Source organism: Pseudomonas putida, from assembly GCF_004357765.1.
Lineage (GTDB): Bacteria > Pseudomonadota > Gammaproteobacteria > Pseudomonadales > Pseudomonadaceae > Aquipseudomonas > Aquipseudomonas putida_U.
In genome coordinates this window covers 227,548-324,107 of record NZ_SMTE01000007.1, presented here as the reverse complement: position 1 = coordinate 324,107, position 96,560 = coordinate 227,548, and the positions used below count along the sequence as shown (strand labels likewise).

The window sequence follows — 96,560 nt, the reverse complement described above, 5'->3', positions numbered from 1 at the left end:
ATCGCCCATGGTCACGGATGTTGCGATAGCTCAATTCGTTCAGGTAATTCCAGACAGTGTTAACCGACCGCGCCCACGCGCGCAGAACGGGCGCATGCCTGTCCTTGATGCGCAATTGGAGGGTTCTGGTGGTTTTCATTCTGGATTGGCCTTTATCTATATTGTTCAGCAAAATAGCGTGTTTACCATGGTTTTTTCAAGGTTGGTCTAGTGGAGAATTCATTGCGTGTTATTTCCCGGAATTGATGCAACCAGCCTGGCAGGGGAATACGTTATGGTCGGCGTCGTATTTCGCCGGCAGCATAGGCGGTGCGCCATTGGACGTGGTTCGGCGCTACATCGAGCAGCAAGACAGGCCGGCGTAAGGGCGCGCAGTTCGCACGCCTCGCTATCCCTCCCCGCACTAAAGTACGGGGTATCTCGCGGAGAAAACCGATGAACGACAAACAACCGCGCCAGGCCATTGCCTTGAGCTACGACGGCCAACAGGCACCGACCCTCAGCGCCAAAGGCGACGATGCCCTGGCCGAAGCTATCCTCGCCCTGGCCCGCGAGCACGAGGTACCCATTTACGAGAACGCCGAGCTGGTGCGCCTGCTGGCGCGCCTGGAGCTGGGCGAGCAGATTCCCCAGGCGCTGTACCTGACCATCGCCGAAATCATCGCTTTCGCCTGGCAGTTGCGCGGCAAGGTGCCACCTGGCTTCGACGATAGCCCGACGTCCCCACGCGACGTGTCCCCCGTCACCCAGGCGTTGCCCCCGAGCGATAGCACTATCTAACGCGCCCGAGGGCCACCGACACGGCACGCTGGACGCTTTCAACCCGAAGGCCAGCATATGCACACCATCCCCCCTGCCAACCGCGGCCTGGTCCGCCAGGCACTGCTCGATATCCCCCGGCCGGACCTGATCGCCAAAGAGAAGCTGCAGACTTGGCTAGCCGCGCAAGGCATCACCGACAGCCCGCTCGATATCGACGTCATCACCTTCCATTATCAGACCGAACCCTTGGGCGAGGGTCGGGCGTACACCCAGGACAATGCCGTCATCACTCAGAAGATGAACCTGGTCGAAGCCCTCCTGGCCAACTGGCAGGGCGAAAGCGCTGCCGGGTACGGCGGCTTTCACTACGGCAACTGGGCTGGCATCGCACCGACCGGACCAGTGAAGCTGGTCGAGCGCCTGGAGCCGCTGGGCCTGTTCTCCAACGCGTCCCCCTACCTGATCTTCAACGGGCTCTATCGACGTACTCAAGCTGCCCGCTACGCCCCCGACACACGCCTGCCCGTACGCGCCGAGGACTTCCAGTCCTATCTCTGGAACCTGCATTTCCACACCGATTTCAAGTCCCGGCTGGATACCTACTGGCAACGCCGCCAGGAGCACTACCAACGGGCCCTGAAGATCGCCTTCATCGCTGCCTGCAACCGGCAGGTCCAGGCCGGGAGCCTCTCGGCCGACAGCCAGTTGGCGCTCTGGCGGGCTGCAGGCCTGACGCCGCGCCAGGATGTCCGGACCACGATGCTCAACATCTACGGGTATGTCTCATCGAGCATCGTGCAGATCAGCCAGGCATCGCGACCGCAGGTGATACTGTACATTCCGGGCAACCTGTCGCCCTTCCATGAGTTCGCCAGCGCTACGGCCATGCAGCAGTGGCTGGCGGCGCAGTGCCGCGAGAGCGACAAACGGGCAGCCCTGCTCGGCCACTTCGCTCGTGCCGATTGGCCGGACGGCCTGGAATTCAGCGGCCTGCGCACCGCGCTCGACGGGCTGGGCTTGTATCCACGCGCGCATCGCCTGTCTGCCGAGCATCCGGGCTTCGCCACCAGTGGTTTCTGGAAACCGGAAAACGTCATCAACTTCAGGCCCGAGAAGTACAGTCCGCCCATCGAGGGAGACCTGTTCCAAGCCCTGACCCAGCTGCAGAAACAACGCGCCTACGCCGACGCCGACAGCCAGATCACCAGCAACCACGAAATCGACAAAGCGCGCTGGGGGTCCTATCTGAACCTGATGACGACCCTCCTAGCTCCTCTGGTCATCGTGCTACCCGAACTGTCGCCGCTGTTATTGGCTGGCGGCGTCGGACAATTCGGCCTGGGCCTGGACGCGGCGATCAACGGCAAGGACCTGCAACAGCGCGAGCAGGGGCTGAGCGAACAAGTATTCGGTCTGTTCAATGCCCTGCCTGGGCTGGGCAATATCGTCGCGCGGCCCGCGAGCGTATTTGCCTACGCCCGTCGCGGGTTCTTCTCCAGCAAACGTCTTGCAGAGCTGCTGGAAGTGCCGGTCGGTGCTGCGCCGCAGGTCGAAGAGTTGGAGCTCGAGCCCGCCGAACTGGCGTTCCGTGAACCTGTGATCGTCTCGGCGCAAGCCACCTCGACCCTGGTGGCGCGCATCGACGAGCGTTTATACGCTCGCTTCGCTGCCTGGCTGCGAACCGATCGCGGCATCATCAACGACTGGGTGCAGTACGAAGTGTCCAGTGACAGCTTCATCCGCATTCAGGACGCCCGGTTGCCCGAGCCTACGCGCTGGATCATCCAGGGCGACGGTGAGTTCGCCCTGGTTGCCACCACCTCCGGGCCGCGCATCTCCAACAATGCGCAACGCATGGCCACCTTGCGCGGGCTGGGGATCGATCTGCAGCTGCCGCTGGACTTGCAGAGCTTTACCGATCTGCAGCGCACCGCCATTCCCCAGGTGGTGAGCAGCGTCTGGCTGGGCGATCAGCCGCTGCAGGGAGAGTTTCTCGAAGCGCTGACCCACAATGCACAAGCCTTGCAGGGCACCGCGTATCGCTACCAGGTCTTTCTGTCGCGGGAGAACCACGCGGTCTATCAAGGCAACTTGCGGCTATTGCGCCGACAGGCGCCGAACGCGTTACTGATGCCTCTGGAAGACCAAGGCTTCTTCCACGACTTCGCTCGATCGCCTTACTACCGCCAGTACCGGGACGCCATCGAGGGCAATGGCGGGTTAGCGAGAAATTTCAGCTCGGCCTGCGACGTCCTGCGTTATCGCCTGCTCAAGCATTATGGCGGGCTCTACCTGGATGCCGATGACCGCCTGCTACTGGCCTCCGACGCACAAGCAGAGTTGCCCTTGCAGCGAATCGAGCTCAAGACCACCCAGGATGGCCTGGTGCTTTCGCCGCCGGTGTCCAATGACCTGCTGGGCATGCACATCAAGTTCAACAGCAGCATGATCGGCAGCCACCCAGGCAACCCGACGCTCGATGCGATTTCCGAGCGCATCCTCCAGCGCTACGCCCAGACCCCTGCCTTCTACCGCACGCGTCCCGATCCGATCCTGCAACCCCTGCCCTTCCGCGACTACGCGCGCAAGCTCAGCCTGATCAGTGGACCTGGAGTGCTCAACGATGTGATCGACGAACGCCTACCCTGGCTCAGGCAGTTGCGTGAGGTGTGCAACCTGATGGCGTCGCCGATTCATGACATCGCGGCCACCGTGGACTTCAGCGAGTTGACCCGCGCACTGCGCGAACACGTACCCCTGGACAGGGTCGCGAAGATGGGACAGGCACACAGCTGGGCGGCCTGAGCGCGCAGCCGCGCGCTTCGGGACGCCCATTTGGGTCATTCGCTTCGGTGCAACTTCCTCATCAACTCTGCCTCGGCCTGGGTCAGGCCGCAGGTTTCGGTGAGTTCGGAGACACTGGCGCCCATGCCGACCAGCTTGGCCGCCTGGGTGAAGGTCACGCTGTTGGGATCACGCTGCTCGAGTTGCTGGACTTTCTCGGGCAGCGGCGCCAACACCGCGCGCAGCTCGTGAATGGCCTCGCCCATGCGCACGGTACCGTTCTGGTAGTCGTCCAGGCGTTTGGCCAAGTCCTTGATACGCTGATCACGCAGCGCATCGCCCGCCGCCTGTTCGGCGGCCATTTCTCGCTGGCGCTTGCTGTAGTTGAGGAACAACCACAGGCTCACTGCCCAGAGCAGCGCCAGGAAGATGACAGCAGCCTCGAAAATCAACTCAGATGTTCTCCAGCTCGGACCACTCTTCCTCGGTCATCATCTTGTCCAGCTCGACCAGGATCAACAGCTCACCGTTCTTGTTGCAAACGCCCTGGATGAACTTGGCCGACTCTTCGTTGCCCACGTTCGGCGCGGTCTCGATCTCGGACTGGCGCAGGTAGACCACTTCGGCAACGCTGTCGACCAGAATGCCCACCACCTGCTTGTCCGCCTCGATGATGACGATGCGGGTGTTGTCGGTCACCTCGGTCGGCATCAGGCCGAAACGCTGGCGGGTGTCGATCACCGTCACCACGTTGCCGCGCAGGTTGATGATGCCCAGCACATAACTTGGCGCACCCGGCACGGGAGCGATTTCGGTATAGCGCAGCACTTCTTGCACCTGCATCACGTTGATGCCGTAGGACTCGTTGTCCAGACGGAAGGTTACCCACTGCAGGATCGGATCTTCGGAACCTTGTGCGGACGACTTTTTCATTCCCCTACCCCTTGAAATCCGCCGTTGGCGGTGTGTTAGGTGTCATTGCTGTTGGCTGTGCATCTGCTTGACGGCGCCGCTGGCGATCAACTCGGCCAGCTCGGCGACATCCAGCAGCGCACACATGTGTTCGATGACCGTACCGGCCAACCACGGGCGCTGGCCGCGCTGGCTGCGCCATTTGATCTCGTTCGGGTCCAGGCGCAGCGAGCGGCTGACCTGATGCACCGCCAGTCCCCATTCATAGCCCTGCACCGAAATCACATAGTGCAAGCCCTGGCGGAAATCATCGCGATAGCGGTCGGGCATGACCCAACGCGCGGTGTCCAATACCTTCAAGTTGCCGGCCTGGCAGGTGAGGATGCCGAGGAACCAGTCCGGCTGGCCGAACAGCGGTGTCAGCTCCTGACCTTCGAGGCTGTAGATCGAACCCAGGCACACCAGCGGCACCGCCAGGGTCAGCCCGGCGACGTCGAACAACAGGCACTCGAACGGCTCAGCGGCCCAGGCCGGGCGACCATCGACCGTGGTCGGCGGCGTCGGCACGCCGGCTATCGGCAGGTGCAGGTCGACCAGGGGCGCTACCGGCTCGGCGGCCTGGACTTCGGTCAAGACCGGAATACTCGCCTCGGCTACCACGTCGGCGGCAACCACCGCGACCACCGGTTCTTCGACTGGCATCACGGCCGGCAGGATCGCTGCCTGCGGCTCGGCGAAGGGCCGCCTGGTGGGTGGCGCCACGGACGCTTGCTGGCGGGCATCGAAAGCCTGCTCTTCGCGCACGGCGGCGGCGAACTCATCGCCTGGCTCGGCGGTAAGGACCTGGGCGACCTCGCTCGACTCGTCGGGCTCGGTGGCTTCCTGCAACAATCCATCGAGGTACGACTGCAAGGCCAGTTGCGGACGGGTACCGACAGGACGGTTCATGAGGCCACCCGCAGCGCAGTTTTATAGGTGAGCAAGTGCTTGAGCAAGGCCCGATAGGCGATCACCCCGCGGCTCTTGCCATCGAACTGCGACGGCGTGACGCCGTTGCGGCTGGCGTCGCGCAGGCGCGTATCGACTGGGATGTAACCCTGCCAGACTTGCTGGTCGTACGTGTCGCGCAGCACTTTGAGCGTGCCCAGCGAAGCCTGGGTGCGGCGATCGAAGAGAGTCGGGACGATCTGGTAAGGCAGGGCCTGCTTGCGCGAACGGTTGATCATGGCCAGGGTGCCGATCATGCGCTCCAGGCCCTTGACCGCGAGAAACTCGGTCTGCACCGGAATCACCAACTGCTGGCTGGCAGCCAGGGCATTGACCATGAGCACCCCGAGCAAGGGAGGGCTGTCGATCAGGGCGAAGTCGAAATCCTGCCACAGTTGCGCCAGACTCTTGGCGACCACCAGGCCCAGGCCGTTCTGTCCCGGTGACTGGCGCTCGAGCACCGCCAACGCGGTGCTCGAGGGCAGCAGGGAAATGCGCTCGTCGCTGGTCGGCAGCAGCAATTGGCCGGGCAGGCCCTCGGGCACCGCGTCTTTGTGCAGGAACAGGTCGTAGCAGCTGTGCTCCAGCGCATCGGGGTTGTGGCCGAAGTAGCTGGTCATCGAGCCATGGGGGTCGAGGTCGACGACGACCACGCGCTTACCCGCCTCGGCCAACAGGCCGGCCAGGGCGATCGTGGTGGTGGTCTTGCCGACGCCACCTTTTTGATTGGCTACTGCCCAGACTCTCATAGGACAACTCTGACTCATGAATTTAGCGCCCATCCTTGCGGGATCGCACCCCTCAAGCTGACGCCGTGACGGAGAATTGACGAGTCAACGACTCCCGACTGCTGGTGCACTTTGTGTGCCAGCACGGCGCAAGGCCGCATCCGGCGTGGCGTTGGCACTCCCTGAACCGGTCAGGCTGCGGCGCACTTCGAGGTTACGGGAAATCACCAACACCACCCGACGGTTGCGTGCCCGGCCTTCGGCGGTATCGTTGCCGGCTACCGGCTGGTACTCGCCATAGCCCACCGCTGCCATGCGCGCCGGGTTGACCCCCTCCATCGCCAGCAGGCGCACGATGCTCGCCGCCCGTGCCGAGGACAGCTCCCAGTTGGTCGGGAACTGCGCGGTGCGGATCGGCAGGTTGTCGGTGAAGCCTTCCACATGGACCGGGTTGGCGAACGGCTTGAGGATGTTCGCCACCTTTTCGATGATGTCGAACGCCTTGTCGCTGGGCATGGCATCACCGCTGCCGAACAGCAGCGAAGAGTTAAGTTCGATCTCGACCCACAGTTCGTTGCCGCGCACGGTCATCTGGTCGGATTTGATCAGGTCGCCGAAGGCATCGCGCACGTCGTCGCTGATGGCCTTGAGCGGATCAACGCTGGTTTGCGCAAGGCCCGCATCGGTCTGCTCGCTGTCCTTGATCAACGGCTCGGCCGGGCGCACGCTCAGCGGCCGCTCCTCGCCGATTGGGATGGGTTTCATCGCCCGCTCGGGGTCGTTGAACACCCCCAGCAGGGCCTGGGAGATGACCTTGTACTTGCCTTCGTTGATCGAAGAAATCGAGTACATGACCACGAAGAACGCGAACAGCAAGGTGATGAAGTCGGCGTACGACACCAGCCAACGTTCGTGATTCTCGTGTTCTTCGGTATGACGGCGGCGACGCATGGGTTACTCCATGAAGCCTTGCAGCTTCAGCTCGATCGAGCGTGGATTTTCCCCTTCGGCAATCGACAGCAGCCCCTCGAGCAGCATCTCGCGGTAGCGCGACTGGCGCAGGACGATGGCCTTCAGCTTGTTGGCGACCGGTAGCAGTATCAGGTTGGCACTGGCCACACCATAGATGGTGGCGACGAAGGCCACGGCGATGCCGTTGCCCAACTGCGACGGGTCGGCGAGGTTGCCCATGACGTGGATCAGCCCCATCACCGCACCGATGATGCCGATGGTCGGCGCGTAGCCCCCCATGCTTTCGAACACCTTGGCGGCCTGGATATCACGAGCCTCCTGGGTCAGGAAATCGACCTCGAGAATGCTGCGGATCGACTCAGGCTCGGCGCCATCGACCAGCAGTTGCAGGCCCTTGCGCGCGTACGGGTCGGGCTCGCCATCGGCGACGCCTTCAAGACCCAGCAGGCCTTCCTTGCGCGCCGTCAGGCTCCAGTTGACCACCCGGTCGATACCCCCGGCCAGGTCGACCCGTGGAGGGAAGATGATCCAGCGCAGGATCTGCAGCGCCCGCTTGAACGCCGGCAACGGCGATTGCAACAGTGCCGCCGCCAGGGTACCGCCTAGCACGATCAGGCCGGCGGGGCCGTTGATCAGGGCACCGACATGGCCACCTTCGAGGAAATTGCCGCCGACGATGGCGACGAAGGCCAGGCTCAGGCCGATCAGGCTCAACACATCCATCAGACGCAGGCCTCAACCAGGTGCTTGCCGATCTCGTCCAGGCTGTACACCGCATCGGCCAGGTTGGCTTTGACGATGGCCATGGGCATGCCGTAGATCACGCAACTGGCTTCATCCTGGGCCCACACCGTGCTGCCGCCCTGCTTGAGCAACCGCGCGCCCTCGCGCCCGTCCGCGCCCATGCCGGTGAGCACCACCGAGAGGACCTTGTCGCCATAGGACTTGGCCGCCGAGCCGAAGGTGATGTCCACGCACGGCTTGTAGTTCAGGCGCTCATCGCCCGGCAGGATCTTCACCGCACCCCGGCCATCGACCATCATCTGCTTGCCACCTGGGGCCAGCAGGGCCAGGCCTGGGCGCAGCACGTCGCCGTCCTCGGCTTCCTTGACGCTGATCTTGCACAGCTTGTCGAGGCGTTCGGCAAAGGCCTTGGTGAATGCCGCCGGCATGTGCTGGATCAACACGATGGGAGCCGGGAAGCTGGCTGGCAACTGGGTCAGCACTCGCTGCAAGGCCACCGGGCCGCCGGTGGAGGTACCGATGGCCACCAATTTGTAGGGTTTGCGCTTGGGCGCAGGCGACGCCGCTGCAGGCGCGACACGAGCAGGCGCAGCACTGCGCACCGGTGCCGGGGTGGCCGACGCCAGGCTGCTGGCAGGCGCCTGCGCGGTACTGGCCGGGGCGGCTGCGGTGGCCGCTGCAGGGCTGGCGTAGCTGCCGAAGCGGCGATTGCTGCGGGAAATGGTGTGGACCTTCTCGCACAGCAGTTGCTTGACCTTTTCCGGGTTGCGCGAGATGTCCTCGAAGTTCTTCGGCAGGTAGTCGACCGCACCGGCGTCCAGGGCGTCGAGGGTGACGCGGGCGCCTTCGTGGGTCAGCGAGGAGAACATCAACACCGGCGTCGGGCAGCGCTGCATGATGTGCCGTACCGCGGTAATGCCATCCATCATGGGCATTTCATAGTCCATGGTGATGACATCGGGCTTGAGCGACAGCGCCTGGTCGATCGCCTCCCTGCCATTGGTCGCGGTGCCCACGACCTGGATGGTCGGGTCGGCCGAGAGGATTTCCGAGACACGGCGGCGGAAGAAACCGGAATCATCCACCACCAGGACCTTGACTGCCATAAACACTCCATTAGCCGGCGCGCCCCTCGCGGGGAGCGCCAGCAGAATCAAATACGCCGCGCCGCGTAACGCTTGAGCATGCTCGGAACGTCGAGAATCAGCGCGATGCGGCCGTCACCGGTGATGGTGGCGCCAGACATGCCGGGGGTTCCCTGGAGCATCTTGCCCAGCGGCTTGATCACCACCTCTTCCTGGCCGACCAATTGGTCGACCACGAAACCGATGCGCTGGGTCCCGACCGACAGGATCACCACATGGCCCTCGCGCTGCTCCTCGTGCACCTGGTCCTGGACCAGCCAGCGCTTGAGATAGAACAGCGGCAGCGCCTTGTCGCGCACGATCACCACTTCCTGGCCGTCGACCACGTTGGTGCGCGACAGGTCCAGGTGGAAGATCTCGTTGACGTTGACCAGCGGGAAGGCGAATGCCTGATTGCCCAGCATGACCATCAGGGTCGGCATGATCGCCAGGGTCAGCGGCACCTTGATGACGATCTTCGAACCCTGGCCCTTGGCCGAGTAGATGTTGATCGAGCCGTTGAGCTGGGAGATCTTGGTCTTCACCACGTCCATGCCGACACCACGGCCGGACACGTCGGAAATCTCGGTTTTGGTCGAGAACCCGGGGGCGAAGATCAGGTTGTAGCAATCCGATTCGCTCAGGCGGTCGGCAGCGTCCTTGTCCATCAGGCCCTTTTCCACGGCCTTGGCGCGCAGCACGTTCGGGTCCATGCCCTTGCCGTCGTCGGAGATCGACAAGAGAATATGGTCGCCTTCCTGCTCCGCCGAGAGCACCACGTGACCGGTCCGGGGTTTACCCGAGGCCTCGCGCTCTTCGGGCATCTCGACACCGTGGTCGACGGCGTTGCGCACCAAGTGCACCAACGGGTCGGCCAGGGCCTCGACGAGGTTCTTGTCGAGGTCGGTTTCTTCGCCGACCAGTTCCAGGTTGATCTCTTTCTTGAGCTGGCGGGCCAGGTCGCGAACCAGGCGCGGGAAGCGCCCGAAGACCTTCTTGATCGGCTGCATGCGGGTCTTCATGACCGCGGTCTGCAGGTCGGCGGTGACCACGTCGAGGTTCGACACGGCCTTGGACATGGCCTCGTCGCCACTGTTCAGGCCCAGGCGCACCAGGCGGTTACGCACCAGCACCAGTTCGCCGACCATGTTCATGATCTCGTCCAGGCGCGCAGTATCGACCCGTACGGTGGTTTCCGCTTCGCTGGCCACCGGCTTTTCCGCCACCGGCGCAGCGGTACGGGCCGGCGCAGCAGGCTTGGCGACCGCTGCCGGAGCAGTAGCAGCCGGCTTGGGTTCAGGCTTGGGCTCGGCCTTGGCTTCAAGCTTGGCCTGGGGCTTGCTGGCCACGGCGGCAGGCGCCGGCGCTGCGACCGCCTCACCGGAGAACTTGCCTTTGCCGTGCAATTGATCGAGCAGCGCTTCGAATTCATGGTCGCTGATTTCGTCACCGCCAGCAGCGGGCTCTGCCGTTGCGGCGCTGGCCGTCGGCAGGGCATCGGCTTGGAAGGTGCCCTTGCCATGCAACTGGTCGAGCAACGACTCGAACTCTTCGTCGGTGATCTCGTCACTGGCCGGCTCTTTGGCGACCGCGGGCGACTCGCTGGCGACCGCTTCGGCACTGAACTGACCCTTGCCGTGCAACTGGTCGAGCAGCGACTCGAACTCGGCGTCGGTGATTTCGTCACCTTCGCCACCGGCAGCCTCGCCCTGCGTGAGCTCAGCAGCAGCCGCTTCGGCCTTGACCGCATCGAGCGAGTCGAGCAGTTGCTCGAACTCGGTGTCGGTGATGTCCTCTTGCGCTGCGGGGGCCTCGAGTACAGCCTCGGGCTCGGCGACCGCGGGGGCCTCGTCGGCCGAAGCTGGCTCTGCCAAGCGCGACAGCGCCGCCAGCAGCTCCGGGGTGGCCGGGGTCACTTCGCTGCGCTCGCGCACCTGGCCGAACATGCTGTTGACCGTATCGAGCGCGGCAAGCACCACGTCCATCAGTTCCGCGTCGACCCGGCGCTCACCTTTGCGCAGGATGTCGAACACGTTCTCGGCGATATGGCAGCACTCCACCAGCTCGTTGAGCTGAAGGAAGCCGGCGCCCCCTTTTACAGTGTGGAAACCGCGAAAGATCGCATTGAGCAGGTCGGCATCGTCGGGCCGGCTTTCCAGCTCGACCAGTTGCTCGGACAGTTGCTCAAGAATTTCGCCGGCTTCTACCAGGAAATCCTGAAGGATTTCTTCATCGGCGCCGAAGCTCATTAAACGTGCTCCTTAAAAACCCAGGCTGGACAGCAGATCGTCGACGTCATCCTGACCGGATACGACGTCTTCACGCTTATCGGCATGAATCTGCGGACCTTCACCCCGAGTCGGATGTTTTTCTTGATCTTTTTCAGCGCGCAGCTGTTGATGGTCATGTTCGATACCGGCAAAGCGGTCGACCTGACTGGCCATCAGCACGAGCTTGAGCAGATTGCTTTCGACTTCGGTCACCAATGCGGTGACCCGTTTGATCACCTGGCCAGTGAGGTCTTGGTAGTCCTGGGCCAGGAGAATGTCGTTGAGGTAGCCGGCGACCTGGCGGTTGCCCTCGGCGCTATGCGTCAGGAAACTGTCGACGCGCTTGACCAGGTCACGGAACTCCGGCGCAGCGACTTCGCGGCGCATGAAACGCTGCCAATCGACACTCAGGTTCTGCGCCTCGGCCGCCAGCTCGTTGAGCACCGGAGTGCCCTGCTCCACCAGATCCATGGTGCGGTTGGCGGCGCCCTCGGTGAGCTTCACCACGTAGGACAGGCGCTCGGTGGCGTCGGTGATCTGCGAAACTTCCTCGGCCTGCGGCATGCGCGGGTCGATCTGGAAGCTGACGATCGCACTGTGCAGCTCGCGGGTGAGCTTGCCGACTTCCTGGTACAGGCCGCGGTCGCGGGTCTGGTTCAGCTGGTGAATCAGCTGCACCGCATCGCCGAAACGACCCTTTTCCAGGCTCTCGACCAATTCCTCGGCATGTTTCTTCAGGGTCGACTCGAACTCCCCCAAAGACGAATGTGATGGTTCCATGGCGCCCCCTGACGTGACTCAGCCGTTGACGCGTTCGAAGATCTTCTCGATCTTTTCTTTGAGCACCTGGGCGGTGAACGGCTTGACCACATAACCATTGACGCCGGCCTGAGCCGCTTCGATGATCTGGTCGCGCTTGGCCTCGGCAGTCACCATCAGCACCGGCATGCCCTTGAGGCGCTCGTGAGCGCGCACCTTGCGCAGCAGGTCGATACCGGACATACCCGGCATGTTCCAGTCGGTCACCAGGAAGTCGTAGTGGCCGCTTTCGAGCATCGGCAGCGCCGTGGTGCCGTCATCGGCTTCATCGGTATTGGTGAAGCCCAGATCACGCAACAGGTTCTTGATGATCCGCCGCATCGTCGAGAAGTCGTCAACGATGAGGATTTTCATGTCTTTGTTCAATTAGACCTCCAAGCAGTCTCAAACGCGCTCGCCTGCGAGCACGCACTCAATCAATTCGGTACAACGGCAAACGACTGCAACGACCCCGGGCTCAACGTGCCCGCCATTCTCCAAGGCGGCTGCGCAGACGCGCGGCGCACTGGCTATGCAACTGGCTGACACGCGATTCGCTGACCCCCAGCACCTCACCGATTTCCTTGAGGTTCAGCTCCTCGTCGTAGTACAGCGCCAGCACCAGGCGCTCGCGCTCCGGCAGATTGGCGATGGCATCGGCCAGGGCAGCCTGGAAGCGCTCTTCTTCCAAATCCCGCGAAGGCTCGACCTGGCCACTGGCGCCGTCCTCATGCAACCCTTCGTGCTCGCCGTCCTGCAACAGGTCGTCGAAGCTGAACAGGCGACTACCCAAGGTATCGTTCAAAATCCCGTAGTAATCATCGAGACTCAATTGGAGTTCGGCAGCAACCTCGTGATCTTTAGCGTCACGTCCCGTTCTTGCTTCGACGGCGCGCATCGCGTCGCTGACCATGCGGGTGTTGCGGTGCACCGAGCGGGGTGCCCAGTCACCCTTGCGGACCTCGTCGAGCATGGCCCCACGGATGCGGATGCCAGCGTAGGTTTCGAAGCTCGCACCCTTGCTGGCATCGTATTTGTTGGCCACTTCCAGCAGGCCGATCATGCCGGCCTGAATCAGGTCTTCGACCTGGACGTTGGCCGGCAGGCGTGCCAGCAGGTGATAAGCGATACGCTTGACCAGCGGCGCATAGCGCTCGATCAGCTCGTACTGGGCATCCTTGGACGCCTTGCTGTACATCTTGAAGCCGCTGGCGTTCATAACACCGGCCCCGCGCTGCTGGGTTGCACCAGGCGCTCGACGAAGAATTCCAGATGGCCACGCGGGTTGGCCGGCAGCGGCCAGCTGTCGACCTTCTGCGCGATCGCCTTGAACGCCAAGGCGCATTTCGAGCGCGGGAAGGCCTCGTAGACCGCGCGCTGCTTCTGCACCGCCTTGCGCACGCATTCGTCGTAGGGCACGGCGCCGACGTACTGCAGGGCCACGTCGAGGAAGCGATCGGTCACCTTGGTCAGCTTGGCGAACAGGTTGCGCCCCTCTTGGGGACTCTGCGCCATGTTGGCCAGGACGCGGAAACGGCTCATCCCATAGTCACGGTTGAGCAGCTTGATCAGTGCGTAGGCATCGGTGATGGAGGTGGGTTCGTCGCACACCACCAGCAGCACTTCCTGGGCGGCCCGCACGAAGCTGACCACCGAGTCACCGATACCGGCAGCGGTGTCGATGACCAGTACGTCGAGGTTGTCGCCGATCTCGCTGAAGGCCTGAATCAGGCCAGCGTGCTGGGCCGGCGCGAGGTGCACCATGCTTTGCGTGCCCGAGGCCGCCGGTACGATGCGCACACCGTTGGGACCTTGCAGCAGGACATCGCGCAGTTCGCAACGGCCTTCGATGACATCGGCGATGGTGCGCTTGGGGGTCAGCCCCAGCAGCACGTCGACGTTGGCCAGGCCAAGGTCGGCGTCCAGCAGCATGACGCGGCGGCCGAGCTCGGCCAATGCCAGTGACAGATTCACTGAAACATTGGTCTTGCCGACGCCACCTTTGCCGCCAGTCACGGCGATCACCTGTACGGGGTGCATGCTACCCATATCTGTTATTTACCTTGTCTCGCTTGGACCTGGGCCACACGAGGGGCAAGCGTGCAGGCCCCTGGGTGTAGGTACTTTGGTATAGCTGTCTTGCACATGTCTTGCCTTCAACCCGCACGGCGCGGGTTGTGATAGAGATCAGCGAACATGTCGGCCATGGCCTCCTCGCTGGGCTCGTCCTGCATCTGCACGCTGACGGCGCGACTCACCAGTTGGTGCTTGCGCGGCAAGTGCAGGTCGTCAGGAATGCGCGGGCCATCGGTCAGATAGGCCACGGGCAGTTCATGACTGATGGCCAGGCTCAGCACTTCGCCGAGGCTCGCCGTCTCATCGAGTTTGGTCAGGATACATCCAGCCAGGCCGCAGCGCTTGTAGCTGTGGTAGGCGGCCGTCAGCACCTGCTTCTGGCTGGTGGTGGCCAGTACCAGGTAATTCTTCGCAGCGATGCCACGCCCGGCCAGGGTTTCCAGTTGCATACGCAGAGCCGGATCGCTGGCTTGCAGGCCAGCGGTGTCGATCAGCACCACACGCTTGCGCAGCAGCGGCTCCAGGGCCTGGGCCAAGGACTCGCCCGGATCGACATAGGTGACCGGCACGTTGAGGATACGACCCAAAGTCTTGAGCTGCTCCTGGGCGCCGATGCGAAAACTGTCCATGCTCACCAGCGCGACATTGGCCGGGCCGTACTTGAGCACATAGCGCGCCGCCAGCTTGGCCAGCGTGGTGGTCTTGCCCATGCCGGCCGGGCCGACCATGGCGATCACCCCGCCCTCTTCGATCGGCTCGACCTCAGGCACTTCGATCATCCGCGCCAGGTGTGCCAGCAGCATGCGCCAGGCCTGGCGCGGCTCTTCGATGCCCTGGGTGAGATCGAGCAGTTGTCGGGCGATCGGCCCGGACAGGCCGATGCGCAACAGGCGCCGCCAGAGGTTGGCCTGCTGCGGCTGATTGCCTTGCAACTGCCCCCAGGCGAGCGAGCCGAGCTGCACTTCGAGCAGTTCACGCAGGCCCGAGAGCTCCGAGCGCATGGCATTGAACAGACGCGGGTCGACCGCCGCAGCCGGTGCCGGCGCTGGTGCCACCGGCTCATCGACATGGGGCTCGATCAACGGCTCGGCGGCGGTCAGCGACTGGCCGGCGAACAATTGGCGGTTCCCCAAGGCCTCGCCTTCGCGGCTGGCCAACTCGGCCTGGGCCGAGGCGATACGCGACTGCGTCTTGCGCAGCTCTTCCTCGAGCTCGGCATTGGGTACCCGCGGCGCCAGGGCCGACAGCTTGTAGTCCAGCGCGGCAGTGAGTTCGACGCCACCGGCGATGCGACGGTTGCCGATGATGGCGGCATCGGAGCCGAGCTCATCACGAACCAGCTTCATGGCCTGGCGCATATCGGCGGCGAAAAAACGCTTAACTTGCATAACCCACTACCTCAGCCATTTGGGCCCACGGTGGCAACGATGGTGACTTGCTTGTTGTCCGGTATTTCCTGATACGCCAGAACATGCAAATTCGGTACGGCCAGGCGACCGAAGCGCGACAGCATGGCGCGGATCGGGCCTGCCACCAGAAGGATGGCCGCCTGGCCTTGCATCTCCTGACGCTGGGCCGCTTCGATCAACGAACGCTGCAGCTTTTCGGCCATGCTCGGTTCCAGAAGAACACCTTCTTCCTGACCTTGTCCGGCCCTTTGCAGACTATTGAGCAAAATCTGTTCCAACCTTGGCTCCAAGGTGATCACAGGCAGCTCGGACTCAGTGCCGACAATGCTTTGCACGATGGCGCGACACAATCCGACGCGCACTGCGGCGACCAGCGCGGCGGTATCTTGACTCTTGCCAGCGTTATTGGCGATGGCTTCGGCAATGCTGCGGATATCTCGCACCGGCACCTGCTCGGCGAGCAGCGCTTGCAGTACCTTGAGCAGCCCCGACAACGAAATGACACCCGGCACCAGCTCTTCGGCCAGTTTCGGCGAAGCTTTGCCCAATACCGCCAGCAATTGCTGAACCTCTTCGTGGCCGATCAGTTCGTGGCAGTGCTTCTGCAGGATCTGATTGAGGTGGGTGGCGACCACGGTACTGGCGTCGACCACGGTATAGCCCAGCGATTGCGCCTGGGCGCGCTGACCGACATCGATCCACACCGCCTCCAGGCCGAACGCCGGATCACGCGCGGCAATGCCGTTCAGCGTGCCGAACACCTGACCTGGGTTGATCGCCAGCTCACGGTCCGGGTAGATCTCGGCTTCGGAGAGGATCACGCCCATCAGCGTCAGGCGATAGGCACTGGGTTGCAGGTCGAGGTTGTCGCGAATGTGCACGGTCGGCATGAGGAAGCCCAGGTCCTGGGACAGCTTCTTGCGCACCCCCTTGATCCGCGCCAGCAGTTGACCTCCCTGATTGCGGTCGACCAGCGGGATCAGCCGGTAACCGACTTCCAGGCCGATCATGTCGATCGGGGTGACATCGTCCCAGCCCAGTTCCTTGGTTTCCATCGCCCGCTGCGGCGAAGGCAGCAGATCCTGCTGGCGCTTGGCTTCGGCTTGCGCCGCCGCCTTGGTCGCCTGTTGCTTCTTCCACACCAGGTAGGCACCGCCGCCCGCCAGCAAGCCCAGACTGAGGAAGGCGATGTGCGGCATGCCTGGCACCAAGCCCATGACCACCATCAGCGCGCCGGACACGGCCAGGGCTTTGGGCGAATCGAACATCTGCCGATTGATCAGCTTGCCCATATCCTCGGAACCCGAGGCACGGGTAACCATGATCGCAGCGGCGGTGGACAGCAGCAGTGATGGCAATTGCGCCACCAAACCGTCACCGATGGTCAGCAATGCGTAGACCTTGCCAGCCTCGCTGAACGACATGTTGTGCTGCAGCATACCGATCAGAATGCCGCCGATGAGGTTGATGAAGAGGATCAACAGACCGGCGATGGCATCGCCGCGGACGAATTTGCTGGCACCGTCCATCGAGCCGTAGAACTCGGCTTCCTGGGCCACTTCGGCACGCCGTGCCTTGGCCCCCGCCTGGTCGATCAGACCGGCGTTGAGGTCGGCGTCGATGGCCATCTGCTTGCCCGGCATGGCGTCCAGGGTGAAGCGCGCGCTGACCTCGGAAATACGTCCGGCACCTTTGGTCACGACCACGAAGTTGATGATCATGAGGATGGCGAACACCACGGCACCGACGACGTAGTTGCCGCCGATGACCACTTCACCAAAGGCCTGAATCACCTTACCGGCAGCGCCATGCCCCTCCTGGCCGTGGAGCATGACCACCCGGGTGGACGCCACGTTCAACGCCAGGCGCAGCAGCGTGGCCACCAGCAGGATGGTCGGGAAGGCGGCGAAATCCAGCGGGCGCAGGGCATACACGCAGACCAGCAGGACCACGATCGACAAAGCGATGTTGAAGGTGAAGAACACGTCGAGCAGGAACGGCGGCATCGGCAACATCATCATTGCCAACATCACCAGCAACAGCAGCGGCACGCCCAGGCTGCCCCGGCCGAGACCGGCCAGGTTGTTGCGAGCGTTGCTGATTAACTGAGTGCGATCCACCGCGAGTCCTCTTGCTGCAAAACTTTGACGCCCACAGGGCGTTTCGGCGTGGCTGTGCAAGAAGCCTTCCAACTTTGTGCAACGGGAGCTTTACGTTGGCTGTCCTGTCCTCTTCGCGGGCAAGCCCGCCCCCACAGGAACCCCAAAAGTTTCAATGTCTGTGGGGTCTCCGTGGGCGGGCTTGCCCGCGAAAAGGCCGGCACAGACAGCCGAAATCATTCGTCGCGCCGCAGATCCGGCGGTATCGGCAGATCTTCCTTGAGCGGATCCGGTCGCTTGCCCTTGCCCGCCCGGTACTGGCGGATCTGGAAGACATAGGCCAGCACCTGCGCGACCGCCAGGTACAGCCCTGCCGGGATCTCGCGCTCAAGTTCGGTGGAGTAGTAGATCGCCCGCGCCAAAGCTGGCGACTCGAGGATCTGGATCTTGTGCTCGACGCCGATCTCGCGGATCTTCAGCGCCAGGAAGTCGGTCCCCTTGGCCAGCAGCAACGGCGCCGCACCGCCCTTCTCCGGGTCGTACTGCAAAGCCACGGCGTAGTGCGTGGGGTTGGTGATGATCACATCGGCCTGGGGCACCGCGGCCATCATGCGTCGCTGCGACACCTCACGCTGCAACTGGCGGATGCGCTGCTTGACCTCGGGTTTGCCTTCCTGCTCCTTGTATTCGTCGCGCACTTCCTGCTTGGTCATCTTCAGCTTCTTGGCCGTCTGCCAGAGCTGGAACGGCACATCCACCGCCGCGATCAGCAGCAACCCTGCGGCCATCCACAGCGCACTCCAGCCTACGACCTGCACACTGTGGATGATCGCCTGTTCGGTTGGCTCGTTGGCGATCGACAGCAGCGCCTGGCGGTCGCCGGCCAAGACCACCAGCGCCACCAGGAGGATCACGAAGAACTTGGCGATGGCCTTCAACAACTCGGTCAGCGAATTGACCGAGAACATGCGCTTGATCCCGGACAGCGGATTCAGCCGGCTGAACTTGGGTTGCAACAGACTGCCGGAGAACAGGAACCCACCCAGGGCAATGGGCGCCACGAACGAGATCACGAACAGCAGGATCAACACCGGCTGCACTGCCCATACCGCCATCTTGCCCGAAGCCAACAGAAACGCGCCCATGGCCCGCTCATCGACGATCACTTCGCGGGGCAGGGACAGATTCAGGCGCATCATCTCCAACAGTGTCTCGGCCAGATGGCCACCGAACGCCAGCAATCCGCCGGCTCCGGCCAGGGTCACCGCGACCGTGTTCAGCTCCTTGGAACGGGCGATCTCACCTTTCTCGCGCGCGTCGCGCTTGCGCTTGTCGGTGGGGTCTTCCGTCTTGTCCTGGCCGCTCTCGCTTTCCGCCATGCTCAGCCCGCCCTCGCCAGCTCACGTAGCCACTGCAGCGCTTCGCTGGCCAATGCCTGGTAATGCGACAGCACATCGGCCAGGCCGATCCAGAAGATCCCCATACCCAACACCAGGGTCAGGGGGAAGCCGATGGAAAAGATATTCAACTGCGGCGCGGCACGGGTCATCACGCCGAAGGCGATGTTCACCACCAACAACGCGGTGATCGCTGGCAGAATCAACAACAGCCCGGCACCGAACACCCAGCCCATGCGCCCGGCCATCTCCCAGAAATGGCTGACCACCAGCGCATTGCCGACCGGCAGTGTGGTGAAGCTCTCGGTCAATATCTCGAACATCACCAGGTGGCCATTCATCAGCAGCAACAGGATGCTGATCAGCATGGTCATGAACTGACTGACCACGGCCACGTTGACACCGTTGGCCGGGTCGACCATCGAGGCGAAGCCCATGCCCATCTGCGTGGAGACGATCTGACCGGCAATGACGAAGGTCTGGAACAACAGCTGCAGAGCCAGGCCGAACAAAGTCCCGACGATGATCTGCTCGGCGCACAGCAGCAGGCCGCGCAGGCTGAGCGGATCGAACTCGGGCAGCGCTGGCAGGGCCGGAACGATCACTACGGTGATGGCTACCGCCACATAGAGACGGATGCGCGCGGGCAGCATCTTGGTGCCGAAGATGGGCATGGTCATCAGCATCGCCGTGACCCGGAACAGCGGCAGCAGGAACGTGGCGACCCAGGTGCCGATTTGCGCGTCGGTCAGCTCCAGCATCGCCCGGTCAACCGATCAACTGCGGAATGCTGGTGTACAGACCGGTGATGTACTCCATGAACTTCTGCACCAGCCAGGGACCGGCGACGATCAGCGTCACCAGCATCACCAGCAGGCGCGGCAGAAAGCTCAGAGTCTGTTCGTTGATCTGCGTGGCAGCCTGGAACATCGCCACCAGCAGGCCCACCAGCAGGCTCGGCACCACCAGGATGGCGACCATCAGGGTGGTCAGCCAGAGCGCGTCTCGGAACAGGTCGACAGCTACTTCAGGTGTCATGCGTGGCTCTCCTTGGCGGCGTCAGACGCCGCCGAAACTGCCGGCCAGGGTGCCCATGATCAACGCCCAGCCATCGACCAGGACGAACAGCATGATCTTGAACGGCAGCGAGATGATCAACGGCGACAGCATCATCATACCCATGGCCATCAAGACACTGGCCACCACCAGGTCGATGATCAGGAATGGAATGAAGATCATGAAACCGATCTGGAATGCGGTCTTCAGTTCGGAGGTGACGAACGACGGCACCAGGATGGTCAACGGCACCTGGTCGGGGCCGGCGATGTCGGTGCGCTTGGACAAGCGCATGAACAGGTCAAGGTCGCTCTGCCGAGTCTGCGCCAGCATGAAGTCCTTGAGCGGCCCCTGGGCGGTCTCGATCGCCTGCTGGGCGGTCATCTGCTCGTTCAGGTATGGCTGCAGGGCGCTCTGGTTCACCTTGTCGAACACCGGCGCCATGATGAACAGCGTGAGGAACAGCGCCATGCCGGTCAGCACCTGGTTCGACGGCGTCTGCTGCAGACCCAGGGCCTGACGCAGGATCGAGAACACGATGATGATGCGGGTGAAGCTGGTCATCAGGATGACGAACGCTGGAATGAAGCTCAGCGCCGTCATGATCAGCAGGATCTGCAGGCTGACCGAGTATTCCTGCTGGCCGTCCGGGCCATTGGACAGGGTGATCGCCGGGATCGACAACGGATCGGCGGCCAACGCCAACGGCGCGGCCAACAGCAGCGCGAGTGGCAGCAAGGTGCTCAACAACATGCGCAAGGCGCGGCTCATCACTTCTTGTCCTTCTGGTCCTTGCCCATCAGTTCCAGCAAGCGCTGGGCGAACTCCGGCGCCGCCTGACGGGCGCTGGCAGGCACCTCGACCGGCTCGGCCATGACATGCAGGGCTTCGATGCTACCCGGGCTGTGGCCGATGAGGATCTGCTCCTTGCCGACCTGCACCAGCAGCAAGCGGTCACGCGGGCCGATGGCGCGGCTGCCGACGATCTCGATCACCTGGCCGCCCTTGGGCGCCGCGCCTTGCATACGGCGCAGCAACCAGGCAAGGAAGAAGATCAGCCCCACCACCAGCAGCAGGCCGAAGACCATTTGCGCCAACTGGCCGCCCAGGCTGCCAGGTGCCGCCGGCACGGCAGGGGTCGGGGTGGCGGCGGCGATGGCGATCTCGCTGGCCAGCAGCGCGCCCAGGGCCGTCACGGCCCGCATCGAGCCCTTCACTCAGCGCAGCTTCTTGATGCGTTCGCTTGGGCTGATCACGTCAGTCAGGCGGATGCCGAACTTCTCGTTGACCACCACCACTTCGCCATGGGCGATCAGTGTGCCGTTGACCAGCACGTCGAGCGGCTCGCCCGCCAGGCGGTCGAGCTCGATCACCGAGCCTTGGTTGAGCTGCAACAGGTTGCGGATGTTGATCTCGGTGCTGCCTACCTCCATGGAAATGCTCACCGGAATGTCCAGGATCACGTCCAGGTTGGGGCCTTCGAGGCTCACGTTGTCGCTTGGCTTGGGCGAGCTGGCGAACTCTTCCATCGGCAGACGCCCAGGGCCGGCATCACCGGCGAGCAATGCATCGATGTCGGCCTGGCCAGCATCACCGGTTTCTTCCAGGGCCGCAGCCCATTCATCGGCCAGGGCCTGCTCCTCGGGGGAGTTGATCTCGTTTTCGTTAGCCATGATTTCCTCGACAGGCATTCAATTCTTGGGGAGCGACCGGTACGCCGTCAGCGGCGCTCGATCGGGTCGATGATCTGCAGCGCCAGGTTGCCCTTGTGCGAGCCCAGGCGCGCCTTGAACGACGGCACGCCGTTGGCGCGCAACACCAGGTGTTCAGGCAGCTCGACCGGGATGACGTCACCGGGCTGCATGTGCAGGATGTCGCGCAGCTTGAGCTGGCGTCGGGCGACCGTGGCGGTCAGCGGCACGGCCACGTCCAGCACGTCCTCGCGCAGGGCCTTGACCCAACGCTCGTCCTGATCGTCCAGGTCGGACTGGAAACCGGCATCGAGCATCTCGCGCACCGGCTCGATCATCGAATACGGCATGGTCACGTGCAGATCGCCGCCACCGCCATCCAGTTCGATGTGGAAGGTCGATACCACCACCGCCTCGCTCGGGCCGACGATGTTGGCCATGGCCGGGTTGACCTCGGAGTTCATGTACTCGAAGTTGACCGGCATGATCGCCTGCCAGGCTTCCTTGAGGTCGACGAAGCACTGGTCCAGGACCATGCGCACCACGCGCAACTCGGTCGGGGTGAATTCGCGGCCTTCGATCTTGGCGTGGCGGCCATCGCCACCGAAGAAGTTGTCCACCAGTTTGAACACCAGCTTGGCGTCGAGGATGAACAGCGAGGTGCCGCGCAACGGTTTGATCTTGACCAGGTTGAGGCTGGTCGGCACGTACAGCGAATGCACGTACTCACCGAACTTCATCACCTGTACGCCCCCCACCGCCACGTCGGCGGAGCGACGCAGCAGGTTGAACATGCTGATGCGGGTATAGCGGGCGAAGCGCTCGTTGATCATCTCCAGGGTCGGCATGCGACCCCGGACGATACGATCCTGGCTGGTCAGGTCATAGCTCTTGATGCTACCCGGCTCGGCAACGCTTTCGGTCTGCACCAGACCATCGTCGACGCCATGCAGCAGCGCATCGATCTCATCCTGGGACAGCAGGTCCTGTACGGCCATGACGGGCTCCTACTGCAATACGAAATTGGTGAACAGCAGCTGGTCGATGACCGGCTTGCCGACTTCCTTCTGCGCCACTTCCTGCACAACCGCGGTGGCTTTCTGGCGCAACATCTCCTGGCCCACTGGGCTGCTGGCCAGGGTGTCGAAGCCCTGCCCGGAGAACATCATCACCAGGTTGTTGCGGATCACCGGCATGTGCACTTTCAGCGCATCGAGGTCAGCTTGATTGCGACCCTGCAGAGTGATGCTCACCTGCATGTAGCGCTGGCGGCCGTTCTGGTTGAAGTTCACCACAAAGGCCGGGGCCAAGGGCTCGTAGATCGCCGCCGGCTTGACGTTGCTGGCCGCGGCATCCGCCGCAGGGGCCGATTCGCTCTTGTGCATGATGAACCAGGTGGCACCCACCGACAGGCCGACGGCCAGCAGCAGGGCCAGCACCATCAGCAGGATCAGCTTGAGTTTGCCTTTAGTGGCGGGGTCTTTCACTGCGTCGCTCTTCGCCATGCCAATAATCCGTCGTCCAGCGGGGTTTCAAGGAGGATGACGTGGCTTGAGCAAGTGTTATGCCAGATTGGAAAGTTTCGTCTGTAGCGGCCCTTTCGCGGGTACACCACAGTTTTCACAGGCTGTGTAGAACCTGTGGGAGCGGGTTTACCCGCGAAAGGGCCGGTACAGGCAAAGCAAATCAGGCGTAGAAATCGACCGCACTGTCGCCGATGACCACCTGCTGCTCCATCGGCCGCGACACTTCGGCCAATTCGGCGGTGTCACGCTCGCCTGTCTGCGCTTGTCGCGCCGCGACACCGGACAGGTTCGACTCCTGCTGCGCCTGTTGCTGCTGTCCGCGCGACTGGTCAGCCACGTTGACGTCTGGCTGCGCCAGCCCCTGCTGGGCGAACAGCTCGCGCAGACGATGAACCTGACTGTCCAGCGCATCACGCACGCCAGCGTGGCCGCTGATGAACGTCACCTGGGTGGACTGGTCCGCCGCCAGGTTGACACGGATGTCCAGGCGACCGAGCTCGGCCGGCTCCAATTGGATATCCGCCGACTTGAGGTTCTGGCTGGACATGTACATCACCCGGTTCACCAACCCCTCGGCCCACGGATTCTGGTTCAGCGACAAGGGTTGCTGCAGAGGGTTGGCGGTCACTGGCGAAGCCTGGGTGGTTTTCGCAGTGACAGCCTGGCTCAGGCTGGCCAGACGGTCGGCGAAATCGTCGACCCGGGTGTCGCTGCTGGCGCTCTTGGTATCTTTCAGGCCGTCTTCGAGCAAGGCACCGAAGGCCTTGTCACCCGTATCGGACTGACCCGCTTCGGCTTGCCCGTGGGCGGCCTGGCTCGCCAAGCTATTGACGGCGGCCTGGTTATTGTCGCCCTGGGCGCCGTCGGCGGCCGGTGCAGCATGGGCCGAGGTAGCGCCCTTGGCCTGGGCGTTCTGCTCAAGAGCCAGGCGCAAGGTCGGCAGGTTGGCCAGCGGGTCGGCCTCCGGATCGAAATCGTCCGCAGCCGCAGGCGTCTGGTCGGCGACCGCCGGTTGCTGAACCGCCGCCTGCAGGACCGGTGCCACGGCTTCGGCCTGGGCCTGGATCAGTTGCGCGCCAGGCTGCGCATCGGTGACCTGGCCGGCCACCAGGCTGGCGTCAAGCAAGCTGCCATCGCTCGCAGCGGTATCGGCGTCATCGGTGGCTGGCAAACTTTTGCCGTCATCGGCAACCGCCGGTTTATCGGCGGTCACATCCTTGCCGCCCTGGGCGGTCTCCGGCTTGTCCTTGGGCTTACTCTGCACGCCTTTGTCGGACTGCAGCGAAGGCTTGTCGCGACCCTGGCTGGCCATCACCTGATCGAAGCCGCCGCCCTGCTCTGCCGCTGTCTGCGCCGGTTTGTCGGCCACCGCGCCAGCCCCTCGGGAGGGGGCGCTGGTGACACTGGCTTGCAACAAAGGATTGGAAGCGACAGGCATTTGTGGATCTCCGCGCCAGGATCAAAAAAATCGTCTGGACGAAGATGTGCAAGACTCGCGCCAGGTCAGGGAGCCGATACACCCTGCCGCTCGTCTCGGTAGAAGCGCTGAACCTCCAGGTATTCCTGATCGATACGACTGACCAGGTCCTCGATGCCATACAGCGGCGGGTGGCGTGCGCGCTCTTCCAGCTGCTCGCACAGCTGAGCCAGGATCACCGCGCCCATGTTGCTGCTGCTGCCCTTGAAGCTATGGGCGGCAAGGCCGAGCTCCTCGGCGCTCTTGGCTTCGTGCAACTGGCTCAGGCGTCGCTCGGAGTCCTCCAGAAAGGTATCCACCAACTGCAGGAAGCCGTCTTCCATGACCTCCTTGAGGTCGCTCAGTACCTTTTGATCGATATGTATCTCAACCACTTGCTCACTCCTTGATCAAGCTGGATCACACCCAAGCCACCGCAGTGGCTCACCATTTCAACTCCGCCTTGGCACAGCGCCCGCCCTCGCACCATTCGGCGTAGCTGGCAAGGCCCTGCACCAGGCTCAGGCCGCGCCCGCTCAGACGCCGTTCACGGACCGGCTTTGCCTGCTGAGCCACGACATCGAAACCTGCGCCGCTGTCGCGCACCTCAATCAACAGACGTCCTCCTTCGGCCTGAGGTTCCACCCGCAGGTCGATGCGCACGAAGCCATCGAGGGGGGCGTCCAGGCGCCGGGCCCGCTCCCGGTAATATTCGGTGAAGCCATGCACATCCCGCTTGAGCCGCGAATCCAACCCCAATACGCCGTGCTCGAGGGCATTGGTATACAACTCGCTCAGCACACTGTGCAAGGTGCCCGTATGCCGGCGCAGGGCATGGATCTCCTGCAAGAGTTGCACCAGATAGGGAACCGGATTGAAACGTCGCAGGCTGTCACCGCGCAGCTCCAGGCCCAACGACCAGTCCAACGGACTGGATCGCCCGCTGTCGGTGTACAGGGTCGGTGCCGGCACTTGCTCGCCCTGGGCGAACATGCGGATGTCGCACAGGCTGATATCATCCCGGGCACGTCCGCCGAAACGCTGCAACGCCTGCAACAGTTCGTCGAACAACCGCGACGGGTCGCGGTTGCCTGCCAACACCGTGCGCAGGCGCTGTACGCCGAACAGACGGTCCTGCTCATCGGCGGTATCCACGACACCATCGGACAGCAACAACAAGCGTTCGCCTGCGGCCATCGGCAGTACCTCGGTGCTGTCGTCGAAACGCTCGGCTGGCAAGATCCCCAGCGGCAGATGGCGCGAGCGCAGCACACCTAGCACCTCGCCGTCGGCAGACAGTCGGTAGCCGTCCGGCATGCCGCCGTTCCAGGCCTCCAGTGTACCGCGCTGGGGATTGAGGCTGAGCAGCACCGCGCAGCAGAACATGTCCACCGGCAGGATTCGCTTGAGCTTGGCGTTCATCTCGCGCAAGGTCTGAGCCAGTCCGTAGCTTTTGGCGGTCATGCCGTAGAACACTTCGGCCAGGGGCATCGCGCCGACCGCTGCCGGCAGACCATGGCCGGTAAAATCGCCGAGCAGCACATGCATGTTGCCGGAGGGGGTGAATGCGGCCAGCAACAGGTCGCCGTTGAACAGCGCGTAGGGCGACTGCAGGTAGCGGATATTAGGCGCGCCCAGGCAGCCAGAGTGGGCGACCTTGTCGAACACCGCCTTGGCCACCCGCTGTTCGTCGAGCAGGTGATGGTGGTGCCGGGCGATCTCGTCACGCTGTTCGAGCACCGTGGCCTGCAGACGGCGCAAGCGGTTCATGGCGCGGATCTTGGCGCCGAGGATCACCGCACTGTAGGGTTTGGCCATGAAGTCGTCACCTCCGGCCTCCAGGCAGCGCACCAGCGCCTGCTCTTCGTTCAACGAGGTCAGGAAAATGATCGGCACCAGCGCCTCGCCGGCCAGCGCCTTGATCTGCCGCGCCGCTTCGAATCCGTCCATCACCGGCATCAGGGCGTCGAGCAGGACCAGTTGCGGACGCTTTTCGGCGAACAGCGCCACGGCCTGCGCGCCATTTTCCGCGGTGAGCACTTCATGCCCCTGTCGGCGGACAATCTGTGCCAGCAACAGGCGATCGGCGGCACCATCCTCGGCCACCAGCACGGTCAACGCCTGCTCGACGGCCATTGCGTCACTCAACTGATGTCGAACAGCTTGTCGAAATTGGAGATGGCCAGGATCTTGCGCACGTCCGAATTGGCGTGCACCACGCTCACCTCCGCGTCGTCGCCGCCCATATGGTCGCGAAGCAACAGCAACATGCCCAGCGCGGAGCTGTCGAGGTAGGTGGCGGCACCCAGATCCACGACCACGACGTCGGGTCTGCGATTCTGCCGTTCGTAGGCGTCCCGAAACTCCTGGTGACGACCAAAATCGAAGCGGCCCTTGATCCTGATCGTCAGCTTTTTCCCATCCTGCGAAAAATCGGTTTCGACGGCCATGCTAGCGATTCCTTCGATGATGGCGGATACCCGTCCTGAAGGTTTAGCAGGCACTGAGGGTGCTTGCAAACCGTTCTGGGACAAGCCCTGAAACCGTTGTCAGAACTGGCTTTGGCGAGGCAAACGCTGCGACAGCTCGTCGAGCAGGCGCTGCTCGCGCTTGTCTTCGGCGCGACGCGCCTCGTCGAGGTAGCGCTGCACCAGCTTGCGCAAGCCTTCGACCCGCGCATGGGCCTTCTGCCAGGTGCCGCGGGCGTTGTTGAGGTTGTTCTGATGCCATTGCAGGCTCTGGCGCTGCTGGGTCATGGCCGTTTCCAGCTGGCCGAGGAAGCGCTGGTAGTTCAGCAGCCAGCTGCCATCGACTCCCTGCCCACCGCGGGTGATCCACTGTGCCTGATACCCCTCGCGAAACGTTTCGAGCTCGGCCAGCTTGGCCTGCGACTGCGCGACCAGTTGCTGAAAATGCCCCAGCCGCTGAGCGGCCTTGCGCTCGGTCTCCTCGGCCATGTTCACCACCGGCACCAAACGCGCGGCACGGCTGTGCGTGGCCATGGCCTATCAGTGCCCGGCCGGAGGCGTGAAGATCGCCCCCAGCTCAGCCCGGCACTGCTCCATGCCGGCGTGCTCGTCGAGCCCCTGGCGCAGGTAGTCGACCAGTTTCGACTGCAAGGCGATGGCCAAGTCGGTTTCCGGGTCGCCACCGGCCACGTAGGCGCCGACGCTGATCAAATCGCGGCTCTGCGACAAACGCGCCCACAACTGCTTGAATTTCTGCGCCTGGCGCAGGTGATCGGCATCGACCACCTGTGGCATGACCCGGCTGATCGATGCCTCGATATCGATGGCGGGGTAATGGCCTTCCTCGGCCAAGCGCCGCGACAGCACGAAGTGACCATCGAGCACGCCGCGCGCCGAGTCGGCGATCGGGTCCTGCTGGTCGTCGCCTTCGGACAGGACCGTATAGAAAGCGGTGATCGACCCTCCCCCGGCCTCGCCATTACCGGCACGCTCGACCAGCTTGGGCAGCTTGGCGAACACCGACGGCGGATAGCCGCGGGTGGCAGGCGGCTCACCGATGGCCAGGGCGATTTCGCGCTGGGCCTGGGCGAAACGGGTCAGCGAGTCCATCAGCAACAGGACGTTCTTGCCCTTGTCGCGGAAGTACTCGGCGATACGCGTGCAGTACATGGCCGCACGCAAGCGCATCAGCGGCGCGTCGTCGGCGGGCGAGGCGACCACCACCGAACGCTTGAGCCCCTCCTCGCCGAGGATGTGCTCGATGAACTCCTTCACCTCGCGACCACGCTCGCCGATCAGGCCAACGACGATGATCTCCGCCTCGGTGAAGCGGGTCATCATGCCCAGCAGAACCGACTTGCCCACACCGGTACCGGCGAACAGCCCCAGGCGCTGGCCACGGCCGACGGTGAGCAGGCCGTTGATGCTGCGAATGCCGACGTCCAGCGGCTGGCTGATCGGGTCACGGTTGAGCGGGTTGATCACCGGACCATCCATCGGCACCCAGTCTTCGGCCTTCATCCCGCCTTTGCCATCCAGGGCACGACCGGCGCCATCGAGCACACGACCCAACATGCTCATGCCCATGGGCAGACGGCCGCTGTCATCCAGCGGCACCACCCGCGCGCCTGGGGCGATACCGGCGATGCTGCCGACCGGCATGAGGAACACCTTGCTGCCGGCAAAGCCCATCACTTCGGCTTCGACCTGCACCGGGTGGTAGCTGTCGTCGTTGATCACCAGACAACGACTGCCGACTGCGGTGCGCAGGCCTTCGGCTTCGAGGGTCAGGCCGACCATGCGCAGCAGACGGCCCTCGACCACCGGCTGGGCAGGCAGCTTGACCGCCTCGGCATAGCTGCCCAGGCGCTTGCCGAAGCTGGTGCGATCAAGGCGCATCGGCGGCATCCAGGTCGATACGCATGTCCGGTTTGGCCGGATGCAGGGCCTGATCGTGAAGCTGGTCGAACAACTGCGCGACGACTTTCTCGATGCGGGTCTCCATGGTCGCGTCGATCCGGCTGTGCAGCGTCTCGATACGGCAGCCACCTGGCAGCAGGGTGTCGTCTTCGAGCAGCTTCCACTGTTCTTCGTGACGTTCGCGCAGGGCCTTGGCCAGCTCGAAATCCTGCGGGTTGAGATGGATGCGGATGTTCTCGGCCCCCATCGGCAGCAGTTTCAACGCTTCACGCAGCACGTGGGTGATCTGGCTGGAGTCGCTGCGCAGCTCGCGGCCGATGACCTGCCGGGTCATGTGCGCGACCAGGTGCACCAGGGTCTGCTCGATCTGCGTGTCCTGCTCGGCGATCGGTGCCAGCAGGTGGTTCATCAGGCGCTCGAGGCTGCCGAGCTTGGCGTTCAAGGCCTTTTCGGCTTCCTCGCGAACCTTGAGCTGGGTGCTGTGAAAACCTTCCCGTTCGCCGGTGGCGAAGCCTTCGTTATAGGCTTCCTGGCGAATGGCTTCGAGCTCCTCGAGGGTCAGCGGCTGGACTTCCTCCAGCGGCACTTCCTCGATTTCCTCCTCGATGATCTCCGGTTCCGGCTCGGGTTCGGGCTCGGGTTCCGGCTCTGGGTCGAAGCTGGGCAGGGCCCAGACGTCGACGCCTTCGAGGTCGCCGGCGCGGATCAGATCGCTGGGATGGGATTCTTTGGTAGGCATGTTTTCAGGTACTCAACAACTGCCAATGCAGCCTGTGTGGGAGCGGGCTCGCCCGCGAACACCGGCAAAGCCGGTGCCATTCACCGCGGTGCCTGCTTCACGGGCAGGCCCGTTGCCACAGGATCCAAAGCTGCCTGCGAAAATCAGATCATTTCCTCGGCACCCTTGCCACCCAGCACGATCTCGCCGGCGTCGGCCATGCGGCGGGCAATGGTGAGGATTTCCTTCTGCGCGGTCTCGACGTCGCTGACGCGCACCGGGCCCTTGGCCTCGAGGTCGTCGCGCAGCAGTTCCGAGGCACGCTTGGACATGTTCTTGAAGATCTTGTCCTTGACCCGCTCGTCGGCGCCCTTGAGCGACACCACCAGCACGTCCGAGGACACCTCGCGCAGCAGCGCCTGGATGCCACGGTCGTCGACATCGGCCAGGTTGTTGAAGACGAACATCAGGTCTTCGATCTGCTCCGACAGGTCGTTGTCGATCTCGCGGATCGAGTCCATCAATGCCCCTTCGACCGAGCTGTCGAGGAAGTTCATGATGTCGGCGGCACGCTTGATACCGCCCAAGGTGGTGCGAGCGGCATTGGAGTTGCCCGAGAACTGCTTCTCGAGGATCAGGTTCAGTTCCTTGAGCGCCGCAGGCTGCACGGTGTTGAGCGACGACACGCGCAGGATGATGTCCAGGCGCACTTTATGATCGAAGTTGCTCAGCACTTCACCGGCCTGGTCCGGGTCGAGGTAGGCGACCACGATGGCCTGGATCTGCGGGTGCTCGTAGCGGATGACGTCGGCCACGGCACGCGGCTCCATCCACTTGAGGCTGTCCAGGCCGCTGGTGTTGCCGCCGAGCAGGATGCGGTCGATCAGGCCGTTGGCCTTGTCCTCACCCAGGGCCTGGTTGAGCATCTTGCGGATGTAGCCGTCGGAGCCCACGCCCAGGCTGGTCTGGTCGCCGACGATATCGACGAACTCGCTCATCACCTGCTCGACCTGTTCGCGGTGCACGTTGCCCATTTGCGCCATGGCCACGCCGACCCGCTGCACTTCCTTGGGGCCCATGTGGCGCAGCACCTGCGCAGCGTCGGTCTCGCCCAGCGAGAGCAGCAGGATGGCCGCCTTGTCGACGCGGCTCAGCTTGGCGGTAACGGCTCGGTTGTCACTCATCGGCGTTGATCCACTCTTTCACGACCTGGGCCACGCGGCCCGGGTCTTCGGCCACGAGGCCCTTGATTGCGTTGAGCTGCGCCTCGTAACCCTCGTTCGGGCTTGGCAACAGAATGCTTGTCGGGCCACCCAGGCTGACGCGGTCGTTGGCCAGTTCGCCATCCATACCGATCATGCCGCCCAGCTCCATGTCGCTGTCCGTGGCAGCCTGCTTGCCGCCGCCAGTGATGTTGTTAAGTACCGGTCGCAGCACGCCGAACACCAGTACCAGGATGAACACGACGCCCAGCACCTGCTTGACGATGTCCCAGAACCACGGCTGCGAGTAGAACGGAATATCGGCCAGCACTTCGCCTCGGTCGGCGGAGAACGGCACGTTGATCACCGTCACGCTGTCGCCACGGCTGGCATCGAAGCCCACCGCATCCTGAACCAGGCGGGTGAAGCGCGCCAAATCTTCGGCGCCCCATGGGGTCCGGGTGCTCTCGCCGTTGGCATCGACCTTGACCTGATCATCGACCACCACCGCTACCGACAGCCGGGTCAGGCGACCTTGCTGTTGACGGGTATGGCTGATGGAACGGTCGAGTTCGAAGTTCTTGGTGGTCTGCACACGCTTGTCGGCCGGGTACGGCGCCAGCATCGGCTGACCGGTGGCCGGATCCATGATCTGCTGACCGTTGGCGTCCACCAGCGGCTGGCCTGGCTGAATGGCGCCGGCGGCCGGCGCCCCAGCAGTGGCGTTCTCAGGCGCAGAGGCTCCAGCCGGCGGCTGGTTGCTCAACGCGCCCGGTACGCCCTGCGGGCCCTGGCTGCTGGAGCGCTGTTCATTGACCGACTGCTCGCTGCGCAGCGCCGGCTGGTCCGGGTTGAACTGTTCGGAGGTCGATTCGACTGCACTGAAGTCGAGGTCGGCGGACACTTCGGCCTTGTAGCGATCGTTGCCCAGCACCGGCTGCAGGATGTTGTGCACCCGTTGGGTGAGCATGCTTTCCATGCGCCGGCTGTAGTCGAACTGCTTGCCAGCCATGGTCAGGGCGTTGTCCTGCAGCTGATCGGAGAGCAGGTTGCCCTTCTGATCGACTACGGTCACCTGGGATTTGTCCAGTTCCGGCACACTGGTGGCCACCAGGTTGACGATGGCCATAACCTGGCCAGCGTCCAAGGCGCGGCCTGGGTACAGCTCGACCAGGACCGAAGCGCTGGGCTTGCGCTCGTCTCGCACGAACACCGAGCTTTTCGGAATGGCCAGGTGTACGCGCGCGGCCTTGACGTTGTTGAGGCTGGCGACGGTACGCGCCAGCTCGCCTTCCAGGCCACGACGGTAGCGAGTGGCTTCCATGAACTGGCTGGTGCCCAGGCCTTGGTCCTTGTCGAGAATCTCGAAGCCGATGTTGCCATCGCTTGGCGCCACGCCAGCGGCCGCCAGTTTCAGGCGCGCCCGGGAGAGGTCGTCGGCCTTGACCAGCAGTGCGCCGGAGTTGGGTTCCACGTTGTACGGAATGTCGGCCGCCGCCAAAGTGTCCATGACCTGCTTGGTGTCCATGCCCGCCAGGCTGCCGTACAGCGGACGGTAATCCGGCTGTTGCGACCAGAGCACCACGGCAAAGCCGATCGCCACGCTGGCGGCCAGCCCGACCATGAGGCCGATCTGACGCAGCATGGGCATCTGCGAGATGTTTTCCAGGAACGCCATGCCGAACAGCGGCGGCTTCGACGCTGGTGGGCCGCTCTTGGCGGGGGCGTTATCGACGACTGCTTCAGCCATGACTTACTTCCGTCCTCAAACCGGCATCTGCATGATGTCCTGGTACGCCTGGACCAGCTTGTTGCGCACCTGGGTCAATGCCTGCATGGATACGCTGGCCTTTTGCGAGGCGATCATCACGTCGGTCAGGTCGACGCCGCTCTTGCCGATTTCAAAGGCGTTGGCCAGCTGAGTCGAGGCCTGTTGGGTGGCGTCGACTTTGCCGATCGCCTGGCCGAGCAAGTCGGCGAAGCTGCTCTGACCTTCTGCCAACTCAGGAGCGGCAGTGGCTTTTGGCAGCGACATGGCATCGGCCTGCATGGCGCGCATGTCCAACATCAGACGATTGAATTCAACACCTTGGCTCATGAACTTCTCTCTCCGGCGGCCGCATTTTTTTGACACGCATGCGGCGGATAGCCTGGAACTAGCAACAAGAGTGCCAGCCCGCCGTTTGATCGCTTAATTGGTTTAGCCGTAGAGGCTGGCTTCCACGTCCAGACCCGCGTCACGCATCTGGGCGAGCTTGTAGCGCAGGGTGCGCGGACTGATCCCGAGCCGCTCGGCAGCCTCCTTGCGGCGACCGCGCTCGGCGCGCAGGGTGTCGATGATCATCTGGAATTCGTGGCGACGCATGTCGCCGCCGAGATCGCCTTGGGCCTCGACCGGCTCCACTGCAGCTTGTGAAGTGGCAGGCGGGCGCCCCGCCGACAAGGGAATGGCGCCAGCCAGACAGAAATCCGCCGCTTCGATGACGCCGCCCTGCTGGAGGATCAGCGCACGCTGCAAGGCGTTGTCCAGCTCACGCACATTGCCCGGCCAGGCATATCCCTGCAGGCAGGCACGGGCGTCGGCGGACAGACGCACCGGCGCATGCTTCATCTTGGCCACGTGGCGCGCCAGTAGGCGCTCGGCCAGCGGCAGGATATCGCCGGTGCGCTCGCGCAGCGGCTGCCAGGCCAGGGGAAACACCGACAGGCGATAGTACAGGTCTTCACGGAAGCGCCCGGCAGCGACTTCGCCGGCGAGGTCGCGGTTGGTGGTGGCCAGTACGCGGATATCGAGCGGGATCGGCTTGCGCCCGCCCACCCGTTCCACTTCGCGCTCTTGCAACACCCGCAGCAGCTTGGCCTGCAGCCCCAGGGGCATCTCGGAAATCTCATCGAGCAGCAGCGTACCGCCCTCAGCTTGCTCGAATTTGCCCGCCTGGGCAGCGATGGCACCGGTGAAGGCACCTTTCTCATGGCCGAATAGCGTGGCCTCGAGCATGTTGTCGGGGATGGCCGCGCAGTTGATGGCGACAAAAGGCTGGCTCGACCGGGGCGATTGCTGATGAATGAAGCGCGCCAGCACCTCCTTGCCCGTACCCGATTCACCGGACACCAGTACGGTGGAGTCGCTGCGCGCCACGCGCGCTGCCAGATCCAGCAACTGCCGACTGGCCGGCTCACAGGCCACCGGCCCCTCTTCTTCGGCCAGGCCAGCAGCGCCGGCATGACGCTGTACCAGGCTCAACAGTGCCTTGGGTTCGAACGGTTTGACCAGATAATCCACCGCGCCCTGGCGCATGGCCTCGACAGCCCGCTCGACTGCCGCATGGGCGGTCATCAACAGCACCGGCAACTGCGGCTGCAAGCGACGCAGCTGGGCCAGCAACTGATGGCCGTCCATGCCGGGCATGTTCACATCGCTGACCACCAGACTGAACGGTTCGGCCCGCACCGCCTGCAACGCTTCCTCGGCGCTGCCCACGGCATGATAGGCAAAGCCGCCGATCTCCAGGGTGTCACCCAGGGCCTGGCGCAGCACGCGGTCGTCCTCGACCAGCAGGACGTTGATCTCCATCACTTGGCCTCCGTGACGATCAGCGGCAACAACACCTTCACGCAGGTGCCACGACCGACCTTGGAGCGCAGCTCGACCCGCCCCTGATGGGCGCGCGCCACCGCCTTGACCACGGCCAGGCCGAGGCCGGTCCCGGTAGATTTGGTGGTCAGGAACGGCTCACCCAGGCGCTCCAGCAGGTCGGGGGCGACACCGCAGCCGGCGTCGCTGATGCACAGGTGCAGGGTCTGCTCGCGGCGGTACAGGTGCACTTTCAGCCGGGCGGGCTCGGCACTGGCCTGAATGGCGTTCTCGATCAGGTTGAGCAAGGCACCGACCAAGGTATCGCGGTTGCACAGCAACTCACCCAGGTGGCTGTCGCACTGCCAGCGTACGGCCTGGCCCTGGACGTGCACCTGGGCCGCCTGCTGCAGGGCCTGGAACAGTGCCTTGGGCGTTACCCGGTCGCTCAGCGGCAACTCGCCACGGGCGAATACCAGCATATCGCGCACCTGGTGCTCCAGTTCGTGCAAACGCTCCTTGAGGTGGGCGGCGAAGCGCTGGCGGGTTTGCGGGGCAAGGGTCTGCAGGTCGTCAGCCAGATGGCTGGCATAGAGCATAGCCGCGGACAGCGGGGTGCGAATCTGATGGGCCAGCGAGGCAACCATGCGCCCCAGCGACGACAGGCGCTCATGGCGCGCCAATTGGTCTTGCAGACGACGGGTTTCGGTCAGGTCGTTGAGCAACACCAACTGGCCGGGTTCGGCATCCAGCGAGCGGGTAGCGATGGACAGGCGGCGACCGTCGCGCAACGAGACTTCGTGACCATCGTCCTTGCGCGGAGCGAAACTGCGGGCGATCACCTGACGCCACAGTTGGCCGACCAGCGGCTCGCCGAGCAAATCGCAGGCGGCTGGATTGGCCTCGCGAACCAAGCCGTGACCGTCGATCACGATCACCCCGCCTGGGAGCAGGTCCAGCAAGTTCTGCAGACGGTTGGCCAGGCGCTCTTTCTCCGCCAGTTCAGCCATGCGCTGAGCACTGACCACCGCCAGCTCGCCCTTGAGCTCGCTGACCCGGGCTTCGAGCATGCTGTAGGACTGGGTGAGCTGGGTGGACATCTGGTTGAACAGGGCGAACGCCTGCTCAAGCCCCTCTCGACTTTCCTGCTCGATCGGGGTACGCCCCTGCGGATCGGGGGCTCGGGAAAAGTGGGCGGCCTGGGGCATCGTGCTCTCTCGCGTGGCTGACCGTCATAAAAACGGTGTGTTGCCAGCGGTAGTGCAATAGCCGTGCCGGGGATGAGGGTTTGGCGGTTGCGGTGGAGGCGAGATTGGTCGCCCCACCGCAAATCCCCAGCGAACGGACCGTCAGTCCTCCGCCGCCTCCTCGCCACCCTGGCGACTCATGCCGTACTTGCGCATCTTTTCCACCAGGGTCGTACGCCGGATACGCAAACGTTCAGCCGCCCGCGCCACGATACCGTTGGCATCGTCCAGCGCCTGCTGGATCAACCCTTGTTCGAGGGTGCCGAGGTAATCCTTGAGATCCAGCCCCTCGGGCGGCAGCATCGCGTGATTACCCAGGTTCGGCGCATGGCCGTTGATCGCCACGCGCTCCTCGAGATCGCTGCGCAAGCTGTCGACCATCTGCTCGTCTTCATCGTCGATGTAGCGGAATTTCTTCGGCAGCTCCGACACCCCGATCACACCGTACGGATGCATGATCGCCATGCGCTCGACCAGGTTGGCCAGCTCGCGGACATTGCCCGGCCAGCCGTGGCGGCACAGCGACATGATCGACGCCGAATTGAAGCGAATCGAACCGCGCTTCTCGTGCTCCATGCGCGAGATCAGTTCGTTCATCAGCAGCGGAATGTCTTCGACCCGCTCACGCAGCGGTGCCATCTCGATGGGGAAGACGTTGAGCCGGTAGTACAGGTCTTCGCGGAAGGTGCCGTCCTCGATCATGCTTTCGAGGTTCTTGTGGGTCGCGGCGATGATCCGCACGTCGATGCTCTGGGTCTTGTTGCTGCCCACCCGCTCGAACGTGCGCTCCTGCAGCACGCGCAGCAGTTTGACCTGCATCGGCAGCGGCATGTCGCCGATTTCGTCAAGGAACAGCGTACCGCCATTGGCCAACTCGAAACGCCCGGCGCGGCTGGTGATGGCCCCGGTGAAGGCGCCCTTCTCGTGGCCGAACAGTTCGCTCTCCAGCAGCTCGGCCGGGATCGCCCCGCAGTTGACCGGCACGAACGGCGCTTCGCGGCGCTTGGAGTGGTAATGGAGGTTGCGCGCCACCACTTCCTTGCCAGTGCCCGACTCGCCGAGGATCAACACGCTGGCATCGGTATCGGCCACCTGCTGCATCATCTGGCGCACGTGCTGGATCGCGCGGCTGGTGCCGACCAGGCTGCGGAACAGGTTGGGCTCGCGCTGACGGCCACGCTCACGCGCCTGGTCATACATCTCGCGGTAGACCTGGGCACGGTGCAGGGTATCGAGCAGTTGGCTGTAGCTCGGTGGCATTTCCAGGTTGGCCAGCACCCGACGGCGCAGGTCATCCGGGAAGTCCGCAGAAGAAATTTCGCCTAAAAGCAAAACCGGAAGGAACTCATCCCACCCTGCCACTGTCTTTAGCAAGCCCAGCGCATTGCCTGGGGAATTGACGGTGCCGATGAGCACGCACAGCACTTCGCGGCTGGAAGACAACGAAGCTACCGATTGCTGCCAGTCATGGCTGGAGCACGGAATGTTTTCTTCCCCGAGGAAATTCAGGACCACCGCCAGATCGCGGCGGCGGGCGCTGTCGTCATCGATCAGGAGAATCTTGGTTTCACGCCACATGCAATAGCAACTTCCCTAGTCAATTCTCGGCGCCAAAGGGCGTAGTTAGCTCAAAGCCGACCAAACGGTCATGGTTTGATGCCGGAAATGGTTAAATAGACACTAGTTAAGTCGAAAATCTGTAAAGGTCAATTTTATGGCGCCCGTACGGGGCGTTTCGAGTTAACTGAACAGATGGTATACCTTAGCGGCGTTTTTTGCTTGGCGAAACTGGTTCATTTCGTCATAAACAGCGCCACGCTCATTTCTACTGGCGTCGAGCAATTGACGATACAGGACCAGAAGTGCCTCTAAATTGACCCGAAACAAGTCCAGGTCATCTACCTGGGCGTTGTTGATGGACTCCACGCAGGCCCTGCACTCCTGATCGAGCTCCCCGATCAGCGCCCAATCCTTCGCTTGCAACGCCGCCTCCAGGGCCGCACGGGTCTGCGCGATCTTGTCCAGCGGGCTCATGGCATCTCCTGGCGCGCTCATCATTCGGCGGCCGCGAGCGCATCCCAACCGGACTTGACGGTGATCATCAGGCGCGCGACTTCGTCGATGATTTCCGTGTCGTTGCTGCGGTTGGCCTGTGTCAGGCGGGTCATCATGTAGGCATAGAGGCTGTCCAGCTCGGCGATGTAGGCCGGGTCTTCGGCCTTTTCGGCATCCAGACCTTCGCGCAGGCCGCCGATGATGTCGATGGCCTTGCCGAGCATCACGCCCTTCTCGGGGATCTGGCCGCGCGACAATGCGCCCTTGGCCTGGGCCATGCGGTCCAGTGCACCTTCCATCAGCATCTGCACCAGGCGGTGGGGGCTGGCCTCGGAGACCTGCGCGTGGGAGCTGACTTTCTGGTACTGGCGCAGGGCTTTAAGGGGATGCATGGCGAACCTCTCGCGGAAAATGTGTGACGTACAGCCTACATGTCGGCCTATCGATGGGAAACTTTAACCTGGCGGGCCGCCAGCGGACGGCCCGGTCAGCGCAGATCAATCGTCGTTGTTATTGTTCAGCGCGTTGAGGGTGGTCATGATGCTGTCGCTGGTGGCGTTGAGCTGGGCGACCAGGGTATCCATGGCGGTGTACTTGGCCGTCAAGGTCGAGGTCAAGGTGGCCTCGCGGCGGTCCAAGGCTTCCTGCTGGGTGTCCAGGTCGGTCAGCTTGGTGTTGAGGGCGTTGACACGAGAAGTGAGGATGCCGCTAGTGCCTGCGAACGGCTCGGTCGCAGAGGTCATGCCTTTTAGCAAGCCGTTGTCGCCAACAAATGCGCTGACGATCTGGCTGACGCCGCCGGTCTTGGCGACTGCGGCATTCCAGCTGGTGTCGTCCAGCGTCAGCAGCCCTGTGGTCTGATCGGTCGTGATACCCATGTTGGATAAGGTATTGACCGCACCAGTGCCAAAGCTCTTGAGCAACTCGCCACGCATCGCGCTGATCATCGAGCGCATGGTCGAGTCACCAGTCAGCGCGCCTGCCGAGACCGCATCATCCGAAGAAGTGACTTTGGTTTGTGCGGTAATGGCCTTCATCATGGTGTTGTAGGCATCGACGAACGACTGCACAGACGTCTTCAGCGTGTCACTATCGGAGGTCACCGAGATAGTGGACTTGTCCGTGGTGAGCAGCTTGAGGGTCACACCACTGATCGCCGAAGTCACGGTATTGCTCTTGGACTCCATGTCGATGCCGTCAATGGTGTATTTCGCATTCTGCGCGGTGGTCACCGTCGTGAAGTCGGTGGCTAGACCAGAATCCCCGCTCAGGGTCAGGTCGGTGCCCTCCCCCGTGGTGTTGGAGCTCAAGACCAGGCGCGAGCCGTTGGCATCGGTCAGGATGTTGGCGGAGATATTCTTGGAGGCCAACTGGCTATTGATCTGGTCGCGCACCTGGGTCAGCGTCGCGCCTGCGGCGATGGTGACGTTATAATCACTGCCCGACTGGGAAATGGTCAGGGTGGTGCTGGCGCCGGTGTCGTTCACCGAGGAAGAAGCACTGCCGTAGACCCCGGTCGATATCTTCGAAGCGGTGGCCAGCTGGGTCACTTCGAGCGCATAGGTGCCAGCTGCGGCGGAGCTGCCGAGGGTAACGGTCGCGACCTTCTCATCCGAGGAAGAAGAAGCCAGGCCGTTGAACTTGGTGGTGGTGTTCAGCGTGGAAATGGCCGACCGGAAGGTATCCAGCGCACTCTTTACAGTACCCAGCGCCGACAACTGGGTCGCCGCAGCAGTCTGCTGCTTGGTGATCTGGTTCTGCTTGGGACTGATTTCCGCATTGACCAGCGCTTCGACGATCTCGTCGGTCTTGATGCCGCTGCCCACGCCGGCAGACGTGATGAGTCCGGTACCGGTGCTGCTGATGACCGCCATGATTACTCTCCTTGGTGGTGATGCCAGGCCAATTCTTGACGCTCATGACGCCAACCGGGTCCAGCCTTCAAACTTTGTGCCAGTTCTGCGTTATACCATTTCGTCGAACAGACCGGTGCCGCCTTCCTGGAGGCGCTGGGCCAGCATCAGGACGGTTTCGGAAGGGATCTGCCTGATCACATCACCGCTCTCGGTGGCGATGACCTTGACCACGACCTTGTGCGTCGTGTCGTCGATCGAGAACTCCAGGTTGCGCTGCGCCTTGCTGACGTAGTCCTGGATGTCACTGACCGCTTGTTCGAGTTGCGCGCGCTCGGGTTCGGTGCCCTGCACGTCGCTGGAATCTTTGGTTTGGGTAGCCTTCACGCCATTTTGGCTGGCGCTTGCAGGCGCAAGACCTGCGGGGTAAGCGGTTTTCAGATCTACATTCATGTCCATGTTGATCGACCCCTAGTAATCAAAAAACGGAAGGGCGCCGGGGCACCCTTCCGTCGGTATCATCCGAAGACGATTACTGCAGCAGCTTCAGTACCGAGGACGGCAGCTGGTTGGCTTGCGACAGGATAGCGGTGGAAGCCTGTTGCAGAGTCTGCTGCTTGGTCAGCTCGGCGGTTTCGGCCGCGAAGTCGGCGTCCTGCACACGGCTGCGGGCAGCGGTGGAGTTTTCCGAGATGCTTTCCAGGTTCGACACGGTGGAGTCGAAGCGGTTTTGCACAGCACCCAGGGCGGCGCGCTGGCTGTCGACCGACTGGATGGCAGCGTCCAGAGCCTGGATCGCGATTTGCGAATCGGCAGCGGTGCTGATGCTCAGGTTGGCAACGGTGGTTTCCATGGTCACGGCGGTGGTGGAACCAGCAGTCAGGCCCAGAGCAGCCAGGCCAGTACCGGCACTGCCGTCGGCGATGGTGATGTCGGAGTCTGCGAACAGGCTCAGCGCGCCATCATCGGTCAGGCTGGCGGTAACGCCGGTCGAAGCGCTGTTGATGGCCGAAACGATGTCGTCAGCGGTGCTGCCCGAAGCGAACTTGACTTCAACGCCGTTCAGGGTGACGGAAGTGTCAGCCGAGGTCTTGGCTTCGGAAGTACCCGAGGTCAGACCCAGTTGAGCCAGCGAACCACCGGTGGTGTTGCCCAGAGTGACATCGTTACCATCTTCGGAGGTGATGCTGATGCGGCCGTTGCTGTCGATAGTGGCGGAAGCGATGCCATCTACAGCTGCGATATCGGTCAGAACATCGCTGATGTCGCCAGTGCCATCCCAGGTAACAGCAGTACCGTTAACAGTGATTGCACCTGCGCTGGTCAGGTTGGTAGCGCCAGTGCTGGCAGCCTGAGTACCGCCAGTGGCAGTGATAGTGCCAGCAGTCAGACCGGCCTGAGCGAAGTCAGCACCCGCGATGACGATGTCGGAGCTGGAGGTCAGGGTCAGGGTGTTGGCAGTGTCATCCCAGGTAGCGGTGGCGCCTGCGTCGCCGCTGGCAACCAGGGCCGCTTGAACTGCAGTAGCGACGGCTGCGCCATCATCACCAGCACCGACGGTAACGGTTTGGCCGTTGACAGAGAAGGTGCCGCCAGCAGCACCAGCGCCAGCACTATTCAGAGCAGCAGTCGCAGCACCGGTAACAGTGGCAGTAGCACCAGTGGTGGTGGTCAGCTTCGAACCCAGAGCAGTGGCAGTCAGGCCAGTCATAGCGGTACCAGTGGTGGTAGCTTCGCTGTACGAACCTTTCAGGCCAGTAGCGCTGATGTCTTTCATGCCGAACGAAATGGTTTCGTTGGCGTTGGCGCCGATCTGGAAGCTGGTGTTGGTGAACGAGCCGTCCAGCAGGTTACGACCACCGAAGGTGGTGGTGTTGGCGATACGGGTCAGTTCGCCCGACAGCGCGGTGAATTCTTGTTGCAGGGAAGCACGGTCGTCATCGCTGTTCGAGCCGTTGGCGGACTGCAGGGACAGTTCACGCATACGCTGCAGGATGTCGGTCGAAGCCTGCATCGCGCCTTCGGCGGTCTGGGCGATCGAGATACCGTCGTTGGCGTTCTTGACAGCGACTGCCAGACCTTTGACCTGGCTGGTCAGACGGTTGGCGATCTGCAGGCCGGCGGCGTCGTCTTTGGCGCTGTTGATTTTCAGGCCGGAGGACAGACGGGACATCGAAGTACCCAGTGCGTCGGAAGCCTTGTTCAGGTTCTTCTGAACGCCGAGGGAGGTGATGTTGGTGTTAACGGTTAAAGCCATGACGAATTCCTCGTTGGATGGATACTGCGGCTTCCGGCCCTGGCTTCCCGCCGGGTGTGGCCTAGAGAACCTACATGATTGTTATCGTCGGCTCGCCGGGTTGCTTGAGGGCTTTTTGCAAAAAAATTGCCAGCAGTTCGCCACCGCCCAACGAATCAAGGACTTGGCGCCAAAAAGAAGACAGGCCCGAAGGCATCGCCGCGAAGGAATGCACGGCGCAGAAACGACTGCGGCGCCACGAGGGCGCCGCTGGTCAGGCTTCAGGTATCAGGGGCGGTAAAGAATCGCCGAGCCCCACGACAGGCCCACACCGAAACCACTGATGGCCACACGCTGCCAGGTGCTGTCACCCGCGTGCTTCTCCAGCAGCAATGGAATGCTCGACGACACGGTGTTGCCGGTCTCGACCATGTCCTTGACGAACTTCTCCGGCTCGCCCTCTTCGAAGCGACGCGCCACCGCGTCGACGATGGCAGCACTGCCCTGGTGAATGCAGTAGGCATCGATGTCGGCAGCCACCAGGCCCGAATCGTCGAGCAGCTCGTGCAGATGTGCAGGCACCTTGATCAGCGCGAAGTTGAACACCTGGCGACCGTTCATGAAGAAGGTGCCGTCGCTGACCTTCAGATGCGGCGCGCCCGAACCGTCGGTGCCGAACTTGGACTTGCCCAGCGCCCAGACCGGCGCCTCGCCCATCCAGGTCACGGTAGCGGCATCGCCGAACAGCATGGTGGTGTTGCGGTCTTCCGGGTCGACGATCTTCGAATATGGGTCTGCGGTGATCAGCAGGCCGTTCTTCAGGCCCGCAGCCTCCATGAAGCCCTTCATGGCGTAGATGCCGTAGACGTAGCCCGAGCAACCTAGGGAAATATCGAATGCAGCTACATGAGTTGGCAGACCCAGCTTGTCCTGCACGATAGCAGCGGTGTGCGGCAGGCCCTCTTCATCACCGTTCTGGGTGACCACGATCACCGCATCGATGGCTTCGGGCTTGAGCTCCGGATGGTTGGCGAACAGCGTGCGCACGGCCTCGACGCACAGGTCGGAGGTTTCCTGCTCGTCGGCCTTGCGTGGCAGGAAGGCCGAACCGATCTTGCCGATGATGAAGGACTCGTCCTTACCGAAGCGAGCGCCCTGGGCATAGTTGTCGATGCCGGCAGAGGGTACATAGCTCGCGATGCTTTTAATGCCAATCATTCTGGCTTCCCAATACAAAGAGCAGGTCTCAACCGCCCGGTTCACCGAGCGGCGCCAAAAACGGGAGGGTGAACAGCGCAGGACGCGGCGCAATGCCATGACCGACCAGCGAGACCCAATACACGGTTACTGTGAAGATGCGCGCCAAGACCCACGGGTCACAATCAGGGCCTTACGTCACGCCACTATAGAATACATGTAACCAAATACAAAAAAGGCAAAACCCGTGTTTTTCATACGAAAGACACGGGTTTCGCTTGCACGCCAACCGACCAACCGAGGCCATGCCCTGCCGTCAGATCTTGTCGAACAGGCTCAACTGGGAAATCTTGGCGAACGACAGCTGCGCCGCCTGCAACATGGTCTGCTGCAGGGTCAACTGGATACTGGCCGTGGCGTAGTCGGTGTCGGCAATCGAGGAGATGGTCGACTGATTGGCCAGGGTCATGCTCGAGTTCTCGGTCAGCTGGATATCCAGCGCGTTACCCCGCGCACCGATCGAACCGCGAGTGATGTCGATCTGCTGGCTGGCCTGATCAAGGTTGCCCAACGCCGAGGCGATGGCGTTCTTCAGATCGAGCGACGACTGCGCATCGGTGATCGGCACTTGCAGCGCCTGGCGCAGGCCGCTGATGGTATTGAGCACGTTCTGCGTCTGGTGCGAGCTGGCGCCTACCGAGAACTGGTCACCGGCAGCCGGCGTGCCACTGATTTCGAATGTCACCCCGGCCGCGGTGATCGAGGTGCCGGTCAGCGTGCCGGTGGTGATCGGCTTGCTCGAATCGGTCACCGGTGCGGCATACAGCGCGTAGTCGGTGGCGCTGGTGAACTTGATCACCGCGCCGCCATCGGGGAACGCCGCGGCATAGTCGCCGGCATTGCTCACCACACCCGACGTCACCTGCGCCGTGGAGGGGTTGCTCGGCGTACGGTTGACGGTGACGGTGTCCGGCTTGCTGGCCAGGCTGAATTCATGCCCGGCGATCAGCGTGTCGGCATCGGCGGCATCATCGGTGTCCTGGAGCGTGACATTGACCTCGAACTCCACGCCGCGCAGGCTGATGGTGGTGCCGTTGTCGTCCTTCGGGTCGATGGTGCCGTTGGTGCTGGTTTCAGCGGTCACGTCGTTGCCGGCGGCATCGGTGACGGTGAATTCGGTGCTGCTTAGGAACGTCAGGGTGTAGGGCTCACCGGAGGTGAACTTGCTGTTGTAGCTGTTCGACGAGGTCATCTGCCCCGCCGACACGGTGATGCGGTCGTCGTTCACGGCAGGCGCGGTCAGCGTGGTCTGGGTGCGGCTGATGTTGGTGGCCGACTCGAAGATGCTGAAACCGGTGTCGTTGAGCGCCAGCGACAGGGTATCGGAGACCTGCAGGCTCAGCTGGGTCTGGTCACCCTGGTAGGAATAGGTGCCATCGCTGTTGCGCACGTAAGGCTGGGTCGAGCTCTTGCTGCCGGCGAAGATGTAGTTGCCGTTGGCATCCTTGGTATTGAGCATGCCGTAGATGCTTTCCTCGATCTCACCGAGCTCGTTGGCGATGGAGGTGCGGTCAGCGTCGCTCATGCCGCCGTTGCCGGCCGACAGGGTCAGCTCGCGGGCGCGCTGCAGGGCATCGGTGATGCTCGAGAGAATCGACTCTTCGGAGGTCAGCGAACTGGTGATGGTCGACATGTTGTTGCTGTACTGGGTCAGCATGGCGCTCTGCTGCTGCAGCTTGAGCACCTTGGCCGCACCGACCGGATCGTCCGAAGCGGTCTGCAGGCGGGTTCCCGAGGAGATCTGCTCCTGGGTCTTGGCCGTGTCGGCAAAGTTCTTGGCGTAGCTGTTGGAGCTGTTGGCGAAGTACTGGCCGGTGGAAATGCGCATGATCGACGCCTCCCTTACAAGCTGTTGATCAGGGTGGAGAAGGTTTCCTGCGCAGCTTTGATGATCTGCGAGGAGGCGGTGTAGTACTGCTGGAATTTCACCAGGTCGGCGGCCTCTTCATCGAGGCTCACCCCCGCCAGCGAGTCACGGCTGTCAGTGGCGGACTTGAGCACGGTGGTGGTTGCCGTGGCGTCCAGCGACGCCTGCGAAGCCATGGCACCGACGCCTTCGACCAGGGTCGCGTAGCTGCTGCCCATGCTCATGCCGGTGTTGTTGCCGTTGACGCCGACGGTATTGGCCGTTTGCAGGGCCAGCACGCTCTGCGCGTTGCGGTTGTCGTTGCTGCCGTCGCTGTTGAAGGCCACGGTGAAGCTGTCGCCGCTGGACGGCGCGCCGGAGAAGGTCAGGCCGAAGCTATAGCTCATCGCCACGCCGTTGCCGTCGAGAATCGGGTTGCCGCTGTCGTCGAGCATCGGCACATCGATGCTCAACGCATTGTCCTGGCCAGGCACGATCGAGCCGGTACCGATGCTGGTGCCCTGGGCGTTGTACACAGTGTAGGTCTGGGTACCGTTGCTGGCGGCGCCGAACACCAGCTTGACCGGCATACCGTTCTCGATGGCCGATTGCATCTGCGACAAGTCGGTGCCGCCGTAGATGTCCAGCTCGGTGTTCAGCGTCGGCTGAGTGATCGCGCCGGTGCCGGTATTGCTGGTGGCCGCCGTGCCGCTCAGGGCACCGGAGAAGGCCAGCTTGTTGGCGTCGGTCATGACGGTGCCGATGTTGCTCGCACCGGTGCGCGTCGGGATGACGTTGAAGCTGTCGCCGGCGCTCAAGGCGCCGCCGTTCAGCGACAGGGTGAAACCGTCGATCTCCGGCGCCGGGTCATCGGTGAGGTCGAAGCTGCCCATGCTGGTACCGTCGGAACGGGTGACGGTGTACGCGGTGCCGCTGGTGAACTTGACTTGGTAGTTGTAGGTGGTCAGTGCGCTGGAATCGCTGATGGCGACATCCAGGTTGCCTGAACCTGCGCTATTGTTCGCCGAGGCCAGGCTGCGCTGGCTCATGGCCGAAGCGCTGTTGACGCTGGCGAACAGTTGCGAACCGAAGTCGCCATTGAGGTCCAGGCCCTGGCCCAACTGGCTGTTGATGGTGTCGCTGACCACGATGGCCAGGCGACCCAGTTCGTTCATCGCCGGGTTCAGCACATCCTTGCGGTAACGTAGCAGGCCGCCGATCTCGCCACCTGTGGCCACCGAAGTCACGTCTGTGGAGAAGCTCTGGAACTGCAAGGTCAGGCTGTACTGACCTGGGTCGTTGGCACTGCCCTGGGCCGTCAGCTTGTTGGCGGTATTGCCGGTCACCAGCGGCTGGCCGGTGCCCAGGTACACGTCATAGTTGCCGTCGCGCTGCTGCACGGTCACGCCGACCAGCTCATTGAGCTGCCGCACGGCTTCGTCGCGGGCGTCGAGCAGGCTGTTGGGCGACGAGCCATTGGCCGACAGGGCGACGATCTGCTGGTTCAGCGAGGCGATCGAGCTGGTCAGCGAGTTGACCTGACCCGACAGGGTGGTCAGCTGGCTGTTGATGCTCTCGTTCTGCTGATTCATCTGCGAGGCGATGGTGTTGAACCGGTTGCTCAGGGTCGAAGCCGAGGTCAGGAACAATTGCCGCGCAGCGGTATCGTTGGGGGTCGAAGCCGCCGTCTGCAAGGCGGTATAGAAGCTTGCCAACACCGCGGTGATCCCGGTGCTGCTGTCGGACAGCAACGAGTCCAGCGAGGAAATCTGGGTCGAATAGGTGGTCGCTTCGCTATTGAGCGCGGTGCTCGAGCCGACCTGGCTCTGCAGGTAAGCGCTGTAGATCCGGCGCACTTCCGATACGGTGGTACCACTGCCCACGTAACCTGCACCGCCGATGCTCTGCAAGGCCCCCGCCGCCTGGGTCGTCTGTTGGCGCGAATAGCCGGAGGTCGCCACATTGGTGATGTTGTTACTCGTGGTCGCCAGCGCGCTTTGCGTGGCCGACAGCCCGGAAAGCCCAATAGAGATCAGATTCGACATGCTTCAAGCCTTATAGAGTCGTTTGTGTGCCGTTGGCTGCGTAGGTCTGGTACTTGTCGAGCTGCCGGACGATCGCCGAGATCTTCCGCGCATAGTTCGGGTCGGTGGCGTAACCGGCCTCTTGCAGCTCAGCGGCAAACTGTTCTGGGTTATCGGCCGACTTGACCACTTCTTGATAGCGATCGTTGTTCAACAACAGGTTGGCGAGGTCGTGGAAACTGTCGGCGTACGAGTCGTAGGCACGGAATGCCGCCGACTCCTTGACCATCTGGCCATCGCGGAACTCGCTGGTGAGCGCCCTCGCCTGCTCGCCCTTCCAACTACCGGTCGCCTTGATGTTGAACAGGTTGTGGCTGCTGCTGCCATCGCTCTGGCGCAGGATCGACCGACCCCAGCCGGTTTCCAGGGCGGCCTGGGCGACCAGGACCTTGGGCTCCACGCCAATGCGCTGAGCCGCTTCCTGGGCCATCGGCAGCATGGTGGCGACGAACTCGTCGGCATTGGCGAAAGCACTCTTGCCCGGCGCCAGCGGCACCTGAACCACACTGTGTTGGCCACCGGCCAATAGTCCGGCATAGGTCGGCGACTGAGTCCAGTCGCCGTATTCGCCTGCAGCCCCCACCGCGGTGGCGGCGTGGTCGGCGCCACGGCGCAATGTGTTGGCGGGGGCAGCCGGGCTGGCGCCTGGCACGATACCGGCGAGCAGGCGGTCGGTGAGCTTGCTCGGCAACGACAAGCGACGCTGGTTGAGCGCGGCGACGTCGTTGTGCGTGGCACTGGCCACCTGGTGGTCCGCTGCGGCATTGTGCACAGCGCCCAAGGCACCACTGGTGCCGGCATCGCGGTTGAACGGGTTGCCGCCTGGACGCTGGCTCGAGGCGGTCTTGGACAGCTGGCGCATCAGCACGTCCTGCAGGCCGATGCCGCCGCCCTCGCGGGACAGGCTGACCGCCAACTGCTGGTCGTACATCTCTTGATACTGCTTGGTCGTCTCGGTGTTGAGCGGGTTGTCCTTGGCCAGCACGTTGTTGGCCGCGCGCATGGACTTGAGCATCTCGCTGACGAACAGCGACTCGAATTCCTGGGCGACCTTGCGCAGGTTCGCCTCGCTGTCCTTGTCACCGACCTTCAACGCATTCAGGCGATTGAGGTCGGTGTAGGCGCCAGTGTCGACGGTCTTCATCTGCGCAGGCCTCAGATCACGATCAGGTCGGCTTGCAGCGCACCGGCCTGCTTGAGCGCTTCGAGGATCGCCATCAAGTCACTGGGCGCCGCGCCTACCTGGTTCACCGCCCGGACGATCTCATCCAAGGTAGTGCCCGGACCGAACTTGAACATCGGCTTGGCCTCTTGCTGGGCGTTGACCCGCGAGCGCGGCACTACGGCGGTCTGGCCATTGGAGAACGGTCCCGGTTGGCTGACGATCGGGTCTTCGGTGATGGTCACGGTGAGGCTGCCGTGGGTCACTGCCGCCGGCGAGACCTTGACGTTCTGGCCGATGACGATGGTGCCGGTGCGCGAGTTGATGATGACCTTGGCCACGGCCTGGCCCGGGTCGATCTCCAGGTTCTCGAGGATCGACAGGTAGTCGACCCGCTGGCTCGGATCCATCGGCGCAGTAACCCGCACCGAACCGCCATCTATGGCCTGGGCGACGCCAGGGCCGAGCATGTCGTTGACCTTGTCGACGATGTGCTTGGCAGTGGTGAAATCGGGACGGTTGAGGTTCAGGGTCAGGCTGTTGCCCTGGTTGAACCCGCTCGGCACCGCCCGCTCGACGGTCGCGCCGCCTGGAATGCGGCCAGCCGACGGCACGTTGACGGTAATCCGCGAGCCGTCCTTGCCTTCGGCGTCGAAGCCACCGACCACCAGGTTGCCCTGGGCGATGGCGTAGACATTACCGTCGATACCTTTGAGCGGCGTCATCAACAAGCTGCCGCCGCGCAGGCTCTTGGAGTTACCGATAGACGACACGGTGATGTCGATGACCTGGCCCGGCTTGGCGAACGCCGGCAGATCGGCATGGATCGACACCGCGGCGACGTTCTTCAGCTGCACGGTGCCGGTGTTGCTCGGCACCTTGATGCCGAACTGCGCCAGCATGTTGTTGAAGGTCTGCAGCGTGAACGGCGTCTGGGTGGTCTGGTCACCCGTGCCATTGAGGCCGACCACCAGGCCATAGCCGATCAACTGGTTGGTGCGCACGCCCGAGATGCTGGCGATGTCCTTGAGGCGCTCGGCATGAGCACCGAAGGAGGCGAACAGCAGCGCCGTCAGCACCAGTAGCGGTTTGAACTTGAGCATGTCGATTCGCACTCAGAAGGGCCAGTACGGGCTCATGAAGAACCGATCGAGCCAACCTGGCTGGCTGGCGTCGGCGAACGAGCCGGTTCCCGAATAGGTGATGCGCGCATCGGCCACGCGGGTGGACGACACGGTATTGTCCGTGGCGATGTCGTCGGCGCGGATCAGGCCGGCAATGCGCACCAACTCTTCACCGGTGTTGAGCGTCATCCATTTCTCGCCGCGCACCGCGAGGATGCCGTTGGGCAGGACCTCGGCGACGGTCACGGTGACCGAACCGGTCAGGCTGTTGCCCTGGGCCGCCTTGGCATCGCCCTTGGTGTCACGCGTACCGCTGTAGCCCGCATCCAGGCTCAGGGAACCACCACCGAACGGGCTATCGGTCTTCACCCCCCCACCGAACAGCGAGCTCAGGCCGAGGCTGGTGTTGCTGTCCTTGGCCAACGAGGAGTTGGCGCTCTTGCTCGCCGCCATCTTCTCGTTGAGGGTGATGGTGATGATGTCGCCGACGCGGAACGCCTTGCGGTCGCTATACAGGTTCTGGTCGAAACCGGCCTGGTAGATCGACCCGTTGTTGGCCGCCGCCGGCAACGGCGTACGCGGCAGCACCGGCGCATAGTATGGATCGTTGGGCTTGGCCGGCGGGGCCATGCAACCGGCCAGCAGGCACGCGCCACCTACGGCGAAAACGACGGACAAACGATTCATGCTCATGACCTCACGGTGCTACGGGTACTTCAGGATGTCGGCTGATTCGAATTACAGGTTCTGGGTAACGAATTGCAGCATCTGGTCGGCGGTCGAGATCACCTTGGAGTTCATCTCGTAGGCACGCTGAGTGGTGATCATGTTCACCAGCTCTTCCACCGTGCTGACGTTGGAGTTCTCCAGGGTGTTCTGCAGGGTGGTACCGAAACCGTTAAGGCCAGGCGTGCCGACGTTCGGCGCACCGCTGGAGGCGGTTTCCAGGAACAGGTTGTTACCGATGGCCTGCAAGCCGGCCGGGTTGATGAAGTCGGCGGTCTGCAGGTTGCCGATCACCTGGTTGGCGGCATTGCCAGCGGTGGTGATCGACACGGTGCCGTCGGTGCCGACAGTGAAGGTCTGGGCATCGGCCGGAACGACGATGGCCGGCTCCAGCGCCAGACCGTTGGCGGTCACCAGCTGACCATCGGAGTCGAGGTGGAAGGTGCCGTCACGGGTATAGGAGATGGTGCCGTCCGGCTGCATGATCTGGAAGAAGCCGCGACCGTTGATGGCCATGTCCAGCGGCTGGTCGGTGGTCTGCAGGCTGCCGGCGGTGAAGTTCTTCTGGGTGCCGACGATGCGCACACCAGTACCGACCTGCAGACCGGTGGGCAGCTCGCTGTCCTGGGTCGACTGAGCACCGGGTTGGCGCTTGATCTGGTACAGCAGGTCCTGAAACTCGGCGCGGTCCTTCTTGAAACCGGTCGTCGAGACGTTGGCCAGGTTGTTGGAAATGGTCGTCAGGTTGGTGTCCTGAGCGGCGAGGCCGGTCTTGCTGACCCAGAGAGCCGGAAGCATGTGTATTCTCCTTTCGCGACGGCGTGCGCGCCGTCAGTCTCGAACAGTTAGGTGGGCCGGGCGTCAGCTGAGCTGCATCACCCGCGCCATCGATTCGTCGTTTTCCTTGGCGGCGGTCATCATCTTGATCTGCAGCTCGAACTGCCGGGACAGCGCCATGATCGAAGTCATCTCATCGACGGCGTTGACGTTGCTGCCCTCGAGAAAACCGGAAACCACCTTCACCGAGGCATCAGCCACCAGGGGCTGACCGCTACTGCTGTGAATCAGGCCATCGGTGCCCTTGCTCAGGGTGGCGAGGTCTGGCTTGACCAGCTTGATCCGGTCCACCTCGGCCATCACCGACGGGCTTTCGCCCAGCGAGCGGATGCTGATGGTGCCGTCGGAGCCGACCTCGACATGCTCTTCCGGCGGAATGGCGATCGGCCCGCCATTGCCCAGCACGGCCATGCCGTTAGCGGTGCGCAGCACGCCCAGGGCGTCGATGTTGAGGCTGCCGGTGCGGGTGTAGGCCTCACTGCCGTCGGGAGCCTGGACCGCGATCCAGCCATCGCCGTCGACCGCGACATCGAGCTCACGCCCGGTTTCGATCAACGGGCCATGGTCGAAGTCAGTGGCTGGCCGCTCGGTCATGGCGAAAGCGCGCGAGGGCAAGGTTTCACCGAAGACCGGCATCGAGCGAGCCTGTTCCAGGTCGCGCTGAAAGCCGTTGGTGGAAACGTTAGCCAAGTTGTTGGCATGGGCCTTTTGCGCCAAGGCATTCTGGCTGGCGCCGGTCATGGCCACGTACAGCATCTTGTCCACTTCAATTCTCCCTCGACGGACTTTCGCCGCCACTGACATGCTGATGAGGTGTTAGCAAGTCTCGGGCCAACAACCTCGACAGCGCGCCCGCTCAATGTTTACGGGCCTCGGACGCCATCCATCATCGCGCGAACGGGCTCACGCGACGGCAAATCGGCGGTTGTTTGCCGGTAGGCGGCAACGTGTTGACGCTCGAAAAAACGCCGCCTGGCGCTCAGCGGCAGGCGGCGTTGCGGAAGGGGCCGGCAAAGCGAATGAACGCCTTGCCGGGGTCGACCTGAGTGCAGATGAACACGCCGGTCTCGATGCTCTGATACTTGTACCAGGGCGCGGGCGCCGCCAGGGCCGCCAGGGGCAGCCCGAACAGCAACGCCCGCGCCAGCCTGAGGAGCGTTTTCATCAGGTCATCTGGATGATGGTCTGCATCAGGGTGCTCTCGGTGGAGATGGTCTTGGCGTTGGCCTGGTAGTTGCTCTGCGCCTTGATCAGGTTGACCAGCTCCGAGGTCAGGTCGACGTTGGAGTCCTCCAGCGCACCTGCGGTCAGATCACCCATGACACCGGTGTTAGGCGCGCCGATTACCGGCACACCCGACGCGTACGACTCTTTCCAGCCGGTGGCGCCAACCGGGGTCAGGCCCTGGAGGTTGGCGAAGTTGGCCAATGCGACCTGACCGATGACTTTCGACTGACCATTGCTGTAGGTACCGAACAGGTTGCCATCGGCATCGATCGACAGCGATGCCAGGTTGCCCGGGGCATAGCCATCCTGAGACTTGGCGGTCACCGCAGAAGTGTTGTTGAACTGGCTGGTGGCCGACATATCGATGGTCAAGCCACCGGTGGCTGCCGAAGCACCGTTGCTGGCCATCACGCCCGCAGCGTTCTTGGCGGCAGGCACCCAGTTGGTCAGCGTCAGGTTACCCAGGCTGTCGACCGTGAAATCGGTGCTGTCGGAGGCGGTCAAGACACCCGAAGAGTTGAAGGTCAGGTCGGCGGTGTACGGCGTAGTGGAGGCTGGGTTGGCCGGATTCACACCATCGACGGTGACGTACATGGTCCAGGTATTCTGGTCGGTCTTGACGAAGTACTGGCTCAGGCTATGGGCGTTGCCCTGGCTGTCGTAGATGTCGGTGCTGAAGGTGTAGTTGTAGGTATCGGTGTCGGTGGCGTCGAACGGCGTCTCGGTCGGCACTGTGGCCGACGAGTTGAGGTTCAGGGTTTCGCTCAGGCTGGTGCTGGCCTTGGGCGCGACGGCGGCGGTGCTGACCTTGAGATCGGTGAGAATGCCTTCGACGACCTTGCCATCGGCGTTGACACCATAACCCTGCAGTCGGTTGCCGCTGGCATCGACGATATTGCCATCCTTGTCGGTACCAAAGGCACCGGCGCGGGTGTAGGTGGTCGAGCCATTGTTGCTGGTGATGAACATTCCGTTGCCGTTGATGGCAAGGTCCAGGCTCGCACCGGTAGTGCTGACGTTGCCCTGGGTGAACTGCTGGGAGATCGCCTGGGTGGTCACGCCGCTGCCCACGGTGTAACGGCCGCCCCCGAGGAACAGGGAGTTGGCGTACAGGTCACCGAACTCGGCGCGGGCCGATTTGAAACCGGTGGTGCCGACGTTGGCGATGTTGTTGCCGGTGGCATCCAGGCTGGTGCTGGCTGCATTGAGGCCGCTGAGGCCGATATTGAACGACATTGCTTGACTCCTGTGCCGATGCCCGGCTTACGATCCGATGGTTTTGACGTCCGAAAGCGCGATGCTCTCGCCATTCGCCAGGTTGAGCGTGTACGAACCTGCGGTGCTGCCAACGGTGACGCTGTTGACCACCGACGGCAGATAGGTAGTCTGCGCGACCTCCTCACCCTCCACGGTGGCCGTGGCCTTGATGGTGTAGGTCCCGGCTTCCACCGCCAGGCCATCGTTGTCGGTGCCATCCCAGGTGAAGTTGGCCGTCCCGGCACTGTGGGCGCCCAGGTCGATGTTCTTGACGATGTTGCCGTCGGCGTCGTAGACGTTGACGGTCAGGTCGGTCGTGGAACTGGCGACATCCACCTGGCCGCTGAAGCCGACACCCGCCGCGACGGTGGCACTATCGCCTTCAGCGATGACAGTACGCCCCACCAGCGACGAGGCCTGCAGAGCCTGGGTCGAGGTGTAGTTGCCGAGCAACGTGTCGACGGTGTCATTGAGGGTCTGCATCGACTCAAGGCTACTGAATTGCGCCAGCTGGGCGACGAACTCGGAGTTGTCCTGCGGGTCGAGGGGGTTCTGGTTCTGCAACTGGGTTACCAGCAACTGCAGGAAAGTATCCTTACCCAGGGTGTCGGTACCACTGGTCTTGGCGTTATCGCTGGCCAGGGCATATTGCGAGTAGATCGCAGAAGCGCTGGTAGCGTCATTCGTGGTGGTCATCGGCTATCCCTCTCACTGACCCAACGTCAGCACTTTCTGCATCATGGTCTTGGCGGTGTTCATGATGTCGGCGTTGGTCTGGAATGCACGACTGGCGGAGATCATGTCGGCCATCTCCTCGACCACGTTGACGTTCGGGTAGTACACGTAACCGTCCTTGTTGGCGGCAGGATTGCTCGGCTCGTAGCGCGCCTCGAGGTTGCTCTGGTCCTCGATGATGCCCTTGACCTGGACGCCCTGCCCGGCCTCGCCCTGATCCTCGAACAACGACTGGCTGCTGCCGGCCATGGCGTTCTGGAAGGTCGTGGCGAATACCGGATGGCGTGCGCGGTAAGTCTGGTCGATGCTCGACGAGACGGTCTCGGCGTTGGCGATGTTGGAGGCAACGGTGTTGAGGCGGGTGTTCTGCGCACTCATGCCGCTACCGGCAATGTTGAAGACACTGGCAAGGGACATGGTCACTCTCCACGCAGGGCCGAAACCAGCCCTTTGAACTTACTGTTGAGCAAGGTGAAGCTGGCCTGGAAACCGATGGCGTTCTCGGTGTAGTTCGATTGCTCGATCTGCGCATCCACGGTGTTCTGGTCGATCGACGGCTGGGTCGGCGTGCGGTACTGCAGGGTATCGTCGGCCATGGCTAGCCCTTCGGCCTCGATGTGCTTGCTGTTGGTCCGATCGAGGGCGAAACGGCCACCCTGCTGCTGCTTTTCGCTTTCGGCGGCGAGCACCGCCGAAAAGTCCATGTCACGCGCCTTGTAGTTCGGCGTGTCGGCGTTGGCAATGTTGTTGGCCAGCACTTCGGCACGTTGGGCGCGGAAGCTCAGCGCCTTCTCGTGAATGCCTAGTGCCTTGTCGAAACTGATGCTCATGTCGGGGAAACCTTCAAAGGTTGACCAGAGTGTCGTTGAGCAAGCTTTAGCAAGGCTTGTGCCAAACAGCTGGAAGCCTTTGAATGCAGGGCCTCAGGGGATTCATGGGACGCGCCGCTGCCAGAAAAGCGGCAAAGTGCTTCCGCCAGAGGAAGCGAAAGCGGCAATTGCCGGGCGGCAAAAGCGGCAAAACAAAAAATTGACGTCAGAGGGATGAGGGGCTTGCAGCGTGTTTGACGGGAGGGATGTTGCGGCATTGAGATCGAGCGCCGTCATTCACCTAGTGATTTGCAGCGCCGCAGAAATCGAGCGCCGCGCGGGCGGCGCTCGATCGCAAGGCCGCCGCAAACCTTGAGACATGCCGCCGCCATCACCCTCACTTGGCCTGGTAAATGATCCCCGGGCTGCACTGCACCATCTGGTAATGATCGGGCAACCCGTTCAGCGCCTCCGAAGCCCCGAGGAACAGGTATCCACCTGGCTTCAAGGTGCTGTGGATGCGCATCAGGATGTCCTTCTTCACCTGAGCCGAGAAGTAGATCAACACATTGCGACAGAACACGATGTCGAACTTACCCAGGCTCGCATAGCTATCGAGCAGGTTGAACGAACGAAACTCGACGCGACTGCGAATTGCCGGTTTGACCGCCCAGCGCCCCGGACCCTTGGCGTCGAAGTAACGCTGCAGGCGCTCCTGGGACAGGCCACGGACAATGGCCAGGCTGTCGTACTCGCCGGTCTTGCAGTTGTTGAGCATGGATCCTGAAAGATCGGTGGCGACGATCTGCGCCCCCATTTTCAACTGCCCCAGGTTGCTGCGCTCGAATTCGTCGATGGCCATCGAGATCGAATACGGCTCCTGCCCAGACGAGCAGGCCGCCGACCACATGCGCAGGCGCTGGCCCGGGTTGTTCTTGATGAACTCGGGAATGACCTTGTTCTTGAGCACTTCGAACGGATAGGTATCGCGAAACCACAGCGTTTCATTGGTGGTCATGGCATCGACCACCAGCTCACGCAACCCGCCGCGCGGCTGCGTCTGGATGCGCTGCACCAGCTCCCCCAGGCTTTTGATGCCCTGCTGCTCCATCAGCTTGTTGAGACGGCTGGAGACCAGGTACTGCTTATTCTCGCCCAGCAGGATGCCACAGGCTTTCTCCAGGAATACCCGGAACTGTTCAAAATCCAAATTACCCGTAGACAATGCTGCCGCCTCTATTCAATCACTGGTGCCGGGGCTACCCCCGGCGGTTTCAATGGGTGGCTTTGATCCGGTCGACCACACGCTGGGCCAGGTCGTCCGGTTTGAACTTGGCCAGGAAATCATCGGCACCGACCTTCTTGACCATCGCCTGGTTGAATACCCCCGAAAGCGAAGTATGCAGGACGATGTGCAGCTTTTGCATGCGCGGATCGCTACGGATCTCAGCGGTCAACGTATAGCCGTCCATCTCCGGCATCTCGATATCCGAGATCATCATCAGGAACTCTTCTTCGGGACGCTTGCCCTCGTCCACCAGCTTGCGCAGGTAATCCAGCGCCTGGCGACCATCGTTCAGCGCCACCACCTCCACCCCCACTGTCTGCAGGCAGCGGGTGACCTGCTTGCGTGCCACCGACGAATCGTCGACGGTCAGCACCCGCAGCAGCACGGCCTTGTCCTGCACCTCGGCATCCACCACCCCGGCGGACACCGACTCGGACGACGGCGACACCTCGGCGAGCACTTTTTCCACGTCGATGATCTCGACCATGCGGTTGTCCACCCGGGTCACGGCCGTCAGATAGTGGTCACGGCCAGTCCCCTTGGGTGGCGGGTGAATCTCCTCCCAGTTCATGTTGACGATGCGCTCGACCGAATGCACCAGGAAGCCCTGGGTCTTGGTGTTGTACTCGGTGATGATCACGAAGCTGTTGCGGGTTTCTTCCTGCAATCCCGGCAACCCAGTCGCCATCGACAGATCCAGGATCGGTATGGTCGCCCCGCGAATGTTGGCCACCCCGCGCACCACCCGGTGGGATTTGGGCATCACGGTCAGCTCGGGGCACTGCAGCACCTCCCTGACCTTGAATACGTTGATGCCGTAGAGCTGCTCGCCGTTGAGGCGAAATAGCAACAGCTCCAGGCGATTCTGCCCCACCAGTTGCGTGCGCTGGTTGACCGAATCCATAACACCAGCCATGCCAGACTCCTCTGTTGAATCAGCCCGTTTTTTTAAAGCCATCTACTACCGAGTCGGCACGGGCTTTGCTTTTTTGAGCGTCATGTACACGAAAACGACATTTTCCCGACGATTGACGCGCGTGCTGTGCAGCTCGCTGGCCACCCTTTGTCTGCTGGCCTGCGCCGGCCGCACGCTGGCGAGCGCGTTCACCTTGCCTGAACAGCTTATCGGTGTCACCCAGGGGTTTCTTGAATTCACCGTCGAAGATTATCTGGCCACTACCCAGACCGAGGGGCGCTACGAGATCGAGGTCAACCCGCTGGATCCGCGCTTGCGCATGCCGGCGTGCAGTCGGCAGCTCGATGCCTCGCTGGAAAGCAGCGGAACGCCGATTGGCCGGGTGACGGTACGGGTACGCTGCGACAGCAGCGCGCCCTGGACGGTATTCGTTCCCGCCACCGTACGGCTGTTTCGCGACGTGGTGGTGGTGACCCGGCCGCTGAAGCGGGAAAACGTCGTCGGCGAAGGCGACGTCGCCCTGCGCGAGCGTGACGTCGGCACCCTGACCCAAGGGTACCTGACGGCGCTCGACCAGGTGCTGGGCATGAAGATGTTGCGCCCGACCGTGATCGACCAGGTCCTCACCCCGCAGCACTTGGAACAGGCCGAGGTGGTGCGCAAGGGCGATCATGTCGTGATCGTCGCTCACAGCGGCAGCCTTAGCGTGCGTATGCCCGGCGAGGCGCTGAGCAAAGGCGGCCTGAGCGAGCAGATCCGGGTGCGCAACCTTAATTCCAAACGTGTGATCAAGGCCCGGGTTACCGGACCCGGCCAGGTCGAGGTGGCCATGTAGAGAAGGCTGGCGGCGGGGAACCGCTTTTCCTAAACTGTGTCGATACCTGGGTACGCGCGCCGACTGACAGGCGGCTTTACATTTGCCCCTAAAGTTTCTTTCGGATTGGCCGAAAACAAGGCAAGCGTCCCAATACCCAGAGGTTTTCTCATCATGGTCATCGACATCAGTCGTTTGAATAATTCTCCGTCCATCACGGGCGGCGTGCGCGGTTCCAGCGCCTCCGGCAACGCCGAAAAGACCGGCGAAACCGTCGAGGCCAACAAAACCGCCAGCACCAGCGGAGAATCCGTACACCTGAGCCAAGAGGCCCAGCAGTTGCAGCAGGTCACCGACAAGCTGCGCGATCAGCCGGTCGTCAACAGCGCCCGCGTGGCGGAGTTGAAGCAGGCGATCGCCGACGGCAGCTACAAGGTCGACGCCGACCGGGTCGCCAGCAAGCTGCTTGATTTCGAAGCCCAGCGCTGACCTAAGGGCGCGCTGGCTTCACGGACGCTAGAACCAAGAGTTAGCCATGCACGACATTACGCTGCTGCAATTGATCGACAATGACATTGCGCCCACCCAGGAACTGCTCGACCTCCTGAACCAGGAGTCGGTTGCCCTGCATGGCCGTAACATGGTGCTGCTGGAGCAGATCCTGGCGCGCAAGCAGTCATTGATCATTCTGCTCGAACAGCACGGGCGGCAGCGCCGGCAGTTGCTCACCAGCCTCGGTCTCAGCGCCGACCATGCCGGGGTCGAGGCTGTCGCAGCCCAGTCGACCAACGGCCCGGCGATCCTGCAACAGCTTGAAACCCTGAGCCAACTGATCGATGCCTGCCAAAAGGTCAACGTAACCAACGGCAACATCATTCAGGTTCAACAACGCTCCACGGCCAACCAGATCCGTATCCTCATGGGTGGCGATGCGCCGTCGCTCTACGACAGCCGTGGTGCCACTTCCCTGCTGGCCAAGCCCCGGGCGCTCAGCCAGGTGTGATTTTCCCTATTCAAGACACGGAACATACTGGCAAAATGCCGTTACTTGCGTGTGTCGCTTTTGCCTGGAGATTGATTACCCGTGTTCAATGAAACCGATGCCCCGCAGCCGCCAAAGGTGCTTACCACTCCTTTGGAGATCGTGGCCAACCTGCGCCAGTTGATGGATAGCCATGATCCGCTGATCATCACCTTCCCTGAGCGCAGCCAGCGGTTCCAGAGCTACGTGGTGCACGTCGATCGCGACAGTAACTGTCTGGCGCTGGACGAACTGATCCCTCGCGACGGCGAAAAATTCATCGAGAACGGCGAGCCCTTCCGTGTCGAAGGCTTCCATGATGGCGTGCGCATCGCCTGGGATTGCCACAGCGAGTTGAAGATCACCGAAATCGACGGCCATCGCTGCTACCGCGGCGGGCTCCCTGAAGAAATGACCTATCACCAGCGCCGCAACGCTTTTCGTGCGGCCCTGAAGCTGTCGCAACTGCTCGACATCATCCTCGACGGTGCCCACCTCAAGGGCAATGGTGCGCTACGTGGTAAACTGCTGGACATCTCCGCCACCGGCTGCAAGTTGCGTTTCGACGGCAATGTCGAGGAGCGCCTGCAACTGGGCCAGGTGTATGAACGCTTCAAGGCCGGCAACCCGCTGGGCCTGACCGATATCATGGTCGAGCTGCGCCACCTGCACTTCGAAGAGCGTATCAACACGACCTTCGCCGGCGTGCGCTTCCACAACCTCAATGGCCAGGCCCAACGCCGGATCGAAAGCCTGGTGTACCAGCTGCAGCGAGAAGCGCGGCGGTTCGACAAGGACGACTACTGATCACCTCGTACAAACCGCAACGCCACCCGATCGGGTGGCGTTTTCGTTTACGCTGAACTGCCCTGTCTCATACCGATTTGCCGCCCCCCTCCTCCGCCTGCGTCTCGGTCGGCTCGGCCTGCTCCTCGGCCTCGGTGTCTTCCGCCGCTACCGGCGACTGCATCACATCTTGCACGGTCTGCTCATCGACCCTCGGGTCGAGGGCCGCCGAGAGCGGCGAGCCGGCCGCCGGCATGGCGACGTGGCCCAGCGGCGCATCGTCCACCTGGTGCAGGCCGGTGACAGCCTTAGGCCGAATCCGCCACACCAGAACCAAGGCGAAAAACACGAAGAAAGCGTACAGCATCTGCGCCCCCAGGTACTTCATCAATACCCCGGCCGCCAGCGGCCCGATGCACGCCCCGACCCCATAGGTCACCAGCAGCATGGCCGTCAGCGAAACGCGCCGCTCGCTTTCCACATGGTCATTGGAAAACGCCACCGCCAAGGGATACAGGCAGAACTGCAGCAGCGAAATGACGAAGCCGATGCCGAACAACAACGCCATCGGTACGCTGGGCAACATCGCCAAAGGCGCCGAAGCCACCGCCAACCCCACCGCCACGCCGCGAATCAGCACCGCCCGGTCATAACGGTCGGACAGCCAGCCCAGTGGCCACTGCACCACCAGCCCGGCAAGAATGCAGCTACCCATGAACAGACCGACCTGCTCGGTCGGCAACCCCTGGCTGGAGGCATACAGCGGCGCCAGGCCATAGAACGAGCCGACGATCAGCCCCGACCCCAGCACCGTGCTCAAGGACTGCGGCACACGCTTGATGAAGAACTTCGGCTCCATCGGTGCCGGGCGCAAAGGGGCCGGGTGAATGCGCCGGGTCATCGCCACCGGCACCAGGCACAGGGCGAAACACATGGCGACCAGCATCAGCAGTTCCGGGCCCAACTGTGGATGCACCACCAGGATCAATTGGCCCAGCACCAGTCCCAGGTAGGAGGCGATCATGTAGCCGCTGAACACCGCGCCACGGTGCTTGGCGTCAGCCTGTTCGTTGAGCCAGCTTTCCAGGACCATGTACTGGCACATCATGCCCAGGCCGACGATCATCCGCAGCCCGACCCAGGCCGGCAGCCAACTGGTCAGGCCATGGCCGAGCACCGCAGCACCGACGATGCCGGCGCACGTGGCATAGGCGCGGATATGTCCGACCCGGCCAATCAAGCGGTGACCCACCTTCCCTCCCACCGCCAGGCCGAAATAGTTGGCCGCCATCAATGCACCGACCCACAGGCTGTCGACGTTCTCAGCGGCCAGGCGCAGCGCCAGGTAGGTACTCAACAGACCCGAGCCGATCAGCATCATCAGGGCGGCAAAATACAGCGAGCGAAAAGACTTCCAGATGTTTCGCATACGTCCCTTGAGGCTCCCGGGTCAGGTGGCGAATGGGTTGCAGCCAAGCATAAAAGCAAATCACCGACGACGCAGGCCTTGAACGGCAAAATAACCACACGAGGGCGCGTCCAGTAGCGGTTGTGTCGCGATCAGGCCTGAGCCGCCGGGTTTGTCTGGGCCGGCCTATTCCCGCAACGTCATCCCATTGGCAGGCAACGGCAACGCAGTCTTGTAGCGCACCTGCTTCAAGGCGAAGCTCGAGCGAATATTGGCCACGCCCGGCAGTCGCGTCAGGTAATCGAGAAACCGCTCCAGGGCCTGGATGCTCGGCAACAGTACCCGCAGCAGGTAATCCGGATCACCGGTCATCAGGTAGCACTCCATCACCTCTGGCCGTTCGGCGATCTCCTCCTCGAAGCGATGCAACGACTGCTCGACCTGCTTTTCCAAGCTGACATGAATGAACACATTCACATCCAGCCCCAACACTTCCGGCGACAACAATGTCACCTGTTGGCGGATCACACCGAGCTCTTCCATGGCCTTGACCCGGTTGAAGCAGGGAGTCGGCGACAGGTTGACCGAACGCGCCAGCTCGGCGTTGGTGATGCGCGCGTTTTCCTGAAGGCTGTTGAGGATGCCGATATCGGTACGGTCGAGCTTACGCATGAGACAAATTCACCGGTTTCTTCTGGTTATGAGGAATGTTTATCTGCGCTCGCGAGCAAAGGCAACCAACATGAGAGAAAAATTCTTCCGCCGTCCCTCTAAGATGTAATCAACGCTGACCTGCCAGTCACGAGCCGGCAGCCAGCAGCGACCGTTTCAAAGCTCACAAAAACAACATTCGAGCGAGCGTAAACAGCATGAACGAGTACGCCCCCCTGCGTTTGCATGTGCCCGAGCCTACAGGCCGGCCAGGCTGCCAGACCGATTTCTCCTACCTGCGTCTGAACGACGCCGGTCAAGTGCGCAAACCTCCCATCGACGTCGATGCCGCCGACACCGCCGATCTGTCCAACAGCCTGATCCGCGTGCTCGACGAACAGGGCAACGCCCTGGGCCCATGGGCCGAGGACATCGACCCGCAGGTGCTCCGTCAGGGCATGCGCGCCATGCTCAAGACGCGAATCTTCGACAGTCGCATGGTGGTCGCGCAACGTCAGAAGAAGATGTCCTTCTACATGCAAAGCCTCGGCGAGGAAGCCATCGGCAGCGCCCAGGCCCTGGCACTCAACCGCACCGACATGTGCTTTCCCACCTATCGCCAGCAAAGCATCCTGATGGCCCGCGACGTGTCGTTGGTGGATATGATCTGCCAGCTGTTGTCCAACGAACGCGACCCCCTCAAGGGCCGCCAATTGCCGATCATGTATTCGGTACGCGAAGCCGGCTTCTTCACCATCAGCGGAAACCTCGCGACCCAGTTCGTCCAGGCGGTCGGCTGGGCCATGGCCTCGGCGATCAAGGGCGATACCAAGATCGCTTCGGCCTGGATCGGCGATGGTGCCACCGCCGAATCCGATTTCCACACCGCCCTGACCTTCGCCCATGTCTACCGTGCACCGGTGATCCTCAACGTGGTCAACAACCAGTGGGCGATCTCCACCTTCCAGGCCATCGCCGGGGGTGAAGCCACCACGTTCGCCGGTCGCGGGGTGGGCTGCGGCATCGCTTCGCTGCGGGTCGACGGCAACGACTTCGTCGCCGTCTACGCCGCCTCCCGCTGGGCCGCCGAACGCGCCCGTCGGGGCCTGGGGCCAAGTCTGATCGAATGGGTCACCTACCGTGCCGGGCCGCACTCGACATCCGACGACCCGTCCAAATACCGCCCCGCCGATGACTGGAGCCACTTCCCACTGGGCGATCCGATCGCCCGCCTGAAGCAGCACCTGATCAACATCGGGCACTGGTCCGAGGAAGAGCATCAAGCCACCTCCGCCGAGCTCGAAGCCGCCGTGGTCGCAGCGCAGAAGGAAGCCGAGCAATACGGCACCCTTGCCAACGGCCATATCCCCAGCGCCGCCTCGATGTTCGAGGACGTGTACAAGGACATGCCTGACCACCTGCGCCGTCAGCGCCAGGAACTGGGGGTTTGAGATGAACGACCACACCAACAGCATCGATCCGGAAACCGCCATGGCCACCACCACCATGACCATGATCCAGGCCCTGCGCTCGGCCATGGATATCATGCTTGAGCGCGACGACAACGTGGTGATCTACGGCCAGGACGTCGGCTATTTCGGCGGCGTGTTCCGCTGCACCGAAGGCTTGCAGAACAAGTACGGCAAATCGCGGGTGTTCGACGCGCCGATTTCCGAAAGCGGTATCGTCGGCACGGCCGTGGGCATGGGCGCCTATGGTTTGCGCCCGGTCGTGGAAATCCAGTTTGCCGACTACTTCTACCCTGCCTCCGATCAGATCGTCTCGGAGTTGGCACGCCTGCGCTACCGCTCTGCCGGCGAGTTCATCGCCCCACTGACCCTGCGCATGCCCTGCGGCGGCGGCATCTATGGCGGTCAGACCCACAGCCAGAGCCCCGAGGCGATGTTCACCCAGGTCTGCGGCCTGCGCACGGTGATGCCGTCCAACCCGTATGACGCCAAAGGCCTGTTGATTGCCTCGATCGAGTGCGACGATCCGGTGATCTTCCTCGAGCCCAAGCGCCTGTACAACGGCCCCTTCGACGGCCACCACGAACGTCCCGTGACGCCTTGGGCCAAGCATCCGCAAAGCGCGGTACCCGATGGCTACTACACGGTGCCGCTGGACAAGGCGGCGATCACTCGGCCAGGTAACGATGTCACCGTGCTGACCTACGGCACCACGGTCTATGTCGCCCAGGTAGCCGCCGAGGAAAGCGGCGTCGACGCCGAAGTCATCGACCTGCGCAGCCTGTGGCCGCTGGACCTGGAGACCATTGTCGACTCGGTACGCAAGACCGGTCGCTGCGTGGTGGTCCACGAAGCCACCCGCACCTGCGGTTTCGGCGCCGAACTGGTGGCATTGGTCCAAGAGCACTGCTTCCACCATCTCGAGGCACCGATCGAACGCGTCACCGGTTGGGACACGCCCTATCCGCACGCCCAGGAATGGGCTTACTTCCCAGGGCCGTCGCGGGTCGGCGCGGCATTGAAACGGGTCATGGAGGTCTGAATGGGCACACACGTCATCAAGATGCCGGACATTGGTGAAGGCATCGCGCAGGTCGAACTGGTGGAATGGTTCGTCAAGGTCGGCGACGTCATCGCCGAGGATCAGGTGGTGGCCGATGTCATGACCGACAAGGCCACCGTGGAAATTCCCTCACCGGTCAGCGGCAAGGTGCTGGCCCTGGGTGGCCAGCCCGGGGAAGTGATGGCCGTAGGCAGCGAGCTGATCCGCATCGAGGTCGAAGGCAGCGGCAACCACGTCGACATCCCCCAGGCCAAGCCCGTCGAGGCCGCTCCTCCCAGTGAAGCGGCCAAGCCGCAAGCACGACCAACGCAACCTCAGCCGGCGGCCTGCCAAGCGCCTGCCGAGACTGTCGCCGCGCCGATCGTACCGCGCCAGCCGGGCGACAAACCGCTGGCATCGCCGGCCGTGCGCAAGCGCGCGCTGGATGCCGGTATCGAGTTGCGCTACGTGCATGGCAGCGGCCCGGCCGGGCGGATCCTGCACGAAGACCTCGACGCCTTCATGAGCAAGGCGCAGAGCACTGCCGGGCAAGCTCCTGGTGGCTACGCCAAGCGTACCGACAGCGAGCAGGTGCCGGTCATCGGCCTGCGCCGCAAGATTGCCCAGCGCATGCAGGACGCCAAGCGCCGGGTCGCGCATTTCAGCTACGTCGAGGAGATCGACGTCACCGCCCTCGAAGCCCTGCGCCAGCAACTCAATGCCAAGCACGGCGACAGCCGCGGCAAACTGACCCTGTTGCCGTTCCTGGTGCGTGCGCTGGTGGTCGCCCTGCGCGACTTCCCGCAGATCAACGCCACCTATGACGACGAAGCCCAGGTCATCACCCGCCACGGCGCAGTACACGTTGGCATCGCCACCCAGGGCGACAACGGCCTGATGGTGCCAGTGTTGCGCCATGCCGAGGCCGCCAGTCTATGGGCCAATGCCGGCGAAATCTCGCGCCTGGCCACAGCGGCGCGCACCAACAAAGCCAGCCGCGAGGAGCTGTCCGGCTCGACCATCACCCTGACCAGCCTCGGCGCCCTGGGCGGCATCGTCAGCACGCCGGTGGTCAATACGCCAGAAGTGGCGATCGTCGGGGTCAATCGCATCGTCGAGCGGCCCATGGTGATCGACGGCCAGATCGTCGTGCGCAAGATGATGAACCTGTCCAGCTCGTTCGACCACCGGGTGGTCGATGGCATGGATGCCGCCTTGTTCATCCAGGCCGTACGCGGTCTGCTCGAACAACCCGCCTGCCTGTTCGTGGAGTGACCATGCAACCGATCATCGACACCACCCTGCTGATCATCGGTGGCGGCCCTGGCGGCTACGTGGCCGCCATCCGCGCCGGGCAATTGGGTATCCCCACGGTGCTGGTCGAGGGCCAGGCCCTCGGCGGTACCTGCCTGAACATCGGCTGCATACCTTCCAAGGCGCTGATCCATGTGGCCGAGCAGTTCCATCAGGCGACTCATCAGGCCGGCCAGTCGCCCCTGGGCATCAGCGTCACCTCACCGCGCCTGGATATCGGGCAGAGCGTGGCCTGGAAAGACGGCATCGTCGACCGCCTGACCACTGGCGTCGCGGCGCTGTTGAAAAAGCATGGCGTCAAGGTGATGCAAGGCTGGGCAAAAATCCTCGACGGCAAACATGTCGAGGTCGACGGCCAGCGCATCCAGTGCGAGCACCTGCTGTTGGCCACCGGCTCGAACAGCGTCGAGCTGCCAATGCTGCCCTTTGGCGAAGCGGTGATTTCGTCCACCGAAGCGTTGGCCCCGACAACCCTACCCGACCACCTGGTGGTGGTCGGCGGTGGTTATATCGGCCTGGAGCTGGGCATCGCCTACCGCAAGCTTGGCGCGCAGGTCAGTGTGGTCGAAGCGCGCGAGCGCATCCTGCCGACCTACGACAGCGAACTCACAGCGCCAGTGGCCGAATCGCTGAAGAAGTTGGGCATTGCGCTGCATCTGGGGCATAGCGTCGAGGGCTACGCCGACGGCTGCCTGCTGGCCCGCGACGGTCAAGGCGGACAATTGCGCCTGGAGGCCGATCGGGTGCTGGTGGCCGTGGGCCGCCGTCCCCGCACCCAAGGCTACAACCTCGAATGCCTGGACCTGAAGATGAACGGCACGGCAATCGCCATCGACGCACGCTGCCAGACCAGCATGCGAAATGTCTGGGCCATCGGCGATGTCGCCGGCGAGCCGATGCTGGCCCATCGCGCCATGGCTCAAGGTGAGATGGTCGCCGAGATCATCGCCGGCAAGACTCGCCGCTTCGAGCCCAACGCGATCGCTGCGGTGTGCTTCACCGACCCCGAGGTGGTGGTGGTCGGCACCACGCCCGAGCAGGCCAGCCAACAGGGTCTGGACTGCCTGGTCGCGCAGTTCCCGTTCGCCGCCAATGGACGGGCCATGAGCCTGGAGGCCAAGAGCGGCTTCGTACGGGTGGTGGCGCGGCGTGACAACCACCTCATCGTCGGCTGGCAGGCGGTCGGGGTGGCGGTCTCGGAACTGTCCACGGCGTTTGCCCAGTCTCTGGAAATGGGCGCGCGCCTGGAGGACATCGCCGGCACCATCCACGCTCATCCCACCTTGGGCGAAGCTGTACAGGAAGCGGCGCTGCGCGCATTGGGGCATGCATTGCATATCTGAACCGCGCCACTGGCAACGGCTATTGCCCGCGAAGGGTCAGCGCAATAGCCGATCGCCGTTGGCTTGGCGCACATCCTGCGGCGCCCCGCCATGTATGCAGGCCTGGGAAGCAACCGATTGCGGCGCTTGCGCGTCGGCGTCTTCGATCAGCAGTCATCGGCGTGCTGCAGCCGACTGGACTGGCCCCACAGCATTCCGAGTACTGCTGGAGCAAGCCCTTGCAGGCCATCTACCGAATTGCCGGACTGAGTGGATTGCAGTGGGTATTCTGTGCCGCGATGATCGTAGTCATTGGCTACGTGCGCGTGCAGGGAGGCGGAGGCTGAAAGAAGAAGCGTGGCGTCCCAGGCAGGATTTGAACCTGCAACCTTCCCCTTAGGAGGGGGATGCTCTATCCAATTGAGCTACTGAGACATTTTGTCGGCATGTGAAACCGAGCGAGAGGACGGCGAGCATCTTAACCAGCGCGATGCCGTTTGTCATGCCTCGATGAACGGCAAGCGATTTTTCCGCTGGCAACACCGGCCTCTTCGCAGCCAGATCGCCCCCCAAGAATCATCTCGCTCATCGCTGCGACCTCAGGTCGGTATCACCTCTTCCCTGCGCAGCAAATCCATCAGCGCCTCGACTGCCATCTCCAGCGAATCGGAGTTATCCAACCGATACACATCAGCATCCACTGCGCCCTGCAGCGAGGCCCCACGCGCTAAACGCTGCGCCACCTGAGCCGGGGTTTCGCGCCCACGGGCGAGCAGGCGCTGATGCAAGATCTCTGGTCGTACCTCGAGACGAATTGCCAGCAAGTGTGGATAGCGCTGCCGCGCTTGGGTGAGGTAGGCGCGCGAACCATTCACCAGCACCGGATGCCCTTGTTCAAGCCATCGATCCACCTGTACCGGTATCCCGTAATCCAGGCCATTGGCCCGCCAATGCATAGCGAACGCGCCGGCCGCCAGCATCGCCTCGAATTCCTCGTAGGTCACGCCCTGAGCAGCTTCGCCCTTGGCTTCGGCGGAACGCGTGATGACTCGACGAGCGATTTTCACACCGGCGTCGATCAACCTTGGCCGGGCGGCGTCCATCAAAGAATCCTTGCCCGAACCGGAAGGCCCCATCAGGAAAATCAGGCGTGCTGAATGAAAACAGCTATCGCTTGCGTCATGTTGCATAGCCACTATGCTCTAAGGAGGTGAAGGAGCGCATTTTAGGGATTTTCCGGACCCTTTGCTGCGTTTTACCCGGTTTTGACGGCAATCGGCTGACGGTATGGCGCGCCGTTCAGTATAAAACTAAGTAAAAGTTTTCAAACCAGTACGCATTTCTGATAATTGGTACTGGCAAAAAGCCTCCACCGAGATCACTATTAGTCACAGAATTGACGCCAATGAAACGGCAAAAATGGCAAAATGAAGCGCCTATTTTTCATATCGGTTGAACATTTTGTCGTCGTCACGGTCGTACTTCCATCCCGTGCGGCCAATTTGAGAACCGCTTCCCCCTGAACCAGATATCCGGTCAATTTATATGCGCCCAATGAAACAGGCTATTTATTCGAGCCGCACTGCTGACAAGTTCGTCGTCCGCCTGCCAGACGGAATGCGTGAGCGCATTGCCGAGGTAGCGCGCAACCATCACCGCAGCATGAACTCCGAGATCATCGCGCGCCTGGAACAGAGCCTCATCCAGGAAGGTGCGTTGGGCGACGAGCTGAGCATGCGCCTGGACAGCCCAGAGCTGTCCTTGCATGAACGCGAGTTGCTGCAGCGCTTCCGCCAACTCTCCCACCGCCAGCAGAATGCCCTGGTCGCCCTCATCGCGCACGATGTGGAAATGGCCGCAGACGCCTCCTGAGGTTTTCAGCCAGCAAACAAAAAGCCAGCGCAAGCTGGCTTTTTTAATGCCGTAAGGTATTTGGCGCCTGTGAGATCGAGCGCCGCGCGGGCGGCGCTCGATTCACGCACCACCTCAACTCCCAAGACAAGCACCTGGTGGCTCTCACCAATCTGCCGCTAAACCAAACACAGCCACTCTTTCCCAATATTCCGTGAAGAACCTTTTTTATGCCTGTCGCCAAAGGGCGCTATGCGCGCCCTCTGCCGCGGATCACAGCAGGAACAGCGTCGCCAGACCAAGGAAGATGAAGAAGCCGCCGCTGTCGGTCACCGCAGTGATCATCACGCTCGACCCCATCGCCGGATCACGCCCCAGCCGTGTCAAGGTCATTGGGATCAACACCCCCATCAACGCGGCCAGCAGCAGGTTCAAGGTCATCGCTGCGGTCATCACCAGGCCCAGCGACCAGCTGCCATACAACCAGAACGCCACGGCACCGATCACTCCCCCCCAGATCAGGCCATTGAGCAGCGAAACTGCCAGTTCCTTGCGCATCAAACGGCTGGTGTTGCCAGGCGAAACCTGGTCAAGCGCCATAGCGCGCACGATCATGGTGATGGTCTGGTTGCCGGAGTTGCCACCGATACCCGCCACGATCGGCATCAGTGCCGCCAGGGCCACCAGCTTCTCGATCGAGCCTTCGAACAAACCGATCACTCGCGAAGCGACGAAAGCCGTGATGAGGTTGATGGCCAGCCAGGCCCAGCGGTTGCGCAGCGATCGCCAGACGGAGGCGAAGATGTCTTCTTCCTCGCGCAGACCGGCCATGTTCAACACTTCGCTTTCGCTCTCCTCACGGATCAGGTCGACCATTTCATCGATGGTCAGACGACCGATCAGGCGGTCGCTCTTGTCCACCACCGGCGCGGATACCAGGTCGTAACGCTCGAAAGCCTGTGCGGCGTCGTAGGCGTCTTCATCCGGATGGAACGACACGGGGTCGGTGGCCATGACCTCTGCCACCTTCTTCTCCGGATCGTTCACCAAAAGTCGCTTGATCGGCAGGACGCCCTTCAGTATGCCCTCGTAGTCGACCACGAAAAGTTTGTCGGTGTGGTTCGGCAGCTCTTTCAAGCGGCGCAGGTAACGCAGTACCACTTCGAGACTGACATCCTCGCGGATGGTCACCATCTCGAAGTCCATCAGCGCACCGACCTGCTCCTCGTCATAGCTCAGCGCCGAGCGCACGCGCTCACGCTGCTGGGCATCGAGACTTTCCATCAGCTCATGGACGACATCGCGCGGCAATTCCGGCGCCAGGTCGGCCAGTTCGTCGGCGTCCATTTCCTTGGCCGCGGCGAGCAGTTCGTGATCGTCCATATCGGCGATCAGCGACTGGCGAACGGCATCGGACACTTCGAGGAGAATGTCGCCGTCGCGATCCGAGCGCACCAACTGCCAGACCGTCAGGCGGTCTTCCAGGGGCAAGGCTTCGAGGATATAAGCGATGTCGGCGGGGTGCAGGTCATCGAGCTTGCGCTGCAGCTCAACGAGGTTCTGGCGGTGGACGAGGTTCTCGACCAGGTCCTGATGCTGGCCTTCCTGGCGATGCGTGAGGTCTTCCACCACGCGCTGGCGCTGCAGCAACTCGACCACCTGAGCCAGGCGATCCTGCAGGCTGTCTTGGCCTTTCTTTACTTCTACTTCGGTCATAGGCGAACTCCACTCCCAGCAGCGGAGCACGCCGGGAGAATCAATCTGTCAGATCAAGCTGTATGAAACGTATTAGGGAGTAACTACTGGGTAAGTCCATGGTGGTTTTCCACAAGCCCCGGCGGGGCTGACGGGCGCAATCATACACTGCCTAAGCTGTCAGATCGCTTAAAATTTTGGCCAGAACAATCGTTTGCGCGATAAAGATGTGACAACGCATTAAGCCAACAGTGCAACGATTGTCGATTACTGTAGGAGCTTAGTTGCAGATCGATGACAATTCAGCGAAACGGAAAAACAAAAAGCCCGCTCATATGAGCGGGCTTCTTGATGGTGTGGCGGACTCAGGAGGATTCGAACCTCCGACCGCTCGGTTCGTAGCCGAGTACTCTATCCAGCTGAGCTATGAGTCCGTGGTGGTAGTTTTAGACCAGATTACCACTGGTTGCTGAAGCGCCTTGCGAGCAAAGCCACTTCAAAAGTGGCGGACTCAGGAGGATTCGAACCTCCGACCGCTCGGTTCGTAGCCGAGTACTCTATCCAGCTGAGCTATGAGTCCGTGGTTGGTAGTTTTAGACCAGATTACCACTGGTTGCTGAAGCGCCTTGCGAGCAAAGCCACTTCAAAAGTGGCGGACTCAGGAGGATTCGAACCTCCGACCGCTCGGTTCGTAGCCGAGTACTCTATCCAGCTGAGCTATGAGTCCGTGTCTTGCCGCGCATTATAGTTCGCCGAATCGATTTGCCAAGCACTTTTTCGTTTAATTTCAACGACTTAGTCAACTTGACCGTTTACAGCGCCCTACACGAAAAATGGCGGTGAAGGGGGGATTCGAACCCCCGATACCCTTATGAGGTATACTCCCTTAGCAGGGGAGCGCCTTCGGCCACTCGGCCACCTCACCGCAACACGAGGCGAATATTAAACACAGCTCCCCTCGTTTGCAACCCTTTTTTTTAAAAAAACTTCAAAAAAATTAAAGGGTTGGCTCTTCGTCCTTCTCTTTCTTGATCCGCAGGTAGATTTCCTCGCGGTGAACGGCCACTTCCTTGGGCGCACTGACGCCGATACGCACCTGGTTGCCTTTGACGCCGAGCACCGTCACGGTGATCTCGCCGTCCCCAATGATCAGGCTCTCGGCGCACCGACGAGTCAGAATCAACATAGCTTTCTCCTCACGCAAAACATTCAGGGACCACAGTCTGTTGGTAACAGGGCCTGGTCGTGGACGACGACTCAGGCCCCAGGGCTATCACGCAGGCAGGACAGGGCCCACGCAGTAGCCAGAAACGCGAAGGGCGCGGCTAAGCCGCGCCCTCCTGGCGTCGACTCACTCGCTCTGTCGGGCAGGTGCGTCGAGTTCGAAAGCAGTGTGCAGGGCGCGCACGGCCAGCTCCAGGTACTTCTCTTCGATCACTACCGAGACCTTGATCTCGGAGGTGGAGATCATCTGAATATTGATGCTCTCCTTGGCCAGCGCTTCGAACATGCGGCTGGCAACACCCGCGTGGGAGCGCATGCCGACGCCGACGATCGAGACCTTGGCGATCTTGGTATCACCGCTCACCTCACGCGCACCGATCTCGCGGGCGGTATTTTCCAGCACGGCGTAGGCCTTCTCGTACTCGTTGCGGTGTACGGTGAAGGTGAAGTCGGTGGTGTTATCGTGCGAGACGTTCTGCACGATCATGTCCACTTCGATGTTCGACGCGCTGATCGGACCGAGGATCTTGAAAGCAACGCCCGGGGTATCCGGCACGCCACGAATGGTCAGCTTGGCCTCATCACGGTTGAAGGCGATACCGGAAATGATCGGCTGTTCCATGGATTCCTCTTCATCAATGGTAATGAGGGTACCCGGACCCTCCTTGAAGCTGTGCAGCACGCGCAGCGGAACGTTGTACTTGCCGGCGAACTCGACCGAACGGATCTGCAGCACCTTGGAGCCCAGGCTGGCCATTTCCAGCATTTCTTCGAAGGTGATCTTCTCCAGGCGGCGCGCCTGCGGCACGACGCGCGGATCGGTGGTGTAGACGCCATCGACGTCGGTGTAGATCTGGCACTCATCGGCCTTGAGCGCCGCCGCCAGGGCCACGCCGGTGGTGTCGGAGCCGCCACGGCCCAAGGTGGTGATGTTGCCGTGCTCGTCGACACCCTGGAATCCGGCCACCACGACCACGCGACCGGCCTTGAGATCGGCGCGGATCTTCTGGTCGTCGATCTGCAGGATACGCGCCTTGTTGTGGGCGCTGTCGGTGAGGATGCGCACCTGGTTACCGGTGTACGACACCGCAGGCACGCCACGCTTCATCAGGGCCATCGCCAGCAGGGCAATGGTGACCTGCTCACCGGTCGAGACGATCACGTCCAGCTCGCGAGGAACCGGCTGATCGGTAATCTGCTTGGCCAGGTCGATCAGGCGATTGGTTTCACCGCTCATGGCCGACAGCACAACCACCAGGTCGTCGCCCGCTTCACGGTGTTTCTTGACCTTTTCGGCTACCTGCTCGATCCGCTCGATGGAACCGACAGAGGTGCCGCCAAATTTCTGTACGATCAACGCCATTTCAATGGTGCCTCAGCCCATACAGGGCCCCAAAAAAACCATCCAACATGAAGGGGCCGGCGACTAGACCGCCGACCCCTTCATCTCAAAGTCCCTGCTCTGCGAATGGCACGGCCAGCGCCAGGGCATTGTCCAGCGCAGCGACGTCGACGCCACCACCCTGGGCCATGTCCGGACGGCCACCGCCCTTGCCACCCACCGCCGCAGCGGCTTGTTTCATCAGGTCGCCAGCCTTGAGTTGACTGGAGAGGTCCTTGGTCACGCCGGCCACCAGCACGACCTTGCCCTCATGCTCACTGCCCAGCAGGATCACTGCGTGGCCGAGCTTGTTCTTCAGCTGATCGACCAGGGCCAGCAGGGCCTTGCCATCCTGCCCATCCAGGCGAGCGGCAAGTACCTTGGCACCCTTGACCTCAACGGCCGCGTTGGAGAGATCGTCCCCGGCGGCGCTGGCGGCCTTGGCCTGCAGCTGTTCCAGCTGCTTTTCCAGCTGGCGGTTGCGCTCGAGCACAGCCGACAGCTTGTCGATCAGGTTGTCACGGTTGCCCTTGACCAGTTGCGCGGCTTCCTTGACCTGCTCTTCGGCAGCGTTCAGGTAGGCCAGCGCAGCCGCGCCAGTCACCGCTTCGATACGACGCACGCCCGAGGCCACGCCGCCTTCGCTGATGATCTTGAACAGGCTGATATCGCCGGTGCGCTTGGCGTGGATACCGCCGCACAGCTCGACGGAGAAGTCACCGCCCATGCTCAGTACACGTACGGTGTCGCCGTACTTCTCGCCGAACAGGGCCATGGCGCCCTTGGCCTTGGCGGTCTCGATATCGGTCAGCTCGGTTTCGACCGGCGTGTTCTTGCGCACTTCCCGGTTGACGATTTCTTCCAGCGCCTTGATCTGCGCGGGGGTCACTGCCTCGAAGTGGCTGAAGTCGAAACGCAGGCGCTGGCTGTCGACCAGCGAGCCCTTCTGTTGCACGTGCTCGCCCAGGACCTGGCGCAGCGCTTCATGCAGCAGGTGGGTGGCGGAGTGGTTCAGCGAGGTGGCGTGCTGGACGTCGGCATCGACCTTGGCCTCGACCGGCGCACCGATCAGCAGCGCGCCACTGGCGACCACGCCGTGATGCAGGAAAGCACCGCCGGTCTTGGTCGTGTCGCGTACGTCGAAGCGTACGGCACCGGCCTGCAGGAAACCGCTGTCGCCGACCTGGCCGCCGGACTCGGCGTAGAATGGGGTGCGATCGAGGACCACGACGCCCTCCTCGCCTTCGCCCAACTGGTCGACCGCTTGGCCGTCTTTGTACAGGGCGATGACCTTGCCCTGCCCTTCGGTAGCTTCGTAGCCGAGGAACTCAGTGGCGGTATCGACCTTGACCAGGCTGTTGTAGTCCATGCCGAAGGCACTGGCGGAACGGGCGCGCTCGCGCTGGGCGTCCATTTCGCGCTCGAAGCCGGCTTCGTCGATGGTCAGCTCGCGCTCACGGGCGATGTCGGCGGTCAGGTCCATAGGGAAGCCGTAGGTGTCGTAGAGCTTGAACACCACATCGCCCGGCACCACGTTGCCCTTGAGCTGGGCCAGGTCCTGCTCGAGGATGCGCAGACCCTGCTCCAGGGTCTTGGCGAACTGCTCTTCTTCGGCCTTGAGCACGCGCTCGATATGCGCCTGCTGGCTCTTGAGCTCGGGGAAGGCTTCACCCATTTCAGCCACCAGTGCCGCGACGATCTGGTAGAAGAAGCTGCCCTTGGCGCCCAGCTTGTTGCCGTGACGGCACGCCCGGCGAATGATGCGGCGCAGCACGTAACCGCGGCCTTCGTTGGACGGCAGTACGCCGTCGGCGATCAGGAAGCCGCAGGAGCGGATGTGGTCGGCGACGACTTTCAGCGAGGCCTGCTCATCGTTGCTGCAACCGATGGCCTTGGCGGCGGCGGCCAGCAGGTTCTGGAACAGGTCGATCTCGTAGTTCGAGTGCACGTGCTGCATCACCGCACTGATGCGCTCCAGGCCCATGCCGGTATCCACCGACGGCGCCGGCAGCGGGTGCAGGACGCCATCGGCGGTGCGGTTGAACTGCATGAAGACGTTGTTCCAGATCTCGATGTAGCGATCGCCGTCTTCCTCCGGCGAGCCGGGCGGGCCACCCCAGATGTCCGGACCGTGGTCGTAGAAGATTTCGGTGCAGGGGCCGCACGGGCCGGTGTCGCCCATGGTCCAGAAGTTGTCGGAGGCGTATGGGGCGCCTTTGTTGTCGCCGATGCGCACCATGCGCTCGGCCGGGACACCGACTTCCTTGGTCCAGATGTCGTAGGCTTCGTCGTCGCTGGCGTAGACCGTGACCCACAGCTTGTCCTTGGGCAGGTTCAGCCATTTTTCGGAGGTCAGGAACGTCCAGGCGAAGGTGATCGCATCGCGCTTGAAATAGTCGCCGAAGCTGAAGTTGCCCAGCATCTCGAAGAAGGTATGGTGGCGCGCCGTGTAGCCGACGTTTTCCAGGTCGTTATGCTTGCCGCCGGCGCGGACGCACTTCTGGCTGCTGACCGCACGGGTGTAGGCGCGCTTTTCCTGACCGAGGAAGCAGTCCTTGAACTGGTTCATGCCGGCGTTGGTAAACAGCAGGGTCGGGTCATTGCCCGGAATCAGGGAGCTGGAGGCGACTCGGGTGTGTCCCTGCTCTTCGAAGAAGCGAAGGAAGGCTTCACGGATTTCTGCGCTTTTCATAGGTTCTTCCACGGAAACGGCGGCCCAGAGGGCAAACGCGTCGACGAAACGACGGCAAAGGGCCGCATTATATCGGTCCTGCAGTCTCGGTGCAGTGTGTTTATGCGATAGAAAGCGTCGAATGCACGGTTTTTCGGGGCGTTGCAATCGAAAACGACATGACCGGATGCTATCGCCTGCGTTTCGCCACTGGCAAGCCAATTACCGCCCAAGGAAAGGGAAAATGGAACAGGCGGTGAATTAAAAGGTTTTCACCTGGGATCGGATCCGAAATTACCCCGCCTTGCTAGCGCGACACCACCCTCACCCCAGGCGCTGCCCCGAATCCGGCACGATCAGAATGCCCGCACGCAAGCCATTCTTGACCTTGGGGTTGGGAAAGATGATCCGTGCCCCCTCCTCCTCGACCACCCAGCGCATTTCCGCCAGATCCTCGGCCAACAGATAGCCTTTGCTCAACTCGGAGAAGTTCTCGATATCCGCTGGCAGGTGCAGGTGGAAGCTATCGCTGTGCTTGATGATCTCCCGAGCGACGCTGAACAGCTTCAGGCCATCCAGGGAGTCGGCAGTCTCGGGCTCGGTGCCCTCGATGATATGGATCAGCCGCTCTTCGAGCCTGTCCAGGTTGACCTGTTCGTTCTGCCCGAACGGACGTGCCTTGCCCAGCTCCAGCGTGAAGGCTTCGGCGTCGAGTTGCTCGTAGGTGAAGGCACTGAAGGTGATGGACGACTTGCTCTGCAGCAGCACCGCCTCCATGCCTGCAGCGGCCAGGCGGGCCAGCTCGCGGCGGGAATGCTTGCGACCTTCCTTATAGGGATACAAGGCGAATTGCTCGATCTTCGACCCGCGAATGGCCGTGTGCAGGTCATAGTGCAACCGGGTGCGCTCAGGTTTACTGAAGAACACCCGGGCGAACTGCTCCAACTCGGCGGCGCGCAAGGCCTCGAAGCCACTGGACAGCTCGTGCCGACCATTGAACAGGCGGTTGATGTCCTGTTCGATGAAACGCTCTCCCTTGCGAATCGCTGCCGGGTTGCCGAACAGGAACAACACCCGCGCACGCGGTTTGATCTTGCCATTGGCAACGCCATGCAACAGCCGCTCGAGCAACTCGATCGGCGCGGTTTCGTTGCCGTGGATGCCGGCAGACAGCAGCAGGTCCAGGCCGCAATCCTCGGCTTCGGCCGGGCGAACTTCGAGCGCGCCCTCGCCTAGCCAGCGCAAACGCACGCCCTTGGGTGTCACTTGGGTCTTCTCGGCCGGTTCGTGATCGGTGAGGGTCAGCTCAAGCAGTTTGCCAAGGGCGAGCATAGGCGCTTCCTTAGTGGTGGTGGCCGCAATCCGGACCGTGGACGTGATCGTCGTCTTCGCCGACTTCGGCCGGTTCCATCTCCAGCTGCAGGCTGACCAGGTTGGTGGCCATCGGACGCAGCAAAAGGTTGGCGTATTCGCTGTCGCCTTCCTCGACATCCACACCGATCAGCAGCTGGCCGCGACCATCCTGCTGGATCCACACTTCCTTGCCTTGCCACACCACGGCGAACCGGGTGCAGGAGGTTTCCAGCTGGGTACCATCGTGGTCTTCGAGGATCAGGCGCAGGGCATCGGACATTACATTCACTCTCTTCAAGGTTGGCGTTGGAACGGATAGACCGAACCCAACTGCAGAATCTGGGTCAGCTCATCCAGTGCCGTACGGCACTCGATCAGCAATTGCGGGTCGGCAAGGTCCGCTTCGCCGAGGCGGTCGCGGTAGTGCTTGTCGACCCACTGCACGAGCGTCTCGTACAGTGGAGCGGTCATGATAACGCCTGGATTGACCGCCGCCAGCTCGCTTTCCTTCAAGGCTACCCGTAACCGCAGGCAAGCAGGGCCACCGCCGTTCTGCATGCTCTGCTTGAGGTCGAAGACTTTGACCTCGCCCACCGGGCCACCCTGGCGGGTCAACTGCTCGAGGTAGGTCCAGACCCGTTCGTTGTGCCGACATTCCTCCGGGACCACCAGCAACATCGAGCCATCGTCGCGGCTGAGCAACTGGCTGTTGAACAGGTAGGAGCGCACCGCATCCTCCACCGCTACCGACGCACGAGGCACCTGGATGGCCTGGAAACGACCACCCTTGCTGGCCAGTTTAGCCTGCAGTTGGCCAAGCATCGCCTCGCTGTCGAGGAACGCGTCCTCGTGATAGAACAACACTTCGCGATTACCCACCGCGATCACGTCATTGTGAAACACGCCCTGGTCGATCACGGCCGGGTTCTGTTGAGCGTAGACCACCCCGTCTTCGCTCAGGCCGTGCAGTCTGGCCACGGCCTGAGAGGCCTCGAGGGTCTGGCGCGCCGGGTATTTCTGCGGAGCCGGATAGCGGCTGTCGAAGGCGCTGCGCCCATAGACGAAGAACTCGACGCCCGCTTCACCGTAGTCGCGACAGAAACGCGTGTGGTTGGCCGCACCCTCGTCGCCGAATTGCGCCACCGCTGGCAATGCCGGATGGTGAGCGAAGTGCTGTTCATCGGCGAACATCGCCGCCAGCACACGGCTGGTAGTGGGGTGCTCGATGCTGCGATGGAACTTGCAGTTGAGATTGGCAGCGGTGAAATGCACGCGCCCGTCCGCCGTGTCGGCACTGGGACTGACGGTCGCGGCGTTGGCCACCCACATGCTCGACGCCGAACAGCTAGCGACCAGCAGAGGCATGGCCTCACGGGCGGCACGCTGAATCACTTCGCCGTCACTGCCGGAAAAGCCAAGGCGGCGCAGCGCGGCCACGTCGGGGCGTTCCTGCGGCGCTATCACCCCCTGCTTGAAGCCCAGATCGACCAGGGCCTTCATCTTGGCCAAACCCTGACGCGCCGCCTCTCGGGGGTTGGAGGCCTGCTGGCTGTTGCTCTGCGAAGCCACGTTGCCGTAGGACAAGCCGCCGTAATTGTGGGTAGGCCCCACCAGGCCATCAAAATTCACTTCGTAGGATTTCATCGACTAGGCTCCGCAGCCTGTTGTTATAGGGTGATACCCGGCGTCAGGGTCGCCGGCAGGGCAAGGCAGGCCGTCTCCAGCGAAGCCACAGGGTAGGCGCAGTAGTCCGCAGCGTAATAGGCGCTGGCGCGGTGGTTGCCACTGGCGCCCACACCGCCGAACGGTGCGGTGCTGGCGGCACCGGTCAGCTGCTTGTTCCAATTGACGATGCCGGCGCGGCTGCGCAACCAGAAGTACTGGTAACGAGCACGCGAATCGGATAACAGCCCGGCGGCCAGTCCGTATTGGGTGTTGTTGGCCTCATCGATGGCAGCGTCGAAGTCGCTGTAGCGAATCACCTGCAGCAAGGGCCCGAAAAATTCCTCGTCAGGCCGCTCGGCGACGCCACTGACGTCGACGATGCCCGGTGTCAGCAAGGCGGCATCGGCATATGGCTGGGTCATTTCCAGCAGCCCCACTGCGCCCTTGCCCAACAGCTCGGCCTGAGCGGCGAGCAATGCCCGGGCGGCGTCCAGAGAGATCACCGACCCCATGAACGGCGCCGGCTGCTGATCGAAGGCGCCCACGGTAATGCTGCGGCTTACTTCGACCAACCGGGCCAGCAGCGCATCGCCCCAGTCACCCTGCGGCACCAACAGGCGGCGCGCGCAGGTGCAGCGCTGGCCAGCAGAAATGAAGGCCGACTGAATGATGGTGTATACCGCCGCGTCCACGTCCTTGACCTGATCGACCAGCAATGGATTGTTACCGCCCAGTTCCAGCGCCAGGATCTTGTCCGGGCGCCCCGCGAACTGCTGGTGCAGCAGGTTACCGGTACGGCTGGAACCGGTGAAGAACAGACCATCGATACCCGGATTGGCAGCCAGGGCCATGCCAGTCTCACGGGCGCCTTGCACCAGGTTGAGCACGCCGGCCGGCAACCCGGCGGCGACCCAGCAGTTGACGGTCAGTTCAGCGACCTTGGGCGTCAGCTCGCTGGGCTTGAACACTACGCAGTTGCCGGCCAACAATGCCGGAACGATGTGCCCGTTGGGCAGGTGCCCTGGGAAGTTGTAGGGGCCGAACACTGCCACCACACCGTGCGGCTTGTGCCGCAACACGGCGCTGGCATCGCCCAGCGGACCGCTCTTCTCACCCGTACGCTCACGGTAGCTCTGCACCGAGATCGCCACCTTGTTGGCCATGCTGGTGACTTCGGTCGCAGCTTCCCACAGTGGCTTGCCGGTCTCCTCGCCAATGCAGTGGGCCAACGCTTCGGCATGCACCTTGAGTTGTTCGGCGAAGGCCTCAAGTACGGCGATACGTGCCTCCAGGCTCAGTTGCGCCCAGCCCGGAAATGCCTGGCGCGCAGCCTTCACGGCAGACTCGACCTGGGCTGCGTCAGCGCCCTGCCCCTGCCAGACCAGTGCCTGGCTGACCGGGTTGAATGACTGCAAGGGGGCGCCCTGCCCGACCTGCCATTGACCTGCGATGTAATGGGTAGACATTTACTGACCCTCCCGGCTCGCCGAAAGCGGCACGGCTCGCACGTTGTCGCCAGCGCCCATGCGCAGGCGCTTGGCGGTCGCCGGATCGACCACCAGGGTGCCGGCAGCCAGGCGTGCCGGGGCTGCGGTAATGCGACAGTCGTCGCGCTTGCGGTTGTGGATGATGTAAGGCGTGGCATCGTCGCCCGGCGTACCCACGGCCAACACCAGCGTCTGGCTGTCACGCACCGCGCGAACCTTGGCGGTCTCGCACTCGATGGCGGGGCCGGCATCGAAGATGTCGACATAGCCCTGGTAGCTGAAGCCCTCCTGCTTGAGCATCGCCAGCGCCGGCTCGGTGTCGCTGTGCACGCGGCCGATCACGCTGCGCGCGGCGTCGGACAGGAAGCAGGTGTACAGCGGGAACTTGGGCATCAGCTCGGCGATGAACGATTTGTTGCCCACCCCGGTCAGGTAGTCGGCCTGGCTGAACTCCATCTTGAAGAAGTGCCTGCCCAGGCTCTCCCAGAACGGCGAGCGCCCATGCTCATCGGACATGCCACGCATCTCGGCGATGATCTTGTTACCGAACAACTCCGGAAACTCGGCGATGAACAGCATGCGTGCACGGGACAGCAAGCGACCATTGAGACCACTGCGGTGGTCACTGCGCAGGAACAACGAGCACAGCTCCGAGTTGCCGGTCAGGTCGTTGGCCAGGAACAGCGTGGGGATTTCACGATAGATGTTCAGCTCCTGGGAAGCGCTGACGGTGAGGCCGACCCGGTAGTTGTACCAAGGCTCGCGCAGACCCACGGCGCCGGCGATGGCACTGATGCCGACCACCAGGCCCTCGTCGTTCTCCAGCACGAACAGGTAGTCGGTATCGCCGCGCTCGGCTTCGCCTCGAAAGCTCTTCTCCGCCCAGCCGACCCGATGCCCGAGGCGCTCTTCATTGGCCGGCAACGTGGTCAACCCGGTGGTGCCGGTGCTGCGTGCCAATTCGATCAGCGCGGGTAAATCGCTGCTGCGTACAGGACGAACGATCATGCTATCTCCTTGTGCGCGGGCTTGGGCCTGCGCAAAAACTCTCTATCGCAGAATGCCGACTGGCCTCAGACCGCAACCAGGCGCACGCTGGCGCCTTCGCCCACACCCAGAGCCTCAGCCGCTGCGCTGTCGAGGCTGACCGGCTTGCCCGGCACCCAGTCGAGCTCCAGCAACACTGCGCGGTAGTCCTGCAGCAAACCGTTGCACACCAGGTACGGTCGTCCGCCCTTGACCGGCACGTCTTCGATCTTGACCGGCGCGAGGCGGCTCTGGGCGATCGAACGAATGCCCGAGGTCCGCGCATGCAGGGTCGGCCCGCCGTCGAAGATGTCGATATAGTGTTCGGTCTCGAAGCCATCGCGCATGAGGATGTCGAAGGTGATCTGCGCACGAGGATGGACCTGCCCCATGGCCTCCTGGGCTGCATCCGGCAGCAGAGGCACATAGATCGGGTAATGCGGCATCAGCTCGGCGAGGAAGGTGCGGCTTTTCACCCCACACAAGCGTTCGGCATCGGCGTAGTTGAGGTCGAAGAAGTTGCGGCCGATGGCGTCCCAGAACGGCGATTCGCCCTGCTCGTCGCTGTAGCCGACGATCTCGGTGACCACCGAATCTGCGAAACGCTCCGGGTGCGAAGCCATGAACAGCAGCCGTCCACGGGAGTTGAGCTCGGCCCAGCCGCTGCTCACCAGCTCCGGCAACACATAGAAGCTGGTCAGCAGGCTGTTGCCGGTGAGGTCGTGGCACAACGAGAGCACATGGATCTTGTTGTGGATCTTCAGTTCACGCGAGGCATGCACGAACGTTTCGTTGCGAAAACTGTAGAACGGCTCGGAGTAGCCGGCCGAGGCGACGATGGCCGAGCAGCCGGCCAGCTTGCCGGTCACACTGTCCTCGAGCACGAAGAAGTAGGTCTCCTCGCCGTTGAAACTGACCTCGGCGGCGAAGGATGTCTCGGATGCGGCAATCTTGTCGCCCAGACGGGCGGCATCGTCCGGCAGCGAGGTGACACCAATGGGGCTGTCGGCAGCCATGCGCTGCACGTCGTTCAGATCAGCCATTTGCGCGGGGCGCATCACCAGCATGGTGTCACTCCTTTCGGGTCGGCGTGCCGAAAGCCTCGGCACGGAAAAACGGCGGATGCGGCAGCAACCTGCCAACTCGCACCCGCATTGAAAATCGGTAGCGCCGGCACCCTGGGTGCCGGCGAACGGGCATCAGCCCTTGACCAGCTTGGCCACGGCGCGCTCGAAGCGCTCCAGGCCTTCATCGATATCACTGTCCTCGACCACCAGGCTCGGCGCGAAGCGCACCACGTCCGGGCCGGCTTGCAGCACCATCACACCTTCCTGCTCGGCAGCGTTGAGCACGTCTTTGGCCTTGCCCTGCCAGGCGTCCGCCAGCACGCAGCCGATCAACAGTCCAACCCCACGCACCTGGCTGAACAGGCCGTACTGTTGGCCGATGTGCTCCAGGCGAACTTTGAAACGCTCGTGCTTGGCTTTGATACCGGCCAGGGTCTCAGGGGTGTTGATCACGTCCAGCACCGCACAGGCCACGGCGCACCCCAGTGGGTTGCCGCCATAGGTGGTGCCGTGGGTACCGGGGGCGAAATGCTTGGCCAGATCGTTGGTGGTGAGCATGGCACCGATCGGGAAACCGCCACCCAAGCTCTTGGCGCTGGTGAGGATGTCGGGGGTCACACCGTAGTGCTGATAGGCATACAGCGAGCCGGTACGGCCGACACCGGTCTGGACTTCATCGAAGATCAGCAGGGCATTGTGCTCGTCGCACAGCTTGCGAGCGCCTTCCAGATAGGCCTTGTCGGCCGGGACCACGCCGCTCTCGCCCTGGATCGGCTCGATCACCACTGCACAGGTCTTGTCGGAAATCTGCGCCTTCAACGCTTCCAGATCGTTGTATGGCACATGGCTGATACCCGTGATCTTGGGGCCAAAGCCATCGGAATACTTGGGCTGGCCGCCAACGCTGACGGTGAACAACGTACGACCGTGGAAGCTGTTCACGGTGGCGATGATTTCATGCTTGTCCGGACCGAAGCGGTCGTGGGCAACGCGACGGGCCAGCTTGAAGGCGGCCTCGTTGGACTCGGCGCCGGAGTTGCAGAAGAAGGCACGGTCGGCAAAGGTCGCGTCCACCAGCTTGTGCGCCAGGCGCAGGGCCGGCTCGTTGGTGAAGACGTTGGACACGTGCCAGAGGGTGTTGGCCTGCTCGGTCAGGGCCTTGACCAGCGCCGGGTGGCAATGGCCCAAGGCATTCACCGCGATGCCGCCGGCGAAGTCGATCAACTCGCGGCCCGACTGGTCCCAGACTCGCGAACCCTCGCCTCGCACAGGAATGAAGGCCGCCGGAGAATAGTTGGGAACCATGACCTGGTCGAAATCGGCACGTTGCACCGGGGCTTGCTCAACGGACATCTGAGTCTCCTGAAGAGGAACGCTGGCCTGGAAGTGGCGAGCGATGGGGGGATTGTAAGGACTGATCCGCGCCTGTCCTTGCGGCCAAGCGACAACTTGTTACAGCGCAAAACCCCAGTTTCACCGGGGCTTTCGGCAATGCGACAAACTTTGTCGCAATCGCGCAGTGTACGGGAGAGAGGGGGCTGGGTGAACGGGTGTTCACATGGAAAATGGAGGGGGATGTAGAGGGTATAGGATGTAGGGTGTAGGGCGCTGGTTTTGTGGTGTTGCAGATATCGAGCGCCGCCCAATCAAAGCGCCGCCCCGCACTCAACCCTTTTCAGCAGGCGCCGAACTCAACTCGAACGGGCTGTTGCTACGCCGTTGATTGCGATCTTCACGCGGCGTGGCGCCGAAGAAATTGCGATAGGCACTGGAAAAATGCGGCCCCGAGGAAAACCCGCACGACAACCCGATCTGAATGATCGACTTGCTGGTCTGCATCAGCATCTGCCGCGCTTTGTTCAAGCGCAGTTCCAGGTAATACTGGCTTGGCACCCGATTGAGGTACTGCTTGAAGATCCGCTCGAGCTGGCGCCGCGAGACACACACATGCTGAGCAATCTCGTCGGTGGTCAGGGGCTCCTCGATGTTGGCCTCCATCAACAGCACGGCCTGGGTCAGCTTGGGATGGCTTGAGCCAAGGCGGTTCTGCAACGGAATCCGCTGACGCTCGCCGCCTTCGCGGATCCGCTCCACCACCATCTCCTCCGACACCGCCCCGGCCAGTTCGGCACCATGATCACGGGCCAGCACCGCCAGCAACAGGTCGCTCACCGCCATGCCACCGCAAGCTGTCAATCGGTCGCGATCCCAGTCGAACAAATGACTGGTGGCGATCACCCTGGGGAAGCGCTCGGCGAAATCATCCTGCCAGCGCCAATGCACTGCGGCGCGATAGCCATCGAGCAGACCGAGCACGGCCAGCGGATACACCCCGGCCGACAGACCGCCGATCATGCAGCCACTGCGCGCCACCTGCTTGAGCGCAGAGGACAGCGCCGAGCCCACGGACAGGATCGGCTCGTCCGCCAGCAGGAACAGCTTGTGGCATCCCTCCAGGCGGCCATTCCAAGGCTCGCCCGGCAGCCGCCAGGCGCCCTGTTCGACTGGCTCGGCCTGCAGGAACACCCGTTCGTAGATCACGTCCGGATGCACCTGCTGGGCCACCTGCAGGGTTTCTTCGGCCAACGCCAAGGTCAGAGGCTTGGTGCCAGGCCAGATGAGAAAACCGATTCGCTGGGTGGTCATAGGTAAGGTCCGGAACCTGAGGTCGTTCGAGTCTGTGCCGCCGGGAGCGCGCCGCGCGCAGTGCGCAGCATGCCCTATTATGGTGCAAAGCGTCAGCCTTTACTTCAGGCTGCCCGAAAGGAACTGCCGCAGGCGCTCCGATTGCGGGTTGGCCAGCACCTCGCGCGGACAGCCGCGCTCTTCCACCAGCCCTTGGTGCAGAAACACCAATTGATTGGAGACTTCGCGGGCGAAGCCCATTTCATGGGTCACCACCACCATGGTACGGCCTTCCTGGGCCAGCGCCTGCATGACCTTGAGCACATCACCCACCAGCTCAGGATCGAGCGCCGAGGTCGGCTCGTCGAACAGCATCACCTCCGGCTCCATGGCCAGGGCGCGGGCGATCGCCACCCGCTGCTGCTCGCCGCCGGACATGTGGCCTGGGAAGGCGTCCTTGCGATGGGCCACGCCGACCTTGGCCAGGTAGTGCTCGGCCTTTTCCAGCGCCTCCTTCTTGTTCACGCCCAGCACGTGCACAGGCGCCTCGATCACATTCTCCAGCGCGGTCATGTGCGACCACAGGTTGAAATGCTGGAACACCATCGACAAACGCGAACGCATACGCTGCAGCTGTCGAGGGTCGGCCGCCTTGAGCGCGCCATCCTTGCCTGGCACCAGCTTGAGCGTTTCGTTATTGAGCAGGATCTTGCCGGCGTGCGGCTGCTCGAGCAGGTTGATGCAACGCAGGAACGTCGATTTGCCCGAACCACTGGAGCCGATGATGCTGATCACATCGCCTGCCTTGGCTGCCAGGGACACACCCTTGAGCACCTCATGGCTACCATAGCGCTTGTGCAGGTCTTGGACTTCGAGTTTGTACATGCTGTCGGTTCTCACAGAGCGTTCAGTGCTTGCGCGGCGCCAGGTAGCCGAGCCAGCGGCGTTCGGCCATCTTGAAAAGGCGCACGAGGATGAAGGTCAGGCACAGGTAGAATACGCCCGCCGTGATGTAGGCCTCGAAAGGCAGGTAGTACTGGGCATTGACCGTGCGCGCCGCACCGGTGATGTCGATCAGCGTGACGATCGATGCCAGGCTGGTGGTCTGCAGCATCATGATCACTTCGTTGCTGTACTGCGGCAGCGCCCGGCGCAGGGCCGAGGGCAGCAGGATGCGCCGGTACATCTTCATGCGCGACATGCCCATGGCCTTGGCCGCTTCGATCTCGCCATGGGGCGTGGCCTTGAGGCTGCCGGCGATGATTTCCGCGGTGTAGGCGCTGGTGTTGACAGCGAAGGCCAGGCAAGCGCAGAACGTGGCACTCGACAGCAGCGGCCAGAACACGCTGCTGCGCACCGCCTCGAACTGGGCCAGGCCGTAGTAGATCAGGAACAGCTGCACCAGCATCGGCGTGCCGCGGATCACGTAGGTGTAGAGCCATGCGCCGAGGTTCACCAGCGGCTGCTTGGACACCCGCATCAGGCCCAGCGGAATGGCCGCCAAGAGGCCGAAGAACAGCGACAGCGCCAGCAGCTTGAGGGTGGTCAGCAACCCGCCGAGATACAGCGGCATGGCCTCCCAGACCACGTTGTAGTCGAAGATCATAGCTCAGCCACCTTGACGCCTACCGAATAGCGACGCTCGAGATACTTCAGCGCCAGCAACGAAACACTGGTGATCACCAGGTACAGTGCAGCCACCGCCAGGAAGAACGTGAAGGGTTCGCGGGTGGCATCGGCCGCCTGCTTGGCCTTGAACATCATGTCCTGCAGGCCCACCACCGAAATCAGTGCCGTGGCCTTGGTCAGTACCAGCCAGTTGTTGGTGAAGCCCGGAATGGCCAGGCGGATCATTTGTGGCACCTGGATACGGAAAAACACCTGGCGCGCACTCATGCCGTAGGCCACGCCGGCCTCGGCCTGCCCTTTGGGGATACCAAGGAACGCACCACGGAAGGTTTCCGACAGGTAGGCGCCGAAGATGAACCCCAGGGTACCGATACCCGCCGCCAATGGGTTGAGGTCGATGTAGTCCTCATAACCGAGCAGCGGTGCCAGTCTATTGATGATGTCCTGCCCGCCGTAGAAGATCAGCAGAATCAGGACCAAGTCCGGGATACCACGGATCACCGTGGCGTACAGATCGCCCAGCCAAGCCAGCCAGCGCACCGGCGACAAGCGCAGCGCCACGCCGATGAGGCCGAGCACGATGGCCAGGGCCATCGACGACAGGGCGAGCTGTAGCGTCAGCCACGCCCCGTCGAGGATGACTGCCCCGTAGCCTTTCAACATGTTGAGGTCCTCGACCTAGACAATGAAAAATGGTGCAAACCTCAGCCTCCCTGCTGTTTGCACCATTGCACAGGTGGAGCCAGACGTATTACTTGGAGTCTGGACCGTAGATGTCGAAGTTGAAGTACTTCTGCTCGATTTCTTTGTACTTGCCGTTGGCACGGATCGCGTCGATGGCGGCATTGATACGATCTGCGTTGGCCTTGTCGCCCTTGCGCACGGCAATGCCGACGCCATCACCGAAGTACTTGACGTCGGTGAACGATGGCCCGACGAAGGCGAAGCCTTTGCCGGCGTCGGTTTTCAGGAAACCATCCTCGAGCAGGGTGGCATCGGCCACGGTGCCGTCCAGACGACCGGCGGCCACGTCCAGGTAGATCTCGTTCTGAGTGCCGTACGGCACTACGGTGGCGCCCTTGGCGGCCAGGACTTCCTTGGCGAAACGGTCGTGGATCGAGCCCCGCTGCACGCCGATCTTCTTGCCGTTCAGCTCATCGAGGCTGTCGCTGACCACGGTGCCTTCCTTCATCACCAGGCGTGCCGGGGTCAGGTAGTAGCGCTTGGTGAAGTCGACCGACTTCTTGCGGTCCTCGGTGATCGACATGGACGACAGGATGGCGTCGATCTTGCGGACCTTCAATGCCGGGATCAGGCCGTCGAACTCCTGCTCGACCCAGGTGCACTTGGCCTTCATCTCTTCGCACAAAGCGTTGCCGATGTCGTAGTCGAAGCCGGCGATGCTGCCATCGGGCTGTTTGAAGGCGAATGGTGGATAAGCGGCTTCGATACCGATTTTCAGAGGTTTTTCATCGGCCTGCGACACCAGGGAGAACACGGACAGCGCCAGAGCGCCAAGCAGTGCGAGTTTCTTCATCAGGTAACTCCATCGTTACGGGGCAATACAAGGCAGGGGTAACAGCTGCCCGACATGCGAAGGGGTACAACGCGAGCCGCGGGGTATCGACCAAGGTCGCAGACCACGAGCGAGTGAATGGCATTTTAACGACAGCCCGTTAGTCGATATTTCTTGAAAGCGACAACTACTTATAGAAGCGCTAGAAATCGCTGCGAGCGCAGTTGACAGTCTATGCAAAATATGCAAGAGCCAAGGGAATAGAACCTATAGAACTAGCAATTAACGGGCCTATTATTCGCAAAGCCTTGTATTACGGCAAGTGAAGCGTGCGACCTTGCAAAAAATCCCTACAAACCCGCACCGAAATGGAACGCCGATGTTTCCTAGCGCCCCGTTAGCGTGCGAAAACGGTGACAGAATAGTTACCGATGTCTGTCGGTAACAGCGAAGCAAAAACCCCGCCGGTACAGCCGACGGGGTTTTATGGTTTTGACACTCGACCAGTAACTGCCTCAGGCAGCCTCGCGGCCGATCAGGCTGACACCAGGCTCATCGCCTTGTGAGTGTCGATCAGGTGCTGCACCACGCCTGGGTCGGCCAGGGTCGAAATATCGCCCAGCGCATCGTATTCAGCCGTGGCGATCTTACGCAGGATGCGCCGCATGATCTTGCCCGAGCGGGTCTTCGGCAAACCCGGCGCCCACTGGATCACATCCGGCGAGGCGATCGGACCGATCTCCTTGCGCACCCAGTTCTTCAGCTCCAGGCGCAGTTGCTCGTTCGGCTCTTCGCCGGCATTGAGAGTGACGTAGACGTAGATGCCCTGGCCTTTGATGTCGTGCGGCACCCCCACCACTGCCGCTTCGGCCACCTTGCTGTGGGCGACCATGGCGCTTTCGATCTCGGCGGTGCCCATGCGGTGCCCGGAGACGTTGAGCACGTCATCGACCCGCCCGGTGATCCAGTAGTAGCCATCCTCGTCACGGCGGGCACCGTCACCGGTGAAGTACATGCCACGGAAGGTCTTGAAGTAGGTGTCGACGAAACGGTCGTGGTCACCGTACAGCGAGCGCGACTGGCCCGGCCAGGAGTCGAGGATCACCAGGTTGCCCTCGGCGGCGCCTTCGATCAGGTTGCCCAGGTTGTCCACCAGCGCCGGCACCACACCAAAGAACGGTCGGGTCGCCGAGCCAGGCTTCAGCCCCGTGGCCCCCGGCAGTGGGCTGATCAAGATGCCACCGGTCTCGGTCTGCCACCAGGTATCGACGATCGGGCAACGCTCCTTGCCCACGGTCTTGTAGTACCAGTTCCAGGCTTCGGGGTTGATCGGCTCACCGACCGAGCCCAGCAGGCGCAGGCTCGAGCCATCGGCGCCAGCCACGGCTGCCTCGCCTTCGGCCATCATGGCACGGATGGCGGTCGGTGCGGTGTAGAGGATGTTGACCTTGTGCTTGTCGACGATCTTCGACACGCGGGTGATGTCCGGGTAGTTCGGCACGCCTTCGAACAGCAGCGTGGTCGCCCCATTGGCCAGCGGGCCGTAGACGATGTAGCTGTGGCCGGTGACCCAACCGACGTCGGCGGTGCACCAGTAGACCTCGCCTGGGCGATAGTCGAAGACCCGCTCGTGGGTCAGCGCGGCATACACCAGGTAGCCGCCGGTGGTGTGCAACACACCCTTGGGCTTACCGGTGGAGCCGGAAGTGTAAAGGATGAACAGCGGCTCCTCGGCCCCCATTTCCTTTGGCGCGCAGTGGCTGGACGCGACCTTCATCAGGTCTTCGTACCAGATGTCGCGGTGCTGGTGCCAGGCGATCTCGCCACCGGTGCGCTTGCACACGATGATCTTCTGCACGCTGTTGGTTTCAGGGTTGGTCAGGGCCAGGTCGACATTGGCCTTGAGCGGAGTACGACGACCGCCGCGCACACCCTCGTCAGCGGTGATCACCACCTTGGACCTGCAATCGATGATCCGCCCAGCCAGGGCTTCGGGAGAGAAACCGCCGAACACCACCGAGTGGATCGCACCGATACGGGCGCAAGCCAGCATGGCCACCACCGCCTCGGGAATCATCGGCATATAGATGGTCACCACGTCGCCGCGGTGCACATCCTGCCCGCGCAGCGCGTTGGCGAACTTGCAGACCTGTTCGTGGAGTTCCCGGTAGGTGATGTTGCGGTGCTCGGAAGGGTCATCGCCCTCCCAGATGATCGCCAGCTGGTCGCCACGCTCTTCGAGATGGCGGTCCAGGCAGTTGGAGGAAACGTTCAGAGTGCCGTCGGCGAACCACTTGATGTCCACGTGATGGTCGTCGAAGGAGGTCTGCTTGACCTTGCTGAAGGGCTTGATCCAGTCGAGACGCTGGGCCTGCTCGCGCCAGAATCCGTCCGGGTTGATCACCGATTGCTGGTACATGGCCTTGTAGCTGGCCTCGTCGGTCAGGGTGGTGGCCGCAACCTCGGGACGAACGGGATACAGTGGAGCCGCACTCATCTGTGTTACCTCGGTGTAATAGTTGTTTTTGTATGAAACCGTATGAATCGTTTGTAACTGTACCAGAGCCGGAAAATCCATTCGACGATGGTAGTAGCGCTGCGTGGCGAGTCGGCCCAGCTCTGGCGCGGGGCCTCTAGCCCGCGGGCGACGGCCAGGCGAGGAAAAAGCCAGGAGGGGTCCGCCAGGGCGATTGTTACCGATTCTGTCAAAAGGCCGAAAAACTTTATCAAAACAGACCCTGTTTCCCGCAACTAACGAGGCATAAACTTCATCTCGCCAACAAGGCAAAGACGATTAACAACTGGTAACAGCCCCCACGAAGGCAAACGTTAATCCTCCTCTAATCCCGATAGTTGAAACTTGGCTGTACTCGCGGCGCCACAAGTGCCGCGCACCTCATCACGACCTTAGACAGGTAAAATGAAAATGAAAGCTTTACTGGTATTGGTACTTGGCGGTTTTTGCGGCGCGGCACTGGCCGATGAAGCAAAAGATGTCGAGCAGATCCCGGTCGAACACTACAGCTACTCGCAACACCTGGACATCGCCCGGGTCATTTCCATGAGCGAGGTGCCCAACGTCTGCGAAGTCGTGCCAGCCCGCATGACCTATGAAGACTCCAAGGGCCAGCGGCACATTCTGGAGTACCGCGTGATGGGTAACGGCTGCTCCAACGGCTGATCGATGAAGCGGGGCCCTGCTGCGAGGGCCCCTTCACCGGCAATGCACCGACGCACCAAGATTAAACTTCGATTAAATAACCGAACATTAATCCGCAGACTTACCCAGACTGTATTCGCGCAGCTTATTGGCCACTGTGGTGTGCGAAACACCTAATCGCTTGCCTAAAGCCCGGCTACTGGGAAATTCTGCCAATAAACTTTCCAATACCGCTTTTTCGAACCGCCCGACGATCTGCGAAAGATCCCCGTCCAGGGAAAAGTCGCCCAAAGGTTGGCGTGCGCCATAATCTGGCAAGCGGATATGTTCGCTTTTCACCACACCGCCCTCACATAGCGAAACGGCCTGGAACAATACGTTTTCCAGTTGCCTTACGTTGCCTGGCCAGTGGTACTGTCCCAACTTGTCCATCGCCGCCGGCGCCAAGCGCGGCATGGCACAGCCGATCTGCCGGCTGGCCTGGTCGAGAAAGTGCTGCACCAACCCTTCCAGACCATCCATGCACTCTCGCAGCGGCGGAATGTGCAACGACAGCACGTTGAGCCGGTGATACAGGTCCTGGCGGAACTCGCCGCGGGCGCACAATTCGGACAGATCGACCTGGGTAGCGCAGATAACCCGCACATCCAGGTAAACCTCCTCGTCGCTGCCCACCCGGCGGAAACAGCCATCCTGCAGGAAGCGCAGCAATTTGACCTGCAAGCGCGGGCTCATCTCGCCGACCCCGTCGAGGAACAACGTACCGCCCGCCGTCAGCTCCAGCAGCCCCAACTTGCCTTCGGCACGTGCTCCCTCGAAGGCGCCAGGACCATAACCGAACAGTTCGGTCTCGGCCATGGATTCGGGCAGGCCGGCACAATTGAGCGCCATCAGCGGCGACTGCCCGCGCGGGCTGGCCAGGTGGCAGGCCCGAGCCAGTAACTCCTTACCCGTACCGGTCTCGCCCTCGATCAGCAGCGGGGCATCCAGCGGCGCCATGCGCCGTGCTTCGCGCACCACCGCCGCCATCACCCGCGAGCTCTGGAAGATGCTGTCGAAGCCTCGCAACTCCTGCTTACGCACGTTGTAGATACGCTCACCAATACGGTCGGCGCGGTGCAGGGTCAGCACCGCGCCGGCCAATGCCTCGCTGTCATCGTGCTCGGACTGCAACGGCGCGATATCGGCCAGGAACACATCGCCCTTGACCTTGATCCGCAAGCCATTGATCCGCGACTTGTTGGCCCGCACCAGTTCGGGCAGATCGAAATCCTCGACATAGCGCGCCAGTGGCAGCCCTGGTACCTCATCGACCCGCACGCCCAACAACTGCGCCGCCGCACGATTGCCGGCGACGATGCTGCCGCCCATGTCGATCGACAGCACCGGAAACTCCAACGCACCGAGCAGTGCATTGAGCTCCATGTGGCGCCGCTCACTGGGCATCAGGCCCACGCGCTTGACGCCGAATACGCCGACAATAGCCTCGAACCTCGGGCGCAGTGCCTGGAACTGCAGATTGATCAGGTTCGGACAGTGCAGGTAGATGGCGTTGCCGTGGTCGCCACCGACCTCGCCACGCAGCACATTGATGCCGTACTCCACCAGCAGGTTGAGGATGTCGCGAAGGATGCCAATGCGGTTCTGGCAATGCACTTTGATACGCATGGAAGCTCTCGGGCACGGGATTTTTTCAATCACGCGCAGAAAATTCGTAAAGATAAGCTGACAGATTTCCATCAGGCGCCAGCTGGATGCTACGGATTTTCCGCCACCTCGCATATTTTGTAAAATAATCGTTACGAAATTTCACTCCACGACCCCCCTGGTAGCACTGCCCTGCCCCGTGCAAACCACCGCGCAGGAGGTAATGTCCAAGTCATAGCGTGGACATAACAAGAAAGCCCTCACCAGGAGAGCCACATGAAACAGACGCAATACGTGGCACGCGAGCCCGATGCGCACGGCTTCATCGACTACCCGCAAACCGAGCATGCGGTGTGGAACACCTTGATCACCCGCCAGCTCAAGGTCATCGAAGGCCGTGCCTGCCAGGAATACCTGGACGGCATCGACCAGCTCAAACTGCCCCACGATCGCATCCCGCAGTTGGGCGAGATCAACAAGGTTCTGGCGGCCACCACCGGCTGGCAGGTTGCGCGTGTACCGGCGCTGATCCCCTTCCAGACCTTCTTCGAGCTGCTGGCCAGCAAGCGCTTCCCGGTAGCGACGTTCATCCGCACCCCGGAAGAGCTCGACTACCTGCAGGAGCCCGATATCTTCCACGAGATCTTCGGCCACTGCCCGCTGCTGACCAACCCCTGGTTCGCCGAATTCACCCATACCTATGGCAAGCTGGGCCTGGCGGCCAGCAAGGAACAGCGCGTGTACCTGGCGCGGTTGTACTGGATGACCATCGAGTTCGGTCTGATGGAAACCCCGCAAGGTCGCAAGATCTACGGCGGCGGCATCCTGTCCTCCCCCAAGGAAACCGTGTACTGCCTGTCCGGCGAGCCGGAACACCAGGCCTTCGACCCGATCGAAGCCATGCGCACGCCGTATCGCATCGACATCCTGCAACCACTGTACTTCGTGCTGCCGAATTTGAAGCGCCTGTTCGACCTGGCCCACGAAGACATCATGGGCATGGTCCAGCAGGCCATGCAGCTTGGTCTGCACGCCCCGAAATTCCCTCCCAGGGCCGCCGCCTGAACCGCCCCCCCCCCGACCACAACTCGAACGGAAGACAATCATGAATGCCTTGAACCAAGCCCACTGCGAAGCCTGCCGCGCCGACGCACCGAAAGTGACCGACGAAGAGCTGGCCGAGCTGATCCGCGAGATCCCGGACTGGAACATCGAAGTTCGTGACGGCCACATGGAGCTTGAGCGCGTGTTCCTGTTCAAGAACTTCAAGCATGCCCTCGCGTTCACCAACGCCATCGGCGAAATCGCCGAGGCCGAAGGGCATCATCCTGGCTTGCTCACCGAGTGGGGCAAAGTCACCGTCACTTGGTGGAGCCACTCGATCAAGGGCCTGCACCGCAATGACTTCATCATGTGTGCACGCACCGACAAGGTCGCCGAAACCGCCGAAGGGCGTAAGTGAACGCTGCACCAGGGGGCCGCTGACAGGCCCCTTTTCGGGTAGGTTTTGTCCGGTATCCGCCCGCAAAACCGACCAGCGACCGGGAAAAAATACAAACTGTCATCCAGACTTGTGTATCCTGCCCCAGCTTGAACAAGCCTAGAAACGCGCCTGGCGCAGCCTTTTCACTCACACTTGCGAGGAACGACGAGATGCATGAAATCCCGAATCTTCCCTTCCCAAGCCTGAACCCCGAAGAGCAAACCGTTGCCGCCCACACCGAACCGACGCCTGCCGTCGAGGATGGCGACGATAAATCCAGCGCTGACCAGGAATAACCGCGCATCCCTCCGACTGTGTGAAAACGGCTGACCTGCGGGCCACCCCCGTCATCACGTTTTCACACCGTCCACACGACTTCGACGTCACCGAGATCTTCTCCTGCATCAACGCGCTCGATGCCGAGCACCACCGCCTGCATAGCCCGCTCTGCGCCCCCCTGGACTACCCGCAGGTAGCTTTCAGCTTGACCTGGATACTCGCATACCCGGTCTGAAGGTCTGCTGAAAAGCTTCACCCACAAACGTCCCTGCCGTGGTTAAGATGTCGACATACCACACCCGTCCTACCGCAGCAATGGACCGCGCAATGCCACCCAGCCGTCTCTCTTCATTGGCCATCACCGCCCAAGTGGTGTCCATCGTCCTGTTCACTTTCATTGGCTACCTGAACATCGGCATCCCGCTGGCCGTGCTGCCCGGTTATGTGCACAACGAACTGGGTTTCAGTGCCGTGATCGCCGGACTGGTGATCAGCGTGCAGTACCTGGCCACCCTGCTCAGCCGCCCTACCGCCAGCCGCATCATCGATACCCGGGGCAGCAAGAAGGCGGTCATGTACGGCCTGGCCGGATGCGGCCTGAGCGGCGTATTCATGCTGGCCTGTGCGTTTCTCACCGAGCTGCCCTGGGTGAGCCTGACCTGCCTGTTCGTCGGCCGACTGGTACTGGGCAGCGCCGAAAGCCTGGTGGGATCGGGCTCGATTGGCTGGGGCATCGGCCGGGTCGGTGCCGAGAACACCGCCAAGGTCATTTCCTGGAACGGCATCGCCAGCTACGGCGCATTGGCGATCGGTGCGCCGCTGGGCGTGGTGATGGTCAAGCACCTGGGGCTGTGGAGCATGGGGGTGAGCATCATCCTGCTCGGCGTGATCGGCCTGCTGCTGGCCTGGCCCAAACGTGCCGCGCCCATCGTCAGCGGCGTGCGCCTGCCGTTCCTGCGCGTGCTGGGCAAAGTCCTCCCGCATGGGTCGGGGCTGGCCTTGGGGTCGATCGGCTTCGGCACCATCGCTACTTTCATCACCCTGTACTACAGCAGCCGCGGCTGGAGCGATGCAGCCCTGACCCTGAGCCTGTTCGGAGCCAGCTTCATCAGCGCGCGCCTGCTGTTCGGCAACCTGATCAACCGTATCGGCGGTTTCCGCGTCGCTATCGTGTGCCTGTCGGTGGAAACGCTGGGATTGTTGATGCTGTGGCTCGCGCCCAATGCCGAGCTGGCCCTGGCAGGTGCGGCACTGAGCGGGTTCGGGTTCTCCCTGGTGTTCCCGGCACTGGGAGTTGAGGCGGTAAATCAGGTCTCGGCCGCCAACCGCGGGTCGGCGGTGGGGGCCTACTCGTTGTTCATCGACCTGTCGCTGGGGATTACCGGACCGCTGGTGGGGGCGGTGGCGGCTGGGTTCGGCTTTGCTTCGATGTTCCTGTTCGCCGCCGGGGCGGCGGCGTGTGGGCTGGTGTTGAGTTTGTATCTGTACCGGCAGGCGCGGGTGGGGCGCAAGCAGGTGCATTGATCTGATTTTTCAGGTGCCGTTATGGGCCTCTTCGCGGGCAAGCCCGCTCCCACAGGTACAACGGCGCTCTTAGGGCCGGAATAACTCCTGTGGGAGCGGGCTTGCCCGCGAAGAGGCC

The 96,560-nt window shown here is 62.5% G+C and carries 95 protein-coding genes and 5 tRNA genes; 19 read left to right on the top strand and 81 right to left on the bottom strand.

The window, feature by feature from the left end:
• From E2H86_RS26085 to E2H86_RS13085, 4 genes are all read left to right on the top strand, one after another.
• Positions 1-211: hypothetical protein (locus tag E2H86_RS26085; protein WP_207955629.1), on the top strand; the 211-nt coding region annotated here is incomplete at its 5' end.
• Positions 129-365, top strand: coding sequence for a transposase (locus tag E2H86_RS26430; protein ID WP_207955627.1), 237 nt, complete (start codon positions 129-131; stop codon positions 363-365). The genes E2H86_RS26085 and E2H86_RS26430, both read left to right, overlap by 83 nt.
• Positions 366-435: 70 nt before the next feature.
• The gene (locus tag E2H86_RS13090) at positions 436-780 is read left to right on the top strand and encodes an EscU/YscU/HrcU family type III secretion system export apparatus switch protein (RefSeq protein WP_133328392.1); all 345 of its coding nucleotides are present in this window, start codon (positions 436-438) and stop codon (positions 778-780) included.
• A 57-nt stretch (positions 781-837) separates the two neighbouring features.
• The gene (locus E2H86_RS13085) at positions 838-3,567 is read left to right on the top strand and encodes a dermonecrotic toxin domain-containing protein (protein WP_133328390.1); all 2,730 of its coding nucleotides are present in this window, start codon (positions 838-840) and stop codon (positions 3,565-3,567) included.
• 35 nt (positions 3,568-3,602) lie between these two features.
• On the opposite strand, the gene E2H86_RS13080 is transcribed toward E2H86_RS13085, so the two are convergent.
• The 55 genes from E2H86_RS13080 to E2H86_RS12810 form a co-directional block, all read right to left on the bottom strand.
• Entirely contained in the window at positions 3,603-3,998 is a 396-nt protein-coding gene (locus tag E2H86_RS13080) for a DUF2802 domain-containing protein (protein WP_133328388.1), read from the bottom strand.
• A 1-nt stretch (position 3,999) separates the two neighbouring features.
• The gene (locus tag E2H86_RS13075) at positions 4,000-4,479 is read right to left on the bottom strand and encodes a chemotaxis protein CheW (protein WP_003254393.1); all 480 of its coding nucleotides are present in this window, start codon (positions 4,477-4,479) and stop codon (positions 4,000-4,002) included.
• A gap of 42 nt (positions 4,480-4,521) precedes the next feature.
• Positions 4,522-5,406, bottom strand: a complete 885-nt coding sequence (locus tag E2H86_RS13070) for a CheW domain-containing protein (RefSeq protein WP_133328386.1) — start codon at positions 5,404-5,406, stop codon at positions 4,522-4,524.
• Positions 5,403-6,194 carry a ParA family protein gene (locus E2H86_RS13065; protein WP_133328384.1) on the bottom strand — a complete coding sequence of 264 codons (792 nt, stop codon included), beginning with the start codon at positions 6,192-6,194 and terminating at the stop codon, positions 5,403-5,405. The genes E2H86_RS13070 and E2H86_RS13065 overlap by 4 nt, the downstream gene beginning before the upstream one ends.
• Before the next feature lie 84 nt (positions 6,195-6,278).
• A complete protein-coding gene (motD, locus tag E2H86_RS13060; RefSeq protein ID WP_133328382.1) occupies positions 6,279-7,124 on the bottom strand; it encodes a flagellar motor protein MotD in 846 nt (281 codons plus the stop codon).
• Between the two features lie 3 nt (positions 7,125-7,127).
• A complete protein-coding gene (locus tag E2H86_RS13055) occupies positions 7,128-7,868 on the bottom strand; it encodes a flagellar motor protein (RefSeq protein WP_133328380.1) in 741 nt (246 codons plus the stop codon).
• Positions 7,868-8,995: a protein-glutamate methylesterase/protein-glutamine glutaminase gene (locus E2H86_RS13050; protein WP_133328378.1), complete on the bottom strand. Its 1,128-nt coding sequence runs from the start codon at positions 8,993-8,995 to the stop codon at positions 7,868-7,870. The genes E2H86_RS13055 and E2H86_RS13050 overlap by 1 nt, the downstream gene beginning before the upstream one ends.
• A gap of 47 nt (positions 8,996-9,042) precedes the next feature.
• Entirely contained in the window at positions 9,043-11,262 is a 2,220-nt protein-coding gene (locus tag E2H86_RS13045; RefSeq protein ID WP_133328376.1) for a chemotaxis protein CheA, read from the bottom strand.
• Positions 11,263-11,274: 12 nt separating this feature from the next.
• Complete coding sequence (locus E2H86_RS13040) at positions 11,275-12,063, bottom strand: protein phosphatase CheZ (RefSeq protein WP_133328374.1); 789 nt, start codon at positions 12,061-12,063, stop codon at positions 11,275-11,277.
• Positions 12,064-12,081: 18 nt separating this feature from the next.
• Positions 12,082-12,456 (bottom strand): chemotaxis response regulator CheY, encoded by a 375-nt coding sequence (locus E2H86_RS13035; protein ID WP_133328372.1) that lies wholly within the window; start codon positions 12,454-12,456, stop codon positions 12,082-12,084.
• A 103-nt stretch (positions 12,457-12,559) separates the two neighbouring features.
• On the bottom strand, positions 12,560-13,300 hold the full coding sequence (fliA, locus tag E2H86_RS13030; RefSeq protein ID WP_133328370.1) for an RNA polymerase sigma factor FliA: 741 nt from the start codon (positions 13,298-13,300) through the stop codon (positions 12,560-12,562).
• Positions 13,297-14,139, bottom strand: a complete 843-nt coding sequence (fleN, locus tag E2H86_RS13025; RefSeq protein WP_196171850.1) for a flagellar synthesis regulator FleN — start codon at positions 14,137-14,139, stop codon at positions 13,297-13,299. Before fleN ends, fliA begins: the two co-directional genes overlap by 4 nt.
• A gap of 98 nt (positions 14,140-14,237) precedes the next feature.
• Entirely contained in the window at positions 14,238-15,545 is a 1,308-nt protein-coding gene (gene flhF, locus E2H86_RS13020) for a flagellar biosynthesis protein FlhF (protein WP_133328366.1), read from the bottom strand.
• Positions 15,546-15,556: 11 nt separating this feature from the next.
• Entirely contained in the window at positions 15,557-17,686 is a 2,130-nt protein-coding gene (gene flhA / locus E2H86_RS13015) for a flagellar biosynthesis protein FlhA (RefSeq protein WP_133328364.1), read from the bottom strand.
• Between the two features lie 215 nt (positions 17,687-17,901).
• On the bottom strand, positions 17,902-19,044 hold the full coding sequence (gene flhB, locus E2H86_RS13010; RefSeq protein WP_133328362.1) for a flagellar biosynthesis protein FlhB: 1,143 nt from the start codon (positions 19,042-19,044) through the stop codon (positions 17,902-17,904).
• A gap of 2 nt (positions 19,045-19,046) precedes the next feature.
• Positions 19,047-19,823 (bottom strand): flagellar biosynthetic protein FliR, encoded by a 777-nt coding sequence (gene fliR / locus E2H86_RS13005; protein WP_133328360.1) that lies wholly within the window; start codon positions 19,821-19,823, stop codon positions 19,047-19,049.
• Between the two features lie 7 nt (positions 19,824-19,830).
• Entirely contained in the window at positions 19,831-20,100 is a 270-nt protein-coding gene (gene fliQ, locus E2H86_RS13000; RefSeq protein ID WP_133328358.1) for a flagellar biosynthesis protein FliQ, read from the bottom strand.
• A 21-nt stretch (positions 20,101-20,121) separates the two neighbouring features.
• Complete coding sequence (gene fliP / locus E2H86_RS12995; RefSeq protein WP_133328356.1) at positions 20,122-20,889, bottom strand: flagellar type III secretion system pore protein FliP; 768 nt, start codon at positions 20,887-20,889, stop codon at positions 20,122-20,124.
• Complete coding sequence (gene fliO, locus E2H86_RS12990) at positions 20,889-21,323, bottom strand: flagellar biosynthetic protein FliO (RefSeq protein ID WP_133328354.1); 435 nt, start codon at positions 21,321-21,323, stop codon at positions 20,889-20,891. Before fliO ends, fliP begins: the two co-directional genes overlap by 1 nt.
• A gap of 12 nt (positions 21,324-21,335) precedes the next feature.
• The gene (fliN, locus tag E2H86_RS12985; RefSeq protein ID WP_133328352.1) at positions 21,336-21,791 is read right to left on the bottom strand and encodes a flagellar motor switch protein FliN; all 456 of its coding nucleotides are present in this window, start codon (positions 21,789-21,791) and stop codon (positions 21,336-21,338) included.
• A 47-nt stretch (positions 21,792-21,838) separates the two neighbouring features.
• Positions 21,839-22,807, bottom strand: coding sequence for a flagellar motor switch protein FliM (gene fliM / locus E2H86_RS12980; RefSeq protein WP_133328350.1), 969 nt, complete (start codon positions 22,805-22,807; stop codon positions 21,839-21,841).
• 9 nt (positions 22,808-22,816) lie between these two features.
• Complete coding sequence (fliL, locus tag E2H86_RS12975; RefSeq protein WP_133328348.1) at positions 22,817-23,314, bottom strand: flagellar basal body-associated protein FliL; 498 nt, start codon at positions 23,312-23,314, stop codon at positions 22,817-22,819.
• Between the two features lie 181 nt (positions 23,315-23,495).
• Positions 23,496-24,773: a flagellar hook-length control protein FliK gene (locus tag E2H86_RS12970; protein ID WP_133328346.1), complete on the bottom strand. Its 1,278-nt coding sequence runs from the start codon at positions 24,771-24,773 to the stop codon at positions 23,496-23,498.
• A gap of 65 nt (positions 24,774-24,838) precedes the next feature.
• Complete coding sequence (locus tag E2H86_RS12965) at positions 24,839-25,186, bottom strand: Hpt domain-containing protein (protein ID WP_133328344.1); 348 nt, start codon at positions 25,184-25,186, stop codon at positions 24,839-24,841.
• A 49-nt stretch (positions 25,187-25,235) separates the two neighbouring features.
• Positions 25,236-26,927: an ATP-binding SpoIIE family protein phosphatase gene (locus tag E2H86_RS12960; RefSeq protein WP_133328342.1), complete on the bottom strand. Its 1,692-nt coding sequence runs from the start codon at positions 26,925-26,927 to the stop codon at positions 25,236-25,238.
• 8 nt (positions 26,928-26,935) lie between these two features.
• On the bottom strand, positions 26,936-27,241 hold the full coding sequence (locus E2H86_RS12955; protein WP_133328340.1) for an STAS domain-containing protein: 306 nt from the start codon (positions 27,239-27,241) through the stop codon (positions 26,936-26,938).
• Between the two features lie 99 nt (positions 27,242-27,340).
• On the bottom strand, positions 27,341-27,793 hold the full coding sequence (gene fliJ / locus E2H86_RS12950) for a flagellar export protein FliJ (RefSeq protein WP_133328338.1): 453 nt from the start codon (positions 27,791-27,793) through the stop codon (positions 27,341-27,343).
• Between the two features lie 6 nt (positions 27,794-27,799).
• On the bottom strand, positions 27,800-29,158 hold the full coding sequence (fliI, locus tag E2H86_RS12945) for a flagellar protein export ATPase FliI (RefSeq protein ID WP_133328336.1): 1,359 nt from the start codon (positions 29,156-29,158) through the stop codon (positions 27,800-27,802).
• Positions 29,148-29,918, bottom strand: coding sequence for a flagellar assembly protein FliH (fliH, locus tag E2H86_RS12940; RefSeq protein WP_133328334.1), 771 nt, complete (start codon positions 29,916-29,918; stop codon positions 29,148-29,150). The genes fliI and fliH overlap by 11 nt, the downstream gene beginning before the upstream one ends.
• 143 nt (positions 29,919-30,061) lie before the next feature.
• The gene (gene fliG / locus E2H86_RS12935; protein ID WP_133328332.1) at positions 30,062-31,081 is read right to left on the bottom strand and encodes a flagellar motor switch protein FliG; all 1,020 of its coding nucleotides are present in this window, start codon (positions 31,079-31,081) and stop codon (positions 30,062-30,064) included.
• Positions 31,074-32,849 carry a flagellar basal-body MS-ring/collar protein FliF gene (fliF, locus tag E2H86_RS12930; protein ID WP_133328330.1) on the bottom strand — a complete coding sequence of 592 codons (1,776 nt, stop codon included), beginning with the start codon at positions 32,847-32,849 and terminating at the stop codon, positions 31,074-31,076. The genes fliG and fliF overlap by 8 nt, the downstream gene beginning before the upstream one ends.
• Before the next feature lie 15 nt (positions 32,850-32,864).
• The gene (fliE, locus tag E2H86_RS12925) at positions 32,865-33,197 is read right to left on the bottom strand and encodes a flagellar hook-basal body complex protein FliE (RefSeq protein ID WP_133328328.1); all 333 of its coding nucleotides are present in this window, start codon (positions 33,195-33,197) and stop codon (positions 32,865-32,867) included.
• A gap of 102 nt (positions 33,198-33,299) precedes the next feature.
• A complete protein-coding gene (locus tag E2H86_RS12920) occupies positions 33,300-34,673 on the bottom strand; it encodes a sigma-54-dependent transcriptional regulator (protein ID WP_133328326.1) in 1,374 nt (457 codons plus the stop codon).
• Positions 34,673-35,881: a sensor histidine kinase gene (locus E2H86_RS12915; protein ID WP_133328323.1), complete on the bottom strand. Its 1,209-nt coding sequence runs from the start codon at positions 35,879-35,881 to the stop codon at positions 34,673-34,675. Before E2H86_RS12915 ends, E2H86_RS12920 begins: the two co-directional genes overlap by 1 nt.
• A gap of 141 nt (positions 35,882-36,022) precedes the next feature.
• Positions 36,023-37,498: a transcriptional regulator FleQ gene (fleQ, locus tag E2H86_RS12910; RefSeq protein WP_133328321.1), complete on the bottom strand. Its 1,476-nt coding sequence runs from the start codon at positions 37,496-37,498 to the stop codon at positions 36,023-36,025.
• A 162-nt stretch (positions 37,499-37,660) separates the two neighbouring features.
• On the bottom strand, positions 37,661-37,954 hold the full coding sequence (locus E2H86_RS12905; protein WP_133328319.1) for a flagellar protein FliT: 294 nt from the start codon (positions 37,952-37,954) through the stop codon (positions 37,661-37,663).
• Between the two features lie 20 nt (positions 37,955-37,974).
• Complete coding sequence (gene fliS, locus E2H86_RS12900; protein WP_133328317.1) at positions 37,975-38,367, bottom strand: flagellar export chaperone FliS; 393 nt, start codon at positions 38,365-38,367, stop codon at positions 37,975-37,977.
• 105 nt (positions 38,368-38,472) lie between these two features.
• The gene (gene fliD / locus E2H86_RS12895) at positions 38,473-39,849 is read right to left on the bottom strand and encodes a flagellar filament capping protein FliD (protein ID WP_133328315.1); all 1,377 of its coding nucleotides are present in this window, start codon (positions 39,847-39,849) and stop codon (positions 38,473-38,475) included.
• 90 nt (positions 39,850-39,939) lie between these two features.
• A complete protein-coding gene (locus E2H86_RS12890; RefSeq protein ID WP_133328313.1) occupies positions 39,940-40,287 on the bottom strand; it encodes a flagellar protein FlaG in 348 nt (115 codons plus the stop codon).
• A 73-nt stretch (positions 40,288-40,360) separates the two neighbouring features.
• Complete coding sequence (locus E2H86_RS12885; RefSeq protein WP_133328311.1) at positions 40,361-42,085, bottom strand: flagellin N-terminal helical domain-containing protein; 1,725 nt, start codon at positions 42,083-42,085, stop codon at positions 40,361-40,363.
• A 267-nt stretch (positions 42,086-42,352) separates the two neighbouring features.
• Positions 42,353-43,282 carry a ketoacyl-ACP synthase III gene (locus E2H86_RS12880; protein ID WP_133328309.1) on the bottom strand — a complete coding sequence of 310 codons (930 nt, stop codon included), beginning with the start codon at positions 43,280-43,282 and terminating at the stop codon, positions 42,353-42,355.
• A 295-nt stretch (positions 43,283-43,577) separates the two neighbouring features.
• Entirely contained in the window at positions 43,578-45,149 is a 1,572-nt protein-coding gene (locus tag E2H86_RS12875; protein ID WP_133328307.1) for a flagellar hook-associated protein 3, read from the bottom strand.
• Positions 45,150-45,163: 14 nt separating this feature from the next.
• Positions 45,164-47,212 (bottom strand): flagellar hook-associated protein FlgK, encoded by a 2,049-nt coding sequence (gene flgK / locus E2H86_RS12870; RefSeq protein ID WP_133328305.1) that lies wholly within the window; start codon positions 47,210-47,212, stop codon positions 45,164-45,166.
• 10 nt (positions 47,213-47,222) lie between these two features.
• Complete coding sequence (flgJ, locus tag E2H86_RS12865) at positions 47,223-48,395, bottom strand: flagellar assembly peptidoglycan hydrolase FlgJ (RefSeq protein ID WP_133328303.1); 1,173 nt, start codon at positions 48,393-48,395, stop codon at positions 47,223-47,225.
• An 11-nt stretch (positions 48,396-48,406) separates the two neighbouring features.
• Positions 48,407-49,516, bottom strand: coding sequence for a flagellar basal body P-ring protein FlgI (locus tag E2H86_RS12860; protein ID WP_133328301.1), 1,110 nt, complete (start codon positions 49,514-49,516; stop codon positions 48,407-48,409).
• A 12-nt stretch (positions 49,517-49,528) separates the two neighbouring features.
• Positions 49,529-50,224: a flagellar basal body L-ring protein FlgH gene (gene flgH / locus E2H86_RS12855; RefSeq protein ID WP_133328299.1), complete on the bottom strand. Its 696-nt coding sequence runs from the start codon at positions 50,222-50,224 to the stop codon at positions 49,529-49,531.
• Positions 50,225-50,275: 51 nt separating this feature from the next.
• Positions 50,276-51,061: a flagellar basal-body rod protein FlgG gene (flgG, locus tag E2H86_RS12850; protein WP_133328297.1), complete on the bottom strand. Its 786-nt coding sequence runs from the start codon at positions 51,059-51,061 to the stop codon at positions 50,276-50,278.
• A 63-nt stretch (positions 51,062-51,124) separates the two neighbouring features.
• Entirely contained in the window at positions 51,125-51,865 is a 741-nt protein-coding gene (gene flgF / locus E2H86_RS12845; RefSeq protein ID WP_133328295.1) for a flagellar basal-body rod protein FlgF, read from the bottom strand.
• A 214-nt stretch (positions 51,866-52,079) separates the two neighbouring features.
• Positions 52,080-52,265, bottom strand: a complete 186-nt coding sequence (locus tag E2H86_RS12840) for a hypothetical protein (protein ID WP_133328293.1) — start codon at positions 52,263-52,265, stop codon at positions 52,080-52,082.
• On the bottom strand, positions 52,265-53,563 hold the full coding sequence (gene flgE / locus E2H86_RS12835; RefSeq protein ID WP_133328291.1) for a flagellar hook protein FlgE: 1,299 nt from the start codon (positions 53,561-53,563) through the stop codon (positions 52,265-52,267). Before flgE ends, E2H86_RS12840 begins: the two co-directional genes overlap by 1 nt.
• A gap of 27 nt (positions 53,564-53,590) precedes the next feature.
• The gene (locus E2H86_RS12830) at positions 53,591-54,280 is read right to left on the bottom strand and encodes a flagellar hook assembly protein FlgD (protein WP_133328289.1); all 690 of its coding nucleotides are present in this window, start codon (positions 54,278-54,280) and stop codon (positions 53,591-53,593) included.
• Between the two features lie 12 nt (positions 54,281-54,292).
• Positions 54,293-54,736 carry a flagellar basal body rod protein FlgC gene (gene flgC / locus E2H86_RS12825; protein WP_133328287.1) on the bottom strand — a complete coding sequence of 148 codons (444 nt, stop codon included), beginning with the start codon at positions 54,734-54,736 and terminating at the stop codon, positions 54,293-54,295.
• Between the two features lie 2 nt (positions 54,737-54,738).
• On the bottom strand, positions 54,739-55,149 hold the full coding sequence (gene flgB, locus E2H86_RS12820; RefSeq protein WP_133328285.1) for a flagellar basal body rod protein FlgB: 411 nt from the start codon (positions 55,147-55,149) through the stop codon (positions 54,739-54,741).
• Between the two features lie 376 nt (positions 55,150-55,525).
• Positions 55,526-56,353 carry a protein-glutamate O-methyltransferase CheR gene (gene cheR, locus E2H86_RS12815; protein ID WP_133328283.1) on the bottom strand — a complete coding sequence of 276 codons (828 nt, stop codon included), beginning with the start codon at positions 56,351-56,353 and terminating at the stop codon, positions 55,526-55,528.
• Between the two features lie 49 nt (positions 56,354-56,402).
• Positions 56,403-57,332, bottom strand: coding sequence for a chemotaxis protein CheV (locus E2H86_RS12810; RefSeq protein ID WP_133328281.1), 930 nt, complete (start codon positions 57,330-57,332; stop codon positions 56,403-56,405).
• 82 nt (positions 57,333-57,414) lie between these two features.
• Here E2H86_RS12810 and flgA point away from each other — a divergent pair, with 82 nt between their 5' ends.
• From flgA to E2H86_RS12790, 4 genes are all read left to right on the top strand, one after another.
• Positions 57,415-58,167, top strand: coding sequence for a flagellar basal body P-ring formation chaperone FlgA (gene flgA, locus E2H86_RS12805; RefSeq protein WP_133328279.1), 753 nt, complete (start codon positions 57,415-57,417; stop codon positions 58,165-58,167).
• Between the two features lie 153 nt (positions 58,168-58,320).
• Positions 58,321-58,635 (top strand): flagellar biosynthesis anti-sigma factor FlgM, encoded by a 315-nt coding sequence (flgM, locus tag E2H86_RS12800; RefSeq protein WP_133328277.1) that lies wholly within the window; start codon positions 58,321-58,323, stop codon positions 58,633-58,635.
• 46 nt (positions 58,636-58,681) lie between these two features.
• Entirely contained in the window at positions 58,682-59,149 is a 468-nt protein-coding gene (locus tag E2H86_RS12795) for a flagella synthesis protein FlgN (protein WP_133328274.1), read from the top strand.
• A gap of 81 nt (positions 59,150-59,230) precedes the next feature.
• On the top strand, positions 59,231-59,974 hold the full coding sequence (locus E2H86_RS12790; protein WP_133328272.1) for a flagellar brake protein: 744 nt from the start codon (positions 59,231-59,233) through the stop codon (positions 59,972-59,974).
• Between the two features lie 67 nt (positions 59,975-60,041).
• Here the strand turns inward: E2H86_RS12790 and E2H86_RS12785 are convergent, their stop codons facing one another.
• Entirely contained in the window at positions 60,042-61,382 is a 1,341-nt protein-coding gene (locus E2H86_RS12785; protein WP_133328270.1) for an MFS transporter, read from the bottom strand.
• 165 nt (positions 61,383-61,547) lie between these two features.
• Positions 61,548-62,033, bottom strand: coding sequence for a Bkd operon transcriptional regulator BkdR (gene bkdR / locus E2H86_RS12780; protein WP_054891915.1), 486 nt, complete (start codon positions 62,031-62,033; stop codon positions 61,548-61,550).
• A 197-nt stretch (positions 62,034-62,230) separates the two neighbouring features.
• Here bkdR and E2H86_RS12775 point away from each other — a divergent pair, with 197 nt between their 5' ends.
• From E2H86_RS12775 to E2H86_RS25970, 5 genes are all read left to right on the top strand, one after another.
• Positions 62,231-63,463 (top strand): 3-methyl-2-oxobutanoate dehydrogenase (2-methylpropanoyl-transferring) subunit alpha, encoded by a 1,233-nt coding sequence (locus E2H86_RS12775; RefSeq protein WP_133328268.1) that lies wholly within the window; start codon positions 62,231-62,233, stop codon positions 63,461-63,463.
• Position 63,464: 1 nt separating this feature from the next.
• Positions 63,465-64,523, top strand: coding sequence for an alpha-ketoacid dehydrogenase subunit beta (locus E2H86_RS12770; RefSeq protein ID WP_133328266.1), 1,059 nt, complete (start codon positions 63,465-63,467; stop codon positions 64,521-64,523).
• Positions 64,524-65,798 carry a dihydrolipoamide acetyltransferase family protein gene (locus E2H86_RS12765; protein ID WP_133328264.1) on the top strand — a complete coding sequence of 425 codons (1,275 nt, stop codon included), beginning with the start codon at positions 64,524-64,526 and terminating at the stop codon, positions 65,796-65,798. It abuts the gene before it with no gap.
• Positions 65,799-65,800: 2 nt separating this feature from the next.
• Entirely contained in the window at positions 65,801-67,180 is a 1,380-nt protein-coding gene (gene lpdA, locus E2H86_RS12760) for a dihydrolipoyl dehydrogenase (RefSeq protein WP_133328262.1), read from the top strand.
• Positions 67,181-67,341: 161 nt separating this feature from the next.
• Positions 67,342-67,506, top strand: coding sequence for a hypothetical protein (locus tag E2H86_RS25970; RefSeq protein WP_165976062.1), 165 nt, complete (start codon positions 67,342-67,344; stop codon positions 67,504-67,506).
• An 11-nt stretch (positions 67,507-67,517) separates the two neighbouring features.
• Here the strand turns inward: E2H86_RS25970 and E2H86_RS12755 are convergent.
• Positions 67,518-67,594 (bottom strand) — tRNA-Arg (locus E2H86_RS12755).
• Between the two features lie 164 nt (positions 67,595-67,758).
• Entirely contained in the window at positions 67,759-68,349 is a 591-nt protein-coding gene (gene phnN / locus E2H86_RS12750; protein WP_133328260.1) for a phosphonate metabolism protein/1,5-bisphosphokinase (PRPP-forming) PhnN, read from the bottom strand.
• Positions 68,350-68,704: 355 nt separating this feature from the next.
• On the opposite strand from phnN, the gene E2H86_RS12745 reads away from it, so the two are divergent.
• The gene (locus E2H86_RS12745) at positions 68,705-69,031 is read left to right on the top strand and encodes an Arc family DNA-binding protein (RefSeq protein WP_003254499.1); all 327 of its coding nucleotides are present in this window, start codon (positions 68,705-68,707) and stop codon (positions 69,029-69,031) included.
• A 252-nt stretch (positions 69,032-69,283) separates the two neighbouring features.
• On the opposite strand, the gene mgtE is transcribed toward E2H86_RS12745, so the two are convergent.
• The 21 genes from mgtE to acs form a co-directional block, all read right to left on the bottom strand.
• Entirely contained in the window at positions 69,284-70,726 is a 1,443-nt protein-coding gene (mgtE, locus tag E2H86_RS12740; protein WP_133328258.1) for a magnesium transporter, read from the bottom strand.
• 336 nt (positions 70,727-71,062) lie between these two features.
• Positions 71,063-71,139, bottom strand: a tRNA-Arg gene (locus tag E2H86_RS12735).
• 69 nt (positions 71,140-71,208) lie between these two features.
• Positions 71,209-71,285, bottom strand: a tRNA-Arg gene (locus E2H86_RS12730).
• Between the two features lie 70 nt (positions 71,286-71,355).
• A tRNA-Arg gene (locus E2H86_RS12725) sits at positions 71,356-71,432 on the bottom strand.
• Between the two features lie 107 nt (positions 71,433-71,539).
• A tRNA-Ser gene (locus E2H86_RS12720) sits at positions 71,540-71,630 on the bottom strand.
• A 72-nt stretch (positions 71,631-71,702) separates the two neighbouring features.
• Entirely contained in the window at positions 71,703-71,891 is a 189-nt protein-coding gene (gene csrA / locus E2H86_RS12715; protein ID WP_043209419.1) for a carbon storage regulator CsrA, read from the bottom strand.
• A gap of 165 nt (positions 71,892-72,056) precedes the next feature.
• A complete protein-coding gene (locus E2H86_RS12710; RefSeq protein WP_133328256.1) occupies positions 72,057-73,292 on the bottom strand; it encodes an aspartate kinase in 1,236 nt (411 codons plus the stop codon).
• A gap of 85 nt (positions 73,293-73,377) precedes the next feature.
• The gene (gene alaS / locus E2H86_RS12705) at positions 73,378-76,002 is read right to left on the bottom strand and encodes an alanine--tRNA ligase (RefSeq protein ID WP_133328254.1); all 2,625 of its coding nucleotides are present in this window, start codon (positions 76,000-76,002) and stop codon (positions 73,378-73,380) included.
• 303 nt (positions 76,003-76,305) lie between these two features.
• Entirely contained in the window at positions 76,306-77,313 is a 1,008-nt protein-coding gene (astE, locus tag E2H86_RS12700; RefSeq protein ID WP_133328252.1) for a succinylglutamate desuccinylase, read from the bottom strand.
• A 10-nt stretch (positions 77,314-77,323) separates the two neighbouring features.
• Positions 77,324-77,614 (bottom strand): topoisomerase II, encoded by a 291-nt coding sequence (locus E2H86_RS12695; protein ID WP_133328250.1) that lies wholly within the window; start codon positions 77,612-77,614, stop codon positions 77,324-77,326.
• A 14-nt stretch (positions 77,615-77,628) separates the two neighbouring features.
• Positions 77,629-78,978: an N-succinylarginine dihydrolase gene (gene astB, locus E2H86_RS12690; protein ID WP_133328248.1), complete on the bottom strand. Its 1,350-nt coding sequence runs from the start codon at positions 78,976-78,978 to the stop codon at positions 77,629-77,631.
• A 23-nt stretch (positions 78,979-79,001) separates the two neighbouring features.
• Positions 79,002-80,465 (bottom strand): succinylglutamate-semialdehyde dehydrogenase, encoded by a 1,464-nt coding sequence (gene astD, locus E2H86_RS12685; protein WP_133328246.1) that lies wholly within the window; start codon positions 80,463-80,465, stop codon positions 79,002-79,004.
• Complete coding sequence (gene astA, locus E2H86_RS12680) at positions 80,466-81,494, bottom strand: arginine N-succinyltransferase (RefSeq protein ID WP_133328244.1); 1,029 nt, start codon at positions 81,492-81,494, stop codon at positions 80,466-80,468.
• 65 nt (positions 81,495-81,559) lie between these two features.
• Positions 81,560-82,579 carry an arginine/ornithine succinyltransferase subunit alpha gene (gene aruF / locus E2H86_RS12675; RefSeq protein WP_133328242.1) on the bottom strand — a complete coding sequence of 340 codons (1,020 nt, stop codon included), beginning with the start codon at positions 82,577-82,579 and terminating at the stop codon, positions 81,560-81,562.
• A 132-nt stretch (positions 82,580-82,711) separates the two neighbouring features.
• A complete protein-coding gene (locus E2H86_RS12670) occupies positions 82,712-83,932 on the bottom strand; it encodes an aspartate aminotransferase family protein (protein ID WP_133328240.1) in 1,221 nt (406 codons plus the stop codon).
• 312 nt (positions 83,933-84,244) lie between these two features.
• Positions 84,245-85,225 (bottom strand): GlxA family transcriptional regulator, encoded by a 981-nt coding sequence (locus E2H86_RS12660; RefSeq protein WP_133328236.1) that lies wholly within the window; start codon positions 85,223-85,225, stop codon positions 84,245-84,247.
• A gap of 99 nt (positions 85,226-85,324) precedes the next feature.
• Positions 85,325-86,089 (bottom strand): ABC transporter ATP-binding protein, encoded by a 765-nt coding sequence (locus E2H86_RS12655; RefSeq protein ID WP_133328234.1) that lies wholly within the window; start codon positions 86,087-86,089, stop codon positions 85,325-85,327.
• 22 nt (positions 86,090-86,111) lie between these two features.
• Positions 86,112-86,810, bottom strand: a complete 699-nt coding sequence (locus E2H86_RS12650) for an ABC transporter permease (RefSeq protein ID WP_133328232.1) — start codon at positions 86,808-86,810, stop codon at positions 86,112-86,114.
• A complete protein-coding gene (locus E2H86_RS12645; protein WP_133328230.1) occupies positions 86,807-87,496 on the bottom strand; it encodes an ABC transporter permease in 690 nt (229 codons plus the stop codon). The genes E2H86_RS12650 and E2H86_RS12645 overlap by 4 nt, the downstream gene beginning before the upstream one ends.
• An 88-nt stretch (positions 87,497-87,584) precedes the next feature.
• Positions 87,585-88,370 carry an ABC transporter substrate-binding protein gene (locus tag E2H86_RS12640; protein ID WP_133328228.1) on the bottom strand — a complete coding sequence of 262 codons (786 nt, stop codon included), beginning with the start codon at positions 88,368-88,370 and terminating at the stop codon, positions 87,585-87,587.
• 514 nt (positions 88,371-88,884) lie between these two features.
• Entirely contained in the window at positions 88,885-90,846 is a 1,962-nt protein-coding gene (acs, locus tag E2H86_RS12635; RefSeq protein ID WP_133328226.1) for an acetate--CoA ligase, read from the bottom strand.
• A gap of 429 nt (positions 90,847-91,275) precedes the next feature.
• Between acs and E2H86_RS12630 the strand changes: the two genes are divergently transcribed.
• A complete protein-coding gene (locus tag E2H86_RS12630; protein ID WP_133328224.1) occupies positions 91,276-91,530 on the top strand; it encodes a DUF2790 domain-containing protein in 255 nt (84 codons plus the stop codon).
• An 87-nt stretch (positions 91,531-91,617) separates the two neighbouring features.
• On the opposite strand, the gene E2H86_RS12625 is transcribed toward E2H86_RS12630, so the two are convergent.
• Positions 91,618-93,177 carry a sigma-54-dependent transcriptional regulator gene (locus E2H86_RS12625; protein ID WP_133328222.1) on the bottom strand — a complete coding sequence of 520 codons (1,560 nt, stop codon included), beginning with the start codon at positions 93,175-93,177 and terminating at the stop codon, positions 91,618-91,620.
• A 255-nt stretch (positions 93,178-93,432) separates the two neighbouring features.
• Between E2H86_RS12625 and phhA the strand changes: the two genes are divergently transcribed.
• From phhA to E2H86_RS12610, 4 genes are all read left to right on the top strand, one after another.
• Positions 93,433-94,221, top strand: a complete 789-nt coding sequence (phhA, locus tag E2H86_RS12620; protein WP_133328220.1) for a phenylalanine 4-monooxygenase — start codon at positions 93,433-93,435, stop codon at positions 94,219-94,221.
• Between the two features lie 40 nt (positions 94,222-94,261).
• The gene (locus E2H86_RS12615) at positions 94,262-94,618 is read left to right on the top strand and encodes a 4a-hydroxytetrahydrobiopterin dehydratase (RefSeq protein ID WP_133328218.1); all 357 of its coding nucleotides are present in this window, start codon (positions 94,262-94,264) and stop codon (positions 94,616-94,618) included.
• A gap of 191 nt (positions 94,619-94,809) precedes the next feature.
• Positions 94,810-94,935 carry a hypothetical protein gene (locus E2H86_RS26425; RefSeq protein ID WP_261240862.1) on the top strand — a complete coding sequence of 42 codons (126 nt, stop codon included), beginning with the start codon at positions 94,810-94,812 and terminating at the stop codon, positions 94,933-94,935.
• A gap of 310 nt (positions 94,936-95,245) precedes the next feature.
• The gene (locus E2H86_RS12610) at positions 95,246-96,442 is read left to right on the top strand and encodes an MFS transporter (protein ID WP_133328216.1); all 1,197 of its coding nucleotides are present in this window, start codon (positions 95,246-95,248) and stop codon (positions 96,440-96,442) included.
• Positions 96,443-96,560: the final 118 nt, after the last annotated feature.

Coding starts and splice junctions, on each gene's coding strand:
- E2H86_RS13090 (WP_133328392.1), top strand. CDS start 436: ATGAACGACAAACAACCGCGCCAGGCCATTGCCTTGAGCTACGACGGC.
- E2H86_RS13085 (WP_133328390.1), top strand. CDS start 838: ATGCACACCATCCCCCCTGCCAACCGCGGCCTGGTCCGCCAGGCACTG.
- E2H86_RS13075 (WP_003254393.1), bottom strand. CDS start 4,479: ATGAAAAAGTCGTCCGCACAAGGTTCCGAAGATCCGATCCTGCAGTGG.
- E2H86_RS13070 (WP_133328386.1), bottom strand. CDS start 5,406: ATGAACCGTCCTGTCGGTACCCGTCCGCAACTGGCCTTGCAGTCGTAC.
- E2H86_RS13065 (WP_133328384.1), bottom strand. CDS start 6,194: ATGAGAGTCTGGGCAGTAGCCAATCAAAAAGGTGGCGTCGGCAAGACC.
- motD (WP_133328382.1), bottom strand. CDS start 7,124: ATGCGTCGCCGCCGTCATACCGAAGAACACGAGAATCACGAACGTTGG.
- E2H86_RS13055 (WP_133328380.1), bottom strand. CDS start 7,868: ATGGATGTGTTGAGCCTGATCGGCCTGAGCCTGGCCTTCGTCGCCATC.
- E2H86_RS13050 (WP_133328378.1), bottom strand. CDS start 8,995: ATGGCAGTCAAGGTCCTGGTGGTGGATGATTCCGGTTTCTTCCGCCGC.
- E2H86_RS13045 (WP_133328376.1), bottom strand. CDS start 11,262: ATGAGCTTCGGCGCCGATGAAGAAATCCTTCAGGATTTCCTGGTAGAA.
- E2H86_RS13040 (WP_133328374.1), bottom strand. CDS start 12,063: ATGGAACCATCACATTCGTCTTTGGGGGAGTTCGAGTCGACCCTGAAG.
- E2H86_RS13035 (WP_133328372.1), bottom strand. CDS start 12,456: ATGAAAATCCTCATCGTTGACGACTTCTCGACGATGCGGCGGATCATC.
- fliA (WP_133328370.1), bottom strand. CDS start 13,300: ATGAACGCCAGCGGCTTCAAGATGTACAGCAAGGCGTCCAAGGATGCC.
- flhF (WP_133328366.1), bottom strand. CDS start 15,545: ATGCAAGTTAAGCGTTTTTTCGCCGCCGATATGCGCCAGGCCATGAAG.
- flhB (WP_133328362.1), bottom strand. CDS start 19,044: ATGGCGGAAAGCGAGAGCGGCCAGGACAAGACGGAAGACCCCACCGAC.
- fliR (WP_133328360.1), bottom strand. CDS start 19,823: ATGCTGGAGCTGACCGACGCGCAAATCGGCACCTGGGTCGCCACGTTC.
- fliQ (WP_133328358.1), bottom strand. CDS start 20,100: ATGACACCTGAAGTAGCTGTCGACCTGTTCCGAGACGCGCTCTGGCTG.
- fliP (WP_133328356.1), bottom strand. CDS start 20,889: ATGAGCCGCGCCTTGCGCATGTTGTTGAGCACCTTGCTGCCACTCGCG.
- fliO (WP_133328354.1), bottom strand. CDS start 21,323: ATGCGGGCCGTGACGGCCCTGGGCGCGCTGCTGGCCAGCGAGATCGCC.
- fliN (WP_133328352.1), bottom strand. CDS start 21,791: ATGGCTAACGAAAACGAGATCAACTCCCCCGAGGAGCAGGCCCTGGCC.
- fliM (WP_133328350.1), bottom strand. CDS start 22,807: ATGGCCGTACAGGACCTGCTGTCCCAGGATGAGATCGATGCGCTGCTG.
- fliL (WP_133328348.1), bottom strand. CDS start 23,314: ATGGCGAAGAGCGACGCAGTGAAAGACCCCGCCACTAAAGGCAAACTC.
- E2H86_RS12970 (WP_133328346.1), bottom strand. CDS start 24,773: ATGCCTGTCGCTTCCAATCCTTTGTTGCAAGCCAGTGTCACCAGCGCC.
- E2H86_RS12960 (WP_133328342.1), bottom strand. CDS start 26,927: ATGGCCGTCGAGCAGGCGTTGACCGTGCTGGTGGCCGAGGATGGTGCC.
- E2H86_RS12955 (WP_133328340.1), bottom strand. CDS start 27,241: ATGGCCGTCGAAACCGATTTTTCGCAGGATGGGAAAAAGCTGACGATC.
- fliJ (WP_133328338.1), bottom strand. CDS start 27,793: ATGGCCACGCACAGCCGTGCCGCGCGTTTGGTGCCGGTGGTGAACATG.
- fliI (WP_133328336.1), bottom strand. CDS start 29,158: ATGCGCCTTGATCGCACCAGCTTCGGCAAGCGCCTGGGCAGCTATGCC.
- fliH (WP_133328334.1), bottom strand. CDS start 29,918: ATGCCTACCAAAGAATCCCATCCCAGCGATCTGATCCGCGCCGGCGAC.
- fliG (WP_133328332.1), bottom strand. CDS start 31,081: ATGAGTGACAACCGAGCCGTTACCGCCAAGCTGAGCCGCGTCGACAAG.
- fliF (WP_133328330.1), bottom strand. CDS start 32,849: ATGGCTGAAGCAGTCGTCGATAACGCCCCCGCCAAGAGCGGCCCACCA.
- fliE (WP_133328328.1), bottom strand. CDS start 33,197: ATGAGCCAAGGTGTTGAATTCAATCGTCTGATGTTGGACATGCGCGCC.
- E2H86_RS12920 (WP_133328326.1), bottom strand. CDS start 34,673: ATGGAGATCAACGTCCTGCTGGTCGAGGACGACCGCGTGCTGCGCCAG.
- E2H86_RS12915 (WP_133328323.1), bottom strand. CDS start 35,881: ATGCCCCAGGCCGCCCACTTTTCCCGAGCCCCCGATCCGCAGGGGCGT.
- fleQ (WP_133328321.1), bottom strand. CDS start 37,498: ATGTGGCGTGAAACCAAGATTCTCCTGATCGATGACGACAGCGCCCGC.
- E2H86_RS12905 (WP_133328319.1), bottom strand. CDS start 37,954: ATGAGCCCGCTGGACAAGATCGCGCAGACCCGTGCGGCCCTGGAGGCG.
- fliS (WP_133328317.1), bottom strand. CDS start 38,367: ATGCATCCCCTTAAAGCCCTGCGCCAGTACCAGAAAGTCAGCTCCCAC.
- fliD (WP_133328315.1), bottom strand. CDS start 39,849: ATGGCGGTCATCAGCAGCACCGGTACCGGACTCATCACGTCTGCCGGC.
- E2H86_RS12890 (WP_133328313.1), bottom strand. CDS start 40,287: ATGGACATGAATGTAGATCTGAAAACCGCTTACCCCGCAGGTCTTGCG.
- E2H86_RS12885 (WP_133328311.1), bottom strand. CDS start 42,085: ATGGCTTTAACCGTTAACACCAACATCACCTCCCTCGGCGTTCAGAAG.
- E2H86_RS12880 (WP_133328309.1), bottom strand. CDS start 43,282: ATGATTGGCATTAAAAGCATCGCGAGCTATGTACCCTCTGCCGGCATC.
- E2H86_RS12875 (WP_133328307.1), bottom strand. CDS start 45,149: ATGCGCATTTCCACCGGCCAGTACTTCGCCAACAGCTCCAACAGCTAC.
- flgK (WP_133328305.1), bottom strand. CDS start 47,212: ATGTCGAATCTGATCTCTATTGGGCTTTCCGGGCTGTCGGCCACGCAA.
- flgJ (WP_133328303.1), bottom strand. CDS start 48,395: ATGAAGACCGTCGACACTGGCGCCTACACCGACCTCAATCGCCTGAAT.
- E2H86_RS12860 (WP_133328301.1), bottom strand. CDS start 49,516: ATGCTCAAGTTCAAACCGCTACTGGTGCTGACGGCGCTGCTGTTCGCC.
- flgH (WP_133328299.1), bottom strand. CDS start 50,224: ATGAATCGTTTGTCCGTCGTTTTCGCCGTAGGTGGCGCGTGCCTGCTG.
- flgG (WP_133328297.1), bottom strand. CDS start 51,061: ATGCTTCCGGCTCTCTGGGTCAGCAAGACCGGCCTCGCCGCTCAGGAC.
- E2H86_RS12840 (WP_133328293.1), bottom strand. CDS start 52,265: ATGAAAACGCTCCTCAGGCTGGCGCGGGCGTTGCTGTTCGGGCTGCCC.
- flgE (WP_133328291.1), bottom strand. CDS start 53,563: ATGTCGTTCAATATCGGCCTCAGCGGCCTCAATGCAGCCAGCACCAGC.
- E2H86_RS12830 (WP_133328289.1), bottom strand. CDS start 54,280: ATGACCACCACGAATGACGCTACCAGCGCTTCTGCGATCTACTCGCAA.
- flgC (WP_133328287.1), bottom strand. CDS start 54,736: ATGTCCCTTGCCAGTGTCTTCAACATTGCCGGTAGCGGCATGAGTGCG.
- flgB (WP_133328285.1), bottom strand. CDS start 55,149: ATGAGCATCAGTTTCGACAAGGCACTAGGCATTCACGAGAAGGCGCTG.
- E2H86_RS12810 (WP_133328281.1), bottom strand. CDS start 57,332: ATGGCTGGTGTTATGGATTCGGTCAACCAGCGCACGCAACTGGTGGGG.
- flgA (WP_133328279.1), top strand. CDS start 57,415: ATGTACACGAAAACGACATTTTCCCGACGATTGACGCGCGTGCTGTGC.
- flgM (WP_133328277.1), top strand. CDS start 58,321: ATGGTCATCGACATCAGTCGTTTGAATAATTCTCCGTCCATCACGGGC.
- E2H86_RS12795 (WP_133328274.1), top strand. CDS start 58,682: ATGCACGACATTACGCTGCTGCAATTGATCGACAATGACATTGCGCCC.
- E2H86_RS12785 (WP_133328270.1), bottom strand. CDS start 61,382: ATGCGAAACATCTGGAAGTCTTTTCGCTCGCTGTATTTTGCCGCCCTG.
- bkdR (WP_054891915.1), bottom strand. CDS start 62,033: ATGCGTAAGCTCGACCGTACCGATATCGGCATCCTCAACAGCCTTCAG.
- E2H86_RS12775 (WP_133328268.1), top strand. CDS start 62,231: ATGAACGAGTACGCCCCCCTGCGTTTGCATGTGCCCGAGCCTACAGGC.
- E2H86_RS12770 (WP_133328266.1), top strand. CDS start 63,465: ATGAACGACCACACCAACAGCATCGATCCGGAAACCGCCATGGCCACC.
- E2H86_RS12765 (WP_133328264.1), top strand. CDS start 64,524: ATGGGCACACACGTCATCAAGATGCCGGACATTGGTGAAGGCATCGCG.
- lpdA (WP_133328262.1), top strand. CDS start 65,801: ATGCAACCGATCATCGACACCACCCTGCTGATCATCGGTGGCGGCCCT.
- phnN (WP_133328260.1), bottom strand. CDS start 68,349: ATGCAACATGACGCAAGCGATAGCTGTTTTCATTCAGCACGCCTGATT.
- E2H86_RS12745 (WP_003254499.1), top strand. CDS start 68,705: ATGCGCCCAATGAAACAGGCTATTTATTCGAGCCGCACTGCTGACAAG.
- mgtE (WP_133328258.1), bottom strand. CDS start 70,726: ATGACCGAAGTAGAAGTAAAGAAAGGCCAAGACAGCCTGCAGGATCGC.
- csrA (WP_043209419.1), bottom strand. CDS start 71,891: ATGTTGATTCTGACTCGTCGGTGCGCCGAGAGCCTGATCATTGGGGAC.
- E2H86_RS12710 (WP_133328256.1), bottom strand. CDS start 73,292: ATGGCGTTGATCGTACAGAAATTTGGCGGCACCTCTGTCGGTTCCATC.
- alaS (WP_133328254.1), bottom strand. CDS start 76,002: ATGAAAAGCGCAGAAATCCGTGAAGCCTTCCTTCGCTTCTTCGAAGAG.
- astE (WP_133328252.1), bottom strand. CDS start 77,313: ATGCTCGCCCTTGGCAAACTGCTTGAGCTGACCCTCACCGATCACGAA.
- E2H86_RS12695 (WP_133328250.1), bottom strand. CDS start 77,614: ATGTCCGATGCCCTGCGCCTGATCCTCGAAGACCACGATGGTACCCAG.
- astB (WP_133328248.1), bottom strand. CDS start 78,978: ATGAAATCCTACGAAGTGAATTTTGATGGCCTGGTGGGGCCTACCCAC.
- astD (WP_133328246.1), bottom strand. CDS start 80,465: ATGTCTACCCATTACATCGCAGGTCAATGGCAGGTCGGGCAGGGCGCC.
- astA (WP_133328244.1), bottom strand. CDS start 81,494: ATGATCGTTCGTCCTGTACGCAGCAGCGATTTACCCGCGCTGATCGAA.
- aruF (WP_133328242.1), bottom strand. CDS start 82,579: ATGCTGGTGATGCGCCCCGCGCAAATGGCTGATCTGAACGACGTGCAG.
- E2H86_RS12670 (WP_133328240.1), bottom strand. CDS start 83,932: ATGTCCGTTGAGCAAGCCCCGGTGCAACGTGCCGATTTCGACCAGGTC.
- E2H86_RS12660 (WP_133328236.1), bottom strand. CDS start 85,225: ATGACCACCCAGCGAATCGGTTTTCTCATCTGGCCTGGCACCAAGCCT.
- E2H86_RS12655 (WP_133328234.1), bottom strand. CDS start 86,089: ATGTACAAACTCGAAGTCCAAGACCTGCACAAGCGCTATGGTAGCCAT.
- E2H86_RS12650 (WP_133328232.1), bottom strand. CDS start 86,810: ATGATCTTCGACTACAACGTGGTCTGGGAGGCCATGCCGCTGTATCTC.
- E2H86_RS12645 (WP_133328230.1), bottom strand. CDS start 87,496: ATGTTGAAAGGCTACGGGGCAGTCATCCTCGACGGGGCGTGGCTGACG.
- E2H86_RS12640 (WP_133328228.1), bottom strand. CDS start 88,370: ATGAAGAAACTCGCACTGCTTGGCGCTCTGGCGCTGTCCGTGTTCTCC.
- acs (WP_133328226.1), bottom strand. CDS start 90,846: ATGAGTGCGGCTCCACTGTATCCCGTTCGTCCCGAGGTTGCGGCCACC.
- E2H86_RS12630 (WP_133328224.1), top strand. CDS start 91,276: ATGAAAGCTTTACTGGTATTGGTACTTGGCGGTTTTTGCGGCGCGGCA.
- E2H86_RS12625 (WP_133328222.1), bottom strand. CDS start 93,177: ATGCGTATCAAAGTGCATTGCCAGAACCGCATTGGCATCCTTCGCGAC.
- phhA (WP_133328220.1), top strand. CDS start 93,433: ATGAAACAGACGCAATACGTGGCACGCGAGCCCGATGCGCACGGCTTC.
- E2H86_RS12615 (WP_133328218.1), top strand. CDS start 94,262: ATGAATGCCTTGAACCAAGCCCACTGCGAAGCCTGCCGCGCCGACGCA.
- E2H86_RS26425 (WP_261240862.1), top strand. CDS start 94,810: ATGCATGAAATCCCGAATCTTCCCTTCCCAAGCCTGAACCCCGAAGAG.
- E2H86_RS12610 (WP_133328216.1), top strand. CDS start 95,246: ATGCCACCCAGCCGTCTCTCTTCATTGGCCATCACCGCCCAAGTGGTG.